Raw genomic sequence first — 114518 nt, 5'->3', positions numbered from 1 at the left:
ACATCCGCACTGGTTGCATTAAAGTTTTCGTATTCTAACTCGCCTTGAGGACCACCATCGATAGTGTACGCCCATTTCGCACCAAACTTTTCAACATCAAACAAGTCCGCACCACGACCAATTTCTTCATCTGGTGTAAAACCAATGCAAATATCACCGTGTGGGATTTGAGGGTTTTCAATCAGCATCGCAACCGCGGAAAGAATTTCTGCAATACCGGCTTTGTTGTCAGCACCAAGTAGTGTCGTACCATCTGTCGTGATCAGGTTGTGGCCATGAAGATCGTGCAAATCTGGGTATTGGACTGGTGATAACACTTCATCGCCCAAACCAAGTGCAATATCGCCACCCTGATAGTCCTCAATAAACTGAGGATTTACATTTTTACCAGAGGCATCTGGTGCAGTGTCCATATGCGCGATAAAGCCAATAGCAGGTACATCGTAATCAACGTTAGATGGCAGTTTTGCCATCAAGTAGCCGTTGTCACTTAACGTCACATTACTTAAGCCAAGCTCAATCATCTCTTTTTTGAGTTGCTGAGCAAACACCAGTTGCCCGCTGCTGCTTGGGCAAGCTGATTCGTGGGGATTAGATTGAGTATCGAACGTGACGTAGCGAAGAAATCTTTCAACTAAATGTTTCATAATTATTCTCATTGTTTTGGGCGAAGGATGCCACGCACAGGGATGCTTGGTATGCGAGGATCCTATCCAACATGGTTCGACAAACCATGTTACGCTCATGAGGCGATAAGAATTTGCTTTGAATCAGTTTTTCATTAAAAAGTGCTGGCGCACTCCTACAGCACTCACATTAAGAATTTGATTTATCGAGTTTTAATTCAATAGGTCTTCGGCAAGTTCTCGCCACTCTCGGATTTTGCCATGGAAGTGTTTCCATTGTTTATCACTCATGGATTGAGCTATATCTAGAGTGAATTGATCCGTTAGTGCGATATTTTGATCAATATTCTTAGTCAATTGATCACTATAATAACTTTCTGGTTCAAATAAGAGCTGCATGAATACCTGCTGGTAAACCACGCTGTTGGTTTTATTTTCGAAAAGATATTCTAATTCTTGAATAATGGAAGATCGATAATCACGCCATAAGGGACTATTTATAATCACTTGTTGAGAAAGCTGTTTGGCTCGCGCTTTTTGTTGGCTAGATAATTTCCCCAACCATTCTTCCATCCAATCCTCTGTATTCTCTAAGACAACTTCTCTCAGTTCTTGTTCCGTTTTTCCTACATATTTTTCATCTCTCTCCTTATAACGTTCTCTTACACTATCAATAAACTCTGCTTCTTGTTGATTATCGAGCTGCATACTTAACGAGAACAGATCTGGAGCGGCTTTCGAAACAAGACGTTGATAATGTTCACGCATTTGGTCTCGATTCGCTTGCAATGCTTCCAACGTAATGCTGTCTTTATTCAGTGCCTCCAATTGCTTTAAGTGATCGATATATAAAGGTAATTCTTCTTTCTTGTGCCAATCGGCTAATAATAAGATTCGCTCCTCTACCAGAGCTTCTTGTTCACCATCTAAAGACACATAGTCATCTAAATATTCGATCACTACCCAATCAATATTGCTGTATAAAAACTTCTTTGCACAACCAGCAAGCGCCAAAATAGATAACAAGATACATCCATATCGAACCGCTTTATTAGATAAACTTTTTAATTTCATCACCGATCCATATTCCCTTTTCCATTGATTAAGTTCTATACTCAATCTAAATCACTTATTATTGCGGCAAACTTACGTCAGTCTGGCAAAGTGACATTGCCACCCTAGTAGTATATAGAGTTTGAAATTAACTTTTTTATCACAACTATCCGCAAAAAAGTGAGTTAGTGCGCAATTATTAGCCAAAACTCGAACGATATAGCGTTCCTTAAAGTGGCATATAAATTGCTTCAATAACATCAGGATAGTTTATGGAGGCGTAGCATGGCTGCTGCTGAGCAACTTGATACGAGTGTAGAATACGAAATTCGCTACTTTGAACAGGGGAAAATGCACAGTATGAGAGTCGTCGCGGAAGATAAGAAAGCGGCGCATCGTTACTATTTGGAGTGTGGCAAACACAATAGTGATTTGTACTCCATTCGCCCAGACCAATAAAAAACCGCCCTTGTTTGGGCGGTTTTTTCTATTTGGCGTTTCTAGAATGGGCGTCTAAAGTGTTACTTAATTTCGCCGAATCGCTCTAGATAAAGCACTGTTGCTGCAGTACGTGAAGGTACTTTCAACTTTTTCAGCAAACTCTTCATGTGCACTTTAACGGTCGATTCAGAGATAAACAGGCGATCGGCAATCTGCTTATTGCGAAAACCACGCGCCACCTCTTGGAGGATTTGCGTTTCACGGTCAGTCAATGAGTCAAATACGTCTTCTTGACCTTCACGCTCATTTAGGTATTTCGCTACCGCTTGGCTGTAGGCTTTGTCCCCTTCGTGTGCTTGTTTTAGCAGTTCAACCAATTCATCTGGCTCTGTGTCTTTTAACAAGTAACCATCTGCGCCGCTACGCACGATAGCTTCGATGTCTGCCGGACTGTCCGATACGGTGAGAATAACAATGCGAGCTTCACAACCGTCAGCACGCAAAGCTTTTAGCGTATCTAGACCAGACATGCCTTTCATATTCAGATCAAGAAGTACCAAATCCAGCTCAAGTTCATGAGCTTTCGCAACCGCATCCGCACCGCTACTTGCCTCTGCGACGACTTCAAATTCTGGCTCAAAACTGAGTAACTGATGAATACCACGTCTCATGAGTGGGTGATCATCCACCAGCATTACTTTACACACTGTCAATGTTTACTTCCTTACTATGTTGGAATTCTAGTCTTACGATACAGCCGCTATTAGCTGCGGCTTCAATTTGCAACTCAGCGTGCAATCTGGCTGCTCGCTCTTGCATGATACTCATACCGTAATGATTTAATTTTTCGTCTTGCTGCTCAAAGCCTATACCATCATCGGTAACAGTCACTGTGACTTTCCCATCAGAATCAAGACATTGAATCTTAATATTGTTCGCTTGAGCATGTTTGATCGCATTTATTGTCGCTTCTCTGATCAACTGTAGTAGATGGACCTGCTGGTGTGCATCTAATTCAGTTGAAGAAAGCTCATTATCAAGCGAGATTTTCGCCGCAGTTTGATCATCAAGCGTCGAAACCATTTCTTGAAGCGCTTGACCAAAGCTACCCTCTTTTATTGTTAGGCGGAATGTAGTCAAAAGCTCACGAAGTTGGGTATATGCTGCTGACAGCCCAGTATCGAGTTCAGCAATGACTTGATTTGTCTGCTCTATCGCTTTGTCATCAGGAATATTCTTCACACTTCGTTTGAGTAGCGATACTTGGATCTTCAAATAAGACAATGCTTGGGCTAGTGAATCGTGTAACTCACGAGCGATAGTGGCACGTTCTTCCATCAAAAGCAGCTGCTCAGCTTGTCTCTGCGCTCGGTTGTAATATACCGCACGAGATAAAATTTGAACAAAGTTGTCAATAAGAGACTCATTAGGACACGGCAAACCCGCTTTCCAATGCAAATACCCAAGGTGAACACCGTCCAGCGTTAATATCTTCGTGTGGCATTCGCTATCACATTCGTGACGGCACTCTTCCCCCTCTGAGAGTATCCAATTTGGTTCCCCAATTTGATCAATTTCGAGCTTAACTGCACGAATTCCTTCCAAACTTGCAATATGTTGTAAAATCGCTTGGAAATTCTCCTGATAGATACGTGAAGCCGTCAGCTCTTTCGACGAATCATACAACACTCTCAGCGATTGGTTAGCATGTTGTAGCTTACGTGTTTTCTCGTCGACAGCTTGCTCCAACCCTCGATATAGCTTACCAAGATCGTTCGCCATCCTATTGAAAGTTCGGGTCAAAATACCCATTTCGTTGTCACTCGATACATTGAGTGACACATTAAACGAACGATTCTGAATTTGTTCACTTGCAAACACAAGAGCGCGTAAAGGTCTGACAACTTCTAGTCTCACAAAGTGCACGACAAACATGCTGACACACAGTATGCCGCCAAGCCCTAAGCCACCAATCCACGCTAAGTTGATCAGTTTTTGTTCTGAGTAGTTCTGCAGTTTAAATACAAAAGCATCAATTTGTTGAACAAAACCAGCCACTAAGATCAGGTATTTGTCTCTATCTTGGCTCTTTAGTACCGATTTCAGCTCGTGCCAGCGCAGAATCAACCGATAGTAGTCTTTTGTAATATCTTCTGGTACTGACCAATGCTGTAGTGCCAGCATTGAATGGGAGTAAATTGACTGCTCAAATAAGTCAATATGTGAAGAATAGTCAACAGATTCACTTTGAATATCATGGGCTAAACGATAACTCTGCATTCGCATCGAACCCGCTACGTTGACCGCCTCCGCATCATTAAGGCTTGATGCAAGAGTGAATATAGCAAAGCCAGTCGTCGCCACCGATAGGAGTAAAATCAACATCATGGCAGACGCAATAGTGCGTGTTACTGACTTTTTCACATTTTTAAACAACTCTGAACTCCGCTCGTTTGATAACCACGTTTGTCTTTATACAACGCGCATTATCTTTCAACTTTATCAATATGTGATCACCTGCGCCGGAATTTATTGATCCAAAACAATATTGCATCCTAATTACCTCCTAAGAGGTATTTATACATATATGTCAAAAACTACAATTTCGTGTACTTAAATGACAGTTTATTAATGAAATTGTGGACTATGCTTAGTTTGGGTTTCAATTTTTGAGGTGACTAAGTGGTAGACCTTTCTAGACGAAGACTTTTTGCACGCAAAGCGCAACCGGATAATTCGGTACGTCTTCCTTGGTTAGCAAAGCCAACTCAATTCACGGATGACTGTACTCGCTGTGGCAAATGCATCGAGGCATGTGAAACCAAAATTATAACCAAAAGCGACGGCGGTTTTCCTGCAGTCGATTTTTCTATTGATGAATGCACATTTTGTTACCAATGCGCCGAGGCTTGCCCAGAGCCACTATTTTTAGCAGAAGCGGAGCAACCTTGGCAGGCAAAAGCGAGCATCACCGATAGCTGTTTAGCAAAACAAAATGTCGAATGCCGAAGCTGTGGGGATATGTGCGACCCGATGGCGATTAAGTTCAAGTTAGAACTTGGCAAAGTAGCACAACCAAATTTAGACCTTGATGAGTGTAACGGCTGCGGCGCCTGTGTTTCAGTGTGCCCTACTTCATCCATCAATGTGAGCAATATAACAGCCTAGCCGTTAGTGGTCGGCGCGATAGGCGATAAAACGAGAGAGATGTATGTCACTAAACGAAGTGCACATTTCGAGTCTGGTAGTCCATGTTCTGCCTGAACATTTGGCTGAAGTTAAAACCCAGATTGAAGCGTACGAAAACGCAGAAATCTACGGTGACAGCCCAGAAGGCAAAATCGTGGTGGTGCTAGAAACTGAGAATCAAGGTTTCATCACCGACACTATCGATGCGATTAATAATTTACCGAATGTCTTGAGCACAGTATTGGTTTATCACCAAATCGAAACTGGGCTTGAAGAAACGGAAGAAGAAGACACTGGAACACAACATTCCCAAATCGAGGGTGAAGTATGAAAATGACAAGACGTGCGTTTGTGAAAGCAAACGCGGCTGCATCAGCTGCTGCTGTCGCAGGTATCACACTACCAGCTTCTGCAACCAATCTGATTGCAAGCTCTGACCAAACTAAGATCACATGGGACAAAGCACCTTGTCGTTTCTGTGGTACAGGCTGTTCTGTTCTTGTTGGTACTCAAAACGGCAAAGTCGTGGCGACTCAAGGTGACCCTGAAGCGCCGGTAAACAAAGGTCTGAACTGTATCAAAGGCTACTTCCTTTCTAAGATCATGTACGGTCAAGACCGTCTGACTCAGCCTCTTCTACGTATGAAAGATGGCAAATACAGCAAAGACGGTGACTTCGCTCCTGTATCTTGGGACACCGCTTTCGATATCATGGCTGAGAAATGGAAAGCTTCTCTAGAGAAGAAAGGTCCAACCAGCATCGGTATGTTCGGTTCTGGTCAATGGACAGTAATGGAAGGTTATGCCGCAGCCAAAATGATGAAAGCAGGCTTCCGTTCAAACAATATCGATCCGAACGCGCGTCACTGTATGGCATCTGCAGTAGTAGGCTTCATGCGTGCATTTGGTATCGATGAACCAATGGGTTGTTACGACGACTTCGAGAACGCCGACTCATTCGTTCTTTGGGGTTCAAACATGGCAGAAATGCACCCAGTTCTGTGGACACGTATTACTGACCGTCGCCTAAGCCATCCTCATGTAAAAGTGAACGTGCTTTCTACTTACTACCACCGTTCATTTGAGTTGGCAGACCACGGCTACATTTTTAATCCTCAGTCTGACCTTGCGATTGCTAACTTTATCGCAAACTACATCATTCAAAACGATGCAGTGAACTGGGACTTCGTGAACAAGCACACGAACTTTACCAAAACAGACACTGACATCGGTTACGGTCTGCGTGACGATGACCCGCTACAAAAAGCCGCTAAGAACCCGAACTCTGGCAAGCTAACATCAATCTCTTTCGAAGAATACAAGAAGACTGTCGCGCCTTACACCGTAGAGAAAGCATCTGAAATCTCAGGCGTAGAAAAAGAGAAACTAATCGAGCTTGCTAAGCAGTACGCGGATCCAAACACGAAAGTGATGTCGCTATGGACAATGGGTATGAACCAACATACTCGTGGCGTATGGATGAACAACTTGGTTTACAACATCCACCTACTAACCGGTAAGATTGCTACTCCGGGCAACAGTCCATTCTCACTAACGGGTCAACCATCAGCATGTGGTACCGCTCGTGAAGTTGGTACGTTTGCTCACCGTCTACCTGCAGACATGGTGGTTGCTAACCCTAAACACCGTAAAATCGCGGAAGAGATCTGGAAACTGCCAGAAGGCACCATCCCACCGAAACCAGGTTTCCACGCGGTTCTGCAAGACCGCATGTTGCATGATGGCGTTCTGAACTGTTATTGGGTTCAATGTAACAACAACATGCAAGCTGGCCCAAACATCAACACAGAGCGTCTTCCAGGTTACCGTAATCCAGAAAACTTCATTGTTGTGTCTGACCCATACCCAACAGCAACAGCGCAAGCCGCTGACCTTATCCTTCCTACTGCAATGTGGATCGAGAAAGAAGGCGCTTACGGTAACGCAGAGCGTCGTACACAAGCTTGGTACCAACAAGTAGAGACCATCGGTGATGCAAAATCTGACCTTTGGCAGGTAATGGAATTCTCTAAACGCTTTAAGATGGAAGAAGTGTGGCCAGAAGAGCTTCTTGCAAAAGCACCAGAGTACCGTGGTAAAACCATGTACGACATGCTGTTCAAGAACGGTCAAGTTGACCAGTTCCCTATCGAAGAAGCTCGTGAACTAAACGATGATTCGCACCACTTCGGCTACTACGTTCAGAAAGGTCTGTTCGAAGAGTACGCAACATTTGGTCGCGGTCACGGTCACGACTTAGCACCTTACGATGTCTACCACACTGTACGTGGTCTACGTTGGCCGGTTGTTGATGGCAAAGAAACACAATGGCGCTTTAAAGAAGGTTCTGACCCATACGCTAAAGCAGGTTCAGGTTGGGACTTCTACGGTAATGCTGATGGTAAAGCGAAGATCATTTCTGCGCCTTACGAAGCGCCACCAGAAGTACCAAATGAAGAGTTCGACCTATGGCTATGTACAGGTCGTGTTCTTGAGCACTGGCACACAGGTACTATGACTCGTCGTGTACCAGAGCTTTACAAAGCTGTACCAGACGCTGTGGTTTACATGCACCCTGCGGATGCGAAAAAACGTAATGTACGTCGCGGTGAAGAAGTTCTGATTGCAAACAAACGTGGCGAAGTACGCGTTCGTGTTGAAACCCGTGGTCGTAACCGTCCACCTGAAGGCTTGGTATTCGTACCGTTCTTTGATGCCCGTATTTTGATTAACAAGCTGATTCTTGATGCGACTGACCCTCTGTCAAAACAGACAGACTTTAAGAAGTGTCCAGTCAAAATCACGAAAATTGCTTAACCGTCAAATAACGAATGCAAAGGCCGTCGACTCGGCGGCCTAAAAAGAATTTAAGCCACAAGGCGGAGATGAAATGATGAAAAAATACCTTATCGCACTTTTATCTGTAGGTGCTTTATTGACAGGCGTTGCACAAGCGGAACTGGACAATCCAGGTGGCACAGGCGGTCTAGACTCGCTACGCGGCACTGCGCAACTTGAAGACACTCGCCCTGCAGATGATTTTAAAGACTTTCCCAAAGACCAGATCGTTGCAGACAGCTTTGTATATCAGCCGCCACTGATCCCTCATAGCATCCGTAACTACGAAGTGTCTTTGAACGCAAACAAATGTCTAGCATGTCACAGCTGGAAAAATGCTAAAGACGCAGGCGCTACCAAGATCAGTGTAACGCACTACGTTAACCGTGAAGACGCGGTACTAGCAGACATGTCACCACGTCGTTACTTCTGTTTGCAATGTCACGTTCCACAAACGGATGCTAAACCATTAGTGGAAAACGAGTTTAAGGCAGTCGATTCGCTTCAGTAATTGAAACGCGAGTACTAAGAGGTTACTTATGAAAATACTTAAAGCGTTTTGGAAGAGACTGTCGAGCCCGAGTAAAGCTGCCGCTGGTGTGGTTCTATTCCTTGGCTTCGCTGGTGGTCTTCTGTTTTGGGGCGCATTCAACACAGGTATGGAAGCGACCAACACAGAAGAATTCTGTTCTGGCTGTCACGCTCCTATCGTCGCTGAAATTCAAGAAACGATTCACTACTCGAACCGTTCTGGTGTTCGTGCAATCTGTTCTGATTGTCACGTACCACACGAATGGACCGATAAGATCGTTCGTAAAGTTCAAGCGTCTAAAGAGTTGTTTGCTCACTTCGTAACGAAGACGATCGATACGCCGGAGAAATTCCAAGCTCGTCGTGAACACTTAGCGGAACGTGAGTGGGCGCGTATGAAGAAGAATGATTCTCTTGAATGTCGTAACTGTCACCAGTTTGATTACATGGACTACTCGCAGCAGGGTAAACGAGCGGCAGCTCAACACTCTACCGCTCTGGCTTCAGGCGATAAAACTTGTGTAGACTGTCATAAAGGTATCGCACACAAACTGCCTGACATGCACGGTGTTGAAGGCTGGCAATAAGGAGAAACATAGACAATGAGTAATCTTGAATCCTTTATCTGGCACTTCCTTGGATACAGCGCAATGCCAGTCATTATTCTTTCCGGCTTTGTCGGAGTAGCAGCAATCTCTCTATGGCTACTCTCACTAGGTAAGGATAAAGAGGTGTAATTCACCTCGAACCAGTCAACTTTTTTGCCTATTTTGTTGACGGAAAACGCCGAGCATTTGCTTGGCGTTTTTTCTTTCTACGTTTCCAACCAAAGCACCAAACCCAATACTCTCTGACGGCTTATGGAGGTTCTCACACTTGCTTGTTGTGATGATTCTTTGCTCCTTGCGAAGCAAAGCTTCAGACAGAAAAAAGGCGACCATTCAGATCGCCAAATAATACTGCTTGCGAGGAGCAGTCTAGGACTCGTTGATAGGCAGAACTTGTCGAACATACTGACCAGGAGCATCTTCAATAACCGGATTTTGCTCAGAACCAACTGGGAAAGGCTCAACTTGCTCTTTCGGGTTAAACTGCATCAACCATTGGTGCCAATGCGTCCACCAAGAACCTTCTTGATGATTCGCGTTGTTGAACCATTCGTCCGCCGAGTCATCAAGATTGTTGTTCAACCAATATCCATATTTGTTTTTCGCTGGGTGATTCACGATACCAGCAATATGCCCTGACTCACCTAAAACAAAGGTCTTATTACCACCTGTATTCAGAGCACCACGATACGTTCCTTGCCACAGTGCAATATGGTCTTCTTTGGTCGATACAAAATAACTTGGGATCTTAATCTTGTTGAGATCAATCCAAACACCGCCAATTTTAACACCCTTGTCTTGTACCAGCTTATTCTCCAAATAGAGTTCTCGCAGTAAGAAATTATGGCAAGCGGCGCTCACATTAGTGCTGTCACTGTTCCAATACAGCAGATCAAAATCAACAGGGCTATTACCTTTGAGGTAATTATCGACGTAATAGTTCCAGTACAAACTGTTTTCACGCAGCAGACTGAATGTCACGCTTAACGAGCGACCATCCATGTAACCCTTGGCGTTGTTTTGCGTTTCTATAGCACTGATGATTGTGTCATTGATGTATGCCCCAACCTCCCCCGGCTGAGAGAAGTCCAACAAGGTCGTAAAGAAGGTCGCAGACTTAATACGCTTCTTCATACGTTTCGCTGCATAGTAAGCTACGGTGCTGGCGAGAACCGTACCACCGATACAGTAGCCAGCTGCGTTGATTTGCTCTTGACCAGTAATATCTTCAATCGCAGTAACCGCTTTCGCTACGCCTTCGGTTACGTAGTCCCCAAACTCAACCTGCGCTTGTTCTTTACCCGGATTGCGCCAAGACATCATAAATACGCTATGACCTTGCTCTAATAACCAACGAACCATTGAGTTTTTCGCCGTTAGGTCAAGGATGTAGTACTTATTGATGAACGGTGGAACGATTAATAGCGGTGTCGCATTCACTTTTTCCGTCAAGGGACGGTACTGAATCAGCTCAAACAATTCGTTTTGGAACACAACATCGCCCGTAGTCGTCGCTACATCATCCCCAACGCGAAACGCATTGTTGTTGGTCATGCGTACTTTGAGAATGTCGGCACTCGACTCAACATCTTCTTTTAACTTCTCTAAACCCGTCAGTAGGTTTTCACCATTTTGCTCAAGAGTGAGTTTAAGCAGTTCTGGGTTGGTCGCGATGAAATTAGATGGAGAAAGTGCGTTGATAGCCTGACGAGAGAAGAAGGTAATACGCTCTTTCGTCTTCTCATCAAGACCTTCGATGGAATCGAGCGTGTCTAGATAGGTTTTACTAAACAACAAATATGATTGCTTGATGAAGCTGTACATGGCCTCTTGCTGCCAAGCATCATTTGAGAAACGCTTGTCGCCCTTCTCTGCTTCGATAAGTTGCGTTTGATTACCTGCTAGAGCCACATTCTGCCAAATTTGAAGCTGCTGCTCCCACCACTCTGCTTGCAACTTCAAAATTGCAGCGGGTTGGTTTGCCGCTTGTTCGAACAGTTTAGCAGTATCTTCAAAGTTCACTTCTTGCATGGCCTTGTTCAAAGGAGAATTCACGACTGCCTTGTTCACTTCGAAATCATGCCACCACTGTTGATTGGTTTCCTGAAGCTTTACAAGATAGTCCGAAAAGAAGTGTTGAAACATAGTCTTACTCCTATATTCGGAAAAAACAACGCCGCCCAAAAAGCGGGCGGCGCAAGCGGACGTATTACGCTGGAGTAACAGTCTTTAGGTTTTCCGAAGTCATTTTCTCAACGTCTTCTTTGAACTCTTTTGCGATAGATTGCAGCTTGTTGCTGTCGTCCATCATTTGCTGAGAAAGTTTAGTAAGAACGGTAAGTTGTTGGCTGTTGAAAGCCGTTAGAGAAGTCACGTCTTTGATTTCTGACGCTGCTTTCATTTGGTTTAGACCCACTTCGCTGTAAGTACGGATCGCGTTCAGTTGAAGCTCAGTAAGCACTTCTACGTTCTTTGTTACTAGCTTGTTGAACTTCAAGTATGGTTCTAGATTCTTTTCAGTTTGATCGCTAAAAGTTTTGAAGAAATCAGTGTACATGGTTTATCTCCTAGAGAAAGAATTAAAAATGTCCGTTTAAATAACTACTTAACTGCTTTTACAATCACAGCCGTGCCCATACCGCCGCCCACACAAAGTGAAGCAACCCCGTACTGACCGTCTTGTTTGTGAAGTTCATGAACCAACGTAACCAAAATTCGGTTACCTGATGCACCAAGTGGGTGACCCAATGCGATAGCACCACCATTAAAATTGGCTTTATCTTGAATCGAGCTTACTGGTACTTGGTTGGTTTCAGCCAGTTTATGAATCACGCCTAATGCCTGAGCAGCAAAGGCTTCGTTTAATTCATAAACATCGATATCGCTGGTTTTCAGCTCGGCTTTTTGTAGTGCCTTGTTCACTGACTCAACAGGACCAAGCCCCATAATTTGAGGGTCTAAACCAGATTGTGCGTAGCTCACTACCTCGGCAATTGGTGTTAAACCATGCGCTTGAACTGCAGTTTCTGAGGCCAAAATGATGGCACTTGCACCGTCATTAATGCCCGATGCATTACCTGCTGTCACAGTACCTTCTCGGTCGAACGCAGGGCGCAGCTTGCTCAAACCTTCAAGTGTGGCATTGGCTTTCGGGTATTCATCGGTGTCAAACACGACCGTTTCTCGACGCTGCTTAACTTCAACAGGAACAATTTCATCTTTGAATTTACCTGCCTCGATAGCCGCGACAGCTTTTTGCTGACTCGAAAGTGCGTATTCGTCTTGCTGTTGGCGAGACAACCCTACCTCTTTTGCAACGTTTTCAGCCGTCACTCCCATGTGGTACTGGTTGTAAACATCCGTTAAGCCATCTGAGATAAGGAGATCTTTCAGCTCCATGTGACCCATTTTGTTGCCATCTCGCACACTGCTAGGCACGATGAATGGGATTTGTGACATGACCTCAACGCCGGCAGCCACCACGACTTCTGCATCACCGCTGCGAATATGCGAAACGCCATCCATGACGGTTTTCATACCACTGCCGCATACCATGTTTACGCCGTATGCAGGGACTGACTCCGGGATACCTGCAAACAGTGCAGCTTGGCGTCCAACACCCATACCTTGACCGGCTGCAACAACGTTACCAACAATAACTTCATCGACCTTATCTGCTGCCAAAGAAGCTGCCTCAAGCGCACCTTTTATTGCTACTGCAGCTAGATTTCCTGCTGAGGTGTTTTTTAAGCTTCCACCAAACGCACCAATTGGCGTACGCTTTGCTGCAACGATAAATACTTTTTCCATCACTCTACTCCTTAGCTCATGTATAGGCCGCCGTTCACCGACAATGTTTCACCGGTGATGTATGCGCCGGCATCACTCACTAGGAAGCTTACTGATGCTGCAATTTCTTCTGGCGTTGCTAAACGCTTCATTGGGATTTGGTTGGTGATAGATTCAAGCACTTCCGGTTTCATCTGCTCTACCATTGGGGTGCCGGTGTATCCCGGAGCGATAACATTCACAGTCACACCAGAACGAGCACCTTCATATGCCAGAGCTTTTGAAAAACCAATCATGCCAGCCTTAGCCGCTGAGTAGTTTGCTTGTCCAAACTGTCCTTTCAAACCATTAACGGAAGAGATGTTAATGATGCGACCACCACCTTTTTCACACATAGTCGCGAACAAAGGTTGAGTCACATTGAACAAGCTATTTAGATTGGTGTTAATGACGTCATTCCAAGCTTGTGCAGTCATCTTTTTAAACACGCCATCACGTGTGATACCTGCATTGTTGATGACAACATCTATAGTCCCTTCTTCCTCAAGCAAAAGTGCCAGTTTTTCAGCACACTGCGTGGTGTTTGTCACATCTAATTCAAATAAGCGTACCTGATCTTTGGTAAACCCTTTTTCATTAAACCATTCCAAAGCACACTCATAATTACCTGTAAAATAAGTAGCAATTACTCGATAACCATCATTTACTAATTGAGAGGAAATAGCAGAACCAATTCCGCCTTTTGATCCAGTGATCAAAGCGACTTTCTTCATTGAAGACTCCATTCTTAACGGCATTAAAAAAGCGAATTAAGACACTGGCGAAATGTTTCGCCAACTGACGTGTTAATTTATTCTTTTGGCAACAATTCCTCTGCTGCCTTTTATTTTAAGTTAACCTAGAAATATGACATTTCAAATAAAAAACTCATTCATTTGCATAAGATTGATTTAGATCTCATTCGGAATGAAATGTTATAAAAAAGTTAAGTGCACATAAACCACTGTTTTAAAAGAATAAATACTAAAGACAATTTGATTATTAATTTTGTAAATCACTTTACATTCAGTAAGTTATACGAATTTCTATCTATGTTGCATTTGCAAATGGTTTAAGATCATCTTTCATTTAGAAACTAATAGATCGCAATTAAATTATCGAGTCAATAGTTAACAAAGCTCAACTAATAATTATGAAATATATCATTAGCTTACATCCTACTTTGAGTATTTAATCTAAGTAAAACATGGTCAAAATGACATAAATACCAATTAAAAAATAATATAACTGGTAATTAAACTAACTAATTTCTACAACTAAATTATCTCATATTAATTTATAAATGATTTTATTTGGTGCAACAGCGCACTAATATGTCGCACACATTTAATTGTTATTTAAATTTTATTAAACAGTTGAATGTTAACCCTATACCTCCAACCTCCACTGTTTTTAGATGTGGCATTGAATGCCAGTTTGCACTATCTTTGATACTTCTTTATTTACTTACACACTCATCAATATTCATGAATACCGCCTTGTTAACTATGTTCATCCCTACCTTTTTCTTTGTATCCATTACACCTGGGATGTGTATGACGCTTGCCTTAACGTTAGGTATGAGTATCGGATATCGTCGCACCCTTTGGATGATGATTGGCGAACTGTTTGGTGTTGCTTTAGTTTCAATCTCTGCGGTGCTCGGTATCGCAGCCATCATGCTCACTTACCCTTGGCTCTTTACCGTACTAAAATTGATTGGCGGCGGTTATCTGCTTTATTTAGGGGTTGAGATGTGGCGCTCACGAGGCAAACTTGCCATTAATGTTGATAGCATTGATGTTCCTACTAGCGGTAACTGGGATTTGGTTTTGCAAGGCTTTGTCACCGCAATTGCAAACCCGAAAGGCTGGGCGTTCATGATTTCACTTTTGCCGCCTTTTATTGATCAAACTGCGGCTCTTGCTCCTCAGCTCATCGTGCTTGTTTCTATTATTTTGATGTTCGAGTTCATTTGTATGTCTCTTTACGCAACGGGTGGTAAAGGATTGAAGCGATTGCTAGGTCAATCCAAAAATGTACGCTTAATGAACCGAATCGCTGGCACTTTGATGATGGGAGTGGGTATTTGGCTCTTGATGAGTTAGAAAAAGCAGTATTGATGAAACAGGTCTAGTGACGAAAAACAAGTTATGAAGAACATTTTAAGCAGGCTCAAACAATCCTTTGGTGAGGTGTTGGATTTTCAAGCCCGAGTGTGGGTAGTGAACGTCTATGCTGGCGAACATAAAGGTGAGTCTTACGTGGTCAATGAGGACAGCTTTTCTGAACCGTTACAATGGATGAAAAAGAAGGGCTATAAAGGAGCAATGCTCACCAAAGTCGAGTCAATGAAGCGATCTCAGATCATCGAATTTGATTTAGGTTCAGTCAAGCATCGACTAATGCGCGTGAAGTAGCGTCCGATTCTATTTCTTTTCCCTTTTCCCTTTTCCCTTTTCCCTTTTCCCTTTTCCCTTTTCCCTTTTCCCTTTTCCCTTTTCCCAGATAAAAAAGCGCCACTCAGAAGAGTGGCGCAAGCACTTTTACCTTAAACACCAAGTATTATGGTGCAGTGTCGATCTCTACTGGTAGGTAGTGTTTTGGTTCTAGCTTCAACCATTCAGGAAGCACCGTACCAATCGAGATTGATGACCACGTACCAGACAGTACGCCAATGAACATTGCGGTAGAGAAACCTGCCAATGCAGAACCGCCCATAATCCACAACGCACCAACAGTGATTAAAGTAGTACCTGATGTCACCATAGTACGTGAGAATGTCGCCAATACCGCTTCATCGTTGATCTGTTCTGTTTTCCAATTTTGCTTCGCAACAAGCAGTTCACGAATACGGTCAGCGATGATGATCGAGTCATTAAGCGAGTAACCAAGAATCGCCAAAATCGCTGCAAACACCGTCAGGTTGAACTCCATTTGTGTAATCGCAAAGAAGCCCAATACTAAGATAACATCGTGCGCCAACGCGAATAGAGAGCCACTTGCCAGACGCCATTCAAAGCGGAAACACAAGTAACCAAGAATCGTCAGTACCGATACTAATAATGCTAAGCCACCTTGGTCGAACAGGTCCTGACCCACTTGAGCACCCACGATGCTGTTACTTACTACATCTACTTGATGTGAAATAGGCTTAAGTACATCTGCAACATTAGGTAATGTATGACCTTCTGCCGGTGCTGAGTAACGAATAACCCAACGACCATCTTCGCCTGAACGGGTTACAGATGTTGATTCACCAAGCTTTGGTTGCAGCGCATTAAGCAAATCATGGTTAGTCAATTGTTTATCGACTTTCACTTCAGTAACCATACCACCAGTGAAATCGAGACCTAGGTTTAGCCCTTTCATACCCAGAGCAACCAGAGCAATAATCGTCAACACAACCGATACAGCTGTCGTGAAGTAACGAATCTTACGGATATTTTGTTTTAGCATTTCGACCATGATTAAACCCTCACATCACGACGGGCATCGCGGCCCCAAATTAAATTGATCATTGCACGAGAAGCAAATACGCCTGTAAACATACTGGTCATCAGACCCAGACCTAGCGTCAGCGCAAAGCCTTGGATTGGACCGTTACCAATCGCGTATAGAATCACGGCAGTGATCATGGTTGTGATGTTGGCATCAAGGATAGTAGCGAACGCGCTGTCGAAGCCTAAGTCGATAGCTTGTGCAAAACTACGACCTTCACGCATCTTGTCCTTAATACGTTCGAAAATAATTACGTTGGTATCCACCGCCATACCGACAGTCAATACCAAGCCTGCGATACCAGGAAGTGTTAGCACGGCGCCAGGAAGTAGTGCGATTAGACCAAGTAAGCAAAGCATGTTTGCACACAAAGCCACGTTCGCAACCCAACCAAGACGACGGTACCAAAGTGCCATAAATGTCAGTGTTAGACCCATACCAAGAGCAAGAGCAGCGAAACCGTTTTGGATGTTTTCTGCACCTAGAGAAGCACCGATTGTGCGTTCTTCAACAATCGTTACCGGAGCGGTCAATGAACCCGCACGTAGAAGCAAGGCAAGTTGCTGTGCTTCATCCATGCTACCCGCACCAGTAATACGGAATTGGCTACCCAATTGAGACTGGATAGTTGCAACACTAATAACGCGCTCGCTACGCTCTGTCATACCACGTTCGTTAGTTTTGTACTCACGGTAGACTGTCGCCATTGGCTTGCCGATATGCGTTGCAGAGAAGTCACTCATCTTCTTACCACCAGCGTGGTCTAGAGAGATGTTTACTTCTGACATGCCCATTTTATCAACGCCCGCGCGCGCATTTACAATATGCTCACCTGTTAGTACTGGACGCTTAGCAAGAATCACTGTACGACCATCGTTGTCTTTCAGGACAAGGTCTTGGCTACTACGTGCTTGACCTGCGTCTTTCACTTCGTAGAACGCAAGACTTGCTGTTGCGCCAATGACGTTTTTCGCTTGTGCAGGGTCTTGAACACCTGGTAGCTCGATACGAATGCTCTCTTTACCTTGGCGTTGTACCAACGCTTCAGTAATACCAAGCTCTTCGATACGACCACGCATGATCTTCAAGTTTTGTTGCAGTGTCGTTGTTTGGAATTCTTGGATGTTTTGTTCGCTTGGTTGAAGTTCAAAGCCACGATCTGCGCTTGTCATTGTCCAACCAGGGTAGTTTTGACGAATGAATTGGCTCGCCGCTTTTAAGCCCGCTTCGTTTTCACTATTTACTGCGATGTGGTTATGCGCTTCAGCACGAACTTGAACGCCACGTACACGTTGCTCACGCAGGCTCGCTTTGATCTCATCAACCAATGCGTCGCGCTGCTCTTCAAACGCTTTATTTACATCTACATTCAATAGGAATTGAACGCCGCCACGAAGATCAAGACCAAGCTTGATTGGGCTGAAACCCATCTCGTTTAACCATTCTGGGGCAACAGACACGTATGAGAACGTGATGCTGTCATCTTTGCCTAACTGATCGTTAAGCAATACACGCGCCTTACTTTGCGCATCTTCACCATCAAAAACAATGGTGGTCTTACCATCTTTTTCAATGATTTTAGAGGCTGGAATATGGTGCGTTTTTAACAGCTGGTCGAGCTGAACCACTGACATCGCACTGTTGTTTTGGTCAGCAAACGTCACCTGAATAGAAGGCTGCTCACCAAACCAAGTTGGGATGGCGCTAAGGGTTAAGATAATAACCGTCGTAATTAAAACGACGTATTTCCATGCCGAATAGTGATTCAGCACTTTTCTGTTCTTTTGTGGTTTTGGTGTTTTCTTCATGTAAACATCATCCCTTCACTGCTCAGTGAAGTTTTATTTAGTTAGATTCAAGACACGACAAAACGCTCACCTGAACAACATACAGGTATGGAATGCCCAGAGCTTCAGTTACTCTGTTGAAGAATTGCCGTGTTAGAAATGCACAAAATGTGCAGAGTGATGGTGTTTAAGCAGAAAACTGACTATTGAGGGCGACATACATCGCATTGGTTTCTTTCCAACCAGAAAGGCGGTGGTCGCTAACAAAGTGATTAAATGTCGATTGGCTTTGACGCCAGCTGATATCCATAAGGCTATAGGCATAGCCAGCATCAGCATAAAACGGGGCATTTAAATCGCCGATGAAATCAATGTGTTCATCGTCAATGTTCTCACGAAGGTGCGTTGTCCAACGTTGAGAATTAAAGATGGCAAACGAATCTTGGAAAGCATGACCTTCAGATACTGGAGATTGGGTGCTTTCCTCAGAGAGTTCTGAGAAATCAACTGGAGAGTTCGATGCAGAGTTGCTCGCCGTAAATGGCTGCAACTTAGAAAAGTGAGGTAAGTAGGATTTCTGTTCTGCTTGTGCAGCCGACGCCTGCATTGGCGATAAAGCCATTGCAAGAAGCAGCAAAAACAGTTTTCTAACGTAAATCCAAGGCATGGTAGCTCACTTAAAACAAAACGAGCCGAGTTCTTCAACTCAGCTCGGTGATAGTATTCCTATTGCTTATACTTAACAACTAAAAAGTTATAAATCTCTGTTTCCAACCGTGGAACGCAGTTGCCAGCAAGCCTTAAGCGGTATTCATCGATAAAATATTTCACCTTTATCGACATCCAAATAGATTTTGTTTTCTTGTTCCAAGCCACCGCAGTAGATGAAGTAAACATTGCGGGTTTTGTAAGTGACAGAACGCACCCACCCACCTAATTCTTCAAAATCACTTGGGTCGCAAGTCTCATCATCGAGCAGTTGCTGCGTTTTGTTACGAAACATATCGAGATGCGTTTTTAAATCGTCTGATTTTTGCAAATACCCATCAAGGATCTCCAAGCGCTCTTGCTCTTTGATGACAGGTTCTGAGTCTGATAATCCTTTTGAGTCTACCCACTCAGCGGTCTCTTCCCCACCCTCTTCATACACAATGTAATCCGTCAAGCGGAACCAGCCATTAGATTTCTCCAAAACCGATACCTTCTCACCTTTATACAGCGCATCAATAATCAACGCCTGATGATCTGGCTTATTGTAAACATCGATCCGGCGCTCAATCACATAGTACTCGGTGACCTCAGGTGCGGGCGCCTCAAGATCCATAATCGGTTTGGGTTTTTCTGCAGGTTCGGCTGGTTTCTCTGGCTCTTTTTCCTGTTCAGCGACAGGGTCGTCTTGCTGCATAAAGAAGAAGTAATACCCTGCGCCCGCTCCCCCTAACAAGAGCAAGACAACTATTAAGATCAAGGCTTTCTTCATATTCCGTTCCTTTTTCATTCCTTACGCAGTAAGCACCGTCACACTAACTATACTGATAGAGAGTGCATAACGGACGCAAAAACTAATCAACGAGAAAGCTAATTAGTGTGAAAACAATGATGAATAAGTTCAAATGGATATTGCTACTGCTTCCACTTCCTGCTTACGCAAGCATTCAGTGTGACCACGCATCATGGAATGACAATCTTACCCAATTCAACCGTTTAGAGTCCAATTACAATAGATACGTTGAGACATTCAATACGCTTCTCACTGAACACAAACAAAGACAACTGCTCTCTCAGACCTTCTCCCTACGTGAACTAACCTTGTTGTGGCAGGCACAAACTAACCAACGAGCTTTTCAAAGTCAGCTTAAGGCGTCGATTCAATATCGCGAAGAACTCACCAGTAAAGCGCGAGAGTTAGAGAAACTCAGCATTGAGTCAAATTGGATGGCAAACGGATGGCAAAAACTCGCAAGTAAATGTGAAATTTCTGATGCCACAGCCAACCAAATTAGCGCCGAATGGTATCAAACAAACGCTTCCCAACTCGCTAAAGATTATACGCAACTGGCAACACAATACCTTGGTTTAGCGCAGCTGTACGATAAAGAAGCCAATGCATTAAAATACGTGCAAAATGAATCTGACTAAGTCTGTTCATATTGGGATTGTTCCCTTTATTGAAATTGAGCAATTAATAGGCAAACAGGTCAATTTATAGAGAGGTACGTCACAATAACGCTTTACTTACGAGCAGATTTTGGGTAATTTACCCATTAACAAAATTTAATATAAAGTCACATTTGGCTGGAGATGATGCTAAACCAATGGTTATCAATCGATTAAGTAACAGGGATTGTCCTAATGCTACCAAAGCCAAGTTTTTGTCAGTAGTTAGGCATGTTAAAGAGTTCGGTTCAATCAGTGATTTGGACCTATGTAAAATCTTCGGAGAAACAATTTGGAGTGATGGGAGGGAATACCATTCAGCTGCTTTCTCTTTTAGGGTTGATAGACACACAGGTAACTGTGAGATCTCAAAATACAAATACCAATAAGGCTTAAAAGACTATTCGAACGGAGACAGGAAACTGTCTCCGTTTTTTATTGTCGGTTATTTTGGCATCACGATAGTAAAATCATGATCGGAATAACCTTCAATTAAGTAACTTCTCTCACTCAGCAGCTTGCAATAACGCAGTACACCATCTTTGTTGTGAGACTCTAACATCCGCATGCTGGGTAACTTAGCCTCATCCAACAGATTAAACACACAAGCAATACTCGCAGTCTGATACATTTTCTCAATCATCTCGATTGTATGATTTGGGTTGGCAGATTGGTAATTGAGCGAGCCAGATGCAAATACATAGTGCGCTTTCGGCAAAATCAAGTTAGAGAAATCGCCCCGGATAAACTGCGTATCAGTAATGAAATGACGCTTGCGAGATTCCACGATAAACCGCTTTTGTTGATCAATGCCGATATAATGACTGGGGCTATTGCCTTTTTGTTCTATATACGCCAACAAATCTCCATATCCACAACCAATATCAAGAATACTTTTGCCATTAAGGTCTAAATCCCGACATAAGGCTTCAAAGCGTGTGACTTGGCTGAAAGTGTCTTGCCACCCCAGCGTCCTGGCTCTGTCTTCGCCAAATTGTTTGTGTCTTTTTCGGTGATAATGTGCGATGCGTAATCTGTCGAGCCACTTCATGATTGCTTTGTTTGTTGGGTTTGTGAATAACCGTATTTATGAGTATACCCAGTAACTTCAAGATGCAGAATTCTGAGCATTGTCATTGATTCGAGGTCAAGGAAAACAACGCCGCGTCTACAAGACAAATCGTTCTCGAAGAACCTAGCATCTCGAGGTTACTTAGGTATAAATCGGTAAGTTACCATTTCCTTTCACTTGGCGAATCGCTAAGTGCGTATGAATATCTTTGACGTTTTCAAGGATCTGGAGTTTTCGCGTAAAAGCTTCATAGCCAGTGAGATCTCTACTCACCACTTCTAATAGATAATCGTACGCCCCAGAAACAACATGGCAGGAGATCACTTCTTCCATTTCGCTTACCGCTTGCTCAAATTCATCTATTGAACTGGCTTGGTGATTATTAAGGCTTACTTCAACGAATACCGTCATTGCAATTCCCGCTTGTTCGCGAGAAACCATTGCGCGGTAACCACTGATCACGCCTTCTTGTTCCAAGCGTTTAATTCTTCGCGCACAAGGGGAAGCGGAAAGCCCCACTCTATCTGCCAGTTCGCTTGTTGTCATTGTGGCGTCTTGCTGGATCAAATCCAATAACTGTCGGTCAATTTTATCCATCTTGCCTTCCTTGCCAGATTTCGCCATGATTTTTTAATTCCATGCCGAAATTCACTAAGTTCTAACTGTATTAAGTCATATTTTGCCACCATTGAGCGTCACTTTCATTCGATAATTAACACATTATTTACAAATAAACGGAACCTCCCATGGCATTAGGATACGCCGCAATCATCACAACGCTCTTTCTTTGGTCTGGTTTCTTTCTATCGCTACGTGGAGGCGCAATTTCAGCCCTTCAACCTGCCGATATTGCCTTAACTCGCTTTTTCATTCCGGCGTTGGTGTTACTTCCTTTCGTCCTCAAATCCATGGATAAAGTACGCGCAGTACCGAACAAATATCTTATCGGTATCGTCATCGGAAGCGGACTCCCATACTTGCTCGTTGCTGGCACCGCTATGCACTTTGCCCCAGTCGCCCATGGCAGTGCTCTGATACCTGGCACTTTGCCTCTGTTTGTCTCTGCGATTGCGGTCATTTGTTACCAGCAACCTCTTTGCCAACATCGTATGGTCGGTTTGTCTGCTGTCTTACTTGGGATTATGGTGTTCCTGCTGTCCAATCTCGGTGAAGAATACAACTGGGCACAATTAAAAGGGCACTTACTGTTTCTAGTCGGCAGCTTAATGTGGGCGGTATTTACCATCAGTGCTCGCGTTGCAAATTTAAGTGCTTATGTTTGCGCTGGGTTTGTTTCAGTCATTTCGTTTGCATTGCTGATTGTCGCTGTAGGTTTCGGTTGGTTGGATAGTTATTTAGCCATCACACCTATCACTGATTGGCCATGGAAAGAGCTTGTTGGTCATCTCGTATTACAAGGTATCGGAGCAGGTCTATTAGCATCTTTCACTTTTCTTTACGCAATCAGAACCATTGGAGCGGAAGCCAGCGCCGCATTCGGATCTCTCACACCAGTATTGGCAACCTTACTCGCAATGCCAGTGTTTAATGAGCAGCCTGATACCCTTACATGGTGTGCTTTAATATTGGTGACTTGCGGTAGTATCGTGGCGAGTAATATCCTGATGAAACAAGACCCTAGTCAGAAATATCAGCCACCTGTTCACAGATAACAATAAAATTGCATAACTTTTTACAGGCACCTATTGAAAGCCAAAATAGCGTTTTGATAACCTGTTGCGATAATAAATTAAACGTCAGATGTTATGCCTTCAACTCATACAAAAGATGAACTGCATAAATTCCTAAAAACAGGGATGCGAATCTCGGTAAATTTCGAGTTCGGTCAGGAAGAAAAGTACATTTACGCTGCTACTTATTTAGGGCTTAAAGAAAACGCTTATATCATTCTCGACATACCCGCTCGGTTATTAGAAGAGCAAGCGCTAAGAAAACTCACCAATGTGGACGTTGTTATCCGTGGTGTGTCAGATACAGATCTGGGGCATGTGATTGCTTTTAAGACCAGTGTGCTGATGAACTTGGTCCGACCGTCTCCGTTATTGTTTGTACGGATTCCTGCCACCTTCGCGACGAAGCCTGTACGTGAGCATGAGCGTTATAAATTGCAATTAGACTGTGCAATAGACCACACTGGCAATAAATATGATGGCAGTTTGGTCGACTTCTCTCTTTCTGGCTGTGGAATTTCGACGTTGGTTGAACCCGAGTTTGAAATCGGTGAGCGAATTACGATTGAATCCCCTTTAAGTGGCTATATCGACGAAGAAAACCACTGCTCAGTTGCCAATATTAAGAAGCTACCAAAAGGTTGGATTATAGGCGTGAAATTTGAGGTACCGCTTGATATGTCCGAAGAATTGAAGAATGAGTTACTAGAGCATTCTTTTTCAGCCAGCACGATTTAGGCTGCATAAGGTTCTCAACCGTAAAGAACTAAAAAGGGAGCATCATGCTCCCTTTGCTATTTCTGCATTACGTCCGTTCTAGCAAAAATCTTTGCTTAAAATCGACAAACGCTTCATGTAATGCGTTTTCTTTGATTGGCTTGAGCAAGACATAATTCGCCCCTGCCGCCATAAATGCATCACTAGTTTCTTTAGCTGTATCAGCCGTACAGGCATAAATAGGCGTACCAAGTCGCAAGTTCTGACGGATCTCATGAGTTGTTTCAATACCACCAAGATGCGGTAATTGATTGTCCATCAAGATAAGGTCATAAGTATTGTCCGCGAGAAACTCCATCGCTTCTAATCCATCTTTTGCCCAATCAACCTGCATTTTGTACTTCTTGCAGAACGCCTGAAGAATAAAGGCATTGGTGTGATTGTCCTCCACCAGCAACACTTTCAAACTCTCATCAAACAAAGCTTCAGGCTTAACGCGTTGACTGACTTCTAACGGTCGGAATACACGCTCACGGTCTTTTACCGGCAATGTCACAACGAAAGTTGTGCCCATCCCTTTACTACTACGAACCTGAACATCGCCTTCCAACATATCGACAAGATTCTTAACGATGGTTAAGCCTAAACCACTGCCACCGTATTCTCGTGTTGTTGTTGCTTCTTCTTGTACAAACGGTTCGAACATTTGGTCTAACTTGTCCGACTCAATCCCGATCCCCGTATCAGTAATTTCAACAACCAATACACTGTTCTCTGCACCATAAAATTGCTCAAGCTCGGCATGGATCCGGATAGAACCCGACGGAGTAAACTTGGCGGAGTTACTAACAAGGTTAAACAGAATTTGGTTGAGTCGAACTTGATCCGTAAAGATTTCGACATTCGGATCCAGTTTGTTTTCGATAACCAGCTCAACCCCTTTATTTGTACAGATTGGACGATAGATATTTTCCAATGTGCGAATCGTATCGGAGAATGAGAACGGGTGCTTCTGAATATTAAACTTACCTTGCTCTATCTTGGAGAAATCCAAAATATCATTCAGTACGGCAAGTAAGTGCTCACCACTGTGGCACAGAACATCAATTTGGTTCTTCTGCTCTTGAGTTTCTACCGTATCTTTAAGCAATTGCGCAACACCTAAGATACCGTTAATTGGAGTACGGATCTCATGACTCATCTTCGCAAGGAAATCAGCTCTAGCTTGTGCAGACTTCTCTGCTTCTCTACGTGCGATATTACTTTGCTTTTCCGCTTCAATCAGAGTCGTAATGTCTTGCCCTTGCACAATGATGCCACTGATATCACCATCGACACGAATTGGTGATAGGTTCCAACGGTAAATCTTATTCCCAATTGGAACGTTGACGCCTGTTAACGTCGCACCTTGCGCTGCCATCTTCAGGTGAGGTGTCAATTTATCTTTGAAGCCTTGGAAGACAGGATGCATGGTTTCATTGTCATCTTCGATAACGAGCTCTTTGCGTGCTGCAGGGTTCATTTGGATAAGAACACTTTCCTCAGACCACACCATAATCGGTGATAACGCGAAGTTAAACAGGTCTCGGAATGACTTCTTCTGCGCCTCTAGTTCCTCAAAAGTACTTTCAAGAGTAGAGCCAATATGATCGAACTCTTCGATATCCGAACCATCAAAGCGCTCAAAGCCCTTTTCCTCACGCGCGGAACGAGTGTAGGACATCAGAGACTCCAACTGCGCCGCTACCTTACTCTCGATCCATTCTTTAGTGAGCAACGCAATCATGATCATACCGATGATAGAAGCCAACATTGCTAGGATATGTTGGATCTGCAACGTAACAACGCTTTGGTTATCCTGCACAGTAAGCAAGCATAACTCTGTCGTCACGGCATTCACTTCTATTGGAGTTTGAATCACTAAAAGTTTGTCGAGCCTTCTTTCTGAACCTTTGCGCTGCAAAATATCCGCAACATTGTATGGCTCGTCACCAATTAAGGAGTTAGCTAAAGGGACGTTATTCGCCACAAGGACCACATTGTCGACATTACTTTCGCTTTTTAGCTTCTCCATCAAAGCGAAGTTGTTATCAAGCACTACAACATTAAAAGAGAAGCCAAGCACTTCACCTGTCGCAGGATCCAACACTGGCACGCGACGCGTCAGCATATGTCTAGAACCAATAGAGGTCATCACATTAATGTAATACCAGTTATTACTAAAGGTGACGCGGTTCGCCAAACTGTCGAGGATAAGATCATTCACACCATAGAAATGTGCATTACCATCATCCCAAATGATGCCCTTATGATCGGTCAGAAAGCGAAACTCTGGCGTGTGCGATGGGTCACTTTGATCGATACTGAGAAAGAAAAAGTTAAGTGCATCAGTGTCGCGATTGGTGTAAAAGTCACGAATCACTTCACTTTTTGAGTTGCTGTCATGATGTATTTGAATCGCCGCAAAGTGACTATCAAATATATTGTGGATCAATGCAGAGGTTTGTTGCTTCGTTCTGTCGACTTCTTGCCAAATGATCTGTTTAGAGAAGTAATAGCTCTGAATAAAAATCCCTAGAATGATCGGAGCAAGAACAAGAATGATGATCTTTGTTATGAGCGTCGCCAGTGAGCGACGCTTCTTTATGTTTGATCGAGTTATTGTCATCAATTATCTGAATATCTAAATGCACGCTTCTTCAGCGTTTCGATTCTTTCCGGTGAATCGGCTTTGGTAACAATTTCAAAATCACCGGAATATACGGTTGGGACAGGTTTTCCTTCCAAATCCCACTTAATAGCTTCTGCCATGGCAATACCAGTATCATCATTCATACGCATGACAGTGATATCTAAGTCGCCTTTCTGAATAGCGTCAAGCTCTGCTGAACCACCGCCCCAACCGTTGATCATAACGTCACTTCGCCCTAAATCTGCTAACGCCTCAACAGCGCCTAACGCAACATCAGTCGAGCACGCATAAATAAAATCAACATCTGGGTGCTTTTCTAAACTTGCTTTTGCAGCATCATATCCCGACTGCTTTGTTGCTTTAGTGTAGTACGCTGATTGTAGTTCAAAGTTATTATCACGGTTAACCTGATGAATAAACGTGTCACCTCTCACATCACTAATGTACCCTTCCGAGAAATAGAGCACACTGTAATAGGTGTGCTTCGGAAAGTACTTTCCGAATTCTGTCGCTAATTCACGGCTACCTTCCGCGTGATCAAATCCGACATATAAAAACGGTTGATGTTTATCCCATTCACGCACTGGTGTCGTGATATTTTGTAAGATCAATTTGGTGTTTGTTGAATCAAGAACGTGTTCAACAAATTTGCGGTGTCTGGTTGTATCTAACGTAAAAATCAAATAATCGGATTTGCTCTTCAGCGCTTCCATTAACGACAAGCTTTGCTGCTTAATATCCGCATTAGGGCGTGTGAAAACTTGGTTGATCTGATAGTTGATATTTAGCTTGTCCAAGCGCTTTTCAAATGCCGCAATGTTTCTTACCCAGTAATCAGATACTTGCTGCCCCGGATAAACCACGGATATTTTAAGCGGACGCTTTTTGTTTTTAGAGAATGGTACAGGACGTTCACGAACGGCTTCTGCTAAAGCATTAGTGAGTTTTCGCTGCTGCGGGAATTCATCCAAGAACTCTTGATAACCCCAGTAGCCATTGAGCACTTGCGTTGCATGTGAAACAGGAGAGAAACCGACCATAGAAATCAGGGAAAATAGTAACGCTTTTTTCATCTGTTGCTCTTTTAGTTTTTTATGGAGCATGGAACTGCTCTATTTTATTACCTAGCCGAGTCATCCTTTACCCTATAATTCTGATATCCATAAATTGCCCGCTTCTATATAAATTTTTTTGATATTAAGCCTAGCAGGGCATCAATGTATTATGTGTTACTGTCGCCTGAAATGATACCCATAATAGACAAAAATAAACCGCCATTTGAAGGCGGTTTGCTCTCTAATACGCATAGTGTTAATTCAAATTGCCCAACATTGAACTAGCAGCACATATTTGTACTTTTTAGTTGATTAGAAGTTGTACAGCTCAATATTGGTCGAAAATGTCACTTGTGAAAATCAATGATTAATTTGAACACTTCACTCGTGCTTGAAATGCAAGAACATGTTTTTCATCGATGCAAATTTCAGCATCTTCGCTGACTAATAGCTCTTTCTTAGCTTTAGTCAGTTGCTTGATAAAGTATTCCGCTTTCATCGCGACGCTTTTGCTTTCAAAAGAAGAGAACCATTCCAAGGTTAATGGTCCCTTCCCTTTCAGTGCTTTTGCACCTTTCCCGCTCTGATGCTGTTTGAAGCGTCGATCCACATCATTCGTTACACCACAATACAGCGCATTGCGGTTATTACGGATTAGATAGACGCTCCAATTTTGCTCGGCAGTCTCACTCATGAAAGCAGAGATTCAACCTGTTCTTTTAATGCGGTCAGCTCTGCACGAAGTTCTGCCACTTCTTGTTCTAACTGGCTAATGCGCTCAGAACCGGCTGATGATGGCGCCGCACTTGCCACAGCCAACTCACTGATGTCTACCTCACCACAAAATAGATGCATGTAACGTGATTCACGCTTGCCCGCCTCGCGAGGCAGTTTAACCACAAGAGGTCCTTTCTCTTCGCTTGCAAGGTGCTCAAGAACGTTTTCAACTTCCTTTACATCATTAAATGTTGCTAGACGATTAGTGCGCGTGCGAATTTCGCCAGGGGTTTGAGCACCACGAAGCAGCATGCAACATACGATGCCTTTCTCTTGCTCGGTAAGTTGTAGGTCGCCAAACTCGGTATTACAGAATCGGTGTTGGTATTTGCTGACACGGCTATTGAAACCACTTTCATCACTGACAAGACGACGCTCGATGAGTGCATCAACCGCGTCTAGTACGTCTGCTTCAGACAATGACATGACAGGTTCGCGGTTGCTTTTTTGATTACATGCGTTCGTCAGCGCGTTAAGGCTTAGGGGGTATTGGTCGGGGGTGGTGACTTCTTTTTCGATTAAGCAGCCAATTACTCGTGCTTCAATTGCCGTTAGCTCAACTTTCATAATGCATTTCCTTATTATTGTTGCATTTGAATTTGGGTATCAGGCTAAAGCATAGCGCATGGACCTGACACCCTTTGCGAATCGGGTTAGGTCTTAATGCTCTGATAGAATCGACACTTTGGTCATTTTTCCATTCTCGTCAATCATCATTATCTTCGAACGATTGAGTTCGACTTCAGTGATTTCGAGTTGCGTTCTAGCAGCCACATACGCTGCTTTGAGTTTGGTAGCCAAAGAATCGTCTTGGTTATCGACCTCTTGGCTTTCGACTTGCTCCGCAATAGTCCCAGAGTTCATTTCGAGCTTCATATTTTTGTATTGAATGAAGTTGATGATATAGCGAAGGCTCCACCATGACAACGAGTCCCTTCACTCAAGTGAGCAACATTCACGCTTTTAGCACTCGATTGTTAATGTCACATCAGAATTGATGGATAAATGTCCAACCCAGCATGACGTTTGATCTAAAGACTGTTATGCCACGAGATGTTGTGCTTTAATCGAATCAGATATTCACAAATTAGGAAAGGGAACCATGAGTAGCGTATTTGAAATCGTGAACCAAGCTCGTCGTAAAAACAAACTAAAACGTGAGCTGCTTGATAACGAGAAAAAAGTTCGTGACAACCGTAAACGTGTAGACCTACTAGAAAACCTTCTAGACTACATCAAACCAGAAATGTCTCACGACGAAATCGTTGCAATCATCAAGAACATGAAAGCAGACTACGAAGACCGCGTTGACGATCACATCATCAAGAGTGCAGAAATTTCTAAAGCACGTCGTGACATCAGCCGTCGTATTCGCGAACTGACTGAAGAAGACAAACAAACTAGCGGCAAAAAATAAGCCCAAATAGTTGTAGAATTTAACCCCGAGCAGGGATAACTTGCTCGGGGTTTCTTTTTGTAACTTACAAAACCAGTGTGTACAATAACACCAATTCTTGTTCCCAAAACACCCAATTTCTCTATGTCTTCTACTTCTTCTAGCGTGCAACCAACGTTAGCAAAACAACTTTTCACTATGACCTGGCCAATGCTGTTTGGCGTATTGTCATTGATGAGCTTCCAACTTGTCGACAGTGCCTTCATTGGGCAACTGGGCGTTTTACCACTTGCGGCACAAGGCTTCACTTTACCATTACAAATGGTGGTTATTGGCATTCAAGTTGGTTTGGGTATTGCCACTACCGCAGTGATATCGAAAGCACTAGGAGCAAACGACACCCACTACGCAAAACAATTAGGTGGGTTAGTCCTCATGATTGGCTCTGTCGGCGTAGCTGTACTTGGTTTGATCATTTGGTTATTGCGTTACCCTATTCTCTCTTTATTAAGCGCACCAGAAACCGTCATGCCAATTATCGACAGCTACTGGCCATGGTGGTTGCTAAGCTCATGGACGGGTGCTGTGCTGTACTTCTATTACAGTATTTGTCGTTCTAATGGTAATACCATGCTGCCAGGCACTATGATGATGGTCACCAGTGTAGTGAACTTAGTGCTCGATCCACTATTCATTTTCACCTTTGATTTAGGCATCAACGGTGCCGCTATCGCTACGATAATCGCGTTCGGGTTTGGCATTTTGGTTGTGGCGCCTCGCGTACAAAAAAATCACTGGGCGACGTTCCAATGGCAAGAGCTGGATGTTGTGAAAAGCGTTCGCTCCATCGGTCACATTATGGGACCGGCAATGATCAGCCAATTATTACCACCACTCTCTTCTATGCTGGCGACGAAGCTATTGGCAGGCTTTGGTACCGCAGCGGTAGCATCATGGGCGTTAGGCTCTCGTTATGAGTTTTTTGCTATTGTTTCTGTACTTGCACTGACGATGTCAATGCCGCCGATGGTTGGTCGTCTACTAGGAGCGAAAAACTACACCGACATTCAGTCTCTCATCTCGATTGCGGTTAAGTTCATACTTGGTTTCCAATTGCTGATTGCTGTGATTACGTTTATCGCTGCAGACCCACTGGCATTATTGATGACCAGCGACGCGCAAGTCACCCATGTACTTGAAATGCACTTGATGATTGTACCTATCAGTTTGGGCTCGCTTGGTGTATGTATGTTGATGGTTTCGATCTGTAACGCCCTTGGTAAGTCCTACACGGCACTGACCATTTCGGCACTGCGCCTATTTTTGTTCTTCCTTCCGTGTTTGTGGATCGGTGCACAAATGGGTGGGATTCAAGGGCTACTTATTGGCGCGTGTTTGGGTAATATCTTAGCTGGTATCGCGGCTTACTTAACCTATAGAAAAACAATTCGTAAGCTCACAGAAGCGCATGCTGCCGCTTAAATAAGCAAGAAAAACGAAAGCCCTCGCATTGAGGGCTTTATGGTTTTTATACACTAGGGTCTGTTGATCTTTCGCGGTTAAATTTCACTCAGATGGGGACGCCTAGCCGAACCCTTTGGGCAGCGTTTGTAAAGAAAGACGTTAGCCTAGCGCCACTTTATCCGCTGGGAACACAACACCAGTCTGTCTTCTCACCTCAGTGAGCACTTTAGCAACGATAAGTGAGCGCTGCTTCATTTGTGGATCAATCGAGCCAACTTTGAGTTGCTTAGCAAATGCTTGCGCTTCGTAGAACATGTGGTTCTCTTCTTGAGGCAATGTTAGTACTTGTTTACTCTCACCTCGCAAAATGCGCTCAACACCACGTCCTGTGGCAATCATATCTACCAGCACACTGCCCTGTTCACCCTGGAATTCACTTGGGATTAGCGAATCGCTTACCTTGGAATGTAATAGGTTCACGTTAAAGCCGTCATACGCCAACGTCACACTGCCACAACCATCGACGCCAGAAGGCAAAATGTGAGCACTTGCTTCTATGCTGTTAGGCTCGCCAAACAACTCAATCGCGGAGCCAACACAGTAGTAACCGATGTCCATAATCGAACCGTTGGAAAATTCTGGATTAAATGTATTTGGATTCTCGCCATTTAAATATTTCTGATATCGAGAAGAGTACTGACAATAACTGATCGTGGCATGACGAAGAGGGGCGATCGCTGGTAGGCTGTCTTTTAGCACTTGAAAATTCGGCGTATATGGTGACATGAAAGCTTCGAACAACACGACGTTATTTTCTTCAGCGGTCTTAAACATCGCCTGAGCAAGAGGATAATTTGAAGCCATCGGCTTTTCGCAAATCACGTGCTTACCCGCTTTAAGCATTTGCATTGCCTGAGGCGCATGCAACGAATTTGGACTCGCTATGTAAACGGCATCGATATCGTTATCAGCCCCCAATGCTTCTACGCTATCGTAATAAGATTGCGCATTATAAGGCTTGCCAAATTCGCGCGCTTTCTCAACATCACGTGAATACACAGCTTGAAGAGAAAATTCTTTGGTCTGAAGCGCAGCTTCAACAAATTGTTGAGAGATCCAGTTCGTCCCGATCACAGCAAGTTTGAACATGTTACTTCCTTTTCTTTATCGTTCTAGAAGCCGTAAGGAGTTCGGCTCGCAGACACGATTTAAGCAAGCTTTAGTTCATTAAACAACTCAAACAGTTGATTCGACTTGTAAGGTTTCGGTAAGTAAGCATCCATTCCCGCAGCAAAGCAGTTTTGAATATCTTCTTCGAGCACACTTGCTGTCAAAGCAATAATGGTGATCTTCCCACTTCCTACTTCTTTCTCCCAGCGGCGAATTTCTTTTGTTGCGGTCAAACCATCCATAACTGGCATCATGCAATCCATAAGAATTGCATCAAACTTCTCCCCCTTAGTGATGGCTTCTAATGCCTCTTGCCCATTGCTGGCAATCAGATAATCGTATCCCGCCTTGTCTAAGAAAAAGCTGGCTATCTTTTGGTTCATCAAGTTATCTTCAGCAATCAAAATACGACGATGTGTACGTGACTGGTTGATATTATGAACGACTGCCGAATGTGTGACATGGTAACTTTGAGTATTTTGTTCAATGTGCGCGAGTTCATCAATAGCATGCCTAAAGCGGTTACCTAAAAAAGGTAAAGTCAGCACAGAATGAATACGCTCAGAATTGGTGTAGGTAGAGATCAAATGATGTTGGCAAACAATGATTCGGCTAATATCAACCGTACGCGCTAACTCGTCTATTACAGAATCCAACGCCACTCTGCCATCATGACAATAAAAGATCACTTCCAGCCCCTTTGTAGAAGTCGGTAAATCCTTAATGCTACTTACCTCTGAAAGCTGAATACCAGCTAAACGACACTCTTTCATAATTTGATCGGCATACGCGTAGTTATCTCCAATGAGAATACCGTTACGAATGGTTTCTGAGCGCCAACCTACGGTCGGCAACACTTCCACTTCAATTGAGAACTCAAAACTGGTTCCCACTCCTTTTGAAGACGTCGCGGTTAACTTGCCGCCCATCATAGCCACCAGTTGACGACAAATGGCCAAGCCTAGTCCTGTCCCTCCAAACTGACGTGATATACCTTCGTCTTCTTGAGTGAAAGGCTCGAAGATGGAATCAAGCTTGTCCTTTTCTATACCTACACCGGTGTCGGATACTCGAAAAATCAAAAATACGCTCTTTTGTGTGGTGGATTCTTGGTAGTCAACATCCACATTGATGCAGCCCTTCTCTGTGAACTTCACCGCGTTCGATACCAAGTTCATAACAATTTGTTTGATTCGATGGTCATCAACCTTGATGCGCGCAGGAATGCGCTCATCTAAATTGATATTCAGTTCTAATTGCTTGGACGTGGCTTTGGACTGGAACAAAGTCATCGATTGGTACACGACTTCACGAATATCTGTTTCGATAAGAGAAAGCTGTAAATGACCTGATTCAATCTTAGATAGATCAAGGATGTCATTAAGTAACGTGAGCAAGGTATGCGACGAGGTATCAATATCGGTTAAGACTTCTTTTTGATGATCTGAAAGTTCACTTTGTGACAGGATCTCTGTCATCCCGATAATCCCGTTCAAAGGGGTTCGAATTTCATGAGACATGCTTGCAAGAAAGACCGACTTTGCGCGGTTTGCCGAAATAGCAGATTCTTTGGTTTGCAAAATCTCTTCTGTTTGTCGGTTTTGCTCCTCCATCATTCGATTAACTTGTTGTGCAAAGATCGTGAACTCATCATTGCCATCAACCACCACCTTCTCCCCCTTTACATGTTCATGGATTAAGGTGTTAAGCGAATGAATAATCGAGTCCAATTTACTATGCACACGATACCAAGTACCAAAGCCTAACCAACATAACAGGATGATGATGACCATCACGCCCGAGGTCATGAGTGTTATGCTCTGCTTTTGCGAACTGACTTGGACCAATAATGCGCTTTCAACCTGTTGCGTGAAACCTGCGGTCATGACTTGCAAACGTTGAACACGGTGGTCAAGATCTCGTAAATAAGTCACATAGTCAGATTGGGACATCTCTCCTGCCAATAAACGTCCTCGGGCTTCGATACTCGACAAATAACGAGGAGACGTATACAAACTAAGGAGCTTTTCTACCTGCTCATTTGATGCACCTAACTTTAAGAATCCTTCCAGACTTTGCTGTTGGCGCTCAATGGCTTGAAAGAACATGTTTTGATTCGGTTGGCTATCAGGCTGTAGCACCAACCGATACGTCAACCAAGCTTCTTTTTGCGTCCAGTAAGAAAGTTGAGCAAGATAAGCGATGAAATCTTGCATCCAATGCGCTTCATCACTATCAAACAAGTGATTATGTTGAACCAGTGATTGAGACATTTCTTGCAACAGGCGAAACGACCAATCTCCGGCATCCACACTGTCTCTCAAGTCACCAGAGATCAAATCTAACATCGCTCGCTTAAGGTCATCAGAATACTCGGCAGTATAACTGTTCTGTATAAACTTCTCGTAGATAGAAAGCGCTCTATCACGTTGTACTTTCACTTCAATTGGTAAAGGCTGCTCTTCTCCATATCGATGACGCTCCTTCTCCATGTCATAGACAAAATGAGACGCTTCGGAAATCAGTTTCAATCCTTGAATATTACTGACCGTTTGATTGAGTTGATCGACTCTTTGAGAGTTAACGACAAATTGGTGAACGGCAAACACAGAAATAACCACCGCGGGTAACAGTGCGAGTAGAGCTAAACGTAATTTTATAGAAAGTTTTATCATCCGTTTGCCCGTGTTAGGAAAAGGCTCTCGAATTAATACTAGACCACTTTCATAGATTGAATATGAACTTGTATGAAGTGTTTTATCGGCAACTTAATCGGTCTGAACTGCCCAAACGGCTAAAAACAACACTCATTACCCTTCTATACATTGAGGTCATAAGAAGGAAAAATGTGATTGCTTGCAAAATTTTGCTGCATCATTTTTAAACAGATTTAGTTAAACCAACTCATACCATGGGCGAACTTAAAGATACCGCCTAAAATGGCGAAAAACGTTTACCATTTAAGTGTTAAAGATTATCCATATCACATTATTTAAAAGGAAGTTCACCTTGTTACATATACTCACTTTGAGATGAACCTTTATTGTCGCGAAATAAGTTTTATAGATAGGAAAAGTCAATCCCTATAAAACACCGCTTTAGTCACATTAATAAGCCAAAAAATGAATCATACCCCACACTTTTAACTGGATTTATTTTTCCTAGCAGAATAAGACCTCCACCCGTACAATCCGCACACATAATTATTACAACCTAATTACAAAACACCCTCACTTCACGCTCTACCGTTGAGGTAACAGCAGAAAGTAAGGTCAGCCCCCAAAACGTGAAAGGTCCAAAACAACAATGAGTCCAGAGAAATATCTCCAAGACTGGCAAACTAGCCAAACGATTGCTGAATCTATTTCCCCTCTTATTGGTAAGTTATATCGTCAAAAAGGAATCGAAGTGGTTCTGTTTGGTAAAACACTTATCAACGCAACAACCATCGACATTCTCAAAACTCACCGTATTGCAAGACGTTACACCGGAAGCCCTCTTTCTCTTGAACAAACCATGCCAATCATCCAAACGCTGTGCGAAATGAGCATCTCGTCTTGTCGTGTTGATGTTGGTCAGCTTGCTGGTATGTACTGGAAAGATCACGAAGATACTGCCGCACTTAGCGACTTTTTACACACAGCACTTCAAGGTGCTCGTGATGCCGACTCTTCTCTAGCAGCTCGTGACGTGGTTCTTTATGGCTTCGGTCGTATCGGTCGCCTATTGACTCGCCTGCTGATTGAAAAGAGTGGTCCGGGTTACCCGCTTCGTCTGCGTGCAATTGTTGTGCGTGGCGGAAAGAAAGGCGATCTAGAAAAACGTGCTAGCTTGCTCCGTCGTGACTCAGTTCATGGACAGTTCAACGGTAGTATCGTGATTGATGAAGAGCGTAAAGCACTGATCGTGAACGGTAACTACATTCAAATTATTTACGCGAATAACCCAAGTGATGTGGACTACTCAGTTTACGGCATCAACAACGCACTTGTTGTTGATAACACAGGTGTTTGGCGTGATGCCGAAGGTCTAAGCCAACACGTAGCATGTAACGGTGCAGAAAAAGTACTGCTTACTGCACCAGGTAAAGGCGACATCAAGAACGTCGTATTTGGTGTGAATGAATCTGTGATTCAAGAAGATGACACTATCATCTCCGCAGCGAGCTGTACGACTAACGCTATCACTCCGGTTCTTAAAGCCCTGAACGACAAGTACGGTGTGCTTTCTGGACACATTGAGACCGTTCACTCTTACACCAACGATCAAAACCTAATCGACAACTTCCACTCAGGCGATCGCCGTGGTCGTAGTGCTTCATTGAACATGGTTCTTACGTCAACAGGCGCAGCGAAAGCGGTAGCAAAAGCACTTCCAGAACTTGCAGGTAAGCTTACAGGCAACGCAATTCGTGTACCGACTCCGAACGTATCAATGGCTGTTGCAAACCTTAACTTGGGTGAAGATGTAGACCGTGATTCGCTGAACGAATACCTACGTGAAATGGCATTAAACTCTGAGCTTTCTGCGCAAATCGATTACACAGATTCGACAGAAATCGTATCAAGCGATCTAGTTGGCTCTCGCCACGCAGGTGTGGTCGACGGTCAAGCAACCATCGCTCAAGACAAGCGCTGTGTACTGTACATCTGGTACGACAACGAATTTGGTTACAGCTGCCAAGTTGTACACTGTATGGAACAAATGATGGGTGTTCGTTACCAAACATTCCCTCGATAAGGTGAACCTTGCTCCACAACGTTAACCACAATGTGTATCGAGCAACACCCCAGCATTTGTTTTAAATAATAAGCGCCTTGCGCATTACTAATATACTTCCCCGCTTATACGCCTGATGACCCTCAGGCGTTTTTTCGTTTTAAGACTCTTTGACATTCCTCAGACAAATCGATGCGAAATTGAACGGTATATTCATGTTTCGTTCATGTTCAGCGCAATAATATGAACCCATAGATTGAAAGAGAGGTCATGATTATGAATCGAATTATCGTTACTGCATTGGCACTGATTACTGGCTTTTTTACTTTGGTATTTAGCCTAATCATGGCGATTCCATTGACCATCGCAGCCCTGATTACTGGTAAACGTATTGAAAAGCGTGTGAAGCAAATGCAACAAGAAATGCATGAAGAGTATGAATTCAATACGGGTAAGTCCGACGCAATTGAAGGCGAGTTTGAAGAAGTTCGTCGCTAACGCTTCTGAAGGTTCCACACTCCCCCTATGTTCCTGAGCAACCTTCTTTGCTGACATCCTATCTCGTTAAGAGTTAGGATGTTTTTTTATTGGTCATCGACGAAAAAGGCTACCATTACGGTAGCCTTTTAACTTCATGAGCAGTGCATTCTACTTGGTTAAATCGTCACAACCACACGCACTGCCAGCAACATTAAAACGATGCCAGACAGTCGGTCAATCAATACAGCCTTTGAGCGAATACGGTCAACAACTCGTGAGTTAGACAATACCAATGTGATGAACGTATACCACAAACCATCAACAACAAATGGGGTCGCGACGATAATCATTTGGTTACTTAGGTCATTACCTAACGCAACAAATTGACTGAACAGTGCAATAAAGAACAGTGCAATTTTCGGACTTAGAATCGAAATCAGAAAACCCTCTCGCGCCGATTGCAAAACCGTCGTCTCTTCACCGGATTCTAACTTCGCCGCTACGCCCCCCTTTGAACGCAATGCATTGAAACCAAGATACGCCAAGTAAGCTGCACCAGCTAAACTAATAGTCTTAAATAACAATGGGCTTTGTTGAAGTACCACGGCCAAACCGATCAAGGTAATGAAAGCATAAATACCGATACCAAACGCGTGTGCCCATGCGGTAGCCAAACCATTCACACGACCACCAGCCAACGAGTGCTTAGCAACAATCGCTAAACTCGGTCCTGGCGACATCGCCCCTAGTAAACACACGGTAAAAAGTGATAGCCAAACTGTTAGTGTCATAAGAATCTCCCCTCTTTGACGCTAATCTATCAATGGAATAGGTATAATTAGAAATCAAAGTTTTTCATACTAGCCATGATTTGAAATCATAAGGCAACAATGCATTTATTATCGAATGGAATACTCTGAAATCTGCATGACCGAACGAATCTCTTCGCGCACCCATTTATGTGCAGGATCCGTATCGTATTTTGGATGCCACATTAACCAATACTGATGAATAGGCGTTTCGAGAGGTAGTGCTTTATGGGCTAAGTCCCAATGCTTTGCGAGATTGACCGCAATATGCTCTGGAACCACCATCAGATGTTCACTAGAAACTAGGCGATTGATAGCAGCAGAGAAGAAAGGCACTTTGAACGTGACATGACGTGTATGCCCTAGCTCTCTTAACGCGAAATCGGTGTAAGAATCTTTATCTCCACCGCCTGTTACTTTGATATGAGAGTAAGAAATTAAATCTTCAACGCTGATGCTATCTTGCTTTGCTAAAGGGTGAGAGGCTTTCATCAAACAGACTGATGAGTCTTCACCAATCTTCACACTAGACACACCTTGAGGCTTCTCTGGATACATGGAAGACGCGATATGAATACCAGTCTCATGAAGCTTATCTAGAAAGTCTGGTTGCCACAATCGATACGCCATATCCAACCGAGGAGCAAAGCCACTCAAGTGCGAGGCAATGTCAGGGAGTACGTATTGTGCGACGTAGTCACTCGATGCCAATACTAGCTCCCCTTTCCAATCTGCGGGTTCAAAAGGCTTGTCATCGAGAAGATGATCGAACTCAGCCAATAAGTCGTCCAACTTCTCTTTTAGAAGTAGTGCTCTTGGCGTTGGAATCAGTTGGTTCCCCTGCCGAACCAATAAGGGATCGCCGCACAACTCACGTAACTGCGCTAACTGACGGCTTACCGCCGATTGGGTGATATGCAAACGCTCGGCAGTTTTGCTCACATGGCACTCTTCAAGCAATACATGCAAAGAACGCAGCAGATTCAGATTGATGTTATTCAGCACGTTCTACCCATTTCGCGCGCCAATCTGCGGCGGCATACTCTTCTGGCCAGTATTCAACTTGTTTGCGAATCAACCCATCTCGCACGGTGTGAAAAGTAATCGCCCGATCGGAGCGGACGCCATCGCTTACTATAACGTCAGTGACCACTTGCTCACCGTCACTTACGATACGCTCTATAGTAAAGGTCCACTCACCTTCTGCTGGATAAGCAGAGTTCAATTGGGCAAAATTCTTTCTGCCACGAATCACTTCTTTCGTCAGTGGCCAAACTACTTCACAATCAGGCGCAAGGAGTTCCGCTGCTGCATAGAAGTCATTGCTTGCCATTACTTTCCAGAAGTTGAGGACGATGTCTTTCTCGGTCATTTTACGAACTTGCTCCCTGTCGTATTGAAAAACTCCGTTAACACGGTATGTGTCATCACGTTACGAAGCTCTGGATAGCTTTGGATATAGTCTCGAATCTCGTTGAGGCGAGCGATATTCGGAACTTCGACAAACAGCATCATATCGGTTTCACCACTGATTGCATGGCACCATTTCACACCATCAATTTTGTACAGATCATTCGCGTAGTTATCACAGTGATGACTAGAGGCTGATGTATCAAACTTCAGCGCCATATACGCACAAATCGTCGACTCTTTGGATGTCGCAATATCGGCATGATAGCCAAGGATCACTTGGTCATTTTCAAGCTTTTTGATTCGAGCTGTCACAGCAGAACGTGACAAGCTAACTTGCTCTGAGATTTCAGTAATAGAGAGACGGGCATTCTGCCGTAATAGATCTATGATCTGATGATCAAATTTGTCCATAACATCACCAAGCTTTCCTTAATTTTTTCATTCTACTCAATTACAACTTATTGAAAACCGACAATTTGCTGTTTATCGGTAAAACAACCGTCATTTTGACGGTCGACAACATCATTTTGATATGCAGAATTTAGATATGCTTGTGGCTTGCATTACCTAGATGTTCGAGGTCGTTATGGAACAACTCAAAAAAGACATTACGCTGATATCAGGAATTGGTCAGCTATCGACAACCTTAATGGGCACGGGTCTATTTATGATTCCAGCGATTGCCGCTGGCATTGCAGGGCACTTCTCACTTTGGGCTTGGATTATTTTATTCATTGCTATTTGTCCCATCGCTTTGACTTTCGCTCAGTTGGGCAAGCGCTATCCAAGTGCTGGCGGCACGGCGTATTTTGTTCGTAAAGCATTTAATAGCAAACTAGAGAGCAGCGTCGCGTGGTTATTTGTTAGTGTTATTCCTGTTGGTGTCCCTGCTGCTGTCGCACTTGCCGCTGGCTTTTTACAACAACTGTTACCAGAGTCCATTAGTAACCACCTTTTCGCTCAAATTCTCACAGTGGCTCTGCTAGTGGTCGTTAATCTACTTGGCACTAAATCATCGGGGCGGCTACAGACGGTCATCGCATTGAGCATTTTTGCTTTAGTCGGTGCATTTTTGTGGAAAGGCGATGTGGGACCTGTTGATTTAAGCATGCCTAAGATAACGACGGATTCGACATGGTCAGTTGCTGCAGCGCTTGGTGTCATGTTCTGGTGTTTTGTCGGAATAGAAGCCTTTGCACACATGGGAGAAGAGTTTAAGAACCCACAACGAGACTTCCCGATCGCGATCATCGTTGGCTGCTTTGTCGCGGGTGCAACCTATTGGGCATGTTCTGTCGTGATATTGAAGTTTGGTGCTTACGGCAGTGCTGAGTTCGACAGCGCATCAATTCCTTGGTTGAGCGCACATCTATTTGGTGATCATGCGAAATGGCTTATCAGTATTATTGGTTTCTCAGCATGTTTCGCTAGTGTAAACCTCTACACTCAAAGTCTGGCTCGAATGGTGTGGGCGCAAGCAAGAGAACACAAGCCAACCAGTGCTATCGCGAGAGTGTCCGTTCGGGGCGTTCCTGCCAATGCAACGCTAGTCGTTGGCGCAATTTTGCTTGCTTCTTGTGTTATTGGTTCGCTATCGGGGCTGGATTTGGAGTTCTTCCTTAAGCTCGCGAATGGCATTTTTGTTCTGGTCTACCTGCTCGCTATGCTTGCCGCTTATAAGTTGTTGCAAGGCTGGGGAAAGACGCTCGCGGGAATTTCTTTGGTATTGTGCACCGCAGTGTTCATTTGTTTGGGTTGGTCTATGCTCTACGCCATCACTATTTTTGCCGTGCTGTCTTTACCGTGGAAGCAATGGCGAAAAAAGAACCCTAAACGGGTGATTGAGCAAGACTGATACTCTTATTCAAACAGCTCAGAAATCTGTTCAACCAGAGCATCAATCTCACCAAGCGCGACATTGCCATAACCAAGAACCACTCCTTGCCAATCTCGCACTTTATACTCTGGGTGCTCATAAAAACTCATCGGGCGCAGCACGATACCTCGAATCTTCGCTCGCTGTGTCCATTCGTTCTCATCAATACCTTGTTGCCACTTCAACGTGATATGAAGACCGGCAGCTTGACTGATCACCTTAACTTTATCACCAAAGTGTTTTTCTATCGCCATACACAATTGCTCATGTTTGGTTTTGTACAGTCGACGCATTTTACGAATATGGCGGAGTAACCCTCCTTCAGTGATGAAATCAGCCAAAGCCTCTTGAGTATGAGAGGGAGAATCCCCGCTTAGCGCATCTTTAATCACTAAGCATTCTTCAACTAAAGCATCTGGTACAACAAGATACCCAAGCCGCAACCCGTTAAACATGACTTTACTAAAAGAGCCTACATAAAGAACGCGATCATCACGTCCCATTTGGGCTGCAAGCCCTTGCAAGCTGGTATATGGGCGATGGGCAAACTGAAACTCACTGTCGTAATCATCTTCGATAATCCAACGTGACAGTTGCACCGCCCAGTTAATGATCTTTCCTCTTTGTTCGGTATTAAGCGTTGTGCCCATCGGATATTGGTTACTTGGCGTGACATATAAAGCATCTGCATTGCTGGCCGTTACCGCTTCCACATCGAAACCCAATTGCTCTCGAATATAGAGTGGCTCAAATTGATATTGCTGGAATTGAATCAACTTACGCATTTGCGCGTAGCCCGGTTGTTCCATCAAGACTTTGCTACCCGGCTTAAGAGTAACCATAGTGGCAATCGACAACGCTTGCTGAGCCCCGGAGGTAATAATTATCCGCTCAGGGGAACAGCTCACAGAGCGGCTTGATGCAAGGTAGTTAGCTAAAGCGCAACGCAATGCCCAGCTTCCTTGAATATCTTGATTGCCCAACAAGCACGTGCGAGACATATGGCGTGCGAGTAACTTTTGCCATTGAGCCATCGGAAATGCGTCCAAATCAGGCACACCCGGTGCAAATGCACGGTTGATATCAAAGTTACTTTTCGGTGATAAGCCCTTCTTTTCTGAATTAGGCTCAGGCAGATACTGCTCTGGTAATTCCACTGCGACATAAAATCCCGAGCCTTTTTGGCTGATTAAATAACCTTCCGCCACCAACTGCTCATAGGCTGCGATCACCGTATTCCGGCTGATATTAAGCCCTTGTGAGAGTTTTCGTGTTGAAGGTAACTTGCCGTTTTTTGCCCACAATCCTTGAACAATTTTCTCGCGAATTGCGAAAAATAGCGCCTGTTGACGCGTCCCATCACTGTGCTTTAAGTACAAGTCACCAATATCAATCAAAGACAAACTGGATCCATCCATAAGTTAAAACTGGCTCTCTTTAAGCTACCAGTTGAGCGCTACATTGCAATCAAAGATTGAGGAGCAAGTGCTTACCCATATGAGTAAATAAGGAGAAAAAATGTTATCCAGCACCAATAGAACCGAGATAAAGAAAGGCGCACATAAGGCGGTGACGGATGTCGATAAGCTACACGCCATAATAGACGAAAGCTTAATCGCTCATATTGCAATAACCAATGATACGGGTCCGGTGGTTATCCCTATGTTGGCTTGGCGTGTCGACAATTATGTCTATATCCATGCCGCGAACAACAGCCGGCTATTACGCTCGCTCAAACAAGGAGTACAAACGTGCCTAACCTTTACTTTATTTGATGGTTGGGTGTTAGCTCGAAGTGCTTTTCATCATAGCGCACATTATCGCAGTGCCGTCGTCTTTGGGCAGTTTGAAGTCGTAGAAGATAATAATGAGAAAGACAGACTTCTGAATCATTTTATTGAGCAAATTGCGCCAGGTCGAACCGAAGAAGTGCGTTTGAGTAACGAAAAAGAGCTCAAAGCGACCATGTTACTGCGCATCTCCTTGGCGGAAGCATCGGTCAAAGTCAGTAACTTTGGCGTCAACGACGATGCAGAAGACATGGATCTTCCCGTTTGGGCGGGAGTCTTGCCGTACCGGACTGTGGTAGGTCCGCTTCAAGCTTGTGACGATTTATATGAAGGTATATTAGAACCAGATTATCGTAGTGCTTACCCTAATCGTTGGCAGGAATAAGCACCGTAAAGCGCGCCCCACCTAAATGGCTTTCGCCGACAGAAAGCTCCCAACCCAGTTGCCTTGCTGCACTGGTTGCAATGGCTAACCCCAAGCCAAACCCTTTCACGTCGGCGTTACGGCTCCCATCTAAACGTGAGAACGGGATAAACACTTCTTCACGTTTCTCTTCCGGAATGCCAGGACCATCGTCTTCAATATCAACAATCCAAAAGTGCTCTACAGAACGAATCGTGACCTCTACGCTGAATTCCCCATAACGTTTTGCGTTTTGCAGTAAGTTATCCAGAACCAAGTTCCCTAATGTTGGCTGTAGATGGATAGACTGGTAATCGAGATCATTTTCAACGGTCAGCTTTGCTTGTTCTAACCCACAATAATTCATGCGACTCTTGCACCACAAAGGCAACTCAATCGTTTCGATAGAGTCTTGTAACGAATGGTTCTTAAGGCTAAGTCGAGAAAGCATCACGATGTCGGATGTCAGATCCGTAACGACGTCTACGTAACGCTCAATGTCATCATGCAGTTCAGCTTGCATCTCACCCTCAGTACGCCTTGCTAAATCAGTGGCTAATTGGATTCGACTAAGTGGCGTTCGAACTTCATGAGGGATGGCTTGAGTGAAAATGTGTGTTTGACGCACTCTTCTTTCGATTTCTTCAGACATACCATTAAAGCCGTTCGCCAGCTCTTTAATCGGTGAAGAGTATTGTTCCAACTTAACGCGAGTATTCAGCTCACCTGAGCCAAATAATCCTTGTGCCTTGGTCAGTTGTCGAATCTGACGATCCAACCTTCGTACAGGGATGTATACCATAACTCCGAGGCTACAAATCACCGTGAGCAGTAGCGTCAAAATAAATATGATTTCGGAGTCCTCATCCCAATCAATATCCGGGCTGAAAAAGTCACTCTTTTCTTTAAACACTAAGCTCTGAGTAGTATTGGGCAAAGGAAACACTGCGGCGTATATGCTTCCATCAATCAAATAGACCGGAATACCTTGCATTCGATAAAGTAACTCGCAGTCCAAGCAAGGTGGTGTGCCATCCCAATTGTCGACAAGCGTTAAATCAAAGATGAAGAAATCTTGCTTTCCGTTTGCCGTTAACTTTTTGTAGAGAGAGTCCGGCGTACCTCGTTGTTCAATGTATTGATCAACAAAGTAAGCACCATCGTTGAGAAAAACACTGACTTCTGTTTTGCGCATATACTCGCCCCCCATAAAAAGGAACAAGCCAATCGTTAACGCAAGACCTGTCACCAGCCCTACATAGAGACGGGAAAACACAGAGAACATCGATTATTTGCCCGTCAGCATGTAACCGCGATTACGCACTGTTTTAATCGTTGCGGTGTGGATGTGCGCTTTGGCAAATTTTTTACGTAACGATGAAATTCGCATATCAATTGATCGATCGGTAATGCAGTACTCAATACCTCTCGCTAAGCGGCAGCATGACTCTCGGGAGACAGGTTTGTCGACATTGAGCATCAAAAGTTCCAAGATTTCGAACTCAGAATCCGTCAGGTCAATATCTTGTTCTAGATAGTACGCTTTAGAGCGACGCGTACACAGTTCAATACCGTATCGGCTCAATTCTGTCTCTTCAACCGTATCGACCTGACGGCAATAGCGACGCAAGGCGGCTTCAATCCGTGCTAAGAGAATATTACCTTTGATGGGCTTGGTTAGGTAATCATCAGCACCAAACTTAAACAAGCTTACTTCACTCATTTCATCGTCTGTTGCAGTCAGAACAATAATGATCCCGTGAAAAAACTCGCGTGCTTCCTGACATATCTCTGCGCCATTTTTACCCGGGAGCATCAGATCCAGTAACACCAAATCAGGCTTCAAATCTTTGATTGCATCTAGTGCATTTAGACCATTGTCGACCACTGTCACTAGGTAGCCCTCAGCCTCTAGGTACATTTTGGTTAATCGAGCAATCTCAGAGTCATCCTCTACGAGCAAGATTTTATTGCCAACCATGATCTATTCACTCCATCTATAAAACAGGAGAAGTATATCGTTCGTTTTGTAGGGTGCAACCCACACTGCCGACACTTTTCCTACACAGAACGGCTTACAAAGCCTTACAAACCATACATTTACAATCGGCCGTATCATTGTAGGAGTCAGAAAACAGAACAACCCTCTATTTTATAAATGAATATCAAAACTTTAATTCAGAAATAAAACCAATAATCACATATAAACCCGTTATTATTTTAGTTTTATCGAATTAATAACCTTACAACTAACCATTTTTAGTGGTTATGACTATATTTGCGCATATAGACAGAAATTTCCTATCCCCCTACATTCCTCGGCGAACCTTCAGTTTGTGAGTACAAAAAGATGAAATTCGCTCAATTAACACCTTTAGCAATGCTGTGTGTGGTCAGCCTATCTTCGTTCGGTAGCAATGAATTCAGTTCGGATACGTCAACACCTCAACCAAATCCAATCACAAGCACCGTATCTATCCCAGCAGCCGTCTCTTCACAGTTTCCACCGAAGTTAAAAGTCGCTTCTGATGCGGGGTTTACCCACTACTTGAAAGTTTCTGTTCCAGCAACCCACGATGACCAATCATTTCATATCATTGCGGTCGATGATGGAGCAAATAATGAGAAAATTTTTCGTGCAGCCAAAATCATCCAGCACTTACTCACAAACCAACCGGGGTCTAAATTCGGTGCCGACAAATCTGAGATCGCTAAGACACTAGCTGAGCACGATGCCACTTTAATGCTGACGAGAGACGATGATCAAAGCAATGAGCTATTAACTAAAGTTTTTGTTGGGGAACTGATTCGCCAAAACAAATTGAGTAATGCGGTTTTAGATTCTGGTTTAACACACAGTTTTGATACCGATTCTTTAGAAAAGTTTGTTGCTAGCATGACGGTATTGAGTGAGGACGATATGGATGTTCTCATCGATTCCATCACGTCCACATTAATGAGCAGCCAAGACACGCCAAATTGGCTGATAAACAGTCAATCTTTGATGTATCGAGAGCTGACAGTCGAAGGTGACTGTCATTACATGAGCAACTTTTCGGATTACTGCGCCTATCTCGGAGAACACGCCGATCGAGATGCCGCTTTTGAAGAAATTTTACACTTGGTCCAAGCGCAAGGTATTGCACCTAACCCGTCGACTTCGTCATTGCAAAATGAAATCCAAACACACGCGCTAAACATCTACAACGATGCTCAAGCAGGTAAGCAAACTGTCTGGCAACCGACTCAGCGTGATTGGCAAGATTGGGAGTCTGACGACTTTGATCCTGAACGTGTAAAACAAACGGGAACATCTTATTCTCACGAATACTTTGCTGCCGCTTTTGAAGCCTACATGGGCGTAGCAAAAGCAAATGGGCATGGCTTAGATGGCTATCAAGCACTAACTCGTTCAGCGATGCACACGCAAGATCCACAAGCCGTTGAGTGGATTAGTGAACTCTTCCACAGCCACTTACAATACACTGCACACATCGATTCTGAAGGCGTCAAAGTCTACACAGATAACACGCGACCAGGTACGGTTCCTACCTTCCGTATGTCACCAAATGAAAACGGTGTAGTTGAAGCATACACCTATAAATCTCAATGGCTAATAAACGTGAAGATCATTGGCGACCAAGCGATGGATGTCATCGGGAATGATCAAAATAATACATTTGAAGGCAACGGGCAAAACAACCGTATTTACGGCGAAGGTGGCGTTAACACTTATATCGTTTCGCACGCATTCGCAGACTGTACCCTTGTAACTGCGAAGAACGTATCAGTGACCTGCCCTAGCACTGGTACCGATGAATTATTCGATATACACAACATTCAATTTACCGATCAAATCCTAGATGTAACCAAGCGATAAATGATGAAAAACATGAAGAAACTTACTTTGCTCGCCCCTTTGTTCCTTGTTGGTTGTGGTGGTCTCGCCGTAATGGATCGATCCGATGCGGTGAAAGCACAACCAGAAATGTTGGTCAAAACAGATGGCGATTTCTGGGGATTTGGTGCTGATGGCTATTTCGACTTTGCTGGTAAGTACAAAGGAAAATACTCACGTAGCGCCTCAAAGTCGAGCTGGTTCAATCGCGTATCGTTTAAAGATGGGGCGATGGGTGCAGAAGTCACGCGCATCGACAATGGTAAAACTTGGCTATTGAGTTGCACGGGCGGCGGCATGTCAGTTAACTATATGGGCGTCGATTTCGGTGGAAACGATCCTTACACATGCCAAATCACCCAAGACGGTGTAAAAGTCGGTGAGTTTGCGATGGAGCCTAAATCGGCACTGATTGATATCAGCTTAGAAAAGAAAGAAACAGGCACCGTTCGCGTTGGCGACACTCATTTCAATGTGGAAACCGTACACACTAGCCCTGATTCCATGATGGCGGTAGACATTCCATTGGGTTACAGCTTTAAACAAGGCACACAAGAAATTGCGGCAGTGCAAACCAACGGCACAATCGCAGTACAGATGCTGCCAGAACTTAGCGAACAACAAAAAGATGTTGTTGCTATCGGTGCGGTTGCAAGTGCACTGAGCTGGCGTCCCGAGCAGTAAACGTCTCATACCCTAAAAACCAAAGCCGCTAAAACGAGCGGCTTTTGTTTACTAACAACACTTGTTCTTACAAAGGCTATTTTTCCAATCGAGCCGCATATTGCTTAGGCGTTAAACCACGATGTTTTTTGAACATACGATTAAAGCTGGCCACATTGGTGTAACCGAGGCGCACCGCTATATCTTCAATGCTGACGTGCTTACTCAACAAACCCGCAGCAACATTGCTCAATACGTAACCCGATACCGTGGAGAAATTGAGACCTAGTTTATGAAGCCGGCGTTGAAACTGCTGGTCAGATAATCCTAACAACGCAGAGACACGCTCTAGCGTTGGTAATCCGTAATGACTGCTGTAGTGCACCACTTCATATATCACTTTCAGTTCATCTTCTGGATCGGGCATATTGAGTAAATCATCCAAATCGGAAAAACTCATTGCTAAACGGTTGTCCTCGCGATGAATTACCTGTCGAGAAGCGAGACGGTCATCGCCGTTAATCCATATTTCGGTCTTGGGTTGGCTCCATTCTACTTCACAGCCAAAGTACTCTTTATAGAGCTCACCGTTTTTCCTAGAGCCAGAAATCATCACGCGCAATGGTTTGTAATCTTGTCCCAGAAATTCACGTAAAATCTTAATCATGAAAATCGCACAGCGAATGCTGTCATGTACTTTCACTGAGGTTTCAACGAAGGGGTTATGGTAAGTCCACTTGATGATCTTCCCTGACTGCTCGCCAGCAAAAAAAGCCCCCGATTGCAGGTTACTCACTCCGTAATTCACACGTCGAATCGTACTGGCTAAATCGTTACCAGAAAATAACCATCGACCGACAGGACCGAGTTTCTGCAATTCGATGCCACGACTCAAATTAAGCACCACATCAGGATCATTACTGAGTTGCTCAACACGTCGATACCATTCCGCGACCGCCTTTAAAGGCACCAATGTCATTGGGTTATGAAACACCGACGACGGGATCCCAAGCTCTTCAGAGCTCAAATTATACTTAGATAACGCGAGGTTATGCATATTTAAAATACCCATCGCGCGAATAAATCGAACCGTTTTCATAACCAATCACATCAAATTTAATCTTCTAGTGATTGAATTTGTCACAAACCCTCACCTATTTCAATTCCAGATCACAATACGCCAACAGTTTGATAGAGGAGTGTTTAATGAGTTTACTGAGTGTCCCATTTGTCGGAACAGGCGCAGATACAGCGTTACATGTTGTCGCTGCCGTCGTTTTAATCGCGAGTGTCGCTGGCGCATGTTACGGCTTTTGGAAAATCCATGAGTTGCCAATCAATAAGGCACACAGCAAAGACCATCACCAGATAGGGCTTATCACCGCCCTAACCTGGATAGGATTTGTCTGGCACTGGGTATGGGTGTTAGCCGTAATCTTTGCATTCGTTGATATGGAAAAAGCCATCATCAATCTGCGTGATACATGGAAAAGTAAACCGCAAACAGAAACACAGCCACAAGAGGAGGCATAATGTTAGAAGGTTTAGCGGTATGGGCACTCTTCATCTACCTGCTCCGTTTAGTCGGTATGCCTTGGAACAAAGCAACCAAATCGTTCGCTTATCTTGGCGGTTTAGGTTGGTTAATGTTCGTATGGGTAGGTCTCATTAACTTCACGCCTATGGACTTATCAGGCGGCTCTGTTGTGCAATCACCGCACATCCAATTGCGTCCAGATTCGACCAACGTGAAAGGCAAAGTTGACCATATTTACATCAAACCAAATCAACAGATTGAGAAAGGTCAGCTCATTTACGAACTCGATCCAACGCAGTATGAGATCGCATTGAACCAAGCAAGCGTGTCAGCTGATTCTGCTCGAGTAGCACTGGCAACAGCACAAGGTGATATCGAGATTGAAGAAGCAAACCATCAAGCTCTGGTACAAGATCTAGAAACCTCCAAGAGCCAATTAGAAGCGGCGAAAGTTGACTACAAATTGCAGAAAAAGATGCTCGATCGTTACGTTGAACAAAACCGTGTGGTCCAAAACACCATCACGGAAAGCGACATCGACAAACAATCGAGTGCCGTTGATATGGCGCACCACAACGTGTTAACTCTTGAATCTCAAATTAAGAAGAAACAAGTTGATATCTCACGAGCAAAACTGGCAATTCATAAAGCAGAATTAGCAGTTGAAACCAAACAGGCTGAATTGCGCCAAGCTGAGGAGCAAATTGCAAAAGCGCAATGGGATTTGAACAGTACGAAAGTTCACGCACCAGCAGATGGCTTTGTGACCAACTTTATCTTGCGTGAAGGTCAACGTGTTTCGATGATGCCGCGTATCAATATGTACACCAACGAGAAGTACGTTTTGATGCGCGTCAATCACCAAGCGATTCGTAACATCAAACCAGGTCAACCTGCGGAATTCTCTTCTTCGGTTTATCCTGGCAAGATCTTCTCTGCAACCGTAGAGGGCATTGTTGAAGCGACTGGTGAGTCACAAGGCAACCTACTTGGTTTGGATGATTCCGTTCGCGCGACAACTGGCAAGAACTTACAGAATAAGCATCACTTTGTCCGCCTTAAGATTGACGAGCCAGAAGGCTACGATATCCCTGTCGGTTCGGTTGGCTTAGCATGGGTCAGCGGCGAGAAGCCGATCGGTTTCCTAGCGTTCTTGGATGTGATTCGTGGCATCATCATCCGAATGAAGTCTCAATTGTACTTCTTCTACTCTATCTAAACTCATAAACCGCCAGTTCTGCTGGCGGTTTTCTTTTCATTTGTATCCAAGCACGTACTTTTCCCGTATAACAAATAGTTAGTCATAAGCGGAGAAGATTCATGTCGGCAAAGGAAAGAAGCCTACCTACCCATCGTATCTCAAGATTCAGCAAGTTTGCTTCCCTTGCAACCCGTGTCGCAGGCAACGTAATTGCAGAAGGCACTAAACAAATCGCCAAAGGTAATAAACCTAAAGCGAAAGACCTGTTGCTGACGCCACAAAACATCGCGCGTTTAACAGACCAACTTGCTCACTTGCGTGGCGCTGCAATGAAGCTTGGTCAAATGCTCTCAATGGATGCTGGTGATGTTTTAGAACCTGAACTCGCCGATATTCTCTCCCGCCTTCGCTCCAACGCAGACCCGATGCCAGCCAAACAGCTAAATGGAGTAATGGAAAGTTCATTAGGGACGAATTGGAAAGCCGAGTTCCTGTCCTTTAACTTCAAGCCAATTGCCAGTGCCTCAATCGGACAAGTACACCAAGCCTACAGCGACGGAGGTGATAACCTAGCAGTCAAAGTGCAATATCCTGGCATAAGAAAGAGCATCGACAGCGACGTAGACAACGTGGGTACTTTGCTCAAAGTCGTTGGGTTGATTCCCGAGTCTGTTGATTACAAAGGGTTGCTGGAAGAAGCCAAAAAGCAACTGCATGATGAAGCCGATTACGCACGAGAAGCGCAATTTGCCATTCGTTATCATGACGCTTTGAAGGATCACCCTCATTTTGTCGTGCCAAAGATTCACACTGAAAGTTGTTCAGAATCCGTTCTCGCTATGGAATTCATTGATGGCAGCCCGATTGAGCAAATTGAATACTATGACCAAAATACGCGTGACTTCGTTATGCACAGCCTGCTCGAATTGCTATTCCGAGAGCTGTTCGAATTCAAGATGGTGCAAACCGATCCCAACTTTGCCAACTATTTATACATAGAGAACACCCGTCAAATCGGCTTGTTAGATTTCGGTGCGACTCGCGAGTACAGCGAACGATTCAGCACTGGTTATCGCCAAGCTTTTGCATCGGTTGTTAACGACGACGAACAAGGCTTGAACGATGCACTGGAACAGATTGGTTTCTTCAGTACAACCATCATGCCTACGCAGCGCCAAGCGATTCTTGATTTGGTAAAAATGGCCTGTGAGCCAATGTTAGTGGATGAGCCTTATGACTTCAAAGCTAGTGGTTTAGCCCAGAAACTTCGAGAAGCTGGAACCATTCTAAGCATGGAGCAAGACTACTGGCACACGCCACCAGCAGATGCCCTATTCCTACATAGAAAGATCGGCGGAATGTACTTGCTGGCAGCCCGTATTGGCGCAAAAGTGAACATTCGCCAATTGGTCTCACCTTACCTACAGATAAGTAACCAATAGGCTATTGTTTTTCTGCTATTTTCGAGTACCTTGATCAGCTGCCTATAAGAATAATCTGACTGTCGGGGTGCTCGGTGAGTAAGTTTCAAGACCTCTCCACTCTAATCGAACAAATTGTCCAAGCAGACGAAGCGGATCAAGTCACCGCTTTGAATGATTCTATCGAATGCGGTCTCGAGCCCGGTGCTGTTGCGCTGATCCTCGAAGCCTTTCCTATCGATGATCGTGTGCGCTTGTGGCGTGCATTACCACTAGAGCTACATATTGATGTACTAACGGAAATGCGTGCTGAAGTGCGCCTTTCTATCATCGAAGCATTATCGGAAATAGAGCTAAAGCTCACGCTAGCCAAGCTAGATAACTTATCTTTAATCGAATGGGCAGACTCTCTGCCAGAAGAGTTCATCAATGAAGCACTAGAGCTTATCGAGAAAGATGAACTTGAGCTTTATGATCAAGCGAACGAATACGAAGACGAACAACTCGGTCGTTGGGCAGAGCGTAAGATAATCACCCTCCCTTTTAATATCACCGTTGGTAAAGCAAGACGCTTGATGGAGCGCTATAGCTACGATACACCACAGCAAGTATATCTCATCAACCGTAAGAAACAGTTTCGTGGTGCGGTAAACTACTATGAAATCTTGCGTAGTGAAGCTGACGTCCGCCTTAAAACTTTAGCGATTGAGACCGTCACCGTACTCGATAGTAAAATGGAACTTCCGGAAGCAGTGGAAGCACTTGAGCACAGTGCGCTTCCGGCACTTCCGGTTACCGATGCGGATCAAACCCTGATCGGTGAAGTGGATTGGCAATTTGCATTGAGTACTCAACGTGAAATCTACGAAGCACGTTTGATGGCGGGTACCGGTATGGACGAAGGCGATGACTTATTCGCCCCTGTTTTAAAGAGTTCGCAAAAGCGTGGAGTTTGGTTGGGTATAAATTTACTCACTGCAATTCTAGCCTCCGTCACCATTGGTCTATTTGAAGACGTGATTGCACAGGTGGTCGCCCTTGCTGTGCTGATGCCAATAGTAGCCTCAATGGGTGGTATCGCTGGTAGCCAAACACTGACCCTGATGGTTCGTGCTATGGCATTAAACCAGATCACTCCAGGTAACCGTTTTGCATTACTCAAAAACGAATTGGGAATCGGCTCTCTTAATGCATTGCTGTGGGCGCTGATCATCGGTGGTTTAGCAGGGCTTTGGTTCCAATCTCCCGTATTGGGCGGCACCATTGCTCTGGCGATCATCGTCAATATTGTTACTGCAGCCTTATTTGGTGTGCTTATCCCAATAGTTTTAGACAAGCTCAAACTCGATCCAGCATTGGCGGGCTCAGTGATTCTGACCACGGTAACGGATGTCGTTGGCTTCTTTGCCTTCTTAGGTACCGCAAGCCTAGTAATGTTATAAAAAGAATTACTCTAGTTAATTAATTCATCATTAGCATTATAATTACAAATTGCAATCCGCATTTGCAATTTGCAACAAACAGCTAAATTTAGGCAACTCATATCACAGAAACCGTGTTTTTTCGGTGGTTTTAAAGTTGGCACACTAACTGCATTGTTTAAAGTGACCCTTCTTAAGCCGAGGGTCACCTAGCCAACTGACGTTGTTAGTGAACTTGAATTTGTTCACAAGTATATAAGCCAATCGCACTCTTTGCGGTTGGCTATTTTTTTGTCTATTCCTTCTCCAACTTCTTCGATTTACCCTCCCGCGCTCAGCAATTAACCTTATTGAATAACTTTACAATCGATTACACACGTAAAAGTTACGATGTTATCTGTTATAAATACCCACTTAACCCAAATCATCAAGTCAAACTTACAAAAGAATAAGCTTACAAATCGCCTTTCGATTAAATAACAAACAACGGTTACCAGCAAGCTCATAAAAACGTTTGCCAACCATCACTAAAATCAATCAAATCGCAATTTTATAAACAAACCACATAAATATGACATCATAACCACGAACCACCAATGACACCGATTTCATTACACATTACAGAAAACAAAACCCACTTGTAGCTAAACTTTTTTGATTTTTCAAAAAACCATAACACCATGTTTTAAAAAGCATTAATAAATAAAAACCTTAAAGCAAACGCTTGAGTGACAAAAAACTCATTGACTATGAGATTTACATCACGATAATACGCGCCGTTTGCCCAGAAATTGGGATCTATAATTCGTTTTAATTTTCTTTGCGGAGGTAAAAATGGCTGCAGACAATAACTACAGTCTTGGACCGGTTCCTAACACTGCCAGAAAGGGTGTTGCATCATTAACCATGGTAATGTTGGGACTCACTTTCTTCTCCGCAAGTATGTGGACAGGCGGTTCGCTCGGTACCGGACTTTCTTTTGATGATTTCTTCCTCGCTGTTCTTATTGGTAACCTAATCCTCGGCATCTACACTTCTTTCCTCGGTTACATCGGCGCTTCTACTGGCCTCTCCACTCACCTCCTTGCTCGTTTCTCTTTTGGCTCTAAAGGCTCTTGGCTTCCTTCCGCACTTCTTGGCGGTACACAAGTTGGTTGGTTTGGTGTTGGCGTAGCAATGTTTGCGATTCCAGTAAACAAAGCAACAGGCATTGACACAAACACACTCATTATCATTTCTGGTCTACTCATGACCGCAACGGTTTACTTCGGTATCTCTGCACTAATGGTACTTTCAGCGATTGCAGTACCAGCGATTGCTCTGCTTGGTGGTTACTCAGTAGTCGAAGCGGTAAACAGCGTTGGTGGTGTAGCTGAGCTACAAAAAGTACAACCAGCACAACCTATCGACTTTTCTGTAGCGCTAGCAATGGTCGTTGGCTCATTTGTCAGTGCAGGGACACTAACTGCAGATTTCGTACGTTTCGGCAAAAAGCCAAAAGGTGCCGTGATGGTCACAATGGTGGCATTCTTCATCGGTAACTCATTGATGTTCATCTTCGGTGCCGCAGGTGCCGCAGTAACCGGTCAATCAGACATTTCAGAAGTGATGATTGCGCAAGGTCTTCTTATCCCAGCTATCATCGTGCTTGGTTTAAACATCTGGACAACCAATGACAATGCGCTTTACGCATCAGGTCTAGGATTCTCCAACATCACAGGCTTGCCAAGTAAATACATCTCTATGGCAAACGGTTTAATAGGTACATTGTGCGCACTATGGCTGTACAATAACTTTGTAGGCTGGTTAACCTTCCTATCGCTTGCAATTCCACCAATTGGTGGCGTCATTATTGCGGACTTCTTCATGAACCGTAAACGTTACACAAATTTCGCAGCAGCAGAGTTCCAAACGGTCAACTGGGCTGGCATTATCGCGGTAGCGATTGGCGTTGCAGCAGGTCACTTCCTTCCGGGCGTAGTACCTGTGAACGCGGTACTAGGCGGCACAATCAGCTACCTGATTCTAAATCCTATTCTTAATAAAAAGACACTGGCACAGCAGCCAGCGTAAGGAACCATCATGACAACACTATTGATCAAGAACGCAACGCTTAAGGGACAGGAAGGTCTCCAGCAAATTTTGATTGAGGATGGTCAATTCAAGCGTATTGAAGACAATAATGTAGAACTAGATTACACAGGTGACACTCTTGATGCGGAGGGCGGCATGGCTGTCGCGCCATTCTGTGAGCCGCACATTCACCTAGACACCACGCAAACCGCTGGTGAGCCGAGCTGGAACATCTCTGGTACACTTTTCGAAGGTATCGAGCGTTGGGCTGAGCGCAAAGAAATGCTGTCGATTGAAGACGTAAAATCACGCGCGAAACAAACACTTAAGTGGCAAATTGCAAACGGTGTACAGCACGTTCGTACTCACGTTGACGTTTCTGACCCTACTCTAATTGCTCTAAAAGCAATGATAGAAGTACGCGAAGAAATGAAAGAATGGGTAGACATCCAAATCGTTGCGTTTCCACAAGAAGGCATTCTGTCTTATCCGAACGGCAAAGAATTGCTAGAAGAGGCAGTTCAGTTGGGTGCTGACGTTATTGGTGCTATTCCTCACTTTGAATTCACTCGTGAGTACGGCATCGAGTCTCTGCACTACGTTTTCGAACTGGCACAGAAATACGACCGTTTGATCGACGTACACTGTGATGAGATCGATGACGAGCAATCACGCTTTGTTGAAACACTTGCAGCGCTAGCGCACAAGTTCAACATGGGTCACAAGGTAACCGCAAGCCATACAACGGCGATGGGCTCTTACAACGGTGCTTACGCATCTCGCCTGTTCCGTCTGCTACGCATGTCTGGCATCAACTTTGTTGCAAACCCATTGGTAAACATCCACCTTCAAGGTCGCTTCGATGATTACCCGAAACGCCGTGGTGTGACTCGTGTAAAAGAAATGTTGAACGCCAACATCAACGTATGTTTTGGTCACGATGACGTCTTTGATCCTTGGTACCCACTAGGCACTGCAAACATGCTGCAAGTTCTGCACATGGGTCTGCACGTATGTCAGGTAATGGGTTACGACCAAATCAACAACTCACTTGATCTGATCAGCACCAATTCAGCACGCACACTGAACATTCAAGACAAACACGGCATTGAAGCAGGTAAGCCAGGTAGCTTGCTTATCCTTCCTGCAGAAAATGGTTTTGATGCAGTGCGCCGCCAAGTACCTGTTCGCTACTCTGTTCGCCACGGTAAAGTCATTGCTGAAACTCAACCGGCAACAACGCACATTCACCTTGGTCAACAAGAGCAAGTAACGTACAAGCGTTAATCTCTAATCTGCACATACAAAAAAGGGTCTGACTTGCATCAGACCCTTTTTTATTTCTTTACGCGTTGCGTTAGCTGTCTACGGCAACTAATGACATTTCTTAGCAACGAGGGTGTATTCCCTAAATAAACAACCTTGCCATCTTGATCAATGATTGCAGGAACAACCTTTAAGCCTTTCATGTCTGCGCCGTATTCCACCAACTTACGCTCTAGCTCATATAAATCCTGCATAGCTTAGGCTCAATTTATAATTCTCAATTTCGCGTGAATGCTATCCCTCTGAAGGAGGATTAATATTGATCCAGATCACAAAATGGCGATCCAGTTTATGCTTGGCTCAAACATGAGACAGCACAAGCGATCTTGCGCTATTTCCACCATTTTAGATTGTTATCTGTTGTGATATTACTTCAAATTATATTTCAGAATATAGATAGTTTACGTAATAAATATTTGCACTCATGCTGAACAAGCACTAAAGTTAGCAAGTTAGTTGAGCTTTATATTAAAAAGCCAAAAATCGCCCAAAGTAGATTTACCACTAACAACGTCAAAATTAGTGCTTATAAAATAAAAGAATAAAACCATATAGGGTCAACAGCGATGTTGACCCTTTTCTTTATCTCTTTTTTATCGAGCTATTCAGTTAAGATTTGAGCTTTTTAATAAAAATTATTTACATGTGATAACTGACGGTTATCAGCGAGATAAGTGGATTCACAATCAAACAGCGTTCAATAATAGCTCCGAACCAAACATCTCGGAGTGAACACATGAACATTTTCAACAAAACAACATTGGTCGCGGCGCTATCTCTTCCCCTACTTGCAGGATGCGTGACTCCGGGAGAAGACGATCCAAATGCATTAACAAAACAAGGAGCCGCTGGCGGTGCACTTCTCGGTCTTACTATGGGCGCATTAACTGGCGACGCAGAGCTTGCAATGAAAGGCGCTGTCGCAGGTGGTGTTGCTGGCGGAGTAGCAGGAGCTGGCGCAGATATTCACAACAATCGAGAAAACATCCGCCATGATAGCCGTAACGAAGCGATTGGTGGCATTAATGGCGGTCAGAATACAGCAACCACCAACGCACCTCAGCAATGGCAAGAAATCGATAACTTTGTTGGGGATTGGAACGTAAACATCCAAAACCACAATCGCGATTTTAAAGGCTTAGACGGCTTACAAGCGCACGGTTCTCTAGCGAAAACAACAGAAGCAAATATTAAGGTGACCAACTCGCAAGGTGTTGACCTTAATGCCGCATTCACGTTCGACCAACAAGCTGGCTATCAATTGACATTAACTAACCAAGCAAAAGATGTATCGGTCGCATTTGCAGGCGAGCAACAAGCGCAAAGCAACCGCTACAACTTCTATCCGATGAACATTAACGACGTTATCTATCAAGGAATTCCAACCGGTGATGTACGTGTGGAACTAGGTTTCGCAGGTCCAAACGTTTGGACCATCGATAGCTATGCATACATCGACGGAGCAGAGCAAAAAGTGCAGACGTTCCGCTTCACTCGTACACAATAAAACGACAACGTATTCATCGTAACATCGCAATAACAACATCTCATTTGGCAATTTAATAAAGGCTTAGGCATACTCTGTCTAAGCCTTTATTTTTTAGAATAAATCCATGTCTCAACTCAATACATCAGAGCTCAACCGATTTGAGTCTCAGTTCCTTCAATTTATGCAACAAGAGATGCAAACCGATGCGGCTCACGACCTCAGCCATGTCCGCCGCGTAGTCAAGACAGCTCGCCAGCTTGCACTTCAAGAAGGCGCTGAGTTAGCAGTTGTGTTACCCGCAGCCTATTTGCATGATTGTTTCACCTATCCCAAAGATCACCCAAACCGTAAACAAAGCTCTGCTATTGCTGCAACCAAAGCCATTTCGTTTCTTGAAAGTATCGATTACCCTGCTCAATACCATGACGCCATTGCCCACGCGATCGAATCGCACAGTTTTAGCGCCAATATTACGCCAAATACTTTGGAAGCTCAGGTCGTCCAAGACGCAGACCGCTTAGATGCGCTTGGCGCTATTGGCGTTACACGCTGTATTCAAGTCAGCACGCTATTTGATGCCACCTTGTATAACGAACAGGATATGTTTGCAGAGCATCGAGAACTGGAAGATAAACGATTCACCATCGATCACTTCCAAACCAAACTGTTTAAAATTGTAGATACGATGAACACCAAAGCGGCGTATGAAGAAGCTGTGAAGCGTAAAGCGTTTATGCAATCTTACCTAGAACAGTTGCGCCAAGAAGTAGAAGGTTAATATGTCGGAAAGTCACAACCTAATTAAAGAGCTTAAACGCCAGCTCAAGTTGTCCGGTATACACTATGTCGATGTAGCAAAGCACTTGGGCTTAAGCGAAGGTTCCGTAAAGCGCTTATTGGCAGAAGGCAGTCAAATTAGCCTCGATCGGTTGGAGCGAATCTGTCAACTAATTGGTTTGGAAATGGCAGAATTGTTTAAGCTATCAGCGGCACGTAACAAAGGGCTGGAATCGCTCACGTTAGAACAAGAAAAGCAGCTGGTCGACGATAAAGGCTTGTTGCTTGTTGCGGTATGTGTGGTTAATGGTTATCGCTTCGAGCAAATCATCGAGCAATACACCTTTGATGAATTGGAGCTCATACAAAAGCTCGCACAACTCGATCGTCTCAATATCATTGACTTGCTACCAGGCAATAAGATTCGTCTACGTATCTCCCCGACTTTTCGTTGGCACACTGGCGGTCCTATTCAGCGTTTCTTCCAACAACAAGTTCAAGATGCCTTCTTCCAAAGCTATTTCTCCGCCGAAGATGAAAAACTGGTGATGGCGACGGGGCTGATGAGCTTGCCAACAAACAAAAAGATGCAACAGAAGCTACAGAAGGTCATTGATGAGTTTTACCAAATCTGCCAAAGCGACGACTCATTAGACATGAACGAGAAACACGGTACTTCTCTAGTGATTGCCATGCGTCGCTGGACATTTCCGCTGTTTAAGCCTTGGGAACGTAAATAGGGACTACCTGATGCTCGATAAACTCAAAAGCCTATCTATCAAGACAAGACCTGTTCTCCCTTTATTCGTGTTAATTGCATTTGGTGGTTTTGCTGTGTTCGTTGCCACGCTTCTGCAACTTTCCAATATGGTTAAAGAGTCTTATCTGATTCCGAGTGGTGTAGCGGCTTTATGGGCTCTTGCCGCTTGGGTGATGATCTCAAGCTTTCAGCATGTTCCACAGCTTACGCCAAGCCTTGGCTTTTTCAAACGAATGAAAGCTCGCATGGTACGTCTGTTTTTTTATCTCATTGCTTTGGGCTTTATAGGATTGTCTGGCTTCATCCTATTTGTCACATTGAGAATGCTCAGTGTCTGGTTCCGACACTAAATTCATACTCGTAATACATAAAAGCACCAATTCGTATCAAATCACGAATTTATGCAATCAAAAGTAGCATTAAGTGTTACTTTTGGTTTCTCATAACGTAACTCTTTTCTTCACACTGGCTTCCTAAAGCCAAGCCTTTAAAGTGCTCCCATCTCAACGCTATTTCGCCTTTACGGAGCCAGCATGTTTCTCACTAAACGATTCTTCCCTTATTTCGTCACTCAGTGCCTTGGTGCACTGAACGACAATATCTACAAAAATGTTCTTTTACTGATGGTGACGTACAGCCAAATTGACTCACTGCCAATGTCGGTTGACCTTTTTGTTAACCTTGCTGCTGGCTTGTTTATCCTTCCCTTTTTTCTGTTTTCTGCCCACGCAGGAGCGATTGCAGACAACATGGACAAAGCAAAATTGATCCGCCGCTTAAAACTTATTGAATTAGTGATCATGAGTTGCGCTGCGACTGCCATTATGACGCAGAGTGCTATCCTGATGCTCGTCCTCCTCTTCATGACTGGTACTCAATCGGCTTACTTCGGTCCAGTGAAATACGCTCTACTTCCTCAAGCGCTAAAGTCGAATGAACTAGTGAAAGGTAACGCTTGGGTTGAGATGGGGACTTTCCTTTCGATTCTGATTGGTACATTAAGCGCTGGTCTATTGCTCGCAGTTCCAAACGGCATGATTATCGCCTCTTGCATTGTGATTACGCTATCTCTGCTTGGTCTGTTAAGCAGCGCTAACATCCCTTCTCTGCCAAGTAAGAAAAGTGACAAAGTAAAGTTCGAGCCTATTACTGGTTTGAAGAAAACGCTCAAACTGGCACAAAAACAACGCGGTATTTGGATGTCGATTCTAGCCATCAGTTGGTTCTGGTTTATGGGCGCAACTTACCTGACCCAATTTCCGAATTTTGCTCGCGAACACTTATTTGCAGACAGCACTGTGGTTTCTCTATTATTGGCTCTATTTTCAATTGGTATCGCTACGGGTTCATGGCTATGTGAGAAGTTGTCTTTCAATCAAGTAGAACTGGGCATTCTGCCATTTGGTATTTTGGGCTTAACAATTTTCAGTGCAGACCTTTTATGGGCGGTGCCTGCAATCGAATCTTTTCCAAGTCAGTATTATGATATACAAAACTTTGTTACTCAGTCTTCGCATATTCGAGTGATGATCGATTTGTTCTTGGTTGGTGTGAGCGGCGGTGTGTTTATTGTTCCCCTTTATGCGTTTATCCAATCACGCTCTGAAGAAGGCGAATGTGCTCAATCTATTGCAGCCAATAACATAATGAATGCACTATTTATGGTCGCTTCTGCTGCTGTTTCAATATTGATCTTAAGTGTTTTAGAGTTCTCTATCGTTGAACTGTTTGCCATTTTGGCCGTCGGTAACTTCATCATAGCTGTCTACGTTTACCGCCAAGTACCTGAGTTTACTCAGCGCTTTGTTAGCTACTTACTAAGCCACTGCTTGTACCGAGTATCCGTAACTGGTCGTCAGCACATCCCAGAGCAAGGTGCAGCCCTGATTGTGGCAAACCATGTGAGCTATGTAGATGCTTTGATTCTAATGGGCACATCAACCCGCCCTGTGCGATTTGTGATGGACAAATCAATCAGCGAGCTGCCTGTTCTTAAATACGTCTTCCGCCATGCTGGCGTCATCCCAATTTGCTCTCCACGCAAATGCGCAGAGACTTACAAAAAAGCTTTCGAACAGATTGAGCAGGCTCTTAGTAACGATGAAGTTGTTTGTATCTTCCCTGAAGGTCGCTTGACCTCAAATGGCGAACTAGGCGAGTTCAGACCAGGTGTTGAGAAGATTTTAAAGCGTACACCTGTACCCGTGATTCCAATGGCGTTAAAAGGCTTATGGGGATCTTTCTTCAGTCACAAAAATGGACATGCGTTAACTAAACGCCCTACTCGCTTTTGGTCTCGTATCGAAGTCAATATCGGTGAGTTATTGCAACCAGCCACACTAGATCGCCATTTGTTACAAAAAGAAGTGCAAGATTTGCTAATTCGCTGACAGTAGCCCTGTGGAGAATTTAGTAGGATAAAATCAACATCATAAATCTAGGAGGTATTATGAAAATCATCATCTTACATGGTCTTTATATGCATGGGCTGGTCATGCAGCCTCTTAGCCAAAAGCTGAGAAAGCTGGGCTACGAGACCCAAGTATTGAGTTACAACACGGTTTCAATTAATGAAGAATCGCTATTTAAGTCCATCGACAAAGCGCTTAACCCGTTGACTGCTAATGTGTTAGTGGGTCATAGCCTAGGTGGCTTGATGATTAAACGATACCTCGCAAGCAGAAAACCATCGACAAGCCTCGTCTCTCACGTTGTTGCAATTGGCTCACCGCTGAAAGGCGCTTCCATTGTGACTCGCATTCAGGGTTTAGGTTTAGGTGCGATTCTTGGTAACTCACCATACCATGGTCTGAATAAGCACGAGGACAGTTGGACTTTCCCACAAAAGCTTGGCAGCATCGCTGGCACGATGGCAATTGGTGCAAGACCCATTCTAATGCACAGAGACAACACCATGTCTGACGGTACGGTTACTGTCGATGAGACACGCTTAGAGGGCATGCAAGACCATATTGAGACCAAACAAACTCATACCAGCCTTATATACAACACCTACGTGCCTGCACAGATTGATCACTTTATCAAAACTGATCACTTCAGCCGATAGCGCACTTTTCCATCAAGTAGTTGCAATCTACTTTTCAAGCCAAGGCGTTCGCAGTACTATCCCTACTCCGACCACTCATTTGAGTGTCGGAGTTTTTTACTTCTGACCATATTGGTTGGATTCAATGTTCTCAGGGCGGGGCGAAATTCCCCACCGGCGGTATACTCTTTTGAGTGAGCCCGCGAGCGCTCGATTCGTCGAGGTCAGCAGATCTGGTGAGATGCCAGAGCCGACGGTTATAGTCCGGATGAAAGAGAATAAGAAAACATCAGCGTTTTCCTCAACGTTCTTTGTTGATGAACACTGGTGCACTTCTTTTTGGATCGCATTTTTATTGCGTGGGTTTGTGCCAACTTACCGTTGGCGGCTCAGCGCATGCATAAAATGTGACGATCCCTCATACCGCCCTGATTCTGGTGATATTTAGGAGTTAACCATGAATCAGTCATCACTACTTGCCGAATTTGGCGACCCAATTACTCGCGTTGAAAACGCACTTATCGCACTTAAAGAAGGTCGTGGGGTACTTCTTCTCGACGATGAAGATCGTGAAAACGAAGGCGACATCATTTATTCCGTAGAGCACTTAACCAATGAGCAAATGGCTCTTATGATCCGCGAATGCAGCGGTATTGTTTGTCTGTGTCTGACCGATGCTCAAGCAGACAAGTTGGAACTGCCACCAATGGTTGTAAACAACAACAGCGCAAACCAAACGGCTTTCACGGTTTCTATTGAAGCAAAACATGGTGTAACAACTGGCGTTTCTGCCGCTGACCGCGTGACGACCATCAAAACAGCTGCTAACCCAAATGCAAAACCAGACGACTTGGCTCGTCCTGGTCACGTGTTCCCGCTGCGCGCTCGTCCTGGTGGCGTAATGACTCGCCGTGGTCACACAGAAGGCACTATCGATCTAATGCAAATGGCAGGTTTGCAGCCTGCTGGCGTGTTATGTGAGGTGACAAATCCAGATGGCACTATGGCAAAAACACCAGAGATCGTCGCGTTTGGTCGTTTACACAACATGCCAGTACTGACCATCGAAGATATGGTTGCTTACCGTAATCAATTTGATTTGAAGCTAGCGTAATCAACACGTATTTGCTCTAGTAAAAAGCCGCTGAACTCAGCGGCTTTTTTGATCGATTTGGTTCCTTTTCTAGTAGTTATACTTAGTAAAAATAAAAGGAATCAACATCATGAAAGGAATTACTCGCAGCGCACTTATCGCGACACTACTCTCCACCAGCTCTTTGACTTTTGCATCGAGTTGCCCAGATATCTTGCAAGGTAAGCAACGACTTCTCAATTCAACAGAAGAAATAGCCCTGTGTGACGCCTTTAAAGGCAAAACACTATTGGTTGTGAACACCGCGAGCCAATGCGGCTTCACTCCCCAATTCGAGCAGCTGGAACAGCTACACCAAACGTACAAAGATCAAAACTTTTCAGTTGTCGGCTTTCCTAGTAACGACTTTCGTCAAGACCGTGGTAGCGAAGAGAAGACCGCAAAAATCTGTTACCTCGACTATGGTGTCACCTTCCCTATGATGGCTAAAACGTCTGTCCTAGGTGAGGATGCAAATCCAGTATTTACCCAGATCAGTACCCAAGCGGGCATTACACCGAAATGGAACTTCTACAAGTTCTTGATCAATAAAGAAGGCAAAGTCGTCGCGACCTTCCCAAGCTCAACCTCTCCAACAAGTACTACGCTTACTAACATGATTGAACAGCAACTGTAAGGAAGGCTGCTATGACAACCACACGTACGACGATGTTGCAATTGGGTTATTTGGGGCTGTTGCCATTTCTGTTCAGCTTGGTTCTCATCGTTACGGAAAGAACTTTGTTTAACTTGTCTGGGGAACAATTTTTTATCGCTTACAGTGCAGTGATTTTGAGTTTTCTCTCAGGGGTACTTTGGGGCAATGCTATTGATCATTTTTATCACCGCTTGAGTCGCAATGCATTGGTGCTCAGTAATTTATTTGTACTACTCGCTTGGGGAGCGCTACTACAAGGTAACAAACACTATTTGATTGCAACTCTGTTATTGGCTGCTGGTTACATTGCCGTTTGGTACGCGGAAAAGCTGATTCGGAAAATAGAAAAAGAGGCGGAGCCAAAAGGTTACCAGATGATGCGAGGCAAGCTCACGACAGGCGTAGTGCTCATGCATGGGTTGGTTTTAATTGCATAAGCTGGTCTGTCCACCTACCAGATCACAAAATTACTGTTGTTATATAAAACAATGTTCATTTCGTGAACCTATAGCAATTTTGAACACTGTTTTGTTCCAATTATGAACAGGCAAGCATATAAGTACTCAAAAGCATTCACAAAGGATATGAATATGTTTTTTCGTAAACTTCTTTTTAGTACTGCAGTTATCAACGCAACAGCAGGTTGCGTGTCTTACCAAGCTCATCAAGCTGCGGTCAATACGGTGAATAACACTGGCGTGGTTTTAAATACCGTGGTGAAAACCACTATAGCCCAACCTTGTAACGTTGCCGTCACCATGGCGAGCTTGTTTTACCCAAACGCGATCTTTATGACCGATATGCCAACAGCAGCTTGCACAGCCGTCCTACGCTAAAGCGAACAAAACAAAAAAATGGCGACCTCATTGGTCGCCATTTTTCATTTTATAATTAAAGCGTTAGTAAGTAGTTTACCAACTTGTTGTACTCATCGTAGCTTCGGATTTCGTTCGGTAATACGATGTACTTGTTGTTAACAACCACCCCCGGAACACCAGTCAACGTACTTTGCTTAAACTGCTTATCGAAACCCTTTTGCATCGAGTTTACGGCAAAGCTGTTGTATGCCGCATCAAATTTCTTACCATCTACCCCATTGTCCACAAAGATTTGCTTCAATTCAGCTTCATTTTGAGGTGCTTGACGTTTCTGGTGAATTTGAGCAAACATCGCCGGTACCATCGTCTTCTCTACGCCCAAAGACACCATTGTCGCGTATGACTTCGCCATCGGCACCGCCATATTGCCGCCCATAAATGCGACATGTACTTTCTCAAAACTCGCGTCTTTTGGTAGCGATGGTTTTAGGTTATCGATGACTGATTCAAATTTGTAACAGTGTGGGCAATAGAAAGAGAAAAATTCGGTTACTGTCGGTTTCTTCGACTTCTCTACGTCCAACACTTTGTAATGTTTACCCGCTTCAAATTGCGCAGCGTGAGCAGTGAATGCCAGTAATAGAGTGCTACAAAGAGCAAATAGCTTTTTCATGTTTGATTCCTTCAGGCACACGTGTGCCGTATTCATTAGTGAGTTTTTAAAAAGCCCAGCAGGGCTGGTTTGTGATGAATAAAAGGATCAAACAATAGGAGGACGGTAAGGTTTATAAACCACTGTCACTGCTTTCGGTGTGGGTGATTTATCGATCAGTGCGAGGCTATGCGGGAGCAAGATGACATCATCTTGCAAAAGGTTAGTTGGAATTTTCACGATACAGGAAGAGCTGCAACTGGTATGTGCTTGCTGCCCTTTTTCCATCAAGTGATCACTATGGTGCGACTCGATGCAATCCTTATTATCTACACCCATTTTTTGATGAAGTTCAGCGACAGGGTCTTTGTTTGAACTCACTTCAATTGGTGCCGTTGCTGCACGCACACTCGACACGACACCCGTTAGCAACATGGCTAATAGACAAAGCATTGTCGTCAGGAATGTACGGTTAAAACTCGGCATACAACTTCTTCAAAATATGGTGAATCTTCATCATACAGAATCCTTCTTTTCATACAAGCCAATCACTTAGTAGCACGTTCACAAACCAGAGGATTCTGACACTCGATACCGACTGCAATGCCGATAACACTTGAAATCCTTATGAAACCTGAGTAATAGTTAGATCAGTTTTTGTACAAACAAGGAAAGATTAATGCTTAAAAAGAGATTCTTTAAAACAAAAGACGAAGTCGAAGTCACGTTCGAGCTAGACAAAAACCAGTGGGAGTCGATTCAAATTGCAGGCGACTTTAACAACTGGCAACCAGAACCAATGAAGCTCGTGAAGAAAAGTGGACAGTTTAAATTTAAAACACGCTTGCCGAAAGAACAGAATATTCAGTTCCGTTACCTATTTAACGAAGCTGAGTGGGAAAACGACCCACAAGCGGATGCCTACGTACCAAATGGTTTTGGCAGTGATAACAGTGTCGTGTGCACTCAAGAGCAACCAGCTTAATCACACAGACAGAAAAGATAGGCGTACTCAGTGCGCCTTTTTTATCGCCAATTTTTCATCGAGTTACCATTAATTGTTGCTATATAACAACAGTGTTTTACCTAAAGTGATATATATCAACAAAAGCCATTTCCTTAATATACCCACATCGCAGCGAGATAGATGTTCTTAACTAAAAGCTGCTCTCATACAAAAGCAACTCTCAAACAAAGAGATGAAGGAAACAAAAGATGAAAAAACTGATTGTAATTACAGGTGCAAGTTCTGGTATCGGTGAAGCAATTGCCCGTCGTCTAAGCGATGAAGGTCACCCACTTCTTCTTCTTGCTCGTCGTGTAGAACGTTTGGAAGCACTAAACCTGCCAAACACGCTATGTGAGAAAGTAGACGTAACAGACAAGTCTTCATTTGAAGCTGCGATTGCGAAAGCGGAAGAGAAATTTGGTCCAGCTGATGCACTAGTAAACAACGCAGGTGTGATGCTACTTGGTCAAATTGACACACAAGATGCATCAGAATGGAAACGCATGTTCGACGTGAACGTACTTGGTCTGCTAAACGGCATGCAGTCTGTGCTTGCACCAATGAAATCACGTAACAGCGGTACTATCATCAACATCAGCTCAATCGCAGGCAAGAAAACGTTCCCTGATCACGCAGCTTACTGTGGCACTAAATTTGCGGTTCACGCGATTTCTGAAAACGTTCGTGAAGAAGTCGCAGCATCGAATGTTCGTGTAACAACAATTGCCCCTGGTGCGGTAGAAACCGAACTGCTTTCTCACACAACATCGCAAGAAATCAAAGATGGTTACGGCGCATGGAAAGAGGACATGGGCGGCGTTCTTGCTGCTGATGACATCGCACGTGCAGTTGTATTTGCTTACCAGCAGCCACAAAACGTTTGCATCCGTGAAATTGCATTAGCACCAACTAAGCAACAGCCTTAATCTATACGATTTTAAGACGACGAAATTCAAAAAGCGGCTTCAAAGCCGCTTTTTCTCTTTATGTAATCAACGCTCTTCATGTAATCAGCAATCTTCGGTAAATGAGGCGACCGTAACGCTACCGCCGGAGACAGCATCTTTGTAATAAACGTAGCATTTCTTGTGCCACACGTTATCTTTCGTAAAGCCAATAAATGCTTCCCTACCCGCGGCATCACTGCCTTTGTTTGTAACGTAAACTTGCTCAGCATCGATATTAAAGCTTCGCAAAACATTATCTCGGTGTGCAGTGGGATACCCATTACAGGTATAAATGTCATCGATATAGGTATAACACTGGTTTTCAAGACCTTGAGTCAGGGCCTTAGAGAACACAATATCCGAGCCTGTTTTCATCACCGCTTCGATTTCTTTTAATTTTGCCACGCGTCCATCACTAAAAAAACCTAAAATTCGAGGTGCAGAAGTGACAGACACGAGGGCCAATACAACGACAACAATAACCAGCTCTAACAAAGTAAACCCTTTGCTTCTCCTCATAATCAATCTCTCTACAAATCCAAGCAAGCCACCAAAGTAATGAAGAAAATTATTTCATAACTACATAGTCGCCACGTAAGCGTTTGTAAGAGGTCGTGCACTTCGTAGACAAAAAAGCCGAGCAGTTGCTTGCTCGGCTCAATCGGTTAACGCTGAAGAAGAAACCTTCTTTACTTCCTCGGCTTAATCGTTCGATAAGCCACATCAGTTAGGTAGTCATTTAGGCGATGTGATGCCGTGACCGCTTCCTCGGCATCAGTATGGCTGACAGCGCGTAAAACGGCAGCATGAAGAGAAGATGCTTCAACCAAATCTGAGTCTTGGTTTTTAAATGCAAACCAAAAGCGACGGGATAAACCTTGTAGTGGTGCCATCGCTAACTGTAGATATTCATTACATGCAGCTTTGACGAGCAAGGTATGGATTTCTTTAAGTAAAGACGCGTAAAGCAGGTCATCTTTGTTTTCTGCACAAGCTTCTAACTGCTCAGCCAACATTAACATCTGCTGCTTCTCTTCAACACTTGCTCGCGAGGCAGCGTAGTTGACACATAAGGCTTCAATGTCGCGACGGACTTCTAGGATCTTTAGTTGGCTCTCGACAGAGATTGCTGGGATTTGAATTCCACGTCGCGGGTGGATCTCAACCATACATTCATAAGCCAATCTTTGTAACGCTTCTCGAACAGGCGTTCGCCCAAGCTCTAACTCTTCTGCCAACTGCTTTTCACTGACCATACTCCCTGGTTCTAATTCGCGGAAGATGATCATTTTTTCAAGTTTGCTGTATGCAACTTCTGTCTTATTGACTGAATTTACGGTCATTCTCGTTCCTATTCCATTGATCAATCTTTTAGTGAGCAATCTCACGATAAGAAGTTTTGCCATTGTACCAAAAAAAGAAATACGAATATATTAAAAACATACAACTGATATATCAGATGAACATCAGTCATCTATTAGTGAGGTAAGAATGAAATCTTGGAACATTATCCGTCGTTATGAACACACTCCTGACCTACCTGTTTTGGCTGAAGTAGAAGTGTTAGTCATTGGCGGAGGTCCTGCTGGTGTTGCCGCAGCTGAAACGGCTGGTCGTCTAGGTAAGAACACTTGGCTAATTGAGAAATACGGTTTTTGCGGTGGTGCTGCCGTCGCGGGCTTATCTGGCACTATTTGTGGTATGTACATGGCATCGGACGATGAAAATGCACAGCCAGAACAAGTAGTATTCGGTTTTACAGAACGTTTTCGTCAAGCATTAGAAAACAAAGGTGGTGTCACTGCTCCACAGCGTTACGGTAAAACGTACACAGTGACGCACGATCCTTTGATGTGGCGTGAAGTTGCTGATGATTTCCTAGAGCAAGCAAATGTCAAAACTCTATTCCATACGTCAGTCACTGGCGTGATCATGGAAGGTGACACATTTAAAGGCGTGATCATCGAATCAAACGCAGGGCAAAGTATCATCTTAAGTAAACAGATCATCGATGCTTCTGGTGATGCTGCTGTGGTAGCTCGTGCGGGCATGGATTATTACTTTGGCGACAATGGTCGTATCCAAAACCCAACCATGTTCTTCCGTTTTGGCGGTGTCGATATGGACACTTATCTTGACTACTACGGCAACGACACGATCTGCCCTCCAAAAGTCACCGAAAATATTCTTGCAGCCAACGAAAGCGGCGAATACCAGTTGCCACGTCATAAGATTTGGATTTTCCCGACCACACGCGCGAATGAGCTGATGGTTAATGCGACACGCCTTGCAGGTCAAGATGGACGCATGCTGAACGTCATTGATCCTGAAGATTTCACAGAAGCCGAAGTGTTCGGTCGTCGCCAAGTTCGTGAGTACGCCCGTTTCTTGAATAACTTTGTTCCAGGTTGTGAACAGGCATTCGTTGTCGACACCGGTGTAGAAGTCGGCATTCGTCAAACGCGCTCTATTGTTGGTATCGAAACGCTAACTAATGAAGACGTTGTTAACTGTCGCAAGCGTGAAGACGGTATTTGCCGTACCCCTTGGCCTATTGAATTGCACTCCGGCGATAAACCAAAACTGCACTGGCTAATTAACGATTATTACGACATTCCATTCCATACGCTAGTGCCAGTGGTTGGTGAAAACATCATTGTTGCTGGCCGATGCTTGAGCGCTGAACACGAAGCGCTTGCTTCTGCTCGCGTCACCGCGCAATGCTTTGAGCTTGGTCATGCAGCTGGCGTTGCTGCTGCACAAGCGATTGATACAAATACGGCGATTCGTGACTTAAATGTCGCGGAGATTCGCGCCACCATGATTAAAAATGGCTCACGCCTGTAAGGACTGAAAAATGACCGATCTAAAAATTGAACGTGTAGAACTTTACGCTGTAGCAGACCGCGATGCAGCACCTGTACCATGGGCAGATAACCAAGAACCTTTGTTATACACCAATAACATCGTCCGTCTAATTTGTAACGATGGTACAGAGGGGTTAGGCGCAACAATCAGCTACACAGAGAATGATTTTGACCGCTGCATTATCGAATCTCAACGCACCATAGTTCCAGGTTTACTGGGTAAAAATCCATTGGCAACTCAAGAGCTCTACAACTGGTTAATGGCGCGTTGTACTTGGGGTGGTCTGCCGGCTAAAGCGCCAATTGATATTGCAGCATGGGACATCAAAGGCAAAAAAGCGGGCATGCCTCTTTACATGCTTTTAGGTGGCGCTCGAAACAAAATGTTGTCTTACGCATCGACGCCAATGTTCGACACCGTAGAAGAGTACTTCCCGTACCTAGACGACTGTATTGCACACGGCTTTAAAGCAATCAAGCTTCACTGCTACTGCGTGTACGAAAAGGACGTTGCCCTTGTTGACGCAGTTCAGGCTCGTTACGGCAAAACAGGCATTCGATTCATGCTTGATACGGCAACCTTCTACACGCCAGAACAAGCAATGGCAATGGCCAAACGCCTAGAACGCTACCACTGGGAATGGTTAGAAGCACCGGTTTCTGATTACGACTACAACACTTATAAACGCCTAGTTAAAAACACTGACCTTGAGATTTCTAGTCATGGTAACTGCTTGTTAACACTGCAAGAAGTGACCTATGCCTTATCACAAGAGATGTGGTCTGACATTCGCCAAGACGCGACGGTTTGCGGTGGTATTACACCTCTAAACAAATGCTTCCACATTGCAGAGGGCTTCTCTAAGAACCTAGAGATCCAATCAATGGGTTACACGCTAACGCAAGCCGCAAACCTGCACGTCGCTCTTGCGCATAACAACTGTAAATTCTTTGAACAATTCTACCCTTACGAAGACTTTGAGCTAGCGTCGAAAACCGTTATCCGCACCGACAAAGAAGGTTATGTCCGTGCTCCTAAAGGCAATGGCTTAGGTGTTGAAATGGATTGGGACAAAGTGAAAGAAATGTCTGTGGCGTCGTACGTTTTCGAATAAACCGCATGCTTCACGACATAAACAATTAATACAGAGACAGCAAAAGACTGACATCCCTCTAACCCTACACTGTCTGCCTTTCTAATTACTCGTATGGGAACGGGAGAAAGGCAGACACCCTGAGTGTCAGTGACAATAAACAAAGCCGTCCGAGTATTCTCATTAATAGACAATATTGGAAAGTCACAATGAAATTGAATACTTCAGAAATCGACTGGAAACTTACTTTTGGCAGTTTTGGATTTGTACTGCTTCTAGGTATTCTTGCAGTGGTATACCCAGAAGCCGTAAAAAGCACCATGAGCGGCATGCTAGATTTTACCGTCATTAACTTCGGTTCTGGTTTCCTTTGGTACACACTTTTCGCAACAGGTGCCCTATTGTTCCTCGCCTTTTCTAAATATGGCGATATTCGTATGGGCGACACCAAACCTAAGTTTACGAAATTCCAACTGTTCGCAATGGCATTGTCTGCCGGCATGGGCGCAAGCACCATGTACTGGGGCTTTATTGAAGCGGTATACTACTTCATGGACCCTCAGTTCGGTATTACAGATAAAGCCATGGCAATGGAATACGCTACGGCTTACAACATGTTCCACTGGGGCGCAGCAGGCTGGTTTATCTACCTCATTGTAGCCATCCCATTCGCCGTCGTATTCTACCTAAAGAAAAGCCGTCGAATGAGCTTAAGTGGTGTCATTAACTCACTGTTTGATGACCGTTTACCGGTTTGGGCGCAAAAGTTTATTGACCTACTGTTTATCATCACAACGCTTGCCGCAACCGCATTAACATTAGGTTTGGGCATCCCGATGATTTCCTCTAACCTAGCGAGCTTAACGGGCATTCCAGACAATTTAATGTTGGGTATTGGCGTTATCCTTGGGTTGTCAGTGATCTTCTCTCTCAGCTCTTACATCGGCATTGAGAAAGGCATGGCCCGCCTATCTAGTGCAACCATTTATATCTGTGCAGCGTTTGTTGGTATCATCTTCATCATCGGACCATCCGCTCTGATCATGAACAACTTAACCAATGGCATTGGTATCATGTTGACTGAATACATCCGCATGAGCACCAACACAGATCCATATGGCACAACGTTGTTCCCTCAATACTGGACGGTATTCTTCCTAGCGAACTGGATTTCTTACTCACCGGGTGTAGGTGTCTTCATCACTAAGATCATCCAAGGTCAGAAGCTAAAAGACGTGGTTCTCATCCTCGTGATTGGCGGCACAATGGGCTCTGCGGTTATCTTCGGTGTATGTGGCACCTTCTCAATGGATCTTGTAAACAACGGCGTCGTTGATGGTGTCAAACTGATTGGTGAAGGTCAGCCAACTGAGTTGGTGAAGCAAGTATTTGACTCAACATCTATTCCAATGTTGCTAACTGCTATCTACCTAGTCACGATGATTCTGTTTACAGTAACAACATTAGATGGCACCTCGTATTCACTAGCAGGCATCGCAACTAAACAGCTAGATGAAGAAGCAAACGTAAACCCAATGTTTCGTCTGTTCTGGTGCTTATTGCTAACAGCACTACCAATCATCTTCTTACTGATTAATGCTGACTTGAATATCCTTAAAGCGTTCCCTGTACTGATCATCGTATTGATCGTGCCAGTGTTCTTCATCGCGGCGGTTAAAACACTCCAATACCTTAAGCAAAACTACGGACAAATTATGGAGCATCAACGCCAACAAGACGAACTTCTTGCAAAACAAGCACAAGAGCAACAAGTTGAAGTAACAAACTCGACACCCGCTCCTCAAGCTAGCTAGCATCGACTTCTAACTCTCAAAAGCTCCGATAAACGTCGGAGCTTTTTTATTGGTTGTTAAGTTCAATCACTGCCGTCTATAAATTCCACAAGACTATTGATGTTTATTGAAATCACTGACAAATTTGTTTAAGTTTCAGGAAGAATTCCTACAAAGCGCATCACTGCCATGAATGTACAAGACACTAAGCAATCAATTTTCATCGTTGAAGACGATCCTAAACTGCAAGCCATGTTAAGCGAATACTTTGTTGAACAAGGCTTCGACGTCCGTTGTATCGATAATGGAACAGATGCTCCAGATGCGATTATAGAGGCTCAGCCCGACCTCGTACTGCTTGATTTAATGTTGCCTGGTCAAGATGGATTGAGCGTCTGCCGCCAGATTCGCGAGTGCTTTAAAGGCAAAGTCTTGATGCTAACTGCTAGCGACGATGATTTTGACCACGTCGCTGCCCTTGAAATCGGCGCAGATGACTTCGTAAACAAGCCAATCAAACCACGAGTTTTGCTTGCTCGAATTCGCATGCTTTTGCGTCGTAAGGAGGCAACGACGTCTGATTCCGATACTTGTCTAGAAGTGGGGTTATTATGCCTTAACCGCCTACGTAAGGCTTGCGCTCTAAATCATGAGCCCATTGCCCTAACCGATGGTGAATTTGACTTACTTTGGGTCCTCGCAAACCACCCTGAACAAACTCTTTCTCGCGAGTGGCTAACAAAAACCTTACGTGGTATCGAATATGACGGCACTGACCGTACTATCGATAACCGCATCGTTACCTTACGCAAAAAGCTGGGCGACAGCACCACTCCACCACAAAAGATCATCACTGTGCGTGGTAAAGGCTACTTGTTTATGCCTGATGCTTGGAATGCGTAATGAAACGTATTTATCTGGAAAGCTTCTTAGGTCTGATTATTCTTTTTGTCGCCAGTTTAGTTGGTTACGAAATCATTGTTTATCAACTGAACACTGACTACGACTACCTACTGGAAGAGCATGAGGCGCAAGCTTTCCATGAGCTTATTTATCCGATTTATCGTGAAAAAGGTGAAGACTACACCATTCAACAATTGGAGAAATTCGCAACCTCTAGCCATATGTTGTTGATCGCTCAAGAGATGACTAGTGTCCCTCTTGAGGTTCAACAGGCTTTCGATGAAGATCCTTCCGTCAATACCGCGTTTGATGAGGATCGAGATTTATGGTTTCGATTTGAACCAGGCTCGCCAGTATTCAAATTAAGCCAAAACCCCAACAGCCCAATCATTCAAGCCATTAATTTTGACGACAATATCGTTTGGCTGTTCTTCCTCGCTGGATTTGCACTGTATTGTGTTCTGCTAATTTGGTTTTTAAGCCGCCGCGTAAGGGCATTAGAGAAGGTTACGATGGATTTTGCATCCGGTGATTTTAATGCTCGCGCCGATACTTCCAGCGCGAAGTCGGTGGGAACATTAAACAAAAGCTTTAACCATATGGCAGAGAAGGTCTCTCGTCTTATTACGAGTAACAAAATGCTAACCAATGCTGTCGCTCATGAGTTAAGAACACCAATCTTCCGACTCCAGTGGCAAGCCGATCTTCTGGCGGACGCTTCGTTAAATGAGCATCAGCAAAAATACGTCGATAGCATTGTAGAAGACATTGACGATATGGAAAAAATGGTTGAAGAACTGCTCTACTACGCAAAAATGGAGCGACCAAATTCCGAGATACAAACATCTACCGTGGTGTTATCTCGCTTTCTTCAATCGCTTCTTCCTAAATGGCAGCGCGATACGCCTTTATCCATTGTGATTGATGATGCCGAATCACAAGGCGTGGTTGTCAACGCCGATCCAACGCTGCTCAAACGTGCACTCGATAACCTACTTCGCAATGCAATGCGTTATGCGAAAAAGCAGATCGTTTTAGAGCTGGTTGATACTCCCGACCACTGCTGTATTCAGATCCACGATGACGGCTGCGGAATTGAAGAGAAAGACTGGCCTCACTTGTTCGATGCATTTTATAGCGCCGATAAAGCGCGAAACAAAAGCACCAGTGGTTTTGGCTTAGGGCTCGCCATCGTAAAACAGATTGTCGAGTTACAAGATGGCTGCGTGTCTGTCTCTCACAGTCCTTTGGGCGGCGCATGCTTCACGGTATGCTTTCAAAAATAAAATCATAAACTTATCAGTAACCCCTACCTTGTTGTTACAAAACACGACATTTCAATACATACGATAGACAGAGCTCAAAAATAAAACAGTGTACATTTAATCCATCAATTCACAGCAATAATGGATTACAAAAATGTATAAACACCTTTTTCTCCTCACCCTTTCTTCCACACTTGCTGCTTGTGCCTACAACCAAAAGCCTGTCGTTGATATGACCAATGTCGACCAAGCTCAATACGAGCAAGACTTCGCTTATTGCCAAGGTTATGCCGAAAAAGTCGACAAAGGCGAAGCGGCGAAAACTGAAGCAAAAAATGGAGCTGTGACAGGTGCTCTTGTTGGTGCCGTAGCTGGCGCACTAGAAGATGGCGTCGGTGGTGCTGCCGTAGGTGCCGTAGCTGGTTCAGCAGTCGGTGCTGGCGCAGGTGCACTTGGCGGTGCAAATGACTCAACCAAAACCCAATCGCTCGTGCTTCGTAAATGCCTAGCAAATAAAGGCTATACCGTATACGACCTTGATTCATAACGTATAAATTAGCATCAATTGCATAAAATAATGGTCAGGCGACATCTTTTTCACAAATGTTTCACGCTCGACCTATTACTCTCAACTTTCGCAATTTGATGCCTTTTCTTTTATCAGGGGATGCTTATCCCTCAAGCGCCCCTTCTTTTTTGGCTCAGCAGTATAGGCCCCATTTTGAAACCAGGAAAAACAGGCATTCGCCGGATATTGGACGCAACCGGCTATTCACTTCAAGGATTGAAAGCAGCATGGATTAACGAAGCAGCATTTAGACAAGAGTTAGTACTGACGTTAGTACTCTCTATCGCTGCATTCTTGCTTCCCGTCACCATGCTTGAACGAACAATGATGATCAGCAGCTTACTGCTGGTTGTAATAGTTGAATTGATTAATTCCGCCATCGAAGCGGTTGTCGATCGTGTCAGCGATGACTGGCATGAACTCAGTGGAAGAGCCAAGGACATTGGTTCCGCAGCAGTATTTGTTGCGCTTGTTCTCGCCCTATTTGTTTGGGCGTCGATTTTAATTTAGTTACATCGAAGTACGTCAATTATGAAGACAATTGAACTACCAACTAAAGGTCTCTCTTACGTTACCTTTACGCTTTTACTCGCCTTGTATTTCGCCCTTGTGGTGAACATTCCCATTTACAAGGAATTGGTTCACATCCTTACTAATCTCGATCAAGTTAAGATCGGTTTCATTATTACCATTCCCATCTTCTTTTTTGCAGCGCTGAACTTCTTATTCAACTTGTTCAGTTGGCCTTGGATCAGTAAACCATTCTTTATCTTATTGCTGATCACCTCAGGTATAGTGAGCTACGCGAGCTACAACTACGGCACACTCTTCGATACCGACATGATCACCAATATTGTCGAAACTGATACCAGTGAAGCAAGTTCTTACTTCAGCGCTTACTCGTTGATCTGGACAGTTTTGATGGGGGTACTTCCTGCATTACTTGTCTTTAAAGTGAAGTTTCAACCGCTAAAAGGAAACTGGCTAAGATTCACATTAACTAAAATCGTCTCAATGCTTGCTTCTTTAGTGATCATTGCCGTGATTGCTGGTTTGTATTACCAAGACTACGCATCCGTTGGTCGTAATAATAGCTACCTAAAGAAAATCATTATCCCTACTCAGTACGTGTATGCGATCTCTAGTTATGTCAAAGAAACCTACCTGACAACACCACAACCATACCGTGAGATTGGCACTGATGCTAAGCAATCTCAGCTAGCTTTAGAACAAGCCAAAGAGAAGCCTACTCTGGTTGTCTTCGTATTAGGAGAAACTGCGCGTACTCAAAACTACCAAATCAACGGTTACGATCGCGAAACCAACCCATACACCAGCAAGCTAGGCGTCATTTCATTCCAAGACGTTTCCTCTTGCGGTACAGCAACAGCGGTTTCCGTTCCTTGTATGTTTTCGCAACTGCCTCGTAGCGACTTCGATCGTAGTACAGCAGATAACCAAGACAATGCTTTGGATATAATGCAACGTGCTGGCATTGATTTGATGTGGAAAGACAATGACGGCGGAGATAAAGGCGTCGCGCATAAGATCAATAAGATGGATGTGGACCGCAGCCAGAAAAATGAACAGTGCAACGGCAGCACTTGCTATGACATCGCATTGCTAAATAACCTAGATGATCAAATCGCAAGCATGAAAGGTAACCGCCTTGTTGCGCTGCATCTCATTGGTAGTCATGGTCCAACGTATTTCCAACGCTATCCAAAAGACAAAGCCTTCTTCCAACCAGACTGCCCTCGTGCAGACATCGAAAACTGTAGCGTTGAACAAATCGTCAATACTTATGACAATACTATTCGCTACACGGACTTCGTTTTGGATCAAACTATAGCGAAATTGAAAGCGCTAGAAGACAAATACAATACGGCCATGATTTATGTTTCTGATCACGGTGAGTCTTTAGGTGAAAATGGCTTGTTCTTACACGGCATGCCTTACGGATTGGCGCCTGATTTCCAAAAGCGTGTTCCTATGATACTTTGGATGTCTCCGGGCTTTAAGCAAGCTAAACACATCAATACTGATTGTTTGAAACAAGAGGCGCAACAAACCGCGACGCACTCTCACGATAATGTATTCCACTCTTTACTCGGCATCATGGACGTAGAAACCGATGCTTATGATGGAGATTTGGATATCTTTAATACCTGCAGAACATCTTAGTATCAAACAGCACGATAAAGCCTGATTCATATGAATCAGGCTTTTTTATGACCTTTTGCTCTCAGAAATCCAACAGGTTCTCGTTATAATGTTTATCCCGTCAACGAACAAAGTAGAACCAAATGAAAATTGGCATCATTGGCTTGGGCGACATTGCTCAAAAAGCCTACCTTCCTGTTATCACCCAGATTCCAAATGTTGAACTGGTATTTTGTACCCGTAACGCAAATACACTTAACACACTGGCTCAACAATATCGCATCACAGAAACCTGTCAGGACTACCAACAGTTGGTTGGCATGGGTGTGGATGCAGTAATGATTCATGCAGCGACGAGCATTCACCCTCAAATCGCATCTTTCTTTTTAGAACAAGGCATCCCGACATTTGTTGACAAACCTTTGGCAGACAGCGCTGCTGAGGTGGAAAAGCTATACGAACTAGCAGAACGCGTGAATCAGCCTTTGTATGTCGGTTTCAATCGCCGTCACATTCCGCTCTACAATCAGCATATGCCGGGCGTACAGCAAGGCGAACTTTCAGGCTTGAAATCAATACGTTGGGAGAAGAATCGTCATCAATTACCAGGGGATATTCGTACCTTCATTTTCGATGATTTTATCCACCCTCTCGATAGCGTGAACATTACGACCAAAGCAGATCTACAAGACGCTTACATTACGCACCAAATGGAAGGCGACCAACTGGCTCGTTTAGATATCCAATGGCAGCATGGTGAGACACTGCTTCATGCATCAATGAACCGCCATTTTGGTATCACAACGGAGCGAGTCCAAGCGTGCTATTCAAACAAAGCAATGGAGTTTGATTCGTTTGTTGAAGGGAAACTGTGGCAAGACAATCAGGAGCAGAAGTTGAGCTTAAAAGATTGGACGCCAATGCTGACCAGTAAAGGCTTCCACTCTATGCTGTTGGATTGGTTTGAAGTTATCCAGTCCGGCAAAATCGCTTCTGAAATCGTAGCGCGCAATATCGCTAGCCACCAACTTGCCGAAGCGATTTGTCAGCACATTGAACAGTCAGTGCGTCGATAATTAAGCAGTAAAACGAGCGCGGAACGCTTTGGGAGCTAATCCCATGGTTTTAATGAACACTTTGCGAAACGCGCTCGCGTCTTGATACCCAACTTGGTAAGCGATAACTTCAAAAGCTAAGTTACTCGACTCTAATAAATCACACGCCTTTTGCACACGAAGATGCTGCAGATACTGATTCAAGTTCAAACCTGTCGCTTTTTGAAAACGTCTCTGAAGCGTGCGCTCAGTTAAACAACTGATCTCCGATAGAGCTTGGTTTGAAATCACATGGGAGAAATGATCGGCCATGTAGTGCTGAGCACTAAGAACGGCACTATCACCGTGTTGAAAATTAGGCATGAATTGCTGATAAAAACGTTGCTCTCTGGCACCAGTATCAACCACCAGCATCTTTCCCAATAACCGCATCACTGCAGGTGTGCTTAGCTGAGATACCAGCTCCAACCCTAAATCGAGCCAAGACATCATGCCACCAGCTGTGATGACACTGCCCTCGTTGATAAGGATGGATTCAGGCTTAAGCATCACGTTAGGAAACCTATCTCGGAATAACCCTGCCAGCCCCCAGTGTGTCGTGCACGCTTTGTTGTTCAACAAACCAGCTTGAGCGAGAACAAAAGCCCCGGCACATGCAGACGTAACAACCGCTCCTGCTTTGTGTTGCTCAAACAGCCAAGACGTTAACGCCTCACTTGGCGAAAGATAATATTGCTCCGCGCCGCTTGGCGGCAATATGACGACCGTGAAATCACCATCTCGAATAACGTCTTCTTGCCAATCAATGATGTCTGCATCAAAGCGACATTCAGCACCCAACTCAATCGCAGCGCGGCTTGCCATCTCAAACAGCTCCTGCAAACCATAGACTGACGCTTTTGAAGCCCCCGGATAGTTCACAATAGCAATGTTTATCTTGTTCATTCCAATTGTCGTTTTTAACCTATTTTTTGTCATTTTAGACACTGAGCAAGATAAAAGAAAGCACGCATAATAGCTCCCATACCAAAGCAATACATTCACTGAAAACAAAAGGAAAACACCATGAGCCAAGCAGCACTTCTTGTTATCGATCTACAAAACGACTACTTCCCAAACGGTAAATTTCCTCTATGGAATACAGAAGCAACACTAAACAACATCAAGAGCGCAATTGCTAAAGCGAATGAGAAAAATATTCCTATCATTCATATTCAGCACATTGCGGATCCGGCAATGGGTATTGCACCTTTCTTTAATGAGGGGTCCGAAGGTGCTGATATTCACCCTGAGATCTTAGCGCTTGCGCCGAGTGCAGATGTTGTTATCAAGCACTTTGCAGACAGCTTTGAGCAAACAAACCTTGAAGAAGTGCTGCAAAAACATGGGGTAACAGAACTATTGGTATGCGGTATGATGACGCAAAACTGTGTCACTCATACTGCGATTTCTAAAGTGGCAGAAAAGTATGATGTCTCAATTCTTATGGACTGCTGCACAACGGTTGACGAAATGATCCACAACATTGCCTTACACGCAGTCTCTACCCGCGTTCCCCTAATAACTGCAGAACAAAAACTATAAACGAAATATTATAGAGGTATGCATAGAACGCATACCTCTATTCACTTTTTGTAATTTGTCTCGCTAGACAATTATCTCTACACTTCGCGCTCATTTTTCTACTTGAGCGCACAATGCATGCTTTTTTCTCAATCCATTTTCGCTCAGGTGCTGAGAATGTCCGTCATGTTGGGGCTATCTTTAGTTATCGTCCATCACTCTCCTAGGTTGCTGGAAATATTAGCAGAGCAAGCCATCAACAGCGGCTGTCACCAAACCACAGGCGACGGCGAGCATCATGATCATTCTCATCACCATCATCATTAATAAGAGCAAATTATGAGTATTTTCCGATTTCCAATTCTTGTTTGGCTTGGAATAGGGATTTTGATTATTTGTCTAGGGATCAGACAATCTTTCGGCATTTTCATGATGCCAATTTCAGACTACTTTCACACTGGTCGTGAGTTCTTTAGCTTTGCTATTGCATTGCAAAACTTGTTGTTTGGTGTGTTCCAACCGTTTGTTGGTATGGCTTCAGATCGTTGGGGCGCGAAGCGTATTATCATTTTAGGTGCCATTTCTTACGCTTTGGGTCTCTACCTGACTTCTATCGCAGTTGAACCAACCATGATGTACCTGTCACTTGGTGTTTTGGTCGGTTTTGGTCTGAGCGCGACCAGTTACGTGATCGTGCTAGGTGCCGTTGCAAAGGTCGTCCCTGCGCAACATGCTGCGAAAGCATTTGGTTTGACAACAGCCGCAGGTTCATTCGGTATGTTCGCCATGATCCCAGGTGCCCAAGCGCTGTTGAGTGATTTTGGCTGGCAAGGCGCGCTTCAAGCATTCGCTGTACTGTGTAGCTTTATGATCATGTTTGCACTGTTCATGAGAACGGCGAAACCACAAGCGAGCAATGCAACTAATGCTCAAGAAGACACACAAACTCTAAAAGAAGCATTGAAAGAAGCCTTTTCACATAAAGGCTATTGGCTAATCCATGCTGGCTTCTTTGTTTGTGGTTTCCACGTAATGTTCATCGCGACTCACCTGCCGAGTTACTTAGCCGATAAAGATTTACCGGCATCAACGGCGGCAATGGCGCTAGCGTACGTCGGTATTTTCAACATCTTTGGCTCGTACTTCTGGGGTGTAATGGCAGACCGCTTTAACAAGCGTCATGTTATGTCTGCACTTTATTTGATGCGCACAGTCGTAATCGGTGCTTTTGTGACGCTACCTGTCACCGAACACACCGCTGCTATCTTTGGTGGTGCAATTGGCTTTTGCTGGTTAGGCACAGTGCCACTGACTTCCGGCTTAGTTCGTCAAATCTTTGGAGCTCGTTACCTTTCCACCTTGTATGGCTTGGTGTTCTTTACGCACCAAGTAGGTAGCTTCTTAGGAGCTTGGGTTGGTGGTCGTATTTACGATTACTACGGTTCGTACGACCCAATCTGGTGGTCAACCGTTGTACTAGCATTTATTGCAGCACTGATTCACCTACCAATCAATGACAAGCCAGTCCTTCGCTTGAACTTAGCTACTGCCTGACCTGAAAGGCTCTCGACATTTCTCGTTGAGAGCCTTTTCTTTACTCCATCTCATGCGGTCTAGTACCTGTATTAAATCTGTGTTCTCATCAATGATTGCTTATTTAAGATAAAGTGTGTCCATTCATCCTCTGTTAAGATTCGTGTGACATACTTAACACAACGCTATAAATCAAAAAGGGTTTTAAATGAGAACACTCGGCAACATCATCTGGTTTGTATTCGGTGGCGTATTCATGGGTTTGCTATGGTGGTTCTTTGGACTTCTAGCATTCATCAGCATCATCGGCATTCCATGGGGACGCGCTTGTTTTGTAATGGGGAACTTCTCGTTCTTCCCATTCGGTAAAGAAGCAGTCTCACGAGATGAATTAACCAATGAAATGGACATAGGCACGAGCCCACTTGGTGTCATTGGTAACGTAATTTGGTTTGTGTTTGCAGGTATCTGGTTGGCAATCGGTCACGTACTTTCTGCCGTAGCGTGCTTTGTCACCATCATCGGCATCCCGTTTGCCCTTCAACACCTGAAACTTGCGGTTATCTCTCTAGCTCCGATCGGTAAAACAGTCGTGACAACAGAAGAAGCAGCAATGGCTCGCTACAATATCAATCGTTAATATACTAAACCCTCTAAGCTTCCGGCTTAGAGGGTGATTCCCGTCAAGAGCAACCCCATAATCGCCACTGCGTATTCAATCATCGTTGATTGTATGTTCATATCGACTCCTTAAAAGTTGAAGTTAACGCCTAGCTCCACACTATTTTCTTCACTTACCTTCGTGGAACCTGGAGAGACTCTATGTTCACCAAATGTGTATTTCACGTAAGGTTCAACCCACTTTGGTTTTAATGTAATTCGCACTTCATGGTTTGTACGATGACCGCCCTCCGTGAGCTTTTTATCGTAGTTATAAGCATAGCCGAGGCTGACAATTTCAATTGGTGTATAACTTGCCCCGATGGTGTTTTTCCATTCTCTTGTTGTATTTTCGAATGCCGGAAATGACTTACCAATAGCGCTTTTTCTCCATTCGTGAGAGCTATTGGCATAAACCATCCAATCTTCACCCAACGCTGTTCCAGTAAATACGCCGGCGTCATACACATCAAACAAATCAGCACGTCCGTAACTCACAAAAGCTTCGGTATAAAACTGTCCCAGCATGACACCATATCCAGTCCCAAGTTCTAGGTAACCAGTCGAGTCAATTTCCGCTGAAATATTCCACTCTTCCGTTGCTTGTAAGTAGCCGCTGGCAGTGACAATCCATTCATCATCTGTATTGGATACGTCCAATCCAAACTCTGGCATTTTATAGTCAGCAGAAAAACACGGGACAGCAAAGAGCGCGCAAAGCAGTGTCAAAGATTTATTCATTGGGGAGACCTGTGAAGAAGAGTTAAAACAAAAAAGGAGCCACTTTATTCAAGCGGCTCCTTGCTACTTACCCTTATGCGATTAGCTTACGAACGCTCAACGCGGTCGCGAATCGCTCTTTTTATTTGCTGACGTTGCTCTTGTGACAGAGATTGAACCTTTTGTTTCAGCTCTGCACGCTGTTCTTTGGTTAACTCATTTGCAGGAAGATTTACTGGACCTTCGATCGGGTGACCAATTTCCGGCTCGATTGGGTTAACTGGCGACGGCAGTTCAATTGGATGCATTGGCACACCTTCAATTGGATGGCTAATATCCGGGCGGTTCGTAACACCTGCGAATAAACGACCATCTTCATTACGGAATACGACTTCTGTACCATCTTCTAAGCGTACGATGTAGTTATCACCCTCTTTTGAAGTGTGTCCGACAATCTCACCGTCTTCATTTCGAATCTCACTACCATTAACGGTGTAAGAGGCACCCGAATCACCGACGGCAATGTTTATCGTGTCTGTTTCGTCTTTACTGATAAACACATGGTTGCCATTATCACCAACGATAACCGTAGCGCCTTCAAGCTCGATGATGTCACCATATGTAGGAACAACGCCGCCTCCGTAACCAGGATCTACATCTTCTTCAATAGGATGCTCGATCTTAGGTTTTACCTCTTCGACTACTAGACGACCATCGTCAACAGATAAGTGAATAAAGCCTTTGTCATTCACAAACACCAATTCATTATTGCGAACTTCAATGTTACCAACTACGTTACCAGAAGCGTCTTTCACCACATCGCCGTCAGTGAAGTACAGCTCACCGCCAACGTTGAATACGGTGTTACCTTCTACGCCGCGAATAGCTACTGTGTTGTATTCGCCGTTGTCACCTTGAATTGCCATGCCATCAAAGTGCTCACCTTCGAAGGTTTGTACCGATGCAACTCCTGCAGGCTCACTTGGGGAGTCCGAAGAACCAGATGATGAACAACCGGCTAGAAAAGACGCTGCGATAACTGCACTTAGTAATTTAACTTTCATGATTTACTCTCTTAATTTGTCGAAATTCAGGGCTGCCTCTTGCAGATTCAGTGGACTCCCTGCCCATGAAGAGAAGTATATTGAGCGGTGTTTTATTGCTCTAATCGCTTATAAGAAACCCGCCATTAACAGCGGGTTATTAATAAACCAAGGTAGAGAGCTTGATAACCGATGGTTATTATTGTTCTTGAGGGCGTTCGAGGTGACTAATGATCACTTCGGTCACGATATTACGTAACCAGTGCACGGTTTCGTTGCGACGATTCTTATGATGGAAGTAAGCGTGCAAACACGGTTCTATCACCATGCCATCCAACTCAATATCCAACCTACGTAGCTTATAAAGTTTATCGACATTGACGGTTTTTGATGCAGGAAACACCATATCTGAGTTTGCGACTACGTCGATGATGGCTGATGGAAGCTCTGATCTAAACGCAATTTTTGGCTCTACCCCTTTAATTTTCATGATCTTTTCTGAAAAAGAAATGTTCGAGTTCCAGTCAGCAGCGATGACAGTTGCAAATTCTAGATCATTGCAATCAGATATCTGCAGTCGGTGACCTTGCAGAGGATGATCTTTTCGCACATAAGCACAGAATTCATCTTTAACGATCATTTTAGTCAGAAGCTCTTTGGGTGCATGGTTTATTTCGTAATTAACTCCCAACACAACTTCGTCCTTGATGATCTCTTCCATGGTTGAGCGAGACCAATTCAGCAAATGAATTTGGACATGAGGGGCAGCTTGCCTGATGGCTTGAAAGATCTCACTCGCGTAAGAACTAAGAATAAATGGTGCCAGAGCGATCTTTACCGTGCCGTTCATTTCCAGTGGGTTAAATGCCTTGGAACCATTTATCGTTATGGAAATTTCGTCCAACAAAGGCGCTAAGCTCTCTGCAAGATCATTGGCATATTCGGTTGCTCGCAAACCATGGTGAGTTTTCACAAAAAGCTCATCTTCAAAATGATCACGCAATCTTTGTAGCGCTTTGCTCACGGCGGGTTGGGAAACAAACAAACGTTCAGCAGCGCGCCGCATATTGCGCTCTTGATGAAGAATGATGAATGTCCTCAGTAGGTTTAAGTCAAGAGTTGAGAATAGATCTTTAGCCATGTTCCACTTCGTTAATAACTTGAGGTTATTATTCAGCATAAGAACAGATTGGCGTAGTTTCCAACCGAAGTGCATGAATTCTTTGCGCTCGATAACTCTCTATGACACAAAAATAACAAAACAGACAGTAAGATTATTTTGAAAAAAGGAATAAATGACGACGCAAATTTGTAAACGAACTCATTGTCTGACGCCATACATACATTACATTCCTGCTGTCAATGTATGAAGATCGTCGACTCAATAGGCAGAAAAGAAAAGAGATGATGGGGTGAAGTCTAGAGGAGATAGGAAAGGTTAATGCCATCAAACATGGTGCGTTTAATGAGAAAGATAGAAAGCAAAAACGTTGGCTAAACACCAACATAAAGAAATTAAAAGACCTGACTTCAAACACTTTGAAATCAGGTCTAAACACACTCAAGAGCCAAACAGCCTCTTGGTTTTAGCTATTTACTGTGGTGTTACTTGCTCATTTGGATCAATGAGCGACCAATCAACCACTCTAGCTCTTTGTCACTGCCTGCGCCAAACTGGCTCTCAGCCATTTTGTACAAACGATCAATGCCGTTTGCCGCAAACTCGTGCGCGCTCTCAGAAGTAACAATATGGTGGAATAATAGACGCAAAATCGCTAAGAATTCAGAGTCTTCTAGAGCCGTGATCCAGCTCTTTGAAAACGCTTCTAGACCTTTATCGAATTCTAGATGTTCAACGAACATTTTGAAAATACGACCGTCTAAAGCGGCGGTAAAGTCCGTTTTCTTAGGGAAATGGTGGCTAATACCTGTACGCGATACACCTGTCTGCTGGCTTAACGTGGTGTAAGACATTTTGTCATAACCAAGTCTCAGAAGCTGATCAACAACGGCATCCATGATCTTCTGGATAGTGATTTCGGTATCTTCTTTACTACGCTTTGGCATATTTTAAGCTCTTCTCTTTGTAAATCCATCTAACTCACAATTAAATGAGGCCAGAATGAAAATCATCCTCAGCATTATGTACTGTATACCTCAAACATCAAAGTTAGAGGACCAATCATAACTAAACTGCACTGCGTAACGTGCAATTTACAGTGATATTTCTGTCAATACATGTGACTCAAAATATGGCGAAAAGTCCACTCCATCAAAACCTTGCACCAAATCATTCATCGAAACTATTCTCAGGCTAAGAATGATAATTATGTAAAAATAATTAATCCGGAAATAGTCTTATAAATTGAACCCCAGTTCAACTCACCTGACAGAAATCTCACGAATATCTAGGTTAATTGATTTTAAATATTGATACATATCACACTAATTTCCTTAAGGAAGTTCTAATAAAATTAGTTAACCCTCCATTAACAACATAACATACTGTCCTTTTTTTATCCAAAATCATTCATTTTTGTAGATAGAGATCAAATACCTGATAGAATACTGACAGTATTTACAAGAGGATTCGTTATGAGTGTCGAATTAGAAGAAAACCAAGTATGTGAAGCTTGCGGTTGCGCTGGTGAAATGGGTTTTATCATCAAAGAAGGCGACGATGTCGCTGACGTAACGATTTTCGCAGAGACTAAAGCAGCACTTGAAGCTGAGTTGGCGAAATACATCGAACTAGCAAAACAAGTTTGTGCAGGCGTTGAATACAACGTTTCTGAACTAACGGAAGATTCGAAAGAGCTTACTGCTCGATTCAAGTTTGAAGTAAGCGCTGAAAAGCTAATCTTCGAACTTAAGACTCGCTCTCTAGCGCGTTAATCGTCGATATTTCATCGTTAGATAGGTAAAAGCGAGCATCTAGCTCGCTTTTTTGATCTCTGATGAACCTATCTATTTCTTGTCTTTCTGAAACACAACCCACTTCAACGAGCCATTAGTTTCAAAATCATTTTCATCGGTACACATCAGTAGCACCCCATCTACGTTTAGCACTGCCCCAGTAGTGTAGGCTTTGTCGTCATAGTAACAAACACGCTGCCCTAGCTTACCGTCTGCCACCACTAACGCTTTTGAATCTGGCGTATTATAGGATTTCGCCATCGCAAAACTTGATAAAACAGCAGCAACGCTTGCAAGCAAAACAGAAATCGATCTTACGTTCATGAATATCCCCTTAATGAAGAGCCATAAAACTAACAAAGAAGCGCTTTCAGTTCTTGGCAGCATCTCATATTCTTGAGACATGGATAGGTAGCAGCCCCCCAAGCTTTACGTTATCCTTTTCTCGCTTTTACCAATACTGTGGCTGCTATGCGCATTTTTCCTCTTTTATTAGCTCTGGTGTTTTTCTCGAGCTCTTCTATCGCTTACGAGCTTGATTACTATGCTAAATTCGGTCATACCGACAACTACGGTAATATCGATCTCCGCAACAAGCCCTATACGACCCTACCTGATGGTCTTGTCGTAAAAGGAAACCTCAATATTTCCCAGACACCGATTACTAAACTTCCTAAAGGACTCGATGTTCAAGGCAGCCTTGAAGCAACGAATAGCGCCCTCAAAACGATAAGACCTGGAGTTAAAATTAAAGGCTATGCAAATTTACTTGGTAGTAAAGTTGAACGCTGGCCTCGCGGTGTAAAACTGGGTGGTTATTTGAATTTAACCGATACCCCGTTAGCTAACCTACCAGCAAGACTAAGAGTAAAAGGCGACTTGAGCGTCATTCGGACACCATTGACCGAACTACCAGAAGGATTGGTGGTGGATGGTAACCTCTATATAGGAGGTTCAAAGGTCACAACATTTCCTGACACCATGACAGTCAAAGGCAACATCTTCTTGGGAGGAAATCGAGTGACAAAGTGGCCAACGAATTTGACCTTAGGCGGTGCGGTTGCACCATAAAAGTAATTGAAGTGAGGAACGAGCTCAGAATCTAACAAATAACACGCCTGAGATAGATTCCGATTAGGTCCCGTTCCTCGCAATTGAATGTCCATTGCTACTTCGCGCAATGGACAATAGCAAGGTTATTCTTGGTTATTTACTGGGTTAGCGTAACTTGCAACCAAGTAACTGTGTGCACCTGTCGGTAGCTGTTCAAGTTTCTCTTGCAACTGAGATTTTACTGACTCAGTGATCGATTCGTCTTCACGACCCGCAGCGAGCAAGTTGATAGGGAATACGCGGTAGTTATTGTGGATTTGGCGATCGATTTCGTTTGCCAACTCATCCGGCGTCTCGAACTCTTGATCGATCACATCACCAAATGCGACATGCACTTTACCTTTGTAACCCACGATACCTTGGATGATGCTTTCAATATCTTCAAACTCACCTTTTTCATAGCTGCCGTTCTCTGCTTTTTCATACAGTTCTTTAGCTTTTGCAATATCACAAGGGTCATTTTGGTAAGAGATAGAAACAGGCACAATCTTCAGTGAACGAGTGTATTCACCAAAGCTGATTTTTTGCTTACGACCCTCAACATGGAACATCTTCAAGATTGCTGGGTCAGTGAAATCATTACCGTCTTTCGCACGACCTTCTTTTTGCGCAATCCAGATTGAGTTACCGGTATCTAAAGAGTGCTTGATATAGCCCGACAGTAGACCAAGCGCTTTCATCATTTCACGTGGTGCTTTCGCAGAACGTTTTACGATGAAGCTCTTGTTGAGCCTCATTAGCTCCGTCGCACAAGGTTTCTTAAGCAGGTTATCACCAATCGCAATACGCACTGTACGGTGGTCTGTTTGGTGTAAACCAAAGTTAACAAGCGCGGGGTCCATTGCGATATCGCGGTGATTAGAGACAAACAAGTACGATGTGTTCTTGTCGAGTTTGTCCAAACCAGAAAAAGTAACTCCGTCAGTAGTCGTATCTAGTGTGTCTTTAAGGTACTTCTTCACTTCTAGCTGAATGGCTTCCACAGAATCCAGTTTACTCCACTTCGCTTTTAAGTAGACACGGATAATCGGACTCATGAGTGTTTTGAACCACGCCGCTTTGTTTGCAAAACGGTGGTTTAAAATCGCACTGATAAACTCATCGTCTTTGATCAGGCGGTCCAGCGCAGCTGGAATTTCTTCGTCGTTGTATGGACGAATTTCAATATAAGGATCGTTATTGGCTGTCATTATTCAATTCATTTCAAAAAAAGCTGGCACATTTTACGCATTGTTTTGCCAACCCGCAGCATTTCAGACCATACTTTTAACATGGTCATACCAGTAGCATTACAATTTCTATTCGCAAAAAAATCTGTTATCCGGTTGGCAATTTAGGGGTTTAGCGTTACCCTTAGCGCCCCAAAAACTCTGGTATTCACAATGAACTACGCAATTGAATTTCACGACGCTAATTACCCTTTTCTTAATGTTGCTGCGCGTAAAAAAGCGCTAAAACACAGCTTGCTATCAGTAGTGGAAGGTTTGGCGATCATTAAATTGGGTAAACATGAGTATGCCATTGAACCGGGTCAACACTTCTGGATTCCTCAGGGATGTTTGAGCTCCCTCACCTTTTTACCTAACACACGAGTAACTCGCTGTGACTTCTCTGTGCGCTTAACTGATGCATTTGCTCAACAAGCAGGCTACGTGAAACTACCAGTGTTATTGTCAGCGCTGATTGAAAAGTTGGTGATGACAAAAGCACGCAGTGAACATCAACTCGACTTGCTAGCGGTTGTGAAACACGAAGTGCTAACACTCAAACCAATGCTTACCAGTTCAGCATTAACGGATTCTATCAATAAGTGGAAACCAGGCTGTGAATCTCAGATTTCCATTGAGCTTTGTCTAGTATTAACGCTTCGAGAAGCACGCAAGATGAAGTTATCCGGCAAAAAACAAGCGGATATCGTTGCGAAGCTATTTAACGACAATGAAGAAGAATACGAACAGCTTTGCTTTTTGGTGTTTGGGGAAGCGCTATAAAGGGTAAGTCGCAATAGAATACAAAAAGGACGCATCAATGTGCGTCCTTTTTATTTTGATTCGAATATTAAAACGGTACTTCGATCTGCATCATCCAATCAGCGTCATAGTATTCATGCCAGCGGTAATCAACACGCATTCGTGGTTCACTGCCGTTCTTGTCACCAAAGCCGATGCTGAACATTAAGCCATGACTTCTCAGCCACTCTTCTGTACTCATTTTGGCTTCATCATCACGCAATTCTTCTGGCATCCATAACCCGAGCCCAAAATAGTTACTATCTAAATTTTGAGTAAGTATTGGAGAGTCTTCAGACTTGAACGCCCATTGATCCCAGTAACTTTCTATCGGACCTTCTATCTGTTTTTCTGCGGTATACCAATTGAGCGTATCGATGCTAAGAACGCCAACACTGTCAAAGATGTCTTCACAAACTGGCATGGTGTTATCAGCAAATACAACGGAACGATCAGATAAATAGTTACATGCGGAACTCGCCTGTGTTGCCACAAGCATTGCGCATGCACTAAGTACGACGATTCTGACCATGAAAACCTGACCTCTCAGTTCTCAGATTACGATTGTTTATATAAGCCTTCGCTTAGCAATAATTCACTGACCGTTGATGTTGTATACCCGCTAATATCGTTACCTTCGAGCAATGCATTGCGAATATCGGTGCTCCTGATTTTCACTCTCTCAGGGCATGCCATCACAGTCCAACGTTCCGTAATTTCTTCTGCTTTGTAAAATTTAGCAAATTTGAAGAAATTATCAGGACCAATGACAAAAGTTATATCGGCTTGCGTGTGGATTTCTTGAATTTTTTCTAATAACGCAAAAGTCGTCACACTTTGTCCTGGTTGGTACAAAGTTTGCTCAAGGTCTGAGCGTTGAACATTAGAAAGCCCCATGTCTTTAATAAAGGCATCAACCAGTTTGCACCGAATTGGGTAATCCAACATATTTTTGCCCCAAGCGTGTGCAATGCTTGGTTCTAATAGCACAAGATCAAAGTGGCTCAGTGACTCGATCACGCTCTTGTGACCTAAGCTTGGTGGGTTAAATGCGCTGCCAAAAACGGCGATTTTTTTCATATCCGGTGATTACCTGGTTGAAGAGAGTTTTCTAATCCGATGAATTCGGTATGATACTACTAATCTTTAGAGCTTTTTGACACTAAAGCGACGTTTATAGACATCAACTGCATGGTTTATCGCCATTTGTGAACTATAAACGCCTGCGACAGTATGAATTTATTCACACTCACTTGGTGTCGTACATATTTGCAGGAAAAGGAACCCTAAATGGAACAATCCATCCGCGATGAAATGCGAGTACTCCCTTCTATCGATCCGCATTTCGAAATTGAACGCCGTGTCGCTTTTATTAAGCGTAAATTGCAAGAAGCAGGCTGTAAGTCTCTTGTTCTTGGCATTAGCGGTGGCGTTGACTCAACGACATGTGGTCGCTTGGCTCAACTGGCTGTAGACCAACTAAACGAAGAAGCTGGTGACAACAACTACCAGTTTATCGCTGTTCGTTTGCCTTATGGCGAACAAAAAGACGAAGATGAAGCACAGCTCGCACTTTCTTTCATCCAACCAACGCACTCTGTATCGGTAAACATTAAAGCTGGTGTCGATGGTCTCCATGCTGCTTCTCACATCGCACTTGAAGGAACAGACCTTCTTCCAACGGATGCTGCAAAAGTGGACTTCGTGAAGGGTAACGTAAAAGCGCGTGCACGCATGGTCGCTCAATACGAAATCGCTGGTTACGTTGGTGGCTTGGTTCTTGGTACTGATCACTCAGCAGAAAACATCACTGGTTTTTACACTAAGTTCGGTGATGGCGCGTGCGATATGGCCCCACTATTCGGCTTGAGCAAACGTCAAGTTCGCGAAGTTGCAGCAACATTGGGTGCGCCTGAGCAACTCGTGAAGAAAGTACCAACGGCAGACTTAGAAGAGCTTGATCCTCAAAAAGCTGATGAAGATGCACTGAGTTTAACTTACGAACAAATCGATGACTTCCTAGAAGGCAAGCCAGTATCTCAAGAAGTCAGCGATCGCCTTGTGGCTATCTACAAAATGACTCAGCACAAGCGTCAGCCGATCCCAACGATCTACGACTAAATCACGATTGTGCACATCAACGATTCGTTTTTAAATCGTTCTGCTATAGATAAAAACGCCGCTAATTTAGCGGCGTTTTTGTTTGCTTGTTACAAGCAGTGTTTATGCTCAGCAACGTTAGTCTGTTAGCGTCACATCCGTTTCCGGAATAGCACAACACGCGAGCACTTTCCCCATCGCGCGCTCTTCTGCGCTCAGTGCAGGCACGTCAGGATGCTCTACCTGTCCTGATTCTAATTGAACCTTACAAGCACCACACAAGCCCGCACGACAACTATTGGTAATACTTTGACCGGCATTCTCAACTTGTTCAAGTAACGTTTGTTGGTTGTTACCCATCAACTTAAAGCCGTTGAATTCAATCTCAACACTTTTCTCTGGCTTAGCTTTTGTCGCTGCAACACCAAATGCTTCTTGATGATAATTGCCTTCTGGGAGCCCCTTCTTAAGCAATAGGTTTTTCGCCTTTTGCATAAAGCCGTCAGGACCACAAACAAACACTTGGCGCTGTTCAACATCTTTGATCTGTTTTATGTGAGATAGACTGATTCGCCCCTTAAGACCAAACCAATCTATCGCAGGTTGCGTTAAGCAGATCTTTACATCCAACCCCGGGTGTTGGCGCTTTAACTCGTTTAACTCATCTTTGCATGGAATATCAATCTCGCTGCTGCACTGATGGTAGAACACCACATCATCGAGTTGGTTGTGATCAGCCAAGTAACGAACCATCGACAGCATTGGTGTTACGCCGCTACCAGCAGACAACAGCAATAGAGGCTGAACAGAATGCTCTTTTAGATGAAATTGGCCATCTGGCGTTTCCGCTTCCAGAACATCCCCCACTTGTAGGTTGTCAAGCAAAGCATTGGATACGCGCCCACCAGAAACACGTTTCACCGAAATTGCGTAGCGTCCCGGGCGAGACGGGCTAGATGACAGCGTATAACGACGCCCTACTTTCTTACCGTCTATATCCACTTCAATAGGTAAATGCTGTCCCGGTAAGTACGTTGGTAATTGACCTTTGCTTGGCTCAAGCCACAAGGTGACAAAGTCGCGTGCGATTTCTTCTCGTTCGACACAAGTTAGCGTCATTCGCTGAGGAGAGTTGTCTGGATAGAACTCTGGCTCTTTGTATTCCAGCACTTCAACTTTGTCACCAGAACGAATAATGCCTTCGTTCAGGGCAACAAGGTTTTGACCGAAGAACACGCCCCCACGCTCGTTTGCACGAAACTCTTGCAATGTCTTCAGTGGTTCTTTGCTTTCTCGAAATGTGCCTCGCTGAGTATTAACGGTAGTTAGAATACATCGCTCACATGGTTTTACTGATTCAAATTCCACTTCGCCAATGCGAATACGCTTCCATGAGTCTTCTTCAAATGGCTTGGTATCAGATACCACAAGGTTGGTTCGGAATTGATCCATTGAGTGCAGCTCAGAGCTTCTGCGGTTTAATTCTTCCAGTGATGCCTCACTGATGACAAGTACTGGGTAGCCATCGGCAAAGCTGACGTTGTGACCCAGTTTCTCTCTTATGCGATTTGATTGCTCACCAGTAAAAAGTAACTCGACGCGAAGACCTAATACTTTGCTAAACCAATCATCCGCTTCATCCGTGGTGGTATATGCCGTAAAACTGTCTTTCCAAACCGTTGCAGGTGCTTCCTGCATTTTGAAATCTTGATAGCGAATCTTAAGTGGCTCTTCGCCAAGACTGGTAAACACCACTCCGTCTGGCAACAGCGCGGACTTGATGGTCACCATTTGAGGGAACTTTCGAGCTGTCACCATTGAGCCATCTGACGTCGCAATCATAAATCGACGATCAAAACTCAATCCTTGTTTTTCTACCCAAGCGGAAGATAACGCAACGCCTCCGACGGATTTGACTGGAAAAACATTAATTTGGGACAAAACTGATTGCGACATAGCCTTCTTCCTACAGGTACTTTCTCATTATTGGACTATCATATCCTTATAACAGTTATGACCCAAGCCTCTATAAAATATCGATTTATAACCGCACCTTCGTCAGTCACCCGATATGACGCTTGCTTTGCAGGTGGAAGAACTTCTTCTTATGAATAGAGTCCCATAAATTTGCATAGTATTGACGAAACTAGGATTGCCAAGATGTGATATTGAGCACATAACTCGCCAACTTTTTGACACTATAGATAATCTATCCGGAGCATAGACCATGGATACTAATAAACTGATTCTAATTCTACTTTGTATCTTCCTTCCACCAGTGGCGGTTTATATGGAAAAAGGTCTAGAGAAAGACTTCTTCATCAACCTGATCCTGACTTTCTTCTTCTTCCTACCCGGCACAATTCACGCGCTTTGGTTGACGATGAAGTAACCAACTGAGCTCCTACCGTAAAGAAATGTGAAAAATGGGGTGAAATAGAACTGCAATTCCTCTATCATCCTGTCGCCTAAGCGCAAGCGTTTGCTCTTGAGGTAAATGCAGCGTTTAGGCTCCAAACATAACTTTTTAATGGTGGGAGCAATTAATGACAACACTGACTATTACTCGTCCTGACGATTGGCACGTTCACTTACGCGATGGTGAAGTTCTAAAAGATACCGTTCGCGATATTAGCCGTTATAACGGCCGTGCGCTGATCATGCCAAACACCGTCCCACCAGTGACCAATACTGAAATGGCATTAGCCTACCGTGATCGAATCCTTGCTGAGCAACACGGCGAGCAATTCGAACCTCTTATGGCGCTATACCTGACAGACAACACCACGCCAGATGAAATCCGCAAAGCCAAAGCAACAGGCAAAATTGTCGCAGCAAAGCTTTACCCAGCAGGAGCAACCACCAACTCTGATTCTGGTGTAACCGATGCAAAGAACATCTACCACGTTTTTGAAGCGATGGAAGAAGTTGGCATGCTGCTTTTGGTTCATGGAGAAGTGACTCACAACCACGTTGATATTTTTGACCGTGAGAAGGAATTCCTAGACACGGTTCTTGCTCCTATCGTTAACGACTTCCCTAACCTAAAAATCGTTCTTGAACACATCACGACGGCGGATGCCGCAAACTTCGTTAAGAACGCTTCTGATAACGTCGCAGCAACCATCACTGCTCACCACCTGCTGTTCAACCGCAACCACATGCTAGTCGGTGGCATTAAGCCTCACTTCTACTGCCTGCCAATCCTTAAGCGCAATACCCACCAACAAGCGCTTATCGAAGCAGCAACAGGCGGTAGCAAGAAATTCTTCCTAGGTACAGATTCAGCGCCGCACGCAAAAGGCGCAAAAGAATCAGCTTGTGGTTGTGCAGGTTCTTATACCGCACACGCAGCACTAGAACTTTATGCAGAAGTGTTTGAGAATGAAGGCAAACTAGAAAACCTAGAAGCATTCGCAAGCTTAAATGGTCCTGATTTTTACGGCATCGCTCGCAACTCAGACACAGTAACGCTAGAAAAAGCAGCTTGGGATGTACCAGAAACGATGCCGTTTGGTAGCGACATCGTTGTGCCAATTCGTGCAAATGAAAAGATTGAGTGGGAAGTGAAGTAATCATCTCCACGAAATAAAAATGGGTCATGCCACCATATTCGATATGGAAACGCATGACCCTTTTCTTTTGGCTCCTATAAAGCCTTATGTCTACTGTCTACTGTCTACTGTCTACTGTCTACTGTCTACTGAGTAATTATTTACCACGAACTTTCTCTACTAAAGTCCAAGCTGCAACCACAACCAAGCCAGCGATGACACCAATCACACCATTAAGCAATGTCGGCACAATCGCCGTCGCAATCGTATGACCACGGAAATCCATGATGATCGGTTCAATCAGATGATGAATTGCAGGCACGTTATGGACAACAATACCGCCCCCAACAAGGAACATTGCCGCAGTACCCACCACAGCAAGCATCTTCATCAACTTAGGCGCAAACGCCACTAACGCTCCACCTAGCTTGGCTTTCAGTCCTTCACCATTTGATGTGCGTTCTAGGTAAAAACCTAAGTCATCAAGCTTAACGATGCCAGCGACTAAGCCGTAAACACCAATGGTCATCAATACCGCGATTAAGCTGACCACAAGGATTTGCGTTACGATGCTTGAGCCTGTCACCGTACCCAAAGCAATCACGATGATTTCTGCAGAGAGGATAAAGTCAGTACGAATCGCACCGGCGACCTTTCTCTTCTCGTACTCTTCAACCGATTCTCCGGTATTAAGCTCTTCTTTCTTCTCTTCATGTTGGTGCGCATGAGGAAAAAGCTTTTCTAAGATCTTCTCAGCCCCTTCAAAGCAAAGAAACAAACCACCAATGAGAAGTAATGGCATGATCAGCCAAGGAATGAAGGCACTGATCAACAACGCCGATGGCACTAGAATCAGTTTGTTTTTAAACGACCCTTTTGCCACCGCCCAAACCACCGGGATTTCTCGTTCTGACGCTACGCCAGACACCTGTTGCGCATTTAGCGCTAAATCGTCGCCCAGTACACCAGCGGTCTTTTTCGCCGCCATCTTCGACATCAACGCGACATCATCCAATACAGCTGCAATGTCATCCAACAGTGTTAGTAAACTTGCTCCAGCCATTTATTTATCTCTTTTATGGAATTGAATAAGTAACAAAATGTAACACCAATAAACTACTCAGCAAAGTTATGATTTCGCAAAGAATAAGGTCACAAATTGTGTTTTCTATTGCCGTGGCTTTGAGACAGGACTAGTCTTGTCTTACCTTTCACGCACACAAAAGAAAAAGTATAGATGAAAAGCGGATACACTTACCCAATTGGTACCCCAGGTCAGTCATGGGGTGAAGCAGAACGTAAAGCTTGGCGTGAGCAACGTGACGTAAAACGTAGCTACCAAGAAGAAGTCGTGACCAAAATTAATGCTCTTCGCGAACGTTTTGATGTTGAGCAATACGGCGCGCTCTCTTACGACGAGGCGCGCTTCCCTCTGTTTTGTATCAAGACTCGTAACTGGGATGCTGCAAAACCGGTTGTTTTAGTAACTGGCGGCGTACATGGCTACGAGACAAGTGGCGTACATGGTGCGCTGAAGTTTGTTGATACGCAGGCAGAGCGTTATGCAGAACACTTCAATATTGTCGTTGCACCATGTGTCAGCCCTTGGGGGTACGAGGTGATCAACCGCTGGAATCCAAATGCGATTGACCCAAACCGCTCTTTCTACGCAAATAGCCCTGCGGAAGAGTCAGCTAACTTGATTAAGCTTGTTGCGACCTTAGGTGATGTTCTAATGCACATCGACCTGCACGAAACCACCGATTCTGACGAGACCGAATTCCGCCCTGCACTTGCAGCACGTGATGGTCTTGAATACATCGAAGGCATGATCCCAGATGGTTTCTACACGGTGGGCGATACAGAAAACCCGCAACCTGAGTTCCAAAAAGCCGTCATCGAGTCAGTAGCGAAAGTAACGCACATTGCACCTGCTGACGATAAAGGCGAAATCATTGGTTCGCCAGTGGTGCAATTTGGTGTGATTAATTACCCAATGGTGAAACTGGGTCTGTGTGGCGGCGTCACCAACTGCACTTACGGCACTACAACAGAAGTTTACCCAGACAGCCCGAAAGTCACTGATGAAGAGTGTAACGACGCTCAAGTTGCAGCAGTTGTAGGTGGTTTAGATTACGTGCTTACTCAGCTATAACAAGCGGTTCTTATATTGCTCCGGTGTAATGCCGGAGTATTTCTTAAACATGGCGATAAAAGGACTGGCCTGGTTGTAACCCAATGTCAACGCCACCTCTTTTACGGTTTGCCCCTTCCTTAACAACTCCATCGAATGCAAGTAACGCACTCGCAATCGCCACTCGGTAAAACTCATCCCTAACTCACTTTGGCAATGGCGAGCTAAAGTGCGCTCCGTGGTATGAACCTTTTCCGCCCATTCCCCCAAGCTAATTTCATCAGTTGGCGCTTCTTCGACGGCTTTAAGAATTGGCTCCAGATATTTGTTGTCTGTGGTTGGCAAAAAGTGATGTTCGACTTCTTGTTTGGCTAGCTGATCCAACAAGACCTGAACGAGGCGTTTATCTTCTTCGCTCTTAGCAACATTAATATCACGCTGGCGAAAGTCTTCCACAATCGCCGAAACAATGGGCGTCACTTTGATCAAGCTCGTTTTGGATGGAAAGTGCTGAGTCAACTCTGGGTCGATATTTAACGAGCAGTATTCCAAAGGCTTACGATTATAACTGGTGTGACGGATCCCAGCCGGTACCCAAATCGCAAGATGCGGAGGCGCTAAGAAACGTGTGTCTTCCGCATCCATTTCTAGAATACCGCCACTGATCAGTTGAACTTGTCCCCACGGGTGGCTGTGAATGCGAGTTTCTGTATTCGACAAAAAGGCTTCAAAATTCATAAACACATCTGATGGTGCTCTGTCGATTGATAATGACGGATGAAGATTCCTTGTGCTCTTTTTCAAATTTGTCTTCCTATCGCTTACGATGTCTTTCCAGAGATACTTTTCATTATAAAGACCTGTCAGACTAGCGCCATTAATTATTCTGCGATGAGGTTCTCATGGTTTATTTGCTTCCGTTTTTTACTGTCATGATTTGGGGTGGGAATTCCATCGTAAATAAAATGGCAGCAAGTGCCATCGAACCTAGCGCAATGAGTTTCTACCGTTGGTTTGTTGCTATGGTACTTTTAACGCCATTTTGCTTACCAGCAGTGATCAAACAACGTCATGTGATTCGCCCATACTTGGCTAAATTGGCTTTCCTCGCACTATTAGGCATGGTGCTAAACCAATCCCTAGGTTATTACGCAGGGCTAACAACGACCGCTTCTAATATGGCACTGATTACGTCTCTCGTTCCTTTGATCAGTGTTTTCTTGAGTGTACCTTTACTTGGCAAGTCGATTTCCATGCTGAGCGTGGCTGGTGGTGTGATTTCATTAGGCGGCTTGGCGTTTATGTTAGGGCACGGCGATATCACCTACTTCCTGCATCAAGATATGACGCAAGGTGACAGCTTGATGCTGCTGGCTGCGCTTTGCTACGCAATTTATTGTGTGTTACTAAAACGCTGGAAGATGCCTTTCAACAGTATGACTTTGGTTTACATGCAAGGCTTTTTCTCATTGGTTATGCTTGCGCCATTGTGGCTAAGCAGCGATCAACTTCTACCAAGCCAAAGCGCATTACCTTTAATTGCTTACGCTGGTATTGCCGCGTCTATCTTTGCTCCATTGATGTGGGTAAAAGCGATTGACTTGATTGGTGCTGACTCAAGTGCCATGTTCATGAACCTGATGCCTGTGGTTTCGGTAGCTCTCGCTTCAACCATGCTCGGCGAAGAAGTTCATGTTTACCACATCATTGGCGGTATGTTGGTTATCTCTGGCGTTATCTTGTCGCAAATTAAAGTACGCAGAAAAGGCAAAGTCATCGACCCAGAAGCTCAAACTGCAACGAGCTCATAGCAACTAAAAAGAAAAGAGCCATGATGGCTCTTTTCTTTTTGCTTTCATTTGGATTAAAGGGCTTCAGCCTGCTTTTCCAATTCTTTGCTTGTCTTTTGGCTCACAAACTCTTTGTATAGCGCCGCTTTATCCGTTGGATCAATATCCGTTCCTGCCGTTACAGCAGAGTTAAACATCTTTTCTGATTCAATCTTTGGCATGACTACTAGCGCACAAATTTGCTCTACACCACCAATTTCAACCAGTGATACTTGCTCAACTTGGCTCTTTTGAATTGAAGTATTAGTTATTTGCTTAGCGATTTGCTCAAAAGATGTGCCAGAGGTTTGACCGTCAACTGAGCTATCAATTTTTTGATAGTTCTTCTCTAACACACTGACTTTAATATCAAGGTTTTGCGCAAGCGTGTTACGTGCTAGAGAGATAGCGTGGTTACGATCAACAGAAAAGTTACCTGACGCCGTAACACAGTTTGACGCTGCAAAGCCATTCGCTGAAGTTGGGTTTAGTACCCAGTTAGGCACATTGCTGCCTTTGTTGGTTTCCACTTTCGCCGTGTTTTCAGAACCACTTTGACTCGCACAACCAGATAAGATCACTGCGCTGATTGCAGCGGTAAGAATTTGATATTTCATCTTCAATTCCTTTTAGATAATTGAGTTGGACTGCGCATGATAGGTTTTCATTCTATCGTTGACCTTTTTGAGATATTTGCGAGTCTCGTTATAAGGTAAGTTCTTGATAAGGTGCTCATATACTTCATCAGAACTCATGGTATTGATTTTCTTAATCGCACTAGAAACACGTCGCTCACCGAATGCTTTGGCCACGTTACCTGACCCGGTGTTGTAAGCCGCTATCACACTGTAAGTCGCACTTTGTGGGTCTTTAATGCCTTTTAGGTATCGACTCTGAAGAATTTTTAGATACGCCGTGCCAGTTTCGATATTCAAATTGGGATCGTATAAGTCATTCGCTCTCATCGGCTTATCTTTACCGCGATATAGCTTATTCACATCATGACCAGCGGTTGTCGGCACGATTTGCATCAGCCCGTATGCTGGCACATGAGATTTTGCTTTCGGGTTGAAATGCGACTCTTCGTGCATGATTGCCAAAACAAGTGCAGGCGGTAGTTCTCGCTTTGCACTTTCTTGTTGAATCGCAGGAAGGTACTGATTGGCGCGGTTCGCCAGTGATGATTTTGGAATCTTGACCTTATACTCAACAATCTTTTTAGGCTGTTGCTTTAGCTGCTTTTCTTGCTGAGCTAATTCTTGCTTCACAGCAGCAATGCGTTTTTCTTCCAGCTTCACCATTTGTTGTTTTTGCTGAACAATCACTTGCTCTTGCTTTTGTTCACTTAACACCGCACTTTTCTCAGCAGCAAAGATGTCAAGTTGACTCATTTGGCGCTCAGTTTGCGCCTCAATCTCTTTCTTAACCTCTTCGAAAGTCTTGGGTTCTACTTTAATTTCCTCAACGAAAACCATTGTTGGCTCGGCTTTTTTAGGTTGAGTTACACCAACTTCTTCAAACACCTTGGCGTTTTTCTCGATAACGGCATTGACGACTTCAGCTTCAACAACTGGAGCTTCGGCTTTTTCTTCTTCCGCAGGCGGTAAGTAGCTAACCGTAATCTCACCTTTCTCCAAATCAACAACGGTTCGTGCGTTATGTTGTTCGTCATAAACCACTACCACATCCGGAGAAGGTATTTTGGTGTCACCCCATTTTTGAATAGAGGCTTTCTGTTTTTTGTCCCAATCCGCTAAGTAAGCTTGCTGCCATTGATTGAACTCTTGAATTTGGGCGGCATACCATTGCTCAAACCCATCCGTATCATCAGCAGTTAATTGTTCGATTTCTTGGTCCAGTTCAGCAAAAGGATCATTTGCAAAACTTGGTTGCATCACAATTAGGTTTAACAACGCAGCCAGTGCGCAATATTTCAATTTCATAAATTGAGTTACCGTAATTTGTTAAATCAGAAATAAGAAGACAGATCTCCGACACTCTCAGCTTGTTGCTCAAACATTTGATCTTCAATGTCTATCACCAAACGCTCACATTCTTTGCTTGAGCACTGCTTTGCGATGAACAAGCTTTCCTCAAGTTCTCCTTGCTCAAACTGCCATTGAGCTAGCCAGTGCTTGATTTCACTGTTGGAAATTGCGGAAACATCGACATACTGCTGATAGTAATTTTCAGCTTTGGTCACGTCTGATTGAGATAAGAGCAAGGTGACTAAACCTGCGGCATCCATTGCAACGCTAGGTTCTTTGATGATCAACGGTAATATCGGCTTGATGTGCTGGTACTGCTTGGTTGAGTAATACGCAATGGCATAGTTCAGCGCTGTGGTTTGGAGATTGGTTTTGTAGCCAGTATCATTCACATTCGCACGGCACTGAGCTTGACTCTTACTCACTGAAGAAAACTGAATATTGGTCAGTTCGTAAGTTAGACTCGCAAAAGTCCACGAATCTAAAGTTTCACGAATGAAACCACCTTCAAGCAACTTGTCTTCGTATTTTTTGCGAAGCTCTAAACCGAGCCCTTTACGACACAATGACTTCATTTGTTTCGTGGTCAGTTCATGCTGTCTTTTCACTTCAACTGACACTTCTGAGTCACTGGTTTTAAGCTCATAATCCGTGCCGTTGAACGACCAAGAATGAGAGTCGGAAGCAAAAACTGGTAGACCTAAAAGGCCTACCAGAACAAGCAAGTATCTGTGGTTACAGATCATTTGCGTTACTCACTTGACCAGATGGTCCTTGAGTATTGTTGCTTCCGTCAGTCAAACCGCCAGTTGTTGAAATTTTGTGGTCTGAGCTTGCGTTTTGACCTTCACGAACGCGCTTTTTGTTTTCTGCAGCTGCTTGCTTTGCCGTCGCCTCTAGAGAAGGGGCATAAACCGCAACGGCTAACATCCAGTCACCATCGCTGCTCTTAAAGGTTTTAACAGAAACACCTGGAGGAACTTGACCCGCTGCAAATGACTTGTACGAATCAAAGCTCTTGATGTTGTTCATGAACGTGTGTTTGTCTTCTGCCAATACTTTCGCATCTGCTGGGTTAACGCTCTCAGGTGGGTACTCGAACTGTTCATTCTTCTCTAACTGGTTCTCTGTGAAACCACCTTCCCAGTAAACTTGTTCACCTTGCATTACTGCAATCAGACCGTTTCTCGCTTTCGCTTGCGCTTGAGATTTAGACATACCAAGCAGCTTGCGTTTCACGCTCTTATTCTTGTTGTCACGAATGATCGAAGAACCGAAACCAAGTACAAACGACTCGCCCGTTTCAGCGTTGGTAATCACTTTCGCACCAACAGGAGGCATCACACCCGCCTGCAGATCAGCGATGATTTGTTTGAAAATCACGTTTGGTTCTGTAGTCTGAGTCAGAGCGCCCACTTTACGCTTCGTTTGCTCACGTGTTTTCGGCGTTGAAATCAAACTAACACGAACTAGGTTTTCACTTGGATCATCATACACATCGAACGTCACGTAACCTGCCAACGCGCCTTTTACTGACTCAGCACAGTTATCGCTCATCATGCTTGTGGTGTTTGCCGCGCCTTCTGTCGCAGTATCAATCACATCCATGGTTTCGTTGATCGCTGTCGCACACATGTTGCTCATGCCTTCCATGTTTTCCACTAATTGCTTTTTCGCAATTTGGAAAGCTTTCATGTATGCACCACGCTTAGATAACAACGTCGCGTTACGGTTTTCGTAAGTTTCGTAGCTACCAGAACCCGTAGATAGAATACCGATACCCGAGCCAACTGCGATCATCTTAACGCCATCACCTTCGTCTTCGATCAGGCTTTGGTGGGCAACAAGTACCGCGGCTTTCGGGTCTGCCGCCACAACTAGATCACCCACCTCTTTTACGTCATCTGTATTTACAGCTTGTGTTTCAGAAGGTGCATCGGTTGCAGGAACGAGATCATTAAGGTCAAAATCTACATTTGCATGTGCAGAACCAAAGGCACTTGCTAGTACCAATGAAAGAAGTGTTTTTTTAAACATAAATATCCTGTAGAGGTCTTAAAGCACGTTGATTTGGTAATCGTTCAAAACACGTAGCTTGGACTGATAATTTGGCTGATGAATGCGCAACGTTGGCTGGATAAACTGAGCAAGGTCATTGGCGTTGTTTAATGAGCGAAGTCGGACAATCACCTTGCCAGAACGACTTTCAATCTTGATATCAGAAACGCCGTTAATCGCACTAAGCAAGGTATAAAGTTGACCTTGTTGACCCGCCGCTTTCGGCGTAAAGATCAATTCTCTAACCGGGCCACCACGCATTGCCATTTTTTGGACGGCGCTATGTAACGCTTGAGTCAACATTTTCTGGTTTTGATCGACAGCCAAGTGCACTGACGCTAGTTCATTCAGCATCCCCTCTTTGTTAGGAAGGGTCATCAGTGTTGGATCGTTGTGCCAATTACCGTATTCATTACCCGCTCGGTCTAATAGCTTAGCCGCCAATTCCAACTGCAAGCCGGAAGGCGTCACTTTCTCTTTTTCTTGAACTTGAAGAATGATAGTTGCCTGCTCTGGAGTACCAGAGAGATCGAAGCCCATCTGAGCAAGAGAACTACTGAACGTGGTTTGAACAACCGGAAGGTGCGCATCCACGTAAACGGCAGGTTTCCCTAAGCTATTGATAAGTTGAGCGATCTTAGCCTCAACCTTTTGGCGTTCAACAGACACATCGAGCGTCACGACAAGCACACCATTTGGTTTAGTTTGGCTAGAAATTTCGCTCCAACCAGTAATCATACCTTGCGATTGCATTGATAAGGATTGGACAGCCACATCATGCAAGTTAAAGTCATCACTAACCGCATTTGCCGACATGCTTGAATAGGTTTGCTGGAGGTAGCCAGATTTAACCATCACGCCCAAAACTTGGCTGATAGCACGACGAAATGCATCTTGCTCAGCCGCTTGGCGCGCACTTAAACCTTGCTTAGCGTTCGGGATACCCTCACCGATGACCACAACAGAAACCGTCGAGTCAGAACCCCAAACAATACCCTCGTCTGAGTCTTCTTCTGTTTGCGTTGGTGGCATAAGACGCACATTCACACAGGTATCATCGCCGTAGATTTCAGGTTGCCCAAAATCCGCAGTGATCATCCCTCTCTCGATTCCAGTTACTAACATTTCTCGAGCAGCTTGATTAAACTGTTCGTTGAATAATTCTGAATCTTCAGAAGATAAAGAAAGTGAAACCTGCCCATTTAAAAACAGTCGCAGGTTATTGATCGCATCCGCTTTCGCGCCCTCTATCGCTAACGCACCACGACCATAGGCGCACCCCTGCTCAACAAGAGCCAGTGTTGACTGGCTCTTATCAAGTTCAAGCGCAGCTGCAGGTGCAGCCGAAAGCAATCCACCGAGGGTAAGACTAAGACTTATCCCTTTTGCGCCCATGTGCTGCGTTCCTTCATGAATTCCATCGGGACACCGACGCTAACTGCAAAGATTCGACGCTGACGATCTGGACGGTAAATACCCTGCTCAGCTTCGTCTTTCACTTGATCAGCAAGCTTACTGTCTTTCCAGCGGACAATTTTGCCTTGAGCACTTTGTTGGCTAGGGTTAACCGTCGCCACACCGATTGGCTCAACAAAACCTGCACTGTACTCAAATACAACCATGGTTTCATTTGGTAATACACCAGCATTTTGACCACGATCTAGCGAGATTCGGTCGCCTTTAATGCCCATAACTTGTGCTGTTGCTGGCATCTCTTTTAGCAGACGAGTCAACATGATATCGAAACCGCGTGACGCCATTTCGTTCATCACAGAATCAACGTCTTTACTACTGGTGTAGTTAAAACCACGGTAGTAGTCACCATTTGCGATTACGGTTGTGAAGCTTTCCTTATCACGAACATCAAAGTTAGAAACGCGGATCTTACCGATATTCGGGTAGCTCAGCTTTTCACGAGTGTACGGGTCAATAACACCCGTCGTCATTTCCATTGATGTTTGGAATAAAGACTGCGTAGAACCAAAGAGCATATCGCCAGTTTTAAGCACGTCGACCTTCATGATGTAGTCCGTCGATAACTTGTCACGACCACTCATTTTTTGTGCGACTTTTGCTGCACCTTCATCGGCAAGAATCTCTTCCATCGCCGCGTTTACTGACTTAGTGTCACGCGTCAAGATACGGAAACGGTTCACACCCGCAAATTGGTTTTCTAACGTGTTCTCAAGCGCTTTCGTTTCGAACTTACCAATACTTGAATGCATTGCATTGAATACATCGGCAGATTTGCCTTGAAGGTTCTCGCTAACGTCAGTTTGAACGTCACCGAAGTAAAGGCGAATAGTCTTTTTAGCTAACGGACAACGGCTGTCTTTCTCGTTTGCTTCGTAAGTACAGAATTGAAGACCTTGAGTGTTGAAGTATGCTGGAACTTCGATGTCACTGTTGGTGAATTCAAACGCTGACTTACCAATGATTAAAGACGAGTTGCCTGCGTTACTCTCAACTGCGTAAGTTTGTTGGCTGGGCGTGCTATTACACCCAGCCAAAACAAGACCAGCAGCGACAAGTGTTGCGATCTTTGAATATTTCATTACGACTTAACTTTCTCTGCTAAAACTTTGTCTAGGTTCTCTAGTTGCTCGATTGTGTTTTGGTCTAGAGAAATCATGTCGTTTGCGTCGTAAACAAGAAGAGAACGTGCTTTCATCTCGTTGTAAGCTTCAACAACTGGCACTTCTTCTTTTGCTTCTGCATCCGCTTCGCCTTCTTCTTCAGACTCGTTCGATAGGAAAGAAAGTGCGTTGCCTAAACCCGCCATTGCAGAATCTTGCGCAATTACTGCCGCGTTGTCTGAAGCAATAATTGCAATTTCAGCTGCCTCAAGCGCGATGTCTTTCGCTAGCTCAACGTTCTTGTCAAAGATTGAATCAGACGCCGCTTTGTACGCTTCAACTTGTGGGCGAATTTTCTTGTTTTCAGCTTTGCCTTCATCGAATTCATTCATCGCAACAAGAAGCTCTTCATCACTCTTATCAGCATTGATCTTTAGGAAACCTGCTACGTCTGCATGCTTGTCTGCTAGTGTGCGGTAGTCTTGGAATACAGCACATTGACGCTCTTGAATCGACACCATCACTTTAGATACTTTGTCTACAGCGTAAGATACTGGTGTGTACTCAGAGCCTAGCTCAGTACAAGATTTAACAAGAGCTGCACTCATTTCGTTGCGGTCAACCGTCGCAGACTCCATACTTGGCATTGAAGAACAACCTGCTAGTGCGGTAGCAAATAGAGAAGCCATGACTGTTTTTTTAAACATTTCTGTATCCTTTAGATCAATACTGAATAGATAGATTTATTAGTAAGCTTTTTAATTATTTTTTGCTCAGCAGCGTGTTTTGCCGCCGCAGAGCTAGCTTGGGATTTACCTAACACGGTGATCACTTTTTGGGTCACCATATGAGATGAATTTGAATCGAAGACTTTAAGTTGAATACTTTGCTTGGCGACAAAGTCTTTCCCTTGTCGTCCCTGCTGGGATTTCGTCTTGATATAAACGGAGATGCCACCATGATTCGACGCAAATGCGTGACGTGATAGCAACTCGTGAATTTGATGAGAAAAAGCATCATTCGATGCGACAAACGAAATCGAGAGCATTTCTCTCTTCGCGTTCATCGTTTCGCTAATCTGTAGGTGTTGTGCACGGTATGACTGTGCAGCATCGGAATCTAAAATACCGAGCACATCGAGCTGAACGGCACTTTTCGTCATTAGCTCTTCAGCATGAAAGTAGTCCTTCACACCACGCCAGTTGTTGTTGAGATTTTTAAGTTTTATCGCAGCCGTTTGGTACGAGACCGTCAAATCATGCTCAATCTGTTTCTGCCAGGTTTTCTTACTCAGCCGATAGCGATACTCACAACCTTTCTCGCCACATTCATGACTTAAAACTTCCAAGTGAGGGATTTCAATTGGAAGTGAATGTATGGATGAATCCTGAGAAAAAGAGGAGTCGACACCATGGGAAGTCTTAACAATAGATGACTTTTCATTCACTTCGATAACACTAATCAAGTTAAGTGCCAATTGCTTCTTAGCATCTTTTAGAGCGACATGTTCAGCGTCACCAAACCCTGAAGCATACAGATACCCAGAGTCCACCCCTGCATATATCTTTATACTAATTAGTGAGATAGCTAAACTAAGACTTAAAAAACGGAACAAGAGACTAACCATAAAGTGTTATTTAAAAACGGGCAGAACCATACGAAATAATTAAACCGTATGCAATTGAGCAAACAATCACCAAATAGCATTCCTAATGAATATTTATTCACAAGTAAAATTATGTGATATTCATTCCACAATTACAGATCCTTACACAACCCTTACAAACAAAGACACATCATTCTCAAAAATAAGATAAACAACAAAACAGATATTCAATTAATTGAATTAGTGCGCTTTTTATCAATAGCGTATTTTTTTAATAAGTGTGACTTATGTTTTATCTATAAAATGATAAAACTCGATTTTTGAAGGATTTTTAGCCAGCTTTCGGATTGCTTAATCCAACTCGAAGCGACACTGATGTGATAAATGTTTTGCTGACGTATTTAAGAGTCGTTGCATTGCTGTTACATTGAAGCTAAACAACGCACAAAGGAATGACAGATGAGCAGTGGTCAAAGAGACATTACCCTTCGTTTTCTTGCAGAACCTGGAGACGTAAACTTCGGTGGCAAAGTACACGGCGGTGCCGTAATGAAGTGGATCGATTTAGCAGCTTACGCATGCAGTGCAGCTTGGAGTGGAAAATACTGCATTACCGCGTACGCAGGTGGTATTCGCTTTGTCGCCCCAATTCATGTTGGGAATTTAGTCGAGGTCAGTGCCAAGGTCATTTATACGGGGCGCAGTTCAATGCACATTGCTATTGATGTACAAGCCAGCGATCCAAAAGAATTGAAAAACCGCCTTACAACACATTGCATCGTCATCATGGTTGCGGTTGACGAAGACGGAAAGCCAACTGATGTTCCTAAGTGGATACCGGAGTCTGAAGAAGATAAAGCGCTCGAACAATCGGCTATTCGCCTAATGAATATGCGCAAACAGATTGGCGAAGAAATGGAAGCTCACGTCAAATATCTCAAATAAATCAACTTATATACCCAAGTGCCCTCCAGACACTTGGGTGTACCCGTGAAGTAATGTCATGGTTCTGTCATTCACTTCATGCCAGGTTCAAATTGTCATAAATCTTTCACTTTGATTTGGTTAAATCCACCCACAATTTTGGTGTTGGGTAGAGTTTGGATCTTGAGCTTAAAAAAGACCACGTTAAGTGAAAATACATTAACCAATTTAAAAGCGGTCGAATATCAGTGGGTCAGAACCATGTATGTCGAAGGCTATAACGAAGAAGAAATTAACCATTACATACAAACTTGTTTTGGTGGTGACTCAACTTTTGCCGATCTATTCCGCCGTGTTGCTCTACAGCAAGAAAGTTTATATACCTTACTTCAATATGTAGGCTGTGCTCCCTCGAGCCGCGAGTTTTAACGCTTTCTCAGAAAATCCAGCCCCTTCCCTCTAAATACGCTTAAATTAATTCTGTGAAGTGATACGCAGGGCATTCTGATGTCACTGTGTAATCCATTGCAAACTGGTTAGTCTGTATCGGAAACAAGAAAGCATAGAGATTCTACGGGTATAAAAAAACCTGAGTCGAGACTCAGGTTATGGTTACAAGAAACTGTTAGTGATTAAAGCGTAAGGAACTAAGCTAACAGCCAGCTATGCGTAACGCCAATAAAGCCTGATATTACTGATCGGCGGCCAAACCAAAAGCGTAATATCGATGCTAAATATAAGGGCGACCATTTGGTCGCCCTTTTCTAGTTATTCTTTTCTCTCAGAGACCAACTGAGATTATCCTTTCACACCACCAGCTGTCAGACCACCGACTAACCAGCGTTGTGCAAGCAAGAATACGATTGTAATTGGTAGTGCAGACAATACTGCTGCAGCTGCGAAATCACCCCATAGATAGTTCTGCGGGTATAGGTACTGCTGCATACCAACTGCTAGTGTGTAGGAGTTTACATCAGAAAGTAGTAGAGATGCTACCGGTACCTCACCTACAACACCGATAAATGACAAGATGAACACTACAGCTAGAATTGGCACAGATAGTGGTAGTAGTACCAAACGGAACGCTTGCCATGGCGTAGCACCATCCAATGCCGCGGCCTCTTCTAGCGAGTTATCAATCGTCTCAAAGTAACCTTTAATGGTCCACACGTGCAGAGCAATACCACCTAGGTAAGAGAAGATCAAACCACCGTGCGTGTTTAACCCCAGGAACGGAATGTACTGACCTAGTTTGTCAAACAATGCGTAAAGAGCCACAAGCGCAAGTACCGCCGGGAACATTTGGAAGATCATCATCGCTTTCAAGATGGTGTTCTTACCTTTGAAGCGTAGACGTGCAAACGCGTAAGCCGAAGTTGTTGACAGTGCCACGATAAGGATTGACGTGATACCCGCAACTTTTACTGAGTTCCAAAGCCAAGTTAGTACTGGGAATGGAGGCGGTGTTACAGAACCATCTGCATTTGTTACCGAGAAGCCTAGTGCTAACTTCCAGTGCTCTAACGATGGGTTGTCTGGAATCAGACTACCCGTTGCAAAGTTACCCTCACGGAATGAGATCGCAATGATCATCAGCAGTGGGAAAATAATCAGTGACAGGAAAGCCCAAAGAGCAATATGGGTCGCCCATACACGGTACTTTAAAGATTTACCTTGTACTATAGCCATGGTCGTTACTCCTTAGTCCTGAGATAGCTTAGTGAAACGTAGGTTCAATAGTGCTAGCGCGCCAACCAATAGGAAGATAAGCGTTGCGATTGCACTTGCTAGACCGAAGTCTTGACCACCTGCACCTTCAAACGCGATACGGTACGTGTAGCTTACTAGTAGGTCGGTGTAACCCGCTGGCTCAGAAGTACCAATCATGTTTGGACCACCGCCAGTCAATAGCTGAATCATTACGAAGTTGTTGAAGTTAAACGCAAAGCTCGCAATCAGTAGTGGAGTCAGAGGTTTAATCATCATAGGTAACGTTACTTTCATGAAGTTTTGGACGAAGTTCGCCCCATCGATTGCAGACGCTTCATAAAGGTCATCAGGAATCGCTTTTAGTAGACCCATACATAGAATCATCATGTAAGGGAAACCAAGCCAAGTGTTCACGATCATTACCATGGTTTTCGCTAGGAATGGGTCAGAGAACCAAGATGGGCTAATACCAAAGATAGCGTTCAATACCATGTTGATCTCACCAAAGCTTTGGTTGAAGAGACCTTTAAAGATTAGGATTGAGATAAACGCCGGAACCGCATAAGGCAGAATCAATAGTACTCGGTACACTGCTCGACCTTTAAGCTCCTCCCACTGAACAACACTCGCTAGAACTAAGCCAATAACTAGCGTGAACACAACCGTCAGGATTGAGAATACGACCGTCCAGATGAAGATACTGATGAAAGGCTCTTTGATGCCGTCGTCTTTCCAAACTCGCTCAAAGTTATCTGTGCCAATGTTTACGACAAAACCAGGAGAAACTGTGTTGCCAACAAACTGACCATTCTCATCAACGGGTTGGTAGTAACCCACATCCATGTTTGGACGCAATAGTTCTTGAGTACGGTTGTTGAACAGTGATTCGCCATCATCTTGAAGTGTGTATAGCGGAACCACAGCTGCGAACTTACGTAGACCGCTCATACGAATGTCATCGCCGCTTGGAAGGTGCAAGTCAACGCTGCTTAGTGCACTGCGGTTCTTAACGATAGTTTTGATTGGCTCTTTGTCACCAGTCGCTTCAGTGATAGGCGCTAAATCAAGATCCGTTGCAGAGAAGCCGTCAAGTTGGAAGGTTGGCGTTGCTAATAGCTCGTCGCCTTTCTTCACAACAATTTGATGACCTTGCTCAGTCTTGTACAGAGTGAATGGGAAACTTTCACCACTCTGATAAGTTCTGTCTAACAGTACAGTCTGTGCACGATCGAAAGAAAGCTGGTTTTTTGCGCTGTAGTTAGTAAACGCCAGACCGACGGTATATGCCAAAGGGAACAGGATGAATAGAATCATCCCGGCAATACCAGGGTAGATGTATCGGTGAGCGTAAGTTTTCTTACTACCAAAAATGAATAGCGCTAATGCGGTTAGAATGATCGTAAGTAGCGCAAACGCAATCTCACCGCGAGAATACATTAAGATAGTTGCGTAGCCATTGATAATGCCGACTGTGCCCAATAGTGCCCATTTGGTGAACACTTTCTTGCTGCTTGGTAGGCTGGCTTCTGGTGCTGTCATAGCATCTGTACCTTGAACTGACTGCATAGGGAACCTGCTAGCGAATATAGGATAAATATAGAAAAGTAAGGAGGAGTTGCCCCCTCCTTAAAAAGGGTATTACTGAATTATTTAGTCATTTGTTTTTCTGCATCTGCTAGAGCAGCATCTACAGTTTGACGACCGTCAACAACGTTGATGATAGCGTTCTTAGCTGCACCCCAGAATGCATTCATTTGTGGGATGTTTGGCATGATTTCACCGTTCATCGCGTTGTCCATTGTTGCTGCGATACGAGTATCTGAATCTAGCTCACGTTGGAACGAGTTAAGCGCTACTGCACCT

At 44.1% G+C, this 114518-nt stretch carries 119 protein-coding genes and 1 riboswitch (2 of these 120 cut by a window edge); of the genes, 62 read left to right on the top strand and 57 right to left on the bottom strand.

What is annotated here, in order from left to right; translation table 11 throughout:
• Window positions 1-647, bottom strand: partial view of a peptidase T gene (gene pepT / locus MHO32_RS05340; protein ID WP_005453643.1) — the 5' portion only. Its footprint begins 583 nt before the window's first position; 647 of the gene's 1230 nt are visible here — the first part of the coding sequence; it begins with the start codon at window positions 645-647; its stop codon lies beyond the left edge, outside the window.
• Window positions 648-839: 192 nt separating this feature from the next.
• Window positions 840-1700, bottom strand: a complete 861-nt coding sequence (locus tag MHO32_RS05335; protein ID WP_154202420.1) for a DUF6279 family lipoprotein — start codon at window positions 1698-1700, stop codon at window positions 840-842.
• 264 nt (window positions 1701-1964) lie between these two features.
• Between MHO32_RS05335 and MHO32_RS05330 the strand changes: the two genes are divergently transcribed.
• Window positions 1965-2138, top strand: a complete 174-nt coding sequence (locus tag MHO32_RS05330; protein ID WP_005453640.1) for a hypothetical protein — start codon at window positions 1965-1967, stop codon at window positions 2136-2138.
• A gap of 62 nt (window positions 2139-2200) precedes the next feature.
• Here MHO32_RS05330 and MHO32_RS05325 read toward each other — a convergent pair whose 3' ends face one another.
• Window positions 2201-2833, bottom strand: coding sequence for a response regulator (locus MHO32_RS05325; RefSeq protein ID WP_005453637.1), 633 nt, complete (start codon window positions 2831-2833; stop codon window positions 2201-2203).
• Window positions 2820-4556 (bottom strand): nitrate/nitrite two-component system sensor histidine kinase NarQ, encoded by a 1737-nt coding sequence (narQ, locus tag MHO32_RS05320; protein WP_009696218.1) that lies wholly within the window; start codon window positions 4554-4556, stop codon window positions 2820-2822. The genes MHO32_RS05325 and narQ overlap by 14 nt, the downstream gene beginning before the upstream one ends.
• 246 nt (window positions 4557-4802) lie before the next feature.
• Between narQ and napF the strand changes: the two genes are divergently transcribed.
• From napF to MHO32_RS05290, 6 genes are all read left to right on the top strand, one after another.
• A complete protein-coding gene (napF, locus tag MHO32_RS05315) occupies window positions 4803-5288 on the top strand; it encodes a ferredoxin-type protein NapF (RefSeq protein WP_009701993.1) in 486 nt (161 codons plus the stop codon).
• A gap of 43 nt (window positions 5289-5331) precedes the next feature.
• Window positions 5332-5640 carry a chaperone NapD gene (locus tag MHO32_RS05310; RefSeq protein WP_005453631.1) on the top strand — a complete coding sequence of 103 codons (309 nt, stop codon included), beginning with the start codon at window positions 5332-5334 and terminating at the stop codon, window positions 5638-5640.
• Window positions 5637-8126: a periplasmic nitrate reductase subunit alpha gene (gene napA / locus MHO32_RS05305; RefSeq protein ID WP_005453626.1), complete on the top strand. Its 2490-nt coding sequence runs from the start codon at window positions 5637-5639 to the stop codon at window positions 8124-8126. The genes MHO32_RS05310 and napA overlap by 4 nt, the downstream gene beginning before the upstream one ends.
• Before the next feature lie 76 nt (window positions 8127-8202).
• Window positions 8203-8658: a nitrate reductase cytochrome c-type subunit gene (locus tag MHO32_RS05300; protein ID WP_005453623.1), complete on the top strand. Its 456-nt coding sequence runs from the start codon at window positions 8203-8205 to the stop codon at window positions 8656-8658.
• A gap of 28 nt (window positions 8659-8686) precedes the next feature.
• Complete coding sequence (locus tag MHO32_RS05295; RefSeq protein ID WP_005453621.1) at window positions 8687-9265, top strand: NapC/NirT family cytochrome c; 579 nt, start codon at window positions 8687-8689, stop codon at window positions 9263-9265.
• Window positions 9266-9280: 15 nt separating this feature from the next.
• Window positions 9281-9415 carry a TIGR02808 family protein gene (locus MHO32_RS05290; RefSeq protein ID WP_005433365.1) on the top strand — a complete coding sequence of 45 codons (135 nt, stop codon included), beginning with the start codon at window positions 9281-9283 and terminating at the stop codon, window positions 9413-9415.
• 240 nt (window positions 9416-9655) lie between these two features.
• Here MHO32_RS05290 and phaC read toward each other — a convergent pair whose 3' ends face one another.
• The 4 genes from phaC to MHO32_RS05270 all read right to left on the bottom strand — a co-directional run bounded on the left by phaC (window position 9656) and on the right by MHO32_RS05270 (window position 13848).
• Window positions 9656-11431, bottom strand: a complete 1776-nt coding sequence (gene phaC / locus MHO32_RS05285; protein ID WP_239210802.1) for a class I poly(R)-hydroxyalkanoic acid synthase — start codon at window positions 11429-11431, stop codon at window positions 9656-9658.
• Between the two features lie 64 nt (window positions 11432-11495).
• Entirely contained in the window at window positions 11496-11843 is a 348-nt protein-coding gene (locus MHO32_RS05280; RefSeq protein ID WP_005453608.1) for a phasin family protein, read from the bottom strand.
• A 44-nt stretch (window positions 11844-11887) separates the two neighbouring features.
• A complete protein-coding gene (locus MHO32_RS05275; protein WP_017188734.1) occupies window positions 11888-13096 on the bottom strand; it encodes an acetyl-CoA C-acetyltransferase in 1209 nt (402 codons plus the stop codon).
• 11 nt (window positions 13097-13107) lie between these two features.
• A complete protein-coding gene (locus MHO32_RS05270; RefSeq protein ID WP_005453606.1) occupies window positions 13108-13848 on the bottom strand; it encodes an SDR family oxidoreductase in 741 nt (246 codons plus the stop codon).
• Window positions 13849-14601: 753 nt separating this feature from the next.
• On the opposite strand from MHO32_RS05270, the gene MHO32_RS05265 reads away from it, so the two are divergent.
• Together MHO32_RS05265 and MHO32_RS05260 are read left to right on the top strand one after the other, a co-directional pair.
• Entirely contained in the window at window positions 14602-15222 is a 621-nt protein-coding gene (locus MHO32_RS05265; protein WP_026138377.1) for a LysE family translocator, read from the top strand.
• A 45-nt stretch (window positions 15223-15267) separates the two neighbouring features.
• Entirely contained in the window at window positions 15268-15534 is a 267-nt protein-coding gene (locus MHO32_RS05260) for a hypothetical protein (RefSeq protein WP_005453604.1), read from the top strand.
• Between the two features lie 145 nt (window positions 15535-15679).
• On the opposite strand, the gene secF is transcribed toward MHO32_RS05260, so the two are convergent.
• The 4 genes from secF to MHO32_RS05240 form a co-directional block, all read right to left on the bottom strand.
• Window positions 15680-16582, bottom strand: a complete 903-nt coding sequence (gene secF / locus MHO32_RS05255) for a protein translocase subunit SecF (RefSeq protein WP_005453603.1) — start codon at window positions 16580-16582, stop codon at window positions 15680-15682.
• Between the two features lie 2 nt (window positions 16583-16584).
• The gene (secD, locus tag MHO32_RS05250) at window positions 16585-18423 is read right to left on the bottom strand and encodes a protein translocase subunit SecD (protein ID WP_009701400.1); all 1839 of its coding nucleotides are present in this window, start codon (window positions 18421-18423) and stop codon (window positions 16585-16587) included.
• Between the two features lie 166 nt (window positions 18424-18589).
• On the bottom strand, window positions 18590-19069 hold the full coding sequence (locus tag MHO32_RS05245) for a hypothetical protein (protein ID WP_009696226.1): 480 nt from the start codon (window positions 19067-19069) through the stop codon (window positions 18590-18592).
• 144 nt (window positions 19070-19213) lie between these two features.
• Window positions 19214-19882 carry an SH3 domain-containing protein gene (locus MHO32_RS05240; RefSeq protein ID WP_017819307.1) on the bottom strand — a complete coding sequence of 223 codons (669 nt, stop codon included), beginning with the start codon at window positions 19880-19882 and terminating at the stop codon, window positions 19214-19216.
• Window positions 19883-19998: 116 nt separating this feature from the next.
• Between MHO32_RS05240 and MHO32_RS05235 the strand changes: the two genes are divergently transcribed.
• Both MHO32_RS05235 and MHO32_RS25820 read left to right on the top strand, forming a co-directional pair.
• Window positions 19999-20541: a hypothetical protein gene (locus tag MHO32_RS05235; protein ID WP_017188730.1), complete on the top strand. Its 543-nt coding sequence runs from the start codon at window positions 19999-20001 to the stop codon at window positions 20539-20541.
• A 176-nt stretch (window positions 20542-20717) separates the two neighbouring features.
• Window positions 20718-20948 carry a hypothetical protein gene (locus MHO32_RS25820; RefSeq protein WP_074051703.1) on the top strand — a complete coding sequence of 77 codons (231 nt, stop codon included), beginning with the start codon at window positions 20718-20720 and terminating at the stop codon, window positions 20946-20948.
• Window positions 20949-21004: 56 nt separating this feature from the next.
• Here MHO32_RS25820 and MHO32_RS05230 read toward each other — a convergent pair whose 3' ends face one another.
• Window positions 21005-21610, bottom strand: coding sequence for a class I SAM-dependent methyltransferase (locus MHO32_RS05230; RefSeq protein WP_005453590.1), 606 nt, complete (start codon window positions 21608-21610; stop codon window positions 21005-21007).
• A gap of 162 nt (window positions 21611-21772) precedes the next feature.
• The gene (locus MHO32_RS05225) at window positions 21773-22228 is read right to left on the bottom strand and encodes an Lrp/AsnC family transcriptional regulator (protein ID WP_005453588.1); all 456 of its coding nucleotides are present in this window, start codon (window positions 22226-22228) and stop codon (window positions 21773-21775) included.
• 149 nt (window positions 22229-22377) lie between these two features.
• On the opposite strand from MHO32_RS05225, the gene MHO32_RS05220 reads away from it, so the two are divergent.
• Together MHO32_RS05220 and MHO32_RS05215 are read left to right on the top strand one after the other, a co-directional pair.
• Window positions 22378-23304 carry a DMT family transporter gene (locus tag MHO32_RS05220; RefSeq protein WP_239210800.1) on the top strand — a complete coding sequence of 309 codons (927 nt, stop codon included), beginning with the start codon at window positions 22378-22380 and terminating at the stop codon, window positions 23302-23304.
• A gap of 93 nt (window positions 23305-23397) precedes the next feature.
• The gene (locus tag MHO32_RS05215) at window positions 23398-24060 is read left to right on the top strand and encodes a PilZ domain-containing protein (protein ID WP_047515332.1); all 663 of its coding nucleotides are present in this window, start codon (window positions 23398-23400) and stop codon (window positions 24058-24060) included.
• 67 nt (window positions 24061-24127) lie between these two features.
• Here the strand turns inward: MHO32_RS05215 and luxQ are convergent, their stop codons facing one another.
• The 5 genes from luxQ to MHO32_RS05190 form a co-directional block, all read right to left on the bottom strand.
• On the bottom strand, window positions 24128-26707 hold the full coding sequence (luxQ, locus tag MHO32_RS05210; protein WP_005453581.1) for a quorum-sensing autoinducer 2 sensor kinase/phosphatase LuxQ: 2580 nt from the start codon (window positions 26705-26707) through the stop codon (window positions 24128-24130).
• Window positions 26707-27804 (bottom strand): autoinducer 2-binding periplasmic protein LuxP, encoded by a 1098-nt coding sequence (locus tag MHO32_RS05205; RefSeq protein ID WP_005453580.1) that lies wholly within the window; start codon window positions 27802-27804, stop codon window positions 26707-26709. Before MHO32_RS05205 ends, luxQ begins: the two co-directional genes overlap by 1 nt.
• Before the next feature lie 349 nt (window positions 27805-28153).
• Window positions 28154-28480 carry a GIY-YIG nuclease family protein gene (locus MHO32_RS05200; RefSeq protein WP_239210799.1) on the bottom strand — a complete coding sequence of 109 codons (327 nt, stop codon included), beginning with the start codon at window positions 28478-28480 and terminating at the stop codon, window positions 28154-28156.
• A complete protein-coding gene (locus MHO32_RS05195) occupies window positions 28477-29130 on the bottom strand; it encodes a YceH family protein (RefSeq protein ID WP_005453575.1) in 654 nt (217 codons plus the stop codon). Before MHO32_RS05195 ends, MHO32_RS05200 begins: the two co-directional genes overlap by 4 nt.
• 93 nt (window positions 29131-29223) lie before the next feature.
• Window positions 29224-29427 (bottom strand): hypothetical protein, encoded by a 204-nt coding sequence (locus tag MHO32_RS05190; protein WP_009696233.1) that lies wholly within the window; start codon window positions 29425-29427, stop codon window positions 29224-29226.
• 238 nt (window positions 29428-29665) lie between these two features.
• On the opposite strand from MHO32_RS05190, the gene MHO32_RS05185 reads away from it, so the two are divergent.
• Window positions 29666-29980: a DUF496 family protein gene (locus MHO32_RS05185; protein ID WP_005453573.1), complete on the top strand. Its 315-nt coding sequence runs from the start codon at window positions 29666-29668 to the stop codon at window positions 29978-29980.
• A 123-nt stretch (window positions 29981-30103) separates the two neighbouring features.
• Window positions 30104-31441, top strand: coding sequence for an MATE family efflux transporter (locus tag MHO32_RS05180; protein ID WP_029790049.1), 1338 nt, complete (start codon window positions 30104-30106; stop codon window positions 31439-31441).
• 141 nt (window positions 31442-31582) lie between these two features.
• On the opposite strand, the gene MHO32_RS05175 is transcribed toward MHO32_RS05180, so the two are convergent.
• Entirely contained in the window at window positions 31583-32572 is a 990-nt protein-coding gene (locus tag MHO32_RS05175; protein WP_050908253.1) for a Gfo/Idh/MocA family protein, read from the bottom strand.
• Between the two features lie 59 nt (window positions 32573-32631).
• Window positions 32632-35268, bottom strand: coding sequence for a hybrid sensor histidine kinase/response regulator (locus MHO32_RS05170; RefSeq protein ID WP_239210798.1), 2637 nt, complete (start codon window positions 35266-35268; stop codon window positions 32632-32634).
• A gap of 631 nt (window positions 35269-35899) precedes the next feature.
• On the opposite strand from MHO32_RS05170, the gene MHO32_RS05165 reads away from it, so the two are divergent.
• Window positions 35900-37333 carry a glyceraldehyde-3-phosphate dehydrogenase gene (locus tag MHO32_RS05165; protein WP_239210796.1) on the top strand — a complete coding sequence of 478 codons (1434 nt, stop codon included), beginning with the start codon at window positions 35900-35902 and terminating at the stop codon, window positions 37331-37333.
• Between the two features lie 255 nt (window positions 37334-37588).
• A complete protein-coding gene (locus MHO32_RS05160; protein ID WP_005442428.1) occupies window positions 37589-37810 on the top strand; it encodes a hypothetical protein in 222 nt (73 codons plus the stop codon).
• A 158-nt stretch (window positions 37811-37968) separates the two neighbouring features.
• On the opposite strand, the gene MHO32_RS05155 is transcribed toward MHO32_RS05160, so the two are convergent.
• The 4 genes from MHO32_RS05155 to MHO32_RS05140 form a co-directional block, all read right to left on the bottom strand.
• Window positions 37969-38583 (bottom strand): LysE family translocator, encoded by a 615-nt coding sequence (locus tag MHO32_RS05155; protein WP_005433441.1) that lies wholly within the window; start codon window positions 38581-38583, stop codon window positions 37969-37971.
• 108 nt (window positions 38584-38691) lie between these two features.
• Window positions 38692-39606, bottom strand: coding sequence for a LysR family transcriptional regulator (locus tag MHO32_RS05150; RefSeq protein WP_239210795.1), 915 nt, complete (start codon window positions 39604-39606; stop codon window positions 38692-38694).
• Entirely contained in the window at window positions 39596-39973 is a 378-nt protein-coding gene (locus MHO32_RS05145; protein ID WP_038899265.1) for a nuclear transport factor 2 family protein, read from the bottom strand. The genes MHO32_RS05150 and MHO32_RS05145 overlap by 11 nt, the downstream gene beginning before the upstream one ends.
• Window positions 39970-40425 carry an Lrp/AsnC family transcriptional regulator gene (locus MHO32_RS05140; protein ID WP_017188717.1) on the bottom strand — a complete coding sequence of 152 codons (456 nt, stop codon included), beginning with the start codon at window positions 40423-40425 and terminating at the stop codon, window positions 39970-39972. The genes MHO32_RS05145 and MHO32_RS05140 overlap by 4 nt, the downstream gene beginning before the upstream one ends.
• A gap of 175 nt (window positions 40426-40600) precedes the next feature.
• Between MHO32_RS05140 and yjeH the strand changes: the two genes are divergently transcribed.
• Complete coding sequence (yjeH, locus tag MHO32_RS05135; RefSeq protein WP_005453554.1) at window positions 40601-41869, top strand: L-methionine/branched-chain amino acid transporter; 1269 nt, start codon at window positions 40601-40603, stop codon at window positions 41867-41869.
• Window positions 41870-41874: 5 nt separating this feature from the next.
• On the opposite strand, the gene pdxR is transcribed toward yjeH, so the two are convergent.
• Window positions 41875-43308, bottom strand: coding sequence for a MocR-like pyridoxine biosynthesis transcription factor PdxR (gene pdxR / locus MHO32_RS05130; protein ID WP_239210792.1), 1434 nt, complete (start codon window positions 43306-43308; stop codon window positions 41875-41877).
• A gap of 100 nt (window positions 43309-43408) precedes the next feature.
• On the opposite strand from pdxR, the gene MHO32_RS05125 reads away from it, so the two are divergent.
• Window positions 43409-44065, top strand: coding sequence for a pyridoxamine 5'-phosphate oxidase family protein (locus MHO32_RS05125; protein WP_239210790.1), 657 nt, complete (start codon window positions 43409-43411; stop codon window positions 44063-44065).
• On the opposite strand, the gene MHO32_RS05120 is transcribed toward MHO32_RS05125, so the two are convergent.
• A complete protein-coding gene (locus tag MHO32_RS05120; RefSeq protein WP_239210788.1) occupies window positions 44046-45368 on the bottom strand; it encodes an ATP-binding protein in 1323 nt (440 codons plus the stop codon). The genes MHO32_RS05125 and MHO32_RS05120 overlap by 20 nt on opposite strands.
• A 3-nt stretch (window positions 45369-45371) precedes the next feature.
• Window positions 45372-46064 (bottom strand): response regulator transcription factor, encoded by a 693-nt coding sequence (locus MHO32_RS05115; RefSeq protein ID WP_005453547.1) that lies wholly within the window; start codon window positions 46062-46064, stop codon window positions 45372-45374.
• Window positions 46065-46433: 369 nt separating this feature from the next.
• Between MHO32_RS05115 and MHO32_RS05110 the strand changes: the two genes are divergently transcribed.
• On the top strand, window positions 46434-47963 hold the full coding sequence (locus tag MHO32_RS05110) for a hypothetical protein (RefSeq protein WP_239210784.1): 1530 nt from the start codon (window positions 46434-46436) through the stop codon (window positions 47961-47963).
• A 12-nt stretch (window positions 47964-47975) separates the two neighbouring features.
• The gene (locus tag MHO32_RS05105) at window positions 47976-48665 is read left to right on the top strand and encodes a hypothetical protein (RefSeq protein ID WP_049536526.1); all 690 of its coding nucleotides are present in this window, start codon (window positions 47976-47978) and stop codon (window positions 48663-48665) included.
• Window positions 48666-48741: 76 nt separating this feature from the next.
• Here the strand turns inward: MHO32_RS05105 and MHO32_RS05100 are convergent, their stop codons facing one another.
• On the bottom strand, window positions 48742-49743 hold the full coding sequence (locus MHO32_RS05100) for an AraC family transcriptional regulator (protein WP_009696245.1): 1002 nt from the start codon (window positions 49741-49743) through the stop codon (window positions 48742-48744).
• A 107-nt stretch (window positions 49744-49850) separates the two neighbouring features.
• On the opposite strand from MHO32_RS05100, the gene MHO32_RS05095 reads away from it, so the two are divergent.
• From MHO32_RS05095 to MHO32_RS05070, 6 genes are all read left to right on the top strand, one after another.
• Window positions 49851-50177 carry an MFS transporter gene (locus tag MHO32_RS05095; protein ID WP_005433326.1) on the top strand — a complete coding sequence of 109 codons (327 nt, stop codon included), beginning with the start codon at window positions 49851-49853 and terminating at the stop codon, window positions 50175-50177.
• Window positions 50177-51400, top strand: a complete 1224-nt coding sequence (locus tag MHO32_RS05090; RefSeq protein ID WP_188014320.1) for an HlyD family secretion protein — start codon at window positions 50177-50179, stop codon at window positions 51398-51400. Before MHO32_RS05095 ends, MHO32_RS05090 begins: the two co-directional genes overlap by 1 nt.
• A gap of 101 nt (window positions 51401-51501) precedes the next feature.
• Window positions 51502-52824 carry an ABC1 kinase family protein gene (locus tag MHO32_RS05085; RefSeq protein WP_188014321.1) on the top strand — a complete coding sequence of 441 codons (1323 nt, stop codon included), beginning with the start codon at window positions 51502-51504 and terminating at the stop codon, window positions 52822-52824.
• 74 nt (window positions 52825-52898) lie between these two features.
• The gene (locus MHO32_RS05080; protein ID WP_009696247.1) at window positions 52899-54245 is read left to right on the top strand and encodes a magnesium transporter; all 1347 of its coding nucleotides are present in this window, start codon (window positions 52899-52901) and stop codon (window positions 54243-54245) included.
• A gap of 813 nt (window positions 54246-55058) precedes the next feature.
• Window positions 55059-56297: a cytosine permease gene (codB, locus tag MHO32_RS05075; protein WP_038899256.1), complete on the top strand. Its 1239-nt coding sequence runs from the start codon at window positions 55059-55061 to the stop codon at window positions 56295-56297.
• A gap of 9 nt (window positions 56298-56306) precedes the next feature.
• On the top strand, window positions 56307-57584 hold the full coding sequence (locus tag MHO32_RS05070; protein ID WP_009702629.1) for a cytosine deaminase: 1278 nt from the start codon (window positions 56307-56309) through the stop codon (window positions 57582-57584).
• Window positions 57585-57634: 50 nt separating this feature from the next.
• On the opposite strand, the gene MHO32_RS05065 is transcribed toward MHO32_RS05070, so the two are convergent.
• On the bottom strand, window positions 57635-57817 hold the full coding sequence (locus MHO32_RS05065) for a hypothetical protein (protein ID WP_005453531.1): 183 nt from the start codon (window positions 57815-57817) through the stop codon (window positions 57635-57637).
• Between the two features lie 542 nt (window positions 57818-58359).
• On the opposite strand from MHO32_RS05065, the gene MHO32_RS05060 reads away from it, so the two are divergent.
• The 10 genes from MHO32_RS05060 to MHO32_RS05015 all read left to right on the top strand — a co-directional run bounded on the left by MHO32_RS05060 (window position 58360) and on the right by MHO32_RS05015 (window position 66321).
• Window positions 58360-59130 carry a hypothetical protein gene (locus MHO32_RS05060; RefSeq protein WP_009696250.1) on the top strand — a complete coding sequence of 257 codons (771 nt, stop codon included), beginning with the start codon at window positions 58360-58362 and terminating at the stop codon, window positions 59128-59130.
• A gap of 106 nt (window positions 59131-59236) precedes the next feature.
• Entirely contained in the window at window positions 59237-59890 is a 654-nt protein-coding gene (locus MHO32_RS05055) for an HD domain-containing protein (protein WP_017819324.1), read from the top strand.
• A 1-nt stretch (window position 59891) separates the two neighbouring features.
• Window positions 59892-60629: a helix-turn-helix domain-containing protein gene (locus tag MHO32_RS05050; RefSeq protein ID WP_029790062.1), complete on the top strand. Its 738-nt coding sequence runs from the start codon at window positions 59892-59894 to the stop codon at window positions 60627-60629.
• 10 nt (window positions 60630-60639) lie between these two features.
• Window positions 60640-60999: a hypothetical protein gene (locus MHO32_RS05045; RefSeq protein WP_239210782.1), complete on the top strand. Its 360-nt coding sequence runs from the start codon at window positions 60640-60642 to the stop codon at window positions 60997-60999.
• A 183-nt stretch (window positions 61000-61182) separates the two neighbouring features.
• Window positions 61183-63039, top strand: coding sequence for an MFS transporter (locus MHO32_RS05040; RefSeq protein ID WP_239210780.1), 1857 nt, complete (start codon window positions 61183-61185; stop codon window positions 63037-63039).
• A gap of 59 nt (window positions 63040-63098) precedes the next feature.
• Window positions 63099-63716: a PGAP1-like alpha/beta domain-containing protein gene (locus MHO32_RS05035; protein WP_239210777.1), complete on the top strand. Its 618-nt coding sequence runs from the start codon at window positions 63099-63101 to the stop codon at window positions 63714-63716.
• A gap of 122 nt (window positions 63717-63838) precedes the next feature.
• Window positions 63839-63979, top strand: a riboswitch (FMN riboswitch).
• Between the two features lie 173 nt (window positions 63980-64152).
• Window positions 64153-64809: a 3,4-dihydroxy-2-butanone-4-phosphate synthase gene (gene ribB / locus MHO32_RS05030; protein WP_005453519.1), complete on the top strand. Its 657-nt coding sequence runs from the start codon at window positions 64153-64155 to the stop codon at window positions 64807-64809.
• A gap of 109 nt (window positions 64810-64918) precedes the next feature.
• A complete protein-coding gene (locus tag MHO32_RS05025) occupies window positions 64919-65464 on the top strand; it encodes a glutathione peroxidase (RefSeq protein ID WP_009696257.1) in 546 nt (181 codons plus the stop codon).
• Between the two features lie 11 nt (window positions 65465-65475).
• Window positions 65476-65922: a DUF3429 domain-containing protein gene (locus MHO32_RS05020; RefSeq protein WP_005453517.1), complete on the top strand. Its 447-nt coding sequence runs from the start codon at window positions 65476-65478 to the stop codon at window positions 65920-65922.
• A 153-nt stretch (window positions 65923-66075) separates the two neighbouring features.
• The gene (locus MHO32_RS05015; RefSeq protein ID WP_005453516.1) at window positions 66076-66321 is read left to right on the top strand and encodes a hypothetical protein; all 246 of its coding nucleotides are present in this window, start codon (window positions 66076-66078) and stop codon (window positions 66319-66321) included.
• A 55-nt stretch (window positions 66322-66376) separates the two neighbouring features.
• Here the strand turns inward: MHO32_RS05015 and MHO32_RS05010 are convergent, their stop codons facing one another.
• Together MHO32_RS05010 and MHO32_RS05005 are read right to left on the bottom strand one after the other, a co-directional pair.
• On the bottom strand, window positions 66377-66976 hold the full coding sequence (locus MHO32_RS05010; RefSeq protein WP_005453513.1) for a thiol:disulfide interchange protein DsbA/DsbL: 600 nt from the start codon (window positions 66974-66976) through the stop codon (window positions 66377-66379).
• A gap of 87 nt (window positions 66977-67063) precedes the next feature.
• Entirely contained in the window at window positions 67064-67441 is a 378-nt protein-coding gene (locus MHO32_RS05005; RefSeq protein WP_005453511.1) for a hypothetical protein, read from the bottom strand.
• A 193-nt stretch (window positions 67442-67634) separates the two neighbouring features.
• On the opposite strand from MHO32_RS05005, the gene MHO32_RS05000 reads away from it, so the two are divergent.
• Both MHO32_RS05000 and MHO32_RS04995 read left to right on the top strand, forming a co-directional pair.
• Window positions 67635-67940 carry an isoamylase early set domain-containing protein gene (locus MHO32_RS05000; RefSeq protein ID WP_009696260.1) on the top strand — a complete coding sequence of 102 codons (306 nt, stop codon included), beginning with the start codon at window positions 67635-67637 and terminating at the stop codon, window positions 67938-67940.
• A 230-nt stretch (window positions 67941-68170) separates the two neighbouring features.
• On the top strand, window positions 68171-68890 hold the full coding sequence (locus MHO32_RS04995; RefSeq protein ID WP_005453507.1) for an SDR family oxidoreductase: 720 nt from the start codon (window positions 68171-68173) through the stop codon (window positions 68888-68890).
• An 84-nt stretch (window positions 68891-68974) separates the two neighbouring features.
• On the opposite strand, the gene MHO32_RS04990 is transcribed toward MHO32_RS04995, so the two are convergent.
• Both MHO32_RS04990 and MHO32_RS04985 read right to left on the bottom strand, forming a co-directional pair.
• Window positions 68975-69430, bottom strand: a complete 456-nt coding sequence (locus tag MHO32_RS04990; protein ID WP_005453505.1) for a prepilin-type N-terminal cleavage/methylation domain-containing protein — start codon at window positions 69428-69430, stop codon at window positions 68975-68977.
• Between the two features lie 170 nt (window positions 69431-69600).
• Complete coding sequence (locus MHO32_RS04985) at window positions 69601-70254, bottom strand: GntR family transcriptional regulator (RefSeq protein WP_005453503.1); 654 nt, start codon at window positions 70252-70254, stop codon at window positions 69601-69603.
• A 148-nt stretch (window positions 70255-70402) separates the two neighbouring features.
• On the opposite strand from MHO32_RS04985, the gene MHO32_RS04980 reads away from it, so the two are divergent.
• The 9 genes from MHO32_RS04980 (at window position 70403) to MHO32_RS04940 (ending at window position 80640) form a co-directional block, all read left to right on the top strand.
• Window positions 70403-71758, top strand: coding sequence for an FAD-dependent oxidoreductase (locus MHO32_RS04980; protein ID WP_009696263.1), 1356 nt, complete (start codon window positions 70403-70405; stop codon window positions 71756-71758).
• Window positions 71759-71768: 10 nt separating this feature from the next.
• A complete protein-coding gene (locus MHO32_RS04975; RefSeq protein WP_239210776.1) occupies window positions 71769-72893 on the top strand; it encodes a mandelate racemase/muconate lactonizing enzyme family protein in 1125 nt (374 codons plus the stop codon).
• Window positions 72894-73081: 188 nt separating this feature from the next.
• A complete protein-coding gene (locus MHO32_RS04970) occupies window positions 73082-74686 on the top strand; it encodes a BCCT family transporter (protein ID WP_005453498.1) in 1605 nt (534 codons plus the stop codon).
• A 168-nt stretch (window positions 74687-74854) separates the two neighbouring features.
• Complete coding sequence (locus tag MHO32_RS04965) at window positions 74855-75568, top strand: response regulator (RefSeq protein WP_005453495.1); 714 nt, start codon at window positions 74855-74857, stop codon at window positions 75566-75568.
• The gene (locus tag MHO32_RS04960; protein ID WP_009696266.1) at window positions 75568-76854 is read left to right on the top strand and encodes an ATP-binding protein; all 1287 of its coding nucleotides are present in this window, start codon (window positions 75568-75570) and stop codon (window positions 76852-76854) included. Before MHO32_RS04965 ends, MHO32_RS04960 begins: the two co-directional genes overlap by 1 nt.
• Window positions 76855-76987: 133 nt before the next feature.
• Entirely contained in the window at window positions 76988-77380 is a 393-nt protein-coding gene (locus tag MHO32_RS04955; RefSeq protein WP_009696267.1) for a glycine zipper family protein, read from the top strand.
• Window positions 77381-77554: 174 nt separating this feature from the next.
• On the top strand, window positions 77555-77911 hold the full coding sequence (locus MHO32_RS04950) for a diacylglycerol kinase (RefSeq protein ID WP_005453489.1): 357 nt from the start codon (window positions 77555-77557) through the stop codon (window positions 77909-77911).
• A 21-nt stretch (window positions 77912-77932) separates the two neighbouring features.
• A complete protein-coding gene (locus MHO32_RS04945; protein WP_239210774.1) occupies window positions 77933-79585 on the top strand; it encodes a phosphoethanolamine transferase in 1653 nt (550 codons plus the stop codon).
• A 122-nt stretch (window positions 79586-79707) separates the two neighbouring features.
• Window positions 79708-80640 carry a Gfo/Idh/MocA family protein gene (locus MHO32_RS04940; protein ID WP_199450517.1) on the top strand — a complete coding sequence of 311 codons (933 nt, stop codon included), beginning with the start codon at window positions 79708-79710 and terminating at the stop codon, window positions 80638-80640.
• Here MHO32_RS04940 and MHO32_RS04935 read toward each other — a convergent pair whose 3' ends face one another.
• Window positions 80641-81564, bottom strand: coding sequence for a GlxA family transcriptional regulator (locus tag MHO32_RS04935; protein WP_239210772.1), 924 nt, complete (start codon window positions 81562-81564; stop codon window positions 80641-80643).
• Between the two features lie 120 nt (window positions 81565-81684).
• On the opposite strand from MHO32_RS04935, the gene MHO32_RS04930 reads away from it, so the two are divergent.
• The 4 genes from MHO32_RS04930 to MHO32_RS04915 all read left to right on the top strand — a co-directional run bounded on the left by MHO32_RS04930 (window position 81685) and on the right by MHO32_RS04915 (window position 84355).
• The gene (locus tag MHO32_RS04930) at window positions 81685-82203 is read left to right on the top strand and encodes a cysteine hydrolase family protein (RefSeq protein ID WP_029790073.1); all 519 of its coding nucleotides are present in this window, start codon (window positions 81685-81687) and stop codon (window positions 82201-82203) included.
• Between the two features lie 156 nt (window positions 82204-82359).
• Window positions 82360-82509 (top strand): hypothetical protein, encoded by a 150-nt coding sequence (locus tag MHO32_RS04925; protein WP_009696272.1) that lies wholly within the window; start codon window positions 82360-82362, stop codon window positions 82507-82509.
• A 12-nt stretch (window positions 82510-82521) separates the two neighbouring features.
• Window positions 82522-83736 (top strand): MFS transporter, encoded by a 1215-nt coding sequence (locus MHO32_RS04920; protein ID WP_069688109.1) that lies wholly within the window; start codon window positions 82522-82524, stop codon window positions 83734-83736.
• Between the two features lie 187 nt (window positions 83737-83923).
• Window positions 83924-84355, top strand: a complete 432-nt coding sequence (locus tag MHO32_RS04915; RefSeq protein WP_005433505.1) for a YccF domain-containing protein — start codon at window positions 83924-83926, stop codon at window positions 84353-84355.
• Window positions 84356-84465: 110 nt separating this feature from the next.
• On the opposite strand, the gene MHO32_RS04910 is transcribed toward MHO32_RS04915, so the two are convergent.
• The 4 genes from MHO32_RS04910 to MHO32_RS04895 form a co-directional block, all read right to left on the bottom strand.
• Complete coding sequence (locus MHO32_RS04910; RefSeq protein ID WP_239210770.1) at window positions 84466-85116, bottom strand: hypothetical protein; 651 nt, start codon at window positions 85114-85116, stop codon at window positions 84466-84468.
• Between the two features lie 86 nt (window positions 85117-85202).
• A complete protein-coding gene (locus MHO32_RS04905) occupies window positions 85203-86159 on the bottom strand; it encodes a hypothetical protein (protein WP_239210768.1) in 957 nt (318 codons plus the stop codon).
• Between the two features lie 178 nt (window positions 86160-86337).
• Window positions 86338-87279, bottom strand: a complete 942-nt coding sequence (locus MHO32_RS04900; RefSeq protein WP_239210767.1) for a LysR family transcriptional regulator — start codon at window positions 87277-87279, stop codon at window positions 86338-86340.
• A gap of 464 nt (window positions 87280-87743) precedes the next feature.
• Window positions 87744-88205 carry a TetR/AcrR family transcriptional regulator gene (locus MHO32_RS04895; RefSeq protein WP_005453451.1) on the bottom strand — a complete coding sequence of 154 codons (462 nt, stop codon included), beginning with the start codon at window positions 88203-88205 and terminating at the stop codon, window positions 87744-87746.
• 528 nt (window positions 88206-88733) lie between these two features.
• On the opposite strand from MHO32_RS04895, the gene MHO32_RS04890 reads away from it, so the two are divergent.
• Window positions 88734-89033, top strand: coding sequence for a YfcZ/YiiS family protein (locus MHO32_RS04890; RefSeq protein ID WP_017188691.1), 300 nt, complete (start codon window positions 88734-88736; stop codon window positions 89031-89033).
• A 72-nt stretch (window positions 89034-89105) separates the two neighbouring features.
• Here the strand turns inward: MHO32_RS04890 and MHO32_RS04885 are convergent, their stop codons facing one another.
• Window positions 89106-89378, bottom strand: coding sequence for a YnjH family protein (locus MHO32_RS04885; RefSeq protein WP_026000170.1), 273 nt, complete (start codon window positions 89376-89378; stop codon window positions 89106-89108).
• A 147-nt stretch (window positions 89379-89525) separates the two neighbouring features.
• Between MHO32_RS04885 and MHO32_RS04880 the strand changes: the two genes are divergently transcribed.
• Window positions 89526-90125 (top strand): hypothetical protein, encoded by a 600-nt coding sequence (locus tag MHO32_RS04880; RefSeq protein WP_005453444.1) that lies wholly within the window; start codon window positions 89526-89528, stop codon window positions 90123-90125.
• A 125-nt stretch (window positions 90126-90250) separates the two neighbouring features.
• Here the strand turns inward: MHO32_RS04880 and MHO32_RS04875 are convergent, their stop codons facing one another.
• Complete coding sequence (locus tag MHO32_RS04875; protein ID WP_005453443.1) at window positions 90251-91357, bottom strand: 1-acyl-sn-glycerol-3-phosphate acyltransferase; 1107 nt, start codon at window positions 91355-91357, stop codon at window positions 90251-90253.
• 192 nt (window positions 91358-91549) lie between these two features.
• On the opposite strand from MHO32_RS04875, the gene MHO32_RS04870 reads away from it, so the two are divergent.
• The gene (locus MHO32_RS04870) at window positions 91550-92158 is read left to right on the top strand and encodes a hypothetical protein (protein ID WP_009697130.1); all 609 of its coding nucleotides are present in this window, start codon (window positions 91550-91552) and stop codon (window positions 92156-92158) included.
• Between the two features lie 67 nt (window positions 92159-92225).
• On the opposite strand, the gene MHO32_RS04865 is transcribed toward MHO32_RS04870, so the two are convergent.
• Together MHO32_RS04865 and MHO32_RS04860 are read right to left on the bottom strand one after the other, a co-directional pair.
• Window positions 92226-92708, bottom strand: coding sequence for a hypothetical protein (locus tag MHO32_RS04865; RefSeq protein ID WP_038899240.1), 483 nt, complete (start codon window positions 92706-92708; stop codon window positions 92226-92228).
• Window positions 92709-92734: 26 nt separating this feature from the next.
• Window positions 92735-93256 (bottom strand): nicotinate-nicotinamide nucleotide adenylyltransferase, encoded by a 522-nt coding sequence (locus MHO32_RS04860; protein WP_009697132.1) that lies wholly within the window; start codon window positions 93254-93256, stop codon window positions 92735-92737.
• A 210-nt stretch (window positions 93257-93466) separates the two neighbouring features.
• Here MHO32_RS04860 and nadE point away from each other — a divergent pair, with 210 nt between their 5' ends.
• Window positions 93467-94297 (top strand): ammonia-dependent NAD(+) synthetase, encoded by an 831-nt coding sequence (gene nadE, locus MHO32_RS04855; RefSeq protein WP_005453439.1) that lies wholly within the window; start codon window positions 93467-93469, stop codon window positions 94295-94297.
• A 117-nt stretch (window positions 94298-94414) separates the two neighbouring features.
• On the opposite strand, the gene MHO32_RS04850 is transcribed toward nadE, so the two are convergent.
• On the bottom strand, window positions 94415-96232 hold the full coding sequence (locus MHO32_RS04850) for a hybrid-cluster NAD(P)-dependent oxidoreductase (protein ID WP_017819339.1): 1818 nt from the start codon (window positions 96230-96232) through the stop codon (window positions 94415-94417).
• Window positions 96233-96503: 271 nt separating this feature from the next.
• On the opposite strand from MHO32_RS04850, the gene MHO32_RS04845 reads away from it, so the two are divergent.
• Window positions 96504-96668: a YqaE/Pmp3 family membrane protein gene (locus MHO32_RS04845; RefSeq protein ID WP_005453437.1), complete on the top strand. Its 165-nt coding sequence runs from the start codon at window positions 96504-96506 to the stop codon at window positions 96666-96668.
• A gap of 154 nt (window positions 96669-96822) precedes the next feature.
• Window positions 96823-97851, top strand: a complete 1029-nt coding sequence (pyrC, locus tag MHO32_RS04840) for a dihydroorotase (protein ID WP_005453436.1) — start codon at window positions 96823-96825, stop codon at window positions 97849-97851.
• A gap of 136 nt (window positions 97852-97987) precedes the next feature.
• Here pyrC and MHO32_RS04835 read toward each other — a convergent pair whose 3' ends face one another.
• Entirely contained in the window at window positions 97988-98893 is a 906-nt protein-coding gene (locus MHO32_RS04835) for a DUF808 domain-containing protein (protein WP_009697135.1), read from the bottom strand.
• A gap of 174 nt (window positions 98894-99067) precedes the next feature.
• Here MHO32_RS04835 and MHO32_RS04830 point away from each other — a divergent pair, with 174 nt between their 5' ends.
• Window positions 99068-99985: a M14 family metallopeptidase gene (locus tag MHO32_RS04830; protein WP_009702603.1), complete on the top strand. Its 918-nt coding sequence runs from the start codon at window positions 99068-99070 to the stop codon at window positions 99983-99985.
• On the opposite strand, the gene MHO32_RS04825 is transcribed toward MHO32_RS04830, so the two are convergent.
• Window positions 99980-100768, bottom strand: coding sequence for an AraC family transcriptional regulator (locus MHO32_RS04825; protein ID WP_005453431.1), 789 nt, complete (start codon window positions 100766-100768; stop codon window positions 99980-99982). The two genes, MHO32_RS04830 and MHO32_RS04825, sit on opposite strands and share 6 nt — an antisense overlap.
• Window positions 100769-100866: 98 nt before the next feature.
• On the opposite strand from MHO32_RS04825, the gene MHO32_RS04820 reads away from it, so the two are divergent.
• Window positions 100867-101775, top strand: coding sequence for a DMT family transporter (locus tag MHO32_RS04820; RefSeq protein WP_009697137.1), 909 nt, complete (start codon window positions 100867-100869; stop codon window positions 101773-101775).
• 53 nt (window positions 101776-101828) lie between these two features.
• On the opposite strand, the gene MHO32_RS04815 is transcribed toward MHO32_RS04820, so the two are convergent.
• The 8 genes from MHO32_RS04815 to MHO32_RS04780 are packed head-to-tail and all read right to left on the bottom strand — an operon-like array spanning window position 101829 to window position 110030.
• Window positions 101829-102410, bottom strand: coding sequence for a hypothetical protein (locus MHO32_RS04815; RefSeq protein WP_239210766.1), 582 nt, complete (start codon window positions 102408-102410; stop codon window positions 101829-101831).
• 12 nt (window positions 102411-102422) lie between these two features.
• Window positions 102423-103736, bottom strand: a complete 1314-nt coding sequence (locus MHO32_RS04810; RefSeq protein WP_239210760.1) for a transglycosylase SLT domain-containing protein — start codon at window positions 103734-103736, stop codon at window positions 102423-102425.
• A 26-nt stretch (window positions 103737-103762) separates the two neighbouring features.
• A complete protein-coding gene (locus tag MHO32_RS04805; protein WP_050908678.1) occupies window positions 103763-104527 on the bottom strand; it encodes a hypothetical protein in 765 nt (254 codons plus the stop codon).
• Window positions 104517-105818, bottom strand: a complete 1302-nt coding sequence (locus MHO32_RS04800; protein ID WP_005453420.1) for a hypothetical protein — start codon at window positions 105816-105818, stop codon at window positions 104517-104519. The genes MHO32_RS04805 and MHO32_RS04800 overlap by 11 nt, the downstream gene beginning before the upstream one ends.
• An 18-nt stretch (window positions 105819-105836) precedes the next feature.
• A complete protein-coding gene (locus tag MHO32_RS04795) occupies window positions 105837-107234 on the bottom strand; it encodes a hypothetical protein (protein WP_239210758.1) in 1398 nt (465 codons plus the stop codon).
• The gene (locus MHO32_RS04790) at window positions 107216-108394 is read right to left on the bottom strand and encodes a hypothetical protein (RefSeq protein WP_009697140.1); all 1179 of its coding nucleotides are present in this window, start codon (window positions 108392-108394) and stop codon (window positions 107216-107218) included. Before MHO32_RS04790 ends, MHO32_RS04795 begins: the two co-directional genes overlap by 19 nt.
• The gene (locus MHO32_RS04785; protein ID WP_239210757.1) at window positions 108394-109122 is read right to left on the bottom strand and encodes a hypothetical protein; all 729 of its coding nucleotides are present in this window, start codon (window positions 109120-109122) and stop codon (window positions 108394-108396) included. Before MHO32_RS04785 ends, MHO32_RS04790 begins: the two co-directional genes overlap by 1 nt.
• An 11-nt stretch (window positions 109123-109133) precedes the next feature.
• Window positions 109134-110030 carry a hypothetical protein gene (locus MHO32_RS04780; RefSeq protein WP_239210755.1) on the bottom strand — a complete coding sequence of 299 codons (897 nt, stop codon included), beginning with the start codon at window positions 110028-110030 and terminating at the stop codon, window positions 109134-109136.
• Between the two features lie 450 nt (window positions 110031-110480).
• Here MHO32_RS04780 and MHO32_RS04775 point away from each other — a divergent pair, with 450 nt between their 5' ends.
• On the top strand, window positions 110481-110966 hold the full coding sequence (locus MHO32_RS04775) for an acyl-CoA thioesterase (RefSeq protein ID WP_038899233.1): 486 nt from the start codon (window positions 110481-110483) through the stop codon (window positions 110964-110966).
• 162 nt (window positions 110967-111128) lie between these two features.
• Entirely contained in the window at window positions 111129-111374 is a 246-nt protein-coding gene (locus tag MHO32_RS04770) for a hypothetical protein (RefSeq protein WP_005453409.1), read from the top strand.
• A 369-nt stretch (window positions 111375-111743) separates the two neighbouring features.
• Here MHO32_RS04770 and malG read toward each other — a convergent pair whose 3' ends face one another.
• From malG to malE, 3 genes are all read right to left on the bottom strand, one after another.
• The gene (gene malG / locus MHO32_RS04765) at window positions 111744-112634 is read right to left on the bottom strand and encodes a maltose ABC transporter permease MalG (RefSeq protein ID WP_005432001.1); all 891 of its coding nucleotides are present in this window, start codon (window positions 112632-112634) and stop codon (window positions 111744-111746) included.
• A gap of 12 nt (window positions 112635-112646) precedes the next feature.
• Window positions 112647-114221: a maltose ABC transporter permease MalF gene (gene malF, locus MHO32_RS04760; protein WP_005453407.1), complete on the bottom strand. Its 1575-nt coding sequence runs from the start codon at window positions 114219-114221 to the stop codon at window positions 112647-112649.
• Window positions 114222-114301: 80 nt separating this feature from the next.
• Window positions 114302-114518, bottom strand: the 3' portion of a protein-coding gene (gene malE, locus MHO32_RS04755) for a maltose/maltodextrin ABC transporter substrate-binding protein MalE (protein WP_005453405.1). The gene runs 962 nt beyond the window's last position; only the last 217 of its 1179 coding nucleotides appear in the window; the start codon falls outside the window, past its right edge; its stop codon occupies window positions 114302-114304.

This window comes from Vibrio sp. MMH1-50 (assembly GCF_022347645.1).
GTDB classification, from domain to species: Bacteria; Pseudomonadota; Gammaproteobacteria; order Enterobacterales; family Vibrionaceae; genus Vibrio; species Vibrio harveyi.
The sequence above is the reverse complement of the archived record's forward strand: the minus strand, read 5'-3'. Positions and strand labels throughout refer to the sequence as shown.

Excerpts from the sequence above, each read along its gene's own strand:
- MHO32_RS05335 (WP_154202420.1), bottom strand. The coding sequence starts at position 1,700 with ATGAAATTAAAAAGTTTATCTAATAAAGCGGTTCGATATGGATGTATC.
- MHO32_RS05330 (WP_005453640.1), top strand. The coding sequence starts at position 1,965 with ATGGCTGCTGCTGAGCAACTTGATACGAGTGTAGAATACGAAATTCGC.
- MHO32_RS05310 (WP_005453631.1), top strand. The coding sequence starts at position 5,332 with ATGTCACTAAACGAAGTGCACATTTCGAGTCTGGTAGTCCATGTTCTG.
- napA (WP_005453626.1), top strand. The coding sequence starts at position 5,637 with ATGAAAATGACAAGACGTGCGTTTGTGAAAGCAAACGCGGCTGCATCA.
- MHO32_RS05300 (WP_005453623.1), top strand. The coding sequence starts at position 8,203 with ATGAAAAAATACCTTATCGCACTTTTATCTGTAGGTGCTTTATTGACA.
- MHO32_RS05295 (WP_005453621.1), top strand. The coding sequence starts at position 8,687 with ATGAAAATACTTAAAGCGTTTTGGAAGAGACTGTCGAGCCCGAGTAAA.
- MHO32_RS05290 (WP_005433365.1), top strand. The coding sequence starts at position 9,281 with ATGAGTAATCTTGAATCCTTTATCTGGCACTTCCTTGGATACAGCGCA.
- phaC (WP_239210802.1), bottom strand. The coding sequence starts at position 11,431 with ATGTTTCAACACTTCTTTTCGGACTATCTTGTAAAGCTTCAGGAAACC.
- MHO32_RS05280 (WP_005453608.1), bottom strand. The coding sequence starts at position 11,843 with ATGTACACTGATTTCTTCAAAACTTTTAGCGATCAAACTGAAAAGAAT.
- MHO32_RS05275 (WP_017188734.1), bottom strand. The coding sequence starts at position 13,096 with ATGGAAAAAGTATTTATCGTTGCAGCAAAGCGTACGCCAATTGGTGCG.
- MHO32_RS05270 (WP_005453606.1), bottom strand. The coding sequence starts at position 13,848 with ATGAAGAAAGTCGCTTTGATCACTGGATCAAAAGGCGGAATTGGTTCT.
- MHO32_RS05265 (WP_026138377.1), top strand. The coding sequence starts at position 14,602 with ATGAATACCGCCTTGTTAACTATGTTCATCCCTACCTTTTTCTTTGTA.
- MHO32_RS05260 (WP_005453604.1), top strand. The coding sequence starts at position 15,268 with ATGAAGAACATTTTAAGCAGGCTCAAACAATCCTTTGGTGAGGTGTTG.
- secF (WP_005453603.1), bottom strand. The coding sequence starts at position 16,582 with ATGGTCGAAATGCTAAAACAAAATATCCGTAAGATTCGTTACTTCACG.
- secD (WP_009701400.1), bottom strand. The coding sequence starts at position 18,423 with ATGAAGAAAACACCAAAACCACAAAAGAACAGAAAAGTGCTGAATCAC.
- MHO32_RS05245 (WP_009696226.1), bottom strand. The coding sequence starts at position 19,069 with ATGCCTTGGATTTACGTTAGAAAACTGTTTTTGCTGCTTCTTGCAATG.
- MHO32_RS05240 (WP_017819307.1), bottom strand. The coding sequence starts at position 19,882 with ATGAAGAAAGCCTTGATCTTAATAGTTGTCTTGCTCTTGTTAGGGGGA.
- MHO32_RS05235 (WP_017188730.1), top strand. The coding sequence starts at position 19,999 with ATGATGAATAAGTTCAAATGGATATTGCTACTGCTTCCACTTCCTGCT.
- MHO32_RS25820 (WP_074051703.1), top strand. The coding sequence starts at position 20,718 with ATGGTTATCAATCGATTAAGTAACAGGGATTGTCCTAATGCTACCAAA.
- MHO32_RS05230 (WP_005453590.1), bottom strand. The coding sequence starts at position 21,610 with ATGAAGTGGCTCGACAGATTACGCATCGCACATTATCACCGAAAAAGA.
- MHO32_RS05225 (WP_005453588.1), bottom strand. The coding sequence starts at position 22,228 with ATGGATAAAATTGACCGACAGTTATTGGATTTGATCCAGCAAGACGCC.
- MHO32_RS05220 (WP_239210800.1), top strand. The coding sequence starts at position 22,378 with ATGGCATTAGGATACGCCGCAATCATCACAACGCTCTTTCTTTGGTCT.
- MHO32_RS05215 (WP_047515332.1), top strand. The coding sequence starts at position 23,398 with ATGCCTTCAACTCATACAAAAGATGAACTGCATAAATTCCTAAAAACA.
- luxQ (WP_005453581.1), bottom strand. The coding sequence starts at position 26,707 with ATGACAATAACTCGATCAAACATAAAGAAGCGTCGCTCACTGGCGACG.
- MHO32_RS05205 (WP_005453580.1), bottom strand. The coding sequence starts at position 27,804 with ATGAAAAAAGCGTTACTATTTTCCCTGATTTCTATGGTCGGTTTCTCT.
- MHO32_RS05200 (WP_239210799.1), bottom strand. The coding sequence starts at position 28,480 with ATGAGTGAGACTGCCGAGCAAAATTGGAGCGTCTATCTAATCCGTAAT.
- MHO32_RS05195 (WP_005453575.1), bottom strand. The coding sequence starts at position 29,130 with ATGAAAGTTGAGCTAACGGCAATTGAAGCACGAGTAATTGGCTGCTTA.
- MHO32_RS05190 (WP_009696233.1), bottom strand. The coding sequence starts at position 29,427 with ATGAACTCTGGGACTATTGCGGAGCAAGTCGAAAGCCAAGAGGTCGAT.
- MHO32_RS05185 (WP_005453573.1), top strand. The coding sequence starts at position 29,666 with ATGAGTAGCGTATTTGAAATCGTGAACCAAGCTCGTCGTAAAAACAAA.
- MHO32_RS05180 (WP_029790049.1), top strand. The coding sequence starts at position 30,104 with ATGTCTTCTACTTCTTCTAGCGTGCAACCAACGTTAGCAAAACAACTT.
- MHO32_RS05175 (WP_050908253.1), bottom strand. The coding sequence starts at position 32,572 with ATGTTCAAACTTGCTGTGATCGGGACGAACTGGATCTCTCAACAATTT.
- MHO32_RS05170 (WP_239210798.1), bottom strand. The coding sequence starts at position 35,268 with ATGATAAAACTTTCTATAAAATTACGTTTAGCTCTACTCGCACTGTTA.
- MHO32_RS05165 (WP_239210796.1), top strand. The coding sequence starts at position 35,900 with ATGAGTCCAGAGAAATATCTCCAAGACTGGCAAACTAGCCAAACGATT.
- MHO32_RS05160 (WP_005442428.1), top strand. The coding sequence starts at position 37,589 with ATGAATCGAATTATCGTTACTGCATTGGCACTGATTACTGGCTTTTTT.
- MHO32_RS05155 (WP_005433441.1), bottom strand. The coding sequence starts at position 38,583 with ATGACACTAACAGTTTGGCTATCACTTTTTACCGTGTGTTTACTAGGG.
- MHO32_RS05145 (WP_038899265.1), bottom strand. The coding sequence starts at position 39,973 with ATGACCGAGAAAGACATCGTCCTCAACTTCTGGAAAGTAATGGCAAGC.
- MHO32_RS05140 (WP_017188717.1), bottom strand. The coding sequence starts at position 40,425 with ATGGACAAATTTGATCATCAGATCATAGATCTATTACGGCAGAATGCC.
- yjeH (WP_005453554.1), top strand. The coding sequence starts at position 40,601 with ATGGAACAACTCAAAAAAGACATTACGCTGATATCAGGAATTGGTCAG.
- pdxR (WP_239210792.1), bottom strand. The coding sequence starts at position 43,308 with ATGGATGGATCCAGTTTGTCTTTGATTGATATTGGTGACTTGTACTTA.
- MHO32_RS05125 (WP_239210790.1), top strand. The coding sequence starts at position 43,409 with ATGTTATCCAGCACCAATAGAACCGAGATAAAGAAAGGCGCACATAAG.
- MHO32_RS05120 (WP_239210788.1), bottom strand. The coding sequence starts at position 45,368 with ATGTTCTCTGTGTTTTCCCGTCTCTATGTAGGGCTGGTGACAGGTCTT.
- MHO32_RS05115 (WP_005453547.1), bottom strand. The coding sequence starts at position 46,064 with ATGGTTGGCAATAAAATCTTGCTCGTAGAGGATGACTCTGAGATTGCT.
- MHO32_RS05110 (WP_239210784.1), top strand. The coding sequence starts at position 46,434 with ATGAAATTCGCTCAATTAACACCTTTAGCAATGCTGTGTGTGGTCAGC.
- MHO32_RS05105 (WP_049536526.1), top strand. The coding sequence starts at position 47,976 with ATGAAGAAACTTACTTTGCTCGCCCCTTTGTTCCTTGTTGGTTGTGGT.
- MHO32_RS05100 (WP_009696245.1), bottom strand. The coding sequence starts at position 49,743 with ATGAAAACGGTTCGATTTATTCGCGCGATGGGTATTTTAAATATGCAT.
- MHO32_RS05095 (WP_005433326.1), top strand. The coding sequence starts at position 49,851 with ATGAGTTTACTGAGTGTCCCATTTGTCGGAACAGGCGCAGATACAGCG.
- MHO32_RS05090 (WP_188014320.1), top strand. The coding sequence starts at position 50,177 with ATGTTAGAAGGTTTAGCGGTATGGGCACTCTTCATCTACCTGCTCCGT.
- MHO32_RS05085 (WP_188014321.1), top strand. The coding sequence starts at position 51,502 with ATGTCGGCAAAGGAAAGAAGCCTACCTACCCATCGTATCTCAAGATTC.
- codB (WP_038899256.1), top strand. The coding sequence starts at position 55,059 with ATGGCTGCAGACAATAACTACAGTCTTGGACCGGTTCCTAACACTGCC.
- MHO32_RS05070 (WP_009702629.1), top strand. The coding sequence starts at position 56,307 with ATGACAACACTATTGATCAAGAACGCAACGCTTAAGGGACAGGAAGGT.
- MHO32_RS05065 (WP_005453531.1), bottom strand. The coding sequence starts at position 57,817 with ATGCAGGATTTATATGAGCTAGAGCGTAAGTTGGTGGAATACGGCGCA.
- MHO32_RS05060 (WP_009696250.1), top strand. The coding sequence starts at position 58,360 with ATGAACATTTTCAACAAAACAACATTGGTCGCGGCGCTATCTCTTCCC.
- MHO32_RS05055 (WP_017819324.1), top strand. The coding sequence starts at position 59,237 with ATGTCTCAACTCAATACATCAGAGCTCAACCGATTTGAGTCTCAGTTC.
- MHO32_RS05050 (WP_029790062.1), top strand. The coding sequence starts at position 59,892 with ATGTCGGAAAGTCACAACCTAATTAAAGAGCTTAAACGCCAGCTCAAG.
- MHO32_RS05045 (WP_239210782.1), top strand. The coding sequence starts at position 60,640 with ATGCTCGATAAACTCAAAAGCCTATCTATCAAGACAAGACCTGTTCTC.
- MHO32_RS05040 (WP_239210780.1), top strand. The coding sequence starts at position 61,183 with ATGTTTCTCACTAAACGATTCTTCCCTTATTTCGTCACTCAGTGCCTT.
- MHO32_RS05035 (WP_239210777.1), top strand. The coding sequence starts at position 63,099 with ATGAAAATCATCATCTTACATGGTCTTTATATGCATGGGCTGGTCATG.
- ribB (WP_005453519.1), top strand. The coding sequence starts at position 64,153 with ATGAATCAGTCATCACTACTTGCCGAATTTGGCGACCCAATTACTCGC.
- MHO32_RS05025 (WP_009696257.1), top strand. The coding sequence starts at position 64,919 with ATGAAAGGAATTACTCGCAGCGCACTTATCGCGACACTACTCTCCACC.
- MHO32_RS05020 (WP_005453517.1), top strand. The coding sequence starts at position 65,476 with ATGACAACCACACGTACGACGATGTTGCAATTGGGTTATTTGGGGCTG.
- MHO32_RS05015 (WP_005453516.1), top strand. The coding sequence starts at position 66,076 with ATGTTTTTTCGTAAACTTCTTTTTAGTACTGCAGTTATCAACGCAACA.
- MHO32_RS05010 (WP_005453513.1), bottom strand. The coding sequence starts at position 66,976 with ATGAAAAAGCTATTTGCTCTTTGTAGCACTCTATTACTGGCATTCACT.
- MHO32_RS05005 (WP_005453511.1), bottom strand. The coding sequence starts at position 67,441 with ATGCCGAGTTTTAACCGTACATTCCTGACGACAATGCTTTGTCTATTA.
- MHO32_RS05000 (WP_009696260.1), top strand. The coding sequence starts at position 67,635 with ATGCTTAAAAAGAGATTCTTTAAAACAAAAGACGAAGTCGAAGTCACG.
- MHO32_RS04995 (WP_005453507.1), top strand. The coding sequence starts at position 68,171 with ATGAAAAAACTGATTGTAATTACAGGTGCAAGTTCTGGTATCGGTGAA.
- MHO32_RS04990 (WP_005453505.1), bottom strand. The coding sequence starts at position 69,430 with ATGAGGAGAAGCAAAGGGTTTACTTTGTTAGAGCTGGTTATTGTTGTC.
- MHO32_RS04985 (WP_005453503.1), bottom strand. The coding sequence starts at position 70,254 with ATGACCGTAAATTCAGTCAATAAGACAGAAGTTGCATACAGCAAACTT.
- MHO32_RS04980 (WP_009696263.1), top strand. The coding sequence starts at position 70,403 with ATGAAATCTTGGAACATTATCCGTCGTTATGAACACACTCCTGACCTA.
- MHO32_RS04975 (WP_239210776.1), top strand. The coding sequence starts at position 71,769 with ATGACCGATCTAAAAATTGAACGTGTAGAACTTTACGCTGTAGCAGAC.
- MHO32_RS04970 (WP_005453498.1), top strand. The coding sequence starts at position 73,082 with ATGAAATTGAATACTTCAGAAATCGACTGGAAACTTACTTTTGGCAGT.
- MHO32_RS04965 (WP_005453495.1), top strand. The coding sequence starts at position 74,855 with ATGAATGTACAAGACACTAAGCAATCAATTTTCATCGTTGAAGACGAT.
- MHO32_RS04960 (WP_009696266.1), top strand. The coding sequence starts at position 75,568 with ATGAAACGTATTTATCTGGAAAGCTTCTTAGGTCTGATTATTCTTTTT.
- MHO32_RS04955 (WP_009696267.1), top strand. The coding sequence starts at position 76,988 with ATGTATAAACACCTTTTTCTCCTCACCCTTTCTTCCACACTTGCTGCT.
- MHO32_RS04945 (WP_239210774.1), top strand. The coding sequence starts at position 77,933 with ATGAAGACAATTGAACTACCAACTAAAGGTCTCTCTTACGTTACCTTT.
- MHO32_RS04940 (WP_199450517.1), top strand. The coding sequence starts at position 79,708 with ATGAAAATTGGCATCATTGGCTTGGGCGACATTGCTCAAAAAGCCTAC.
- MHO32_RS04935 (WP_239210772.1), bottom strand. The coding sequence starts at position 81,564 with ATGAACAAGATAAACATTGCTATTGTGAACTATCCGGGGGCTTCAAAA.
- MHO32_RS04930 (WP_029790073.1), top strand. The coding sequence starts at position 81,685 with ATGAGCCAAGCAGCACTTCTTGTTATCGATCTACAAAACGACTACTTC.
- MHO32_RS04925 (WP_009696272.1), top strand. The coding sequence starts at position 82,360 with ATGTCCGTCATGTTGGGGCTATCTTTAGTTATCGTCCATCACTCTCCT.
- MHO32_RS04920 (WP_069688109.1), top strand. The coding sequence starts at position 82,522 with ATGAGTATTTTCCGATTTCCAATTCTTGTTTGGCTTGGAATAGGGATT.
- MHO32_RS04915 (WP_005433505.1), top strand. The coding sequence starts at position 83,924 with ATGAGAACACTCGGCAACATCATCTGGTTTGTATTCGGTGGCGTATTC.
- MHO32_RS04910 (WP_239210770.1), bottom strand. The coding sequence starts at position 85,116 with ATGAATAAATCTTTGACACTGCTTTGCGCGCTCTTTGCTGTCCCGTGT.
- MHO32_RS04905 (WP_239210768.1), bottom strand. The coding sequence starts at position 86,159 with ATGAAAGTTAAATTACTAAGTGCAGTTATCGCAGCGTCTTTTCTAGCC.
- MHO32_RS04900 (WP_239210767.1), bottom strand. The coding sequence starts at position 87,279 with ATGGCTAAAGATCTATTCTCAACTCTTGACTTAAACCTACTGAGGACA.
- MHO32_RS04895 (WP_005453451.1), bottom strand. The coding sequence starts at position 88,205 with ATGCCAAAGCGTAGTAAAGAAGATACCGAAATCACTATCCAGAAGATC.
- MHO32_RS04890 (WP_017188691.1), top strand. The coding sequence starts at position 88,734 with ATGAGTGTCGAATTAGAAGAAAACCAAGTATGTGAAGCTTGCGGTTGC.
- MHO32_RS04885 (WP_026000170.1), bottom strand. The coding sequence starts at position 89,378 with ATGAACGTAAGATCGATTTCTGTTTTGCTTGCAAGCGTTGCTGCTGTT.
- MHO32_RS04880 (WP_005453444.1), top strand. The coding sequence starts at position 89,526 with ATGCGCATTTTTCCTCTTTTATTAGCTCTGGTGTTTTTCTCGAGCTCT.
- MHO32_RS04875 (WP_005453443.1), bottom strand. The coding sequence starts at position 91,357 with ATGACAGCCAATAACGATCCTTATATTGAAATTCGTCCATACAACGAC.
- MHO32_RS04870 (WP_009697130.1), top strand. The coding sequence starts at position 91,550 with ATGAACTACGCAATTGAATTTCACGACGCTAATTACCCTTTTCTTAAT.
- MHO32_RS04865 (WP_038899240.1), bottom strand. The coding sequence starts at position 92,708 with ATGGTCAGAATCGTCGTACTTAGTGCATGCGCAATGCTTGTGGCAACA.
- MHO32_RS04860 (WP_009697132.1), bottom strand. The coding sequence starts at position 93,256 with ATGAAAAAAATCGCCGTTTTTGGCAGCGCATTTAACCCACCAAGCTTA.
- nadE (WP_005453439.1), top strand. The coding sequence starts at position 93,467 with ATGGAACAATCCATCCGCGATGAAATGCGAGTACTCCCTTCTATCGAT.
- MHO32_RS04850 (WP_017819339.1), bottom strand. The coding sequence starts at position 96,232 with ATGTCGCAATCAGTTTTGTCCCAAATTAATGTTTTTCCAGTCAAATCC.
- MHO32_RS04845 (WP_005453437.1), top strand. The coding sequence starts at position 96,504 with ATGGATACTAATAAACTGATTCTAATTCTACTTTGTATCTTCCTTCCA.
- pyrC (WP_005453436.1), top strand. The coding sequence starts at position 96,823 with ATGACAACACTGACTATTACTCGTCCTGACGATTGGCACGTTCACTTA.
- MHO32_RS04835 (WP_009697135.1), bottom strand. The coding sequence starts at position 98,893 with ATGGCTGGAGCAAGTTTACTAACACTGTTGGATGACATTGCAGCTGTA.
- MHO32_RS04830 (WP_009702603.1), top strand. The coding sequence starts at position 99,068 with ATGAAAAGCGGATACACTTACCCAATTGGTACCCCAGGTCAGTCATGG.
- MHO32_RS04820 (WP_009697137.1), top strand. The coding sequence starts at position 100,867 with ATGGTTTATTTGCTTCCGTTTTTTACTGTCATGATTTGGGGTGGGAAT.
- MHO32_RS04815 (WP_239210766.1), bottom strand. The coding sequence starts at position 102,410 with ATGAAATATCAAATTCTTACCGCTGCAATCAGCGCAGTGATCTTATCT.
- MHO32_RS04810 (WP_239210760.1), bottom strand. The coding sequence starts at position 103,736 with ATGAAATTGAAATATTGCGCACTGGCTGCGTTGTTAAACCTAATTGTG.
- MHO32_RS04805 (WP_050908678.1), bottom strand. The coding sequence starts at position 104,527 with ATGATCTGTAACCACAGATACTTGCTTGTTCTGGTAGGCCTTTTAGGT.
- MHO32_RS04800 (WP_005453420.1), bottom strand. The coding sequence starts at position 105,818 with ATGTTTAAAAAAACACTTCTTTCATTGGTACTAGCAAGTGCCTTTGGT.
- MHO32_RS04795 (WP_239210758.1), bottom strand. The coding sequence starts at position 107,234 with ATGGGCGCAAAAGGGATAAGTCTTAGTCTTACCCTCGGTGGATTGCTT.
- MHO32_RS04790 (WP_009697140.1), bottom strand. The coding sequence starts at position 108,394 with ATGAAATATTCAAAGATCGCAACACTTGTCGCTGCTGGTCTTGTTTTG.
- MHO32_RS04785 (WP_239210757.1), bottom strand. The coding sequence starts at position 109,122 with ATGTTTAAAAAAACAGTCATGGCTTCTCTATTTGCTACCGCACTAGCA.
- MHO32_RS04775 (WP_038899233.1), top strand. The coding sequence starts at position 110,481 with ATGAGCAGTGGTCAAAGAGACATTACCCTTCGTTTTCTTGCAGAACCT.
- malG (WP_005432001.1), bottom strand. The coding sequence starts at position 112,634 with ATGGCTATAGTACAAGGTAAATCTTTAAAGTACCGTGTATGGGCGACC.
- malF (WP_005453407.1), bottom strand. The coding sequence starts at position 114,221 with ATGCAGTCAGTTCAAGGTACAGATGCTATGACAGCACCAGAAGCCAGC.